Raw genomic sequence first — 114463 nt, forward strand, 5'->3', positions numbered from 1 at the left:
CGGACTCGGCTTGTCGAGCGCCCGGGAGAGCCACAGGCGCCCTTCCCGGGCCCAGCCCCGGCCCCACCAGTAGAAGTGGAAGAGGCCGGTCAGCATCCGCATCGCTGCGTCGACCTCGCCTGGCTCCGTGAGGGAGTAGTCGACGGCAGCCTGGATGTTGGCATGCTCCCGGTCCAGCCTCGCGAACCACCCGACCTGTCGTGGGCTCACCCAGTCCGCGTCGGCGCGCTCCACCAGCCGCAGGTAGGCGTCCCGGTGACCGCGGCGGAGACGGGGCAGCTCGCCGGTCTCCTGGAGCCGTTCGCGTCCGAACTCCCGGATCGTGTCCAGCATCCGGTAGCGCATCACCTCGGCGTGCCGTTCTGCGACGAGGATCGACTTGTCGATCAGGGAGGAGACCGTCTGCAGCACGTCGGCCGCGGCGAGCCCGTCGCCGGCACAGACCTCTTCCGCGGTGTCGAGCTCGAAGCCCCCGACGAACACCGAGAGACGCGCCCAGAGGAGCTGTTCCCGGGCCGAACACAGGCCGTGGCTCCACTCGATGCAGGAGCGCAGCGTCCGCTGCCGGCTCGGCGCATGGCTGCGTGGTGGGGCGCTCAACAGGTGGAGGTGGTCGGACAACCTGGCGAGCACCTCCTTCTCGGACAGCGCGCGCAGGCGTGCCGCGGCGAGCTCGATCGCCAGAGGCAGACCGTCGAGTCGTCGGCAGATCTCGGCAACCTCGAACCGGTTGCCCTCGGTGAGGTCGTAGTCGGACAGCACGGCGGTGGCCCGGTCGACGAAGAGCTGCACGGCGCCGTACTGCAGCAGGTCGCCGCTCTCGGGCTGGTCGGCGTCGGGCAGCCCCAGCGGTGGCACCGGCATGATGACCTCGCCCGAGATGCCCAGCCACTCGCGGCTCGTGGCCAGGATCCGCAGGTGCGGGCAGGCCTGGAGAAGCGCGTCGGCGAGCCCGGCGATCGCGTCGATGACGTGCTCGGAGTTGTCCAGCACGAGCAACAGCTGCCGCGAGGCCAGGTAGTCGGTCAGCATCTCGAGCGGTGCGCGACCGGCCTGCTCGCGGAGGCCGACCGAGACGGCGACCGCGTTCACGACGAGCGCCGGATCGCTCACCTGGTCCAGCTCGACCACGACCATGCCATCGGGGAACAGCCGGCGGACGGCGTTCGCCACCTCGAGCGCGAGCCGGGTCTTGCCCACGCCGCCGGGACCGGTCAGGGTCACCAGGCGCGAGGTCGAGAGCAACCGTCTGACCTCGGCCACGTCACGCCCACGGCCGACGAAGCTGCTCAGTGCCACCGAACGACCGGCGTCCAGACCCCGCAGGGCGTGCCCCATATCCGGAACACTAGTCGCCGGGCGCGCCGGTGGGTGCTGGTTCGCCGGCGGCTCAGGCCGCGAGCAGCACCTCGACCGTGGTGCCGACGCCGGCGTCGCGGGCCGGTCCGGCTAGCGTGCCCGTCGGGGCAGCCCCCTCGGCCGGCGTCGCGATGCTCGAGCCGACCCGGGACGTGAGGTCGAGGACGCGGCCGCCCGTCGCGCCGTCCGACGTGAGGTCGCGCAGCTCGCGGTGCGCGGCGCCGACGAGGCCGGTGATGCTCGACCCGAGCGCGATGCAGATCGCCTCGAGCACCTCCGACGACGGCTCCTTGAGGCCGCGCTCGACCTCGGAGAGGTAGGCGACCGAGATGCCGGCGCGGGCGGCGACCTCGGCGAGCGTGCGGCCCTGGCGGGTGCGCAGGCCGCGCAGCAGCCGGCCGTAGACCTCGCGCAGGAGCGGAAGGCGGGCGGTCGGGTGGGTCCGCGGTGCGATCTGGGTCATGGCGCTCTCCGATCTCGGGTCGTCTCCCCAGCGTCGCACGCGGCGGTCACGGACGCCCGATGCGAGCGGCGTCGGGCCGTACGCCGTGGGCGAACTCGCGTGGCGGGGGCCCCGGCAAACATGTTGACGGCGTTTACATGATCGTCGAGGCTGTCGGTGAAGGCGCCTACGCTGGTAGACGCACGCAACTCACACGCACCACTCCATCAGGGGAGCCCTCACCATGACCATCACCACCGACGCGCGCGCTGCGCGCGAACGGTCGACGGGGCCGGCCATCGAGGCCGAGCACCTCGTCAAACGATTCGGCGACATGACCGCGGTCGACGACGTCTCCTTCTCCGTTCCGCAGGGCTCGGTCCTCGGTCTGCTCGGCCCCAACGGCGCGGGCAAGACGACGACGGTCCGCATGATGACGACCTTGAGCACCCCGACGAGCGGCACGGCCCGTGTCGCCAGCCACGACGTCCGGACCGACCCGGAGGCCGTGCGCCGCAGCATGGGCCTGACCGGCCAGGCGGCGACCGTCGACGAGTTCCTCACCGGGCGCGAGAACATCCAGCTGATGGGGTCGCTCTACGGCCTCAGCAGGACGCAGATCCGGTCCGCCTCCGACGAGCTGCTCGAGCGGTTCTCACTCACGGACGCCGGCGACAAGGTCGTCAAGGAGTACTCCGGCGGCATGCGCCGCCGGCTCGACCTCGCCGTGAGCCTCATCGCCGCACCGCGCGTGCTCTTCCTCGACGAGCCGACGACCGGCCTCGACCCGCGCAGCCGCGTCGAGCTCTGGGAGGTGCTCCGCGCGCTCGTCGCCGACGGCACGACCCTGCTGCTCACGACGCAGTACCTCGAGGAGGCCGACCAGCTCGCCGACCGCATCGTCGTCATCGACCACGGTCGGATCATCGCCGAGGGTACCCCGCTCGAGCTCAAGGACCAGTCCGGCAAGGCCGCGCTCGTCGTCACGGTGTCTCACGCCGACCAGCTCGAGGCGGCGCGCGGCCTGCTCGCCTCGCACGTCCGGGAGGTCCACGTCGACGAGGGCGCCCGGCAGCTCACGGCCCCGGCCGACGGGCTCGCCGACGTGACGCGCATCGCGAGCGTCTTCGACGGCTCCGAGATCGTCCTGGACGACCTCGGTCTCAAGCGGCCCAGCCTCGACGACGTCTTCCTCCACCTCACCGGCCGACGCGCGGAGGAGGCGACCGAGGAGGTCGCCGACGAGGTCGCCGACGACACCGAGTCCGACCCGAAGGGAGACCGGCGATGAGCGACACGACAGTGCGTCAGGACGTCGCCACGGCCAGGAGCGCCCGGCTCACCATCGAGCCCCCCGGCCTGTGGAAGCAGGTGCGCACGCACGTCTGGCGCAACATCAAGCACATCCGTCGCATGCCGGAGATGCTCGCCGACGTCACGTTCCAGCCGATCATGTTCGTCGTCCTCTTCGCGTACGTCTTCGGCGGGTCCATCAACGCCGGGGTCAACTACCGCGAGTGGCTGCTGCCGGGCATCATGGCCCAGACGATGGCGTTCTCGTGCTTCGTCGTGGCCATCGGCCTGACGAACGACCTCAACAAGGGCATCATCGACCGCTTCCGGTCGCTGCCGATCTCACGCGCGTCGGTCCTCATCGGCCGGAGCATCTCGAGCCTCATCCACTCGAGCATCGGCATCGTCGTCATGGCGGTGACCGGCCTGCTCATCGGCTGGCGCATCCACAACGGCTTCGGCAAGGCCGTGCTCGGGTTCGCCCTGCTGCTCCTCTTCGGGTTCGCGATGATGTGGTTCGGCATCCTTGCGGGGTCGAGGCTCAAGTCGGCCGAGGCCGTCCAGGGCGTCATGTTCACGGCAGTATTCCCCCTGACGTTCCTGGCCGACACGTTCGCCCCGGCCGCCAACATGAGCCCCGCCTGGCTGCGCACCATCGCCGAGTGGAACCCGATCAGCTCACTGGTCCGGGCCATGCGTGAGCTGTGGGGCAACACCGTGCCGCTCGCGCCCGACTCGGCACTGCCGCTGCACCACCCGGTGCTGTCGACCGTGCTCTGGTCGGTCCTGCTCACGGCCGTCCTCGCGCCGCTGTCGATCCGCGCCTTCAACCGCCGCACGACCGACTGACCGGCGGCCTACTTCACGGAGCCGCTCATGAGGCCACCGATGAAGTACCGGCCGAGCAGGATGTAGACGAGCAGGGTCGGCAGCGACGCGAGGAGCACCCCGGCCATGATCTGCGGATAGTCGGGGTTCTGGCCGCCTGCGAGCTCGTTGAGCGCGTAGGTGACCGGTCCGGTGTTGCGGTTGGTGAGGAACAGCGCGAAGAGGAAGTCGTTCCACGCCGACGTGAACTGCCAGATCATCGTCACGACGAAGCCGGGCGCCGAGATCGGCAGGACGATCGAGCGGAAGGTCCGCAGCAGTCCCGCCCCGTCGACCTTCGCTGCCTCGAGGATCTCGGTCGGCAGCGCGGTCGCGTAGTAGTTGCGGAAGATGAGCGTGCAGATCGGGATGCCGAAGATGACGTGCACGGCGATGAGCTTGGCGATGCCGTCGAACCACGAGAAGCCAGGCGTTGCCTGGACGTCGAGGAGCATCCCCTGCAGCGGGATCATGACGGCCTGGTAGGGGATGAACATCCCGAAGAGGAAGAGCGTGAAGATCGTCGTCGCGCCCGGGAAACGCCACTTGCTGAAGACGAACCCGTTGATCGACCCGAGGAACGAGGACAGCACCGCCACCGACGTGGCGAGGATGAGCGAGCGGAAGAGCGGCGGCGACAGGGCGTCCCAGGCAGCCGTCCAGCCGCTCAGCGAGAAGACCGACGGCGGTGTCCACGCCTGGCTCGCCGTGACGTCTGCGCTGCGCTTGAAGCTCGTCACGAGGAGCACGTAGAGCGGCAGCAGGATCATCAGCAGGAAGATCACCAGCAGCGCGTAGCGCACGGTGCGTCCCGCGACGGTGCCCTCGGTGCCCGGGGCTCGGCCGGTCGAGGCGCGCGGGGGGATGACGTCGTCCGCGGTGACCGGGACAACCTCGTTCGTCGTGGCGGTCATCCGCGCGTCTCCTTCTCCGTCTTGTTCGTGTACATGAGGTAGGGCACGACGACGAGGGCGACGAGGACCAGCAGGATCGTGGCGTTGACGGCGGCCGCGGTCGGGTTGTTCTGCTGGAACATCTGGGTCCACATCATCGTCGCGGGCACGGAGGCCTTGTACGAGTTCTGACCGGCGATGGCATAGATGAGGTCGAACATCTTCATCGACATGTGGCCGATGATGATGAGCGCGGACAGGGCGATCGGCGACAGCTGCGGGAACAGGACGTGGCGGTAGATCTGCCGGTCGCTCGCGCCGTCGATCCGGGCGGCCTCGCGCTGGTCCTCGCTGATGCCGCGGAAGCCGGCGAGGAACAGCGCCATGACGTAGCCGGACAGCTGCCAGATGGCGGGTATCGCCATGGCAGCCATGGAGAACATGCTCGGCGACTGCCACCAGGCGCTCTGGAAGCGTTCGAGTCCGACCATCGCGAGCAGCTGGTTGAGGCCGACGGCCTGCTCGCCCTTGCCGGGGGAGAGCAGCCAGCGCCACACGATGCCTGCCGCGATGAACGAGATCGCCATGGGCAGCAGGTAGACCGAGCGGAACAACCCCTCGGCGTTGACGCCCTTCTCGAGCAGGACCGCCCAGAGCAGACCGAAGAACATCGTTCCGGCGACGAAGACGACGGTGAGGACGAGCAGGTTGAACAGGGCGTGCTGGTAGTCGTCGCTTCCGAGCAGCTTGGTGTAGTTCTCCAGCCCGCCGGGGTTCGTCACGCGCTTGGATGCCCGGGTGACGGTGCGGTCCACGGACGTGGAGATGTTGCGGAAGATGAGCCAGTAGACGAAGACCCCGACGAGGATGATCGACGGCACGACGAGGAGGAGTCCCGGCAGCCAGTCCTTGGTCTTGCGCATGTTGGGTCCTTGTGGAGAGCAGGGGTGGAGCTGGTTTCGAGAGCCGGACCGGGCCGTATGCCGCCGGACCGGCCCGGCGGCACACGTCCCTGTCGTCGGGGCGTCAGCCCAGGTACTTCTTCGCGGCGGCGGCGAGGTCGCTCACGAGGGTGGCGTCGTCCTTGCTCGAGTAGAACTTGCTGATCGCGGTGCTGATGTCAGCGTTCCACGCGAGCGAGACGGCCGCGCCGTGCGCGATCGAGGAGACGATCTTGTTCGTCTTGAACGCCTCCATCGCGGACTGCTGGTAGGGCGGGAAGTCGGTCGGCGGCACGTCGGTGCGGGCCGGGATCGAGCCCTTGGCCAGGTTGAAGGCCTTCTGCCCCTCGGCCGAGCCGATGAGCATGAGCCAGTCCTTGGTGCCGCCCGGGTTCTTCGCGCCCTTGGGGAGCGTGAAGGAGTCGGCGAGGAAGTCGAAGACCCCGTCGGTGCCCGGCACCGGGAAGTACTGGTAGTCGGTCTGCTCCTTCTTGCCCTTGTCGGTGAACTGCGCGACGGCCCAGTCACCCATGACGTTGTAGGCGGCCTTGCCGTCGATGACCATGTCGGTCGCGACCGGCCAGTCGTCACCGTCGGATGCCGTGTTGGCATACGTCAGCAGCTTCTTGTAGTCGGCCGCCGCGGCCTTGACCTCGGCGGAGTCCCACTTCGTGTCGCCCGTGAACAGACCGTTGTACTTGTCGACGCCCAGGTCGGCGACGAGGACGGTCTCGAACAGCTGCACCTGCGTCCACGTGCCCGAGACCGACAGCGGCGTCGAGACGCCGGAGGCCTTGACCTTGTCCATGTCGGCCATCCACGCCTTGATGTCCTTCGGGACGGCGTTGATTCCGGCCTTCTTGAGCACCGCGGTGTTGGCCCACACGACGTTGGCGCGGTGGATGTTGGACGGGACCGAGTAGATGCTTCCCTCGACGGTCAGCAGATCGAGCAGGCTCTTCGGGAAGACCGACTCGCCACCGAGCGCCGTGATGACGTCGTTGACGGGCTCGATCTGCTCCGCGTCGATGTAGTCGGCGAGCTCGGCACCGGCGTGGCCCTGGAACGAGTCCGGCGGCTGGTTGTTCTGCAGGTCGGACGCGAGCTTGGCCTTCGCGTTGGACCCGGCGCCACCGGCGACGGCGAGGTTGACGAACTTGTCGTTCGGGAACTTCTCCTTGAAGAGGGCCTCGAGCGCGTCGAGGCCCTTCTTCTCCGACCCGGCCGCCCACCACGTGAACACGCCGACGTCGCCACCGGCGCCTCCCGCGGTCGTCGCCAGCGACGAGGTCCCGCCACCGGCCGGCGCGGTGTTGTCCGACGACGACCCGCAGGCGGCGAGCGCGACGGCCGCGACCCCCGCCACCGCCAGTGTTGCAACAGACCTGTTGCGCATTGATCCTCCTTGTTGGTTCCGTCGTCCTGTCCCGGGTTTGGTGGCAGGACGCTCGGTTCTGGTGCCGGTCCCTACGGCCGGCAGTATGCTCAGTGAGCGGTGGCGCCACCCGGCGGCATGCACCGGATGACCGTGACGTCCCCCGCGACGCGGACCGCGCCCGCGGCATGGGGGAGGAGAAGGACATCGCCCCTGGCGATGTCGAGGGGCCTGCCGGGCGCGCCGGCCTCCGTCGAGAGGGTGCCGCGTCCCTCGACGACCACCGTGACGGCGAACGCTGCCTCGACCGTCACCGGCTCGGTGCCGGCCGGGCGGACGACCTGTGCCCGGAAGTACTCGCGTGCCGCGGCGGGCAGGGCCGGACCTGCGCCCTCGACGTCGGTCCACGTGCCCCGCAGCGCCTGGACGGCGTCCGGCGTGAGCGGCCCGAGGTCGACGCTCTGCAGGGCCAGGCGGCGCTCGAGGCCGAGGAACGCGTGAGCCTCCCCCAGCCCGAAACGCTCGTGCTCGAGCATGACCGACAGGTCGGTGGGCTCCTGGAGCTCGAGGACGAGGACGCCCTCGCCGATGGCGTGCGGCTGCCCGGCCGGGACGAGGATCGCGTCACCGCGGTGCACCTCGATCGGGTTGAGCGCGGCGAGCAGGCGCTCGTCCTGGGCGTCGACGAGCTCGGCGAGCTGCTCGGGGCGCAGGCCGTCGCGGAAGCCGAGCCAGACGGTGGCCCCGGGCTCGGCCTCCAGCACGATCCACGCCTCGGTCTTGCCGTTGTCGCAGTCGAGGTGAGCGGTGGCGAAGGCGCGGTCGGGGTGCGCGTGGACGGGGAGCCGCTCACCGCTGTCGAGCAGCTTCGTGAGCAGGCCGGGGGCGACACCGTGCGCTGCGACGTGGCCCTCGCCGAGCCACTGCTCCGGGTCGGCTGCGAGCACGTCGGGCAGCTCGGCCCCGTCGGTGAGCCGGCTGACCCCGCCACCGTCTTCGGCGAACAGGTGGGTCGTCGAGGCGAGCCAGTCCTCGGGGCGGTGGCCGTCGAAGTCGTCGGGCACGGCGAGCCCGCGGAACGTGAGGATCCGCTCGCCGCCGCGGTAGAACCGGTGCGGGGTGTTGAGCGGCAGACCGCTGGGCAGCGGCACGTGGGTCGTGGTCATCGAGTGGGTCCTCCCCGACGGGTTCCGGACGCCCGGACGATGAGGCGCGTGGGCATGACGACCGTCTGCGGTGGCGACTCGTCGCCGAGCAGGCGCGAGAACAGCTGCTGAGCGGCCTTCTGCCCCATGGCCGCGGGGTCCTGGTGGACGACCGTGACGGGCGGGTCGATGAGCTCCGCGAGCTCGAAGTCGTCGTAGCCGACCATGGCGATCGACGTGCGCAGGTCGCGAATGGCGAGCAGGGCCGCCAGGGTGACGCGGTTGTTGCCCGTGATGATCGCGGTCGTCGGGTCGGGGTCGCGGGTCCACTGCGCCAGCAGGTCCCGCACGGTCGTCGTCGAGTGGGGACCCATCGAGACGCGAGTCGACCCGGGCAGGCCGAGCGCGCCGTGAGTGGCGATGAACGACTCCCTGCGCTGCCGAGCGGTCCAGAAGCCGGGGTCGTCGCCGAAGAAGGCGATCTGCCGGTGACCGTGCGCGACGAGGTGCTCCACGGCGCTGCGCACGCCACCCTGGTTGTCGCTGAGGACGGTGTCCTTGTGGGCGCCACGCACCGGCCGGTCCATGTAGACGATCGGGATGCCGCTCGCCTCCACGCCGGGGTCCGCCGACGGCGTCTCGCCGGCGGGCACGACGACGATGCCGTCGACCCGCCGCGCGATGAGGGCCTCGAGGACCGCCCGCTCGCGGGTCGGTGACCCCTCGGCGGATGCCGTGATGAGCTGGTGCTGGCGGATCCGGGCCTCGCGCTCGACGGCGGCGCTCACCTGCGAGTAGAAGGGGTTGGCGAGGTCCTCGACCACGAGGGCGATGGTGAAGGTCCTGCCCTGGCGCATGAGTCTGGCGCCGTCGTGGCGGCGAAAGCCGAGACGCTCGATGACCGCCCGGACCCGTTCGGCCGTGTCGGGTCGGACGCCGGGCTCGTGGTTGACCACGCGCGAGACGGTCTTGACCGAGACATGTGCCTCGGCGGCGACGTCGGCCATGGTCGGGCGGGTGGCTGTCCGCTGGTCAGACAACGCTGTCATGCTCGCAATCTGACCAGTGAGCGCCGGAAATGGCAACGCGTCGGGCGAGACCGGTGCCGTTGCCGGGCTGTTCTGTCCGATCTGATGTCCTGACCGGACAGGATCCCTGCGCACTGTTGACGCCCTTTGTCGACGGGACGAGTCTCGGCCGGGTCGGACCCGGCTCGGGGTCGCCGGCTCCGACCTCCCATCCACACCCACTCGCACCAACTGAAACGGCTCAACGACGAGCACGGAGGAACCCATGTCCAAGAGATCCGGGATCCGCAGAGGCGTCATCGCCCTCGCAGTCCTGGCCACGTCGACCGCGGGAGTGGTCGCCGGTCCATCACAGGCAGATGCCGCCCACGGCGCCGCCGTGGCACCGCTCGCAGCGCCCACCGCGGAGGCAGCGGGCGAGTTCTCGACGTCGTTCGAGACGGGCCAGCCACAGCCCGCGCTGTCGACGGTCGAGTCGGGCCCGTCCGGTCCCCGCCAGCAGAACGTCAGCGGCCGGACGAGCAGCAACGGCAGCCTCCTCGAGTCGGTCGTGGGCGTCACCGCGAGCGCCGAGAACGCCCCCGGTGAGGTCGCGGCGAACCTCGCCGACGCCAACCCCGACACGAAGTGGCTCGCCTTCGCCGGGGCCGGGTGGGTCCGCTACCAGCTGTCGGCACCCGCGAAGGTCGTCACGTACACGCTCACGTCGGCCAACGACGCGGCCGAGCGTGACCCGAAGAACTTCACCCTGCAGGGCTCGATCGACGGCACGACGTGGACCGACCTCGACACCAGGTCGGACATCGACTTCCCGGCGCGTTTCGCCAAGCGGTCCTTCGACGTGGCGACGCCCGGCACGTACACCTACTACCGGCTCGACGTCACGGCCGTGCACTCGGGCGGCATCGTGCAGCTCGCCGACTGGGACATCTCCGACGGGTCGACCGGCACCGGGCCGGCGACGCCGATGGTCTCGAACGTCGGCTCGGGCCCGATCTCGGGCTTCAACATCAAGCCGCTCGCCGGCTGGACCGGCGTCAAGGCGCTGCGCTACTCGGGCGGTCACACGGCCGACGGACGTGGCTACGCCTGGAACCGGCTCTTCGACGTCGACCTGCCCGTGACGTCGGCGACCGAGCTGCGGTACAAGATCTTCCCCGACATGGTCGCTGGCGACCTGCGCTACCCGTCGACGTATGCCGCGGTCGACCTCCACTTCACCGACGGCACCTACCTGTCCGACCTGAAACCGCGTGACGCGCATGGCGTCTCGGGCAGCCCCAACGGACAGGGCGCCGGCAAGATCCTCTACGCGAGCCAGTGGAACGACGTGAAGCTCGCCGTGGGCCGGGTCGCTGCGGGCAAGACCGTCGACCGCATCCTCGTCGGTTACGACAACAGCACTGCGACGTCCGACACTCGCTTCGGCGGCTGGATCGACGACCTCTCCGTCGAGGCCACGCCGGCCACGGTCGACGCCTCGGACCTGACGAACTTCGTCGACACCCGCCGCGGCACGAACGCGTCCGGGTCGTTCTCGCGAGGGAACAACCTGCCGATCAGCGCGCTCCCCAACGGCTTCACGTTCTTCACCCCGGTGACGGACGCCAACTCGCAGTCGTGGGAGTACTACTACCAGTCGGCGAACAACGCGGCGAACCTGCCTCTCCTGCAAGGACTTGCGATCTCGCACGAGCCGAGCCCGTGGATGGGTGACCGCAACCAGCTCTCGGTCATGCCGTCGATGGCGACCGGCACGCCGACCGGCAGCGCCACCGGACGTGCCCTCGCGTTCGACCACCGCACCGAGGTGGCCCGGCCCGACTACTACAAGGCAGTGCTCGCAGGCGGTCTCACCGCCGAGATGACGCCGGCCGACCACGGCGGTGTCTACCGGTTCACGTTCCCGGCTGCGACGTCGGCAGGGCACCTCGTGCTCGACACCGTCGACAACAACGGGACGTTCACCGTCGACGCCGCCACCGGGACACTGACGGGCTGGGTCGACAACGGCAGCGGCCTGTCCGCCGGCCGGAGCCGGATGTTCGTCTACGGCACGTTCGACCGCGCAGCGACCGGCACCGGCACCGCGCCGAACGGCCACACCGGCACCCGGTACGCGACGTTCGACACGAGCAGCAACAAGACGGTCGTTCTCAAGCTCGCCACGTCGTTCATCTCGCTCGACCAGGCCAGGCGCAACCACGCGCTCGAGCTGGCCGCGCGGGACTTCGACGCCGTGCATGCCGCCGCGAAGACGTCGTGGAACGCCCGGCTCGGCGTCGTCGAGGCGAGGACCAACGCCGACACGAACTCCGACGAGCAGCGCACGACGCTCTACTCGAACCTCTACCGGCTCAACCTCTACCCGAACAGCCAGTTCGAGAACACAGGCACGGCCCAGGCGCCGAAGTACCAGTACGCGAGCCCCGTTGCGGCCAAGTCGGGATCGGCCACCGCGACGACGACGAACGCCGCGGTCAAGGACGGCAAGATCTACGTCAACAACGGCTTCTGGGACACGTACCGCACGGTGTGGCCGGCGTACAGCCTGCTCTACCCGGAGGTCGCGGCCGAGATCGCCGACGGCTTCGTCCAGCAGTACCGGGACGGCGGCTGGGTCGCCCGGTGGAGCTCACCGGGCTACGCGGACCTCATGACCGGCACGAGCTCCGACGTCGCCTTCGCCGACGCGTACGTCAAGGGGGTCAAGCTGCCCGACCCGCTCGGCACCTACGACGCGGCACTCAGGAATGCGACGGTGCTCCCCACGTCGAGCGCGGTCGGACGCAAGGGCCTCGACACGTCCATCTTCCTCGGCTACACGAGCACCAGCACGGGCGAGAGCATCTCGTGGGGTCTCGAGGGGCTGATCAACGACTACGGCATCGCGAACATGGCCGCCGCCCTCGCCAAGGACCCGGCCACGCCGGCCGCCCGGAGGGCGCAGCTGCAGGAGGAGTCGCAGTACTTCCTCGAGCGGTCGACGCACTACGGCAACGTCTTCAACCCCAAGGTCGGCTTCTTCCAGGGCCGCGGCGCCGACGGCAGCTTCCCGTCGGCCTTCGACCCCGAGGCCTGGGGCGGTGACTTCACCGAGACGAACGGCTGGAACTTCGCCTTCCACGCGCCGCACGACGGCAACGGCCTGGCCAACCTCTACGGCGGCCGTGAGGCCCTGGCCAAGAAGCTCGACACGTTCTTCGCCACCCCGGAGACGGCGACGAAGCCGGGCGGCTACGGCGGCACGATCCACGAGATGCTCGAGGCCCGTGACGTCCGGATGGGCCAGCTGGGGCAGAGCAACCAGGTCTCGCACCACATCGCGTACATGTACGACTGGACCGGCCAGCAGTGGAAGACGGCCGAGAAGGTCCGCGAGATCATGCGCCGGCTCTACGTCGGCAACGGCACGGCCCAGGGCTACCCGGGCGACGAGGACAACGGAGAGATGTCGGCGTGGTACGTCCTGTCCGCGCTCGGCTTCTACCCGCTCCAGGTCGGCTCGTCGCAGTGGGCCGTCGGCTCGCCGAAGTTCGAGCAGGTCACGGTGCACCGCACACAGGGCGACCTCGTCGTCAACGCGCCGGGCAACTCCGAGCAGAACCTCTACGTCCAGGGCGTCACCGTCAACGGCACGAAGGTGAAGAGCGTGTCGATCGACCAGTCGCAGATCGCGGGTGCGACGCGGGTCGACTTCGCGATGGGTGCCAAGCCCTCCGACTACGGGGTGCGTGCTCAGGACGCCCCGCCGTCGGTGACGCAGGGCACCGAGGCCCCGAAGCCGCTCAAGGACGCCACCGGCCCCGGCCGTGGCACCGCGACGGCGACCGGTCTCGCCTCGGGCGCCGACGCGAAGGCGCTGTTCGACAACACCTCGCGCACCTCGGCGGCGTTCGGCTCGGCCACACCGACCGTGTCCTTCGCCCTTGCCGGCGTCGGCCAGCGGGCGACGTGGTACACCGTGACATCGGGTCCGCAGTCGGGCGACCCGTCCGCGTGGCGGCTCGAGGGCTCGCGCGACGGTGGGGTGAGCTGGGCGGTGCTCGACACCAGGTCGAACCAGGCGTTCCCGTGGCGCGTCCAGACGCGTCCGTTCAAGGTCGCCGCCCCGGAGACGTACACGGCATACCGTCTCGTCGTCACGGCGACGGCGGGGGCGGCCGCACCGAACCTGTCGGAGATCGAGCTGCTCACCGATGGCTCGTTCGCCCAGAACACGCAGGTCAAGGTGTCGGCGGCGGCCCCGTTCGAGGTCGTCGAGGACACGCCGTGGTCGGGCACGGTCGGCGAGTTCTCCGGAGGCGTCGGCGGCAAGCCGGTCGACGCGACGGCCACGATCGCGTGGGGTGACGGCACGACGTCGTCCGGCACGATCGAGGCGGGCGACCTCGGGTCGTACACGATCAGGGCCAGCCACACGTGGCAGACGCCCGGCTACTACCAGCCGAAGGTCACTGTGACGTCGGGTTCGACGTCGGCGAGCGACCTCGGCGGGGTGACCGTGCACACCGCGGCGGTGCCGTCGTATGCCGCCGGGTTCGACTCGGTCTGCATCGGCAACGTCGGCGACGTGGTGCCGTGTGACGGCGACCGGGCGGGCCTGTCCCGGGAGGCGATCACCGCCGCGGGCGGCGTCCCGGGCAAGCTCGTCACCATCCCGGGCACCGACCTGCGGTACTCGATCCCGGCCATCCCGGCGGGGGAGAAGGACAACGCGACCGGTGCCGGCCAGACGCTCGACGTGTCCCTGGCCCCGGGCGCGACGAAGCTCTCGCTCATCGGCACGGCGACGCAGAAGGACCAGGACACCGTCGGGACCGTGAGGTTCAGTGACGGCACGAGCGCCAGCTACCCGATCCAGTACGGCGACTGGTGCGGTCCGGCCAAGTTCGGCAACGTCGTCGCCCTCGAGACGGGCTACCGTCTCAACGGCACCGGCACGGACAGCTGCCACGCGAAGCTCTTCGCGACGGCCCCGCTGACCATCCCCGCCGGCAAGACCGTCACGGGGATCACCCTGCCGACCCAGACCGGCGACCCCGGCACGGCCGGCCGGATCCACGTGTTCGCGGTGGCCGACAACGGTGCCGCGCTCACCGTCGAGCCAGGTCCAGACACCACGACGACCGCAGGGACCGCGACCACCGTCGCGCTCGGCGCGGTGTCGGGTGGGGTTCCGGTCCCCGGTGACCAGGGCTACCGCGCCCGGGTCCAGTGGGGCGACGGGACGGTGACCGAGGACGCGACCGTCTCGGCCATCGGTCCCGACGGCACGGCCACGATCCGCGGTAGCCACACGTGGGCCGCCGCGGGCACCTACACGGTGCGGGTCCTGGCGTCCGACTCGCGCTCCGACGTGCTCGGCACGGTGACGGTGACCGTGCAGTAGCCAGGAGAGTGCCGCGGTGCGGGGACACACGTCCCCGCACCGCGGTCTGGCAGGTCAGGCGAGGTTGTGGTCGAAGTCCAGGTGGTGGCTGCCGTCGGGGTCGATGTACAGCCGCACCGTGCCCTCGATCCCCTCGAGCTCGGCCGTGCCGCTGCCCGGCACGATGAGGCCGTAGTCGTGGGCACGGTCGGCGCCGCTCGTCGAGGCCGCGTGGACGAAGTTGAAGGCCCCGCGGCGCCCGGCGACGGTGCCCTCGAAGGACTCCATGGCGACGTACGTGCCGATGCCGGTCTCCTGGTCGAAGGCCGACGTGAACTGGGTGACGCTACGTCCCTCGACGTCTCCGGTGTACGCCTTGCGCAGCCGCAGGTGGCCGGTCGGCAGGGCCGTGGTGATGTCGGGGGTGTAGTCGGTGACGTCGAAGTCGGACGTCGTGAAGGTCGAGGTGCTCAGCATGAACGTGACGTTACCCACCTGAATCACGTTGGGATAGAACGTTTCCGACGGCTGCTGGGACCGCGGGCGCGTGACCGGTTCAGCGGGCCAGGTAGGCCGCAAGGTGCTGCCCGGTGAGGGTGTCGGCGCGGGCCAGCTCGCGCGGCGTGCCCTCGAAGACGACCTGACCGCCGTCGTGCCCGGCGCCAGGGCCGATGTCGACCACCCAGTCGGCGTGCGCCATGACGGCGAGGTTGTGCTCGATGACGATGACGGAGTTGCCCTGCTCGACGAGGCGGTCGAGCATCGCGAGGAGCTTCTCGATGTCGGCCATGTGCAGCCCGGTGGTCGGCTCGTCGAGGACGTAGGTGCCGGCCCCCTCGCCCATCCGGATCGCCAGCTTGAGGCGCTGGCGCTCACCGCCGGACAGGGTGGAGAGCGGCTGCCCGAGGCGGATGTAGCCGAGCCCGACGTCGACGAGGCGGTCGAGGATCCTGCGCGGCGCGCCCTTGCCGAAGAACTCACGCGCCTCGGCGATGGACAGGTCGAGCACGTCGGCGATGTTCTTGCCGTCGAGCTCGTAGGCGAGCACCTCGGGCGTGAACCGCTTGCCGCCGCACTCCTCGCAGGGCGTCGAGACACCGGCCATCATCGCGAGGTCGGTGTAGACGACGCCGAGGCCCTTGCAGTTGGGGCACGCGCCCTCGGAGTTGGCCGAGAAGAGCGCCGGCTTGACGCCGTTGGCCTTGGCGAAGAGCGTGCGGACGGGGTCGAGCAGACCGGTGTAGGTGGCGGGGTTGCTTCGCATCGACCCGCGGATGGCGGCCTGGTCGACGACCCGGACCTCGCCGGCGCCGGCGAGCGACCCGTCGGCCAGCGACCCGTGGATGAGCGAGCTCTTGCCGGACCCGGCGACGCCCGTGATGACGGTCAGGACGCCGAGCGGCAGGTCGACGGAGACGTCCTTGAGGTTGTGCGTCGTCGCATTGCGGATCGCGAGGTGCCCGGTGGGGCGCCGCACCCCGGTGCGCGGCCCCGGACGGCTGTCGAGGTGTCGGCCCGTGAGGGTGTCGGACGCGCGCAGGCCCGCGACGTCACCGGCATACGTCAGCTGCCCGCCGAACGAGCCCGCCGCGGGGCCGAGGTCGACGACGTGGTCGGCGCGCTCGATGACGGACGGCTTGTGTTCGACGACGAGCACGGTGTTTCCCTTGTCGCGCAAGCGGATCAGCAGGTCGGTCATCTTCGCGATGTCGTGCGGGTGCAGGCCGATCGTCGGCTCGTCGAAGACGTACGTGATGTCCGAGAGGGCCGACCCGAGGTGCCGGACCATCTTGACCCGCTGGGCCTCCCCGCCCGACAGCGTGCCGGACTCGCGGTCGAGGGAGAGATAGCCCAGGCCGACCTCGACGAGGGAGCCGAGCAGGTCCGTGAGTGACACGAGGGCCGGACGTGCGGGAGCGCAGTCGGGGTCGTCGACGAGGGAGCGCACGAACGTCACGAGGTCGCTGATCTGCATCGAGCAGCACTCGGGCAGGGTGCGCCCGGCCACGGTCGCCGTGCGCGCCGCCTCGTTGAGCCGCGACCCGCCGCACGCCCGGCAGGTCGTGAAGGTCGCGATGCGTTCGACGAACGCCTTGATGTGCTTCTGGTTGCTCTCGCTCTCCTTGTCGAGGAAGAGGCGCTTCACCTTGACGACGAGGCCCTCGTACGTCGTGTTCATGCCGCCGGCCCTGACCTTCGTGGCGGGGGTGTGCATGAACCAGTCCCACTCGTCCTCCGAGTAGTCGCGCAGCTTCTTGTCGGGGTCGAGCCGGCCGCCCTCGGCGAAGAGCTTCCAGTACCAGGTGTTCGGGGTGAAGTTCGGGACCGTGATCGCGCCCTCGTTGAGGGACAGGTCGCGGTCGACGATCGCCGACTCGTCGATGGCCGACACCTTGCCGGTGCCCTCGCACTCGGGGCACATGCCGTCGGGCAGGTTGAAGCTGAAATGGAACGACGGCCCGACGTGCGGGGTCGACAGCCGCGACCAGACGAGGCGCAGGATGGCGTTCACGTCGGTCGCCGTGCCGACCGTCGAGCGGGAGTTCGCGCCCATCCGCTCCTGGTCGACGACGATGGCCGCGCTGAGGTTCTCGAGGGCGTCGACGTCGGGTCTCGCGGGCGTCGCCATGAAGTTCTGGAGGAACGTGGAGTACGTCTCGTTGATGAGTCGCTGGCTCTCGGCGGCGATCGTGCCGAAGACGAGGGAGCTCTTGCCGGAGCCGGAGACGCCGGTGAAGACCGTCAGGGTGCGCTTGGGCACGTCGACGTCGACGTCCTTGAGGTTGTTGACCCGGGCGCCGCGAACCCGGATCACGTCGTGGCGATCGACCGCTGCGCGCGAGGTGCCCGCCGTCATCGGCTCAGCCTCTGGAACGCGCGAACGGCGAAGGGCAGGGTGATCGCGGTGACGACGAGGGGCCACATGACCGCCAGCATGACAGCGTGCTCGGACAGCCAGCCACCGCTCAAGGCACCGGGGTTGCCGAACGCCTCGCGGGTGGCCGTCGTCGTCCACGAGAGCGGGTTCCACGTCGCGATGGCGCCGAGCCAGCCGGGCATCAGCTCGGGCGAGGCGAACGCGTTGGAGAGCATGGTGATCGGGTACAGCAGGCCGAACAGCCCGTTGGCCATCTCGGGGCTCTTCGCCTTGAGCCCGAGGATGATCCCGAGCCACATCATCGCGAGCCGGAGGAGCAGGAGCAGTGAGACGCCGAGTGCGAGGCCGCCCAGCCCGGTGTGCCAGCGCCAGCCCACGAGCAGGCCGCAGCCCAGCATGACGACGAGGCTGATGACGGAGTACAGCATGTTGGCCATGACCCGCCCGAGCACGACGGCCGACGGCGCGATCGGCATCGAGCGGAAGCGGTCCATGACGCCCTTCGCGTTGTCAGCCTGCACCGCGGCGACCGTCTCGCCGAGCCCGAAGGCCATCGTCTGCACGAACATCCCGGGCATCAGGAACTGCTGGTAGCTGCCGCCACCCGCGACCTGCATCGAGCTGCCGAGGACGTAGGCGAAGAGCAGCACGAAGATGATCGGGAAGAGCAGCGTCCACAGGATCAGCTGCGGCTCACGCACCCAGTGCGACACGTCGCGACCGGCGATGAGCAGGCCGTCGCGCAGCGCCCACCTCAGCCGCTCGCCGAACCCGTGCCCGCCCCGCACCGGAGCCTGCACCGTTGCCATCGTCATCGGGTCACCTCCACGTCGTCTCGCTGGTCGTGCTCGTCGGTCACCGCGTCCGTATGCCGTGTGGCCGGGTCGGCGGCATCCTCCGAGTCGTCCGCGGCCTCCTCGGCGGAGTGCCCGGTCAGCCGGAGGAACACGTCGTCGAGCGTCGGGCGGCGCAGCCCGATGTCGTCGATGGCGACACCCTCGCGGCCGAGCTCCTCGAGCACGGCGGCGATGGCGGTGACCCGGTCGGCCACGGCCGCGCCCACGGTCCCGGTCTCGGCGTCGACGACCGGCTCGCTGCTGGCCCACCGCGCCACGGCGGCTCGCGCCCGGTCGAGGTCGGCCCGGTCGGCGACGGTCACCTCGAGCCGGTCGCCGCCGACCTGGCGCTTGAGGTCCTCCGGTCGCCCCTCGGCGATGACGAGGCCGCGGTCCATGACCGACACGCCGGAGGCGAGCTGGTCGGCCTCGTCGAGGTACTGCGTCGTGAGCAACACCGTCGTGCCGTCGGCGACGAGCTGGCGGATCGCGCTCCACACCTCGCCGCGGTTGCGCGGGTCGAGCCCCGTGGTCGGCTCGTCGAGGAAGAGCACCTCGGGCTGCAGGAGCAGGGTCACGGCGAGGTCGAGGCGGCGCCGCATACCGCCGGAGTACTGCTTGACCGGCTTGTCGGCGGCGTCCTGGAGCTCGAACTGGGTGAGCAGCTCGTCGGCACGGGCCTCGGCGGCACGCTTGCCGAGCCGGTTGAGCCGCGCGAAGAGGACGAGGTTCTGCCGGCCGCCGAGGATCTCGTCGACGGCGGGTGTCTGGCCGGACAGGCCGATCCGGCGCCGGACCTCGTGCGGCTGGGTGCGCACGTCGACCCCGGCGACGGTGGCCTCGCCCTCCTCGAGGGCGAGGAGGGTCGTCAGGGTGCGGACGGCGGTCGTCTTGCCGGCGCCGTTGGGGCCGAGCAGGCCCCACACGACCCCGCGGGGCACCTCGAGGTCGAAGCCGTCGAGTGCCCGCTTGCCGGCATACGTCTTGACGAGCCCGCGGGCGACGATCGCGGGTTCGGGGTGTGCAGCCACGGCATTCCTCCCTGTTCCTATACGCTGTAAAGTGATTCTGAAAGATTAGATTACGCCGTAAGGAGTTGGCAAGCCCATGGTGATCTACGTCGGTCAGGGCGACCCCGAGAAGTCGATGCGCCTGCTCTGGGGGACGGCGCCCGAGGCTGCGCCGCGCCGGGGGCCCAAGGCCGCGATCAGCGTCGACGACATCGTCGCCGCGGCCATCCGGCTCGCCGACGAGGGCGGCATCGACGCCGTCTCGATGCGCGCCGTGGGCGAGCGGCTCGGGCGCACGCCGATGGCGCTCTACACGCACGTGCCGGGCAAGGCCGAGCTCATCGAGCTGATGTGGGACCGGGTGCTCGCCGGGCTGCCGACCTCCTACGACATGAGCGACGGCTGGCGGGCAGCCTTGCGCGCGTGGGCGGTCGACGTGTGGGAGTTCCACCTCGCGCATGCGTGGACCCTCGACGTGTCGGGGGCGCGCGGCGGGCTCGGGCCGCACGAGACGCAGCAGCAGGAGACGTCCGGCTCCATCCTCGACGGGCTCGGGCTGTCGGGCCGAGACGTCATGCGCTGCGTCTGGTCGGTCTCGCGGCTCGTGCACGGCTCGGCGCGGGCCATGGCCGAGACCCGCCATGCGACGACCGCCACCGGCGTCGACGAGTACGACTGGTGGTACGCCCGCTCGGGCATGTTCAACGAGGTGGCGCCCGACTATGCGGACCGGTTCCCGTTCCTGACGCGCATCGCCGCCGAAGGCACCTTCGAAGCGCTCGGCGACGGTGAGTCCTACCTCGAGGCGGAGGCCCGTGACACGTTCGAGTTCAGCCTCGAGCGCCTGCTCGACGGCATCGAGACCTTCGTCGACTCGTCCGGCAAGCCCTAGCGCCGGTGCGCGCGGAACAGGAGGGCCGCGGCCCGCCACCGAGGAGGTGATGGCGGGACGCGGCACTCGTGAGGGCCCGCGAAACCAGCGTCATCGACGGACCCGCGCGCAGCCCTTGAGTAACTTAGGGGTCCGAAGGCGCCCGTGGGGTAAAGCGCCGGTCAGGAAATCCTGAGACCCTGCTGACAAACGCAACGGCCCGCCACCGCGAGGGTGACGGGCCGCAGCCGGTGTGCTCCCTGGTTCAGGACGTGGCGGCAGCCTGGTAGACGGCCTGCTCGACGTCGCCGAAGTACGGGCCGTACATCACGTCCTTCTCGCCGCGGTAGCCGAACGAGTTGAGCGAGTTGAGCTTGCCGCCCGTGATCCAGCCGCCACCGGACGAGCCGCCCGTCATCGTGCAGGGCAGCCGGTTGTCCGTCGAGCCGCGGGCGTCCTTCGTCGTGGGTCCCGAGCAGCGCCACAGGGTCTGGCCGTCGTAGGGGCTGGCCTGCGGGTAGCCGTACGCGTCGAAGGTCAGGTTGTAGCCGAGGTTGAACGCGATCGGGTACGAGCCGGTCACCTGCGTCAGGCTCTGGCCGCCGCTGTTGGGGTTCATGACCGCAAACCCGACGTCGTGGTTGAAGTCTCCGCTGTTCTTCCACTGGGAGGTCGTCAGCAGCACCTTGGCGGTCCACGTCCCGTACGGGCGGTTGCCGCTCTGGTACGCGGGGACGAACGCGAAGTTCGTGACGTAGGCGCCGGGACCCTCGTTCACGCAGTGACCCGCGGTCGTGACGACGTCGGAGTTGCTGCTCGCGGTCGCCGTCCCGGAACACACGTAGTTGAGGCCGCCCTCGGTGAAGAACACCTTGCCGAACAGCGGCGTGGCCGGGACCTGGACCGCCGTGGCGCCGCTCGTGCCGCCGCCGGGCTTGCCCCTGAGGGGGACGTACTTGTTCTCGCGGGGGATCGCGCTCTTCATGCGCGCGGTCGTCCAGTACGCCGTGATCCGCTTCTGCTCGGCCTGGGTCGTCGCCGCGGCGTGGCGCTCCGCGTGGCTGCTCCGCGCGGCCGTGGCCGTGGGCGCGACAGAGACCGTCAGCGCGAGCGCTCCGGCGCCCAGCGTCGCCGCTGCTGTCCTCATCATCGTGCGCATGCAATTCCTCCATCCAGGGAGGGCCGCCCGGCCAACCCCCGAACGGCGGCCCGGAATGCACCGTATGCGGCCGGAGCTGCGCCGCGGACGGTTTTGCAGGTAAAGATCTGGTCTGGGACCGGGTCGCGGCTGCCGCCGGCGGGGGAGGACTCAGCCGACCTGACTGCGCAGCCAGTCGATGTCGGCCTTCTGCCCCGCGAGGCCGCCCGGCGTCTCGCACACGACCGGCGCCCCTGCGGCCCTGATGACGCCGGCGAGTGCGTCGCCGGCGATGTGGCCCGAGCCGAAGTTCGTGTGCCGGTCGGCGCCCGAGTCGAACTCGTCGCGCGAGTCGTTGGCGTGCACGAGGTCGATGCGACCGGTGATGGCGCGCACCTCGTCGACGACGGTGCCGAGGTCGTTGCCGCCGGCATGGGCGTGACAGGTGTCGAGGCAGAAGCCCACCGTGTCGCCGCCCCTGGCCTGGCCCACCGCGTCCCACAGCCGGGCGATGGCCTCGAGCCGTCGCGCCATGGCGTTGTCACCGCCCGCAGTGTTCTCGATGAGGAGCGGCACCGGCATGTCGAGGCCGTCGATGCACTTGCGCCAGTTGTCGAAACCGGTCGCGGAGTCCTCGTCGACGCCGAGGTGGCCGCCGTGCACGATGAGGCCCTTCGCGCCGATCTCGCCTGCGGCGGTGAGGTGCTGCTGGAGCAGCTTGCGCCCCGGGATGCGTATGCGGTTGTTGAGGCTCGCGACGTTGATCGGGTAGGGCGCGTGGACGTAGAGGTCGATGCTCGCGGCCTCGGCGTCGGCCCGCAGCGCCTCCGCGCCACCGGCATACCGGACGACCGGCCCCTTGTAGCTCTGGGGGTCGCCGAGGAAGAACTGCGAGAGCGACGCCCCGCGGGCCCTCGCCTCGGCGATGGGGTCCTCCTGGTCGACGTGTGCACCGATGTGTAGAGCCATGGACAGAGGGTATGCCGCCCCGCCGACACGAGTTTCGGTGGCCGTGTCGAAGTGGGCCGGGCCCGTTCGACGTGCTCGTGAAGGGCCCGAACGGGCCACCACAGCACAGAAGTCCGGGAGGAAGTCCCATGAGCACCACGACCGAGCGAGTGGCCACGACAGACGCAGCGGTCTCTGCCGACGCCACCACCTCGACGCCCACCCGCCGCCAGTGGCTCGCCCTCGGCGTGCTCGCCCTGACGGCCCTGCTCCTGTCGCTCGACGTCAGCGTGCTCTACCTCGCGCTTCCGGAGCTGTCCGCCGACCTCGGGGCGACGACGACGCAGCAGCTGTGGATGCTCGACATCTACTCGTTCGTCCTCGCGGGGTTCCTCGTGACGATGGGCGCCGTCGGTGACCGGATCGGTCGCAAGCGCCTCCTGCTCATCGGCGCCGTCGCGTTCGGCCTCGCGAGCGCGGCCGCGGCCTACGCCACGAGCCCCGGCCAGCTCGTCTTCTGGCGCGCCGTCCTCGGCATCGCCGGCGCCACCCTGATGCCCTCGACCATGGGCCTCATCCGCACGATCTTCAGCGACGAGAAGTCGATGATGACCGCGATCGGCATCTGGTACTCGTGCTTCATGGGCGGCATGGCCGTCGGACCGCTCGTCGGCGGCGTCCTGCTCCAGCACTTCTGGTGGGGTTCGGCGTTCCTGCTCGGCGTGCCGTTCATGGTCCTGCTCGTCGTGGTCGGCCGCCGCGTGCTGCCCGAGTCCGACCGCCAGGCCGGCGCCAGGGTCGACCTCGCGAGCTCGGTCCTGTCGCTCGCGGCGATCCTGCCGGTCATCCACGGCTTCAAGGAGATCGCCCGCGGTGGCAACACGACGACGGCCCTCCTGACGATGTCCGCCGGCCTCGCCATGGGCGTCGTCTTCGTCCGCCGCCAGCGCCGCATCGACAACCCCCTCGTCGACCTCGCACTCTTCCGCAGCCGGGCGTTCTCGACGGCCCTCGCCGTGATGCTCGTCGGCGGCGTCGTGATGGCCGGCGTCTCGTTCCTCAGCTCGCAGTGGCTCCAGCTCGTCGCGGGCCTCGACACGCTCGGTGCCGGCCTCTGGATGCTCCCGGCCAACATCGCCCTGCTCATCGGCTCGTCGTCGTCGGCCAAGATCGCCGCCCGCCTCGGCACGGCCCGCACGATGGCCTCGGGCCTCGTCGTCTGCGCCGCGGGTCTCGCCCTCTACACGCTCGTCGGACCCGCCGGCGGCCTCGGCCTGCTCGTCTTCGGGATGTGCCTCGCGTCGTTCGGGATCATGCTCCCGTCCACCCTGACGATGTCGGTCATGATGCAGTCCGCTCCGCCGGAGCGCGCCGGCTCGGTCGCCTCGATGTCCGAGACCTCGGGCGAGTTCGGGATCGCGGTCGGCGTCGCCGGCCTCGGCTCGCTCGCGACGTTCGTCTACCGCGACCAGCTCACGCCGTACGCGGCCGGGCACGCCTCCGGAGCCACGGCCTCCGCGCTCGACTCCCTCGCCGGCGCCGTCCAGGCCGCAGGCACCCTGCCCGTCGCGGCCGCCAACGAGCTCGTCGCTGCCGCGCAGTCGGCCTTCACGACCAGCCTCAACGTCGTGGCCGGTGTCGGAGCGGTGCTCTTCATCGTGTGTGCCGGGCTCGCCGTCCGGGTCCTGCGCACCCGCTGACCCGGCGGGAGCAGGCGCCCGGCGGGCCGGTAGGCCCGCGCTCTGGCACGATGGACGCCCGTGACTGCCCTCCTGCGCATCCTCGGCGTCGAGGTGACGGCCCACCTGGGCCGTCGCCTCCCGGCACCGGCAGCCCGTGTCGTGAGTGCCCTCGTGCTCGTCGGCGCCAACCTCCTGCCCGTCTGGGCGGTTCTCGAGGGCCGCCTCGGGATGGGCGACGTCCTGCTCATCTACTGGTTCGAGAACGTCGTCATCTGGTTCACGACGACGGTCCGCATCCTCACGGCCACCCGGCCGGGACGCCGGTCACGCGGGCCTCGTCTCGGCGGGCTCGCCGAGAAGCTCGCGGAGAAGACCTGGGTGACGGGCGACCCGGCGCTCGCGCTCTTCTTCGCGCTGCACTTCGGCATCTTCACGGTCGTGCACGGCGTCTTCGCCGGCATCCTCGCCTGGATGTCGGGGCTGCACGGCGGGCTGCACGGCGGGCTGCTCGACTGGGTCGCGACGGTCGCCGCGATCCTGGTCAGCCACGCGCTGTCGCTCGGCCTGCACTGGTTCGGCCGTGGCGAGCGGACCGTGGTCAGCCCGGGCTGGGCCATGGTCGCGCCCTACCCCCGGATGATCGCGCTGCACCTGACGGTCATCCTCGGGTTCTTCGCCCTCGGTGGGCCCGACGGCCGCACCGCCGACGACCTCGCCGCAGTGGCCCTGTTGATGGGCACGAAGACCGTGCTCGACCTGCTCTTCCACCTCGGCGAACACCTCGTCTTCGCGCGGCGGGCGGGGGCCGTCGACCTCTCGCCCTGAGCGGCCCTTGCATAACCAACCCTTATGCAGTCAATAATGTCTGCATGAGCTCTACGCGTTTCCCCACGGTGGTCGACGACGTGACGGTCCGGCTCATCGCGGCCGTCGTCCTCGTCATCGGCATCATCGCCCTCGCTGCCTCGCAGTGGTGGCTGTATGCCGTGCTCGCCGTCGACTTCTCCCTGCGGGCAGCGCTGGGGCCCTCGGCCAGTCCGATCGCGCTGCTCGTGCAGCGGTGGATCCGACCCACCGTCGCCGCGGCGAAGCGACCCACGCCTGGCCCGCCGAAGCGGTTCGCGGCGACCATCGGTGCCGTCCTGACGGTCGCCGCGACCGCGCTCTGGCTCGTGAGCCTGGCCACCGGCTCCTCGGTGGCGGCCGCGTGGGTCGTCAGCATCGGTGTCGTCATGGTCGTCTTCCCGGCGCTCGAGTCGGTGCTCGGCATCTGCGTCGGCTGCATCCTGTTCTCCGGGCTCATGCGCGTCGGGCTCGTCCCGGAGGAGATCTGCCTCGACTGCGCCGACATCACCCGCCGGCGCGCGGGTCAGACCGTCGGCTGAGGCCGGTCGCTCAGCCCGCAGCGGCCCGCAGCTTCTCGAGGAGCGGGACCGCGGCCTCGTCGAGGAACCGGTCCTGGGCCTCGCCGCCGATCTGCAGGAGTGCGATGTCGGTGAAACCCGCCTCCCAGTGGGCGCGGACCGCCTCGACGATCGCGTCGAGGTCGGGACCACAGGGGATCGCCGCGGCCACGTCCTCGGGTCGCACGAACTGCGTCGCCGCCGCGAACCCGGCCGGTGTCGGCAGGTCCGCGTTGACCGCCCAGCCGCCGCCGAACCAGCGGAACTGCTCGTGAGCACGTCGGACGGCGCTCTCCTCGTCGGCGTCCCAGCAGATCGGGATCTGGCCGATCGCCCGGGCTCCGGCCCCGATGCGTTCGGCTCCCTCGGTGTGGTTCCACGTCTCGATGAGGCCGGCCTCGGGCTCGACGGCGATCATGTGGTCGGCGAGCGGGGCCAGGCGCTCGATCGAGGCGTCGCCGCTGACGGCGACGGCCACCGGCACGAGGATGTCCGGCAGGTCCCAGATGCGCGCGGAGTCGACGTCGAAGTAGTCGCCGTGGTGCGTCACGAGCTCGCCGCTGTGGAGCTGGCGGATGATCTCGATGGCTTCGACGAGCATCTCGAGACGGGTGTGCACCCCGGGCCAGCCGTCGGCGACGACGTGCTCGTTGAGGCTCTCGCCGCTGCCGAGACCGAGCGTGAACCGGCCGTCGGCGAGCAGCTGCATCGTCGCCGACTTCTGGGCGACGACGGCCGGGTGGTAGCGCATCGTGGGACAGGTCACGTACGTCATCAGCTCGACGCGCTCGGTGGCCTGCGCCACGGCGCCGAGCACCGACCAGGCGTACGGCGCGTGGCCCTGCTCGGTCAGCCAGGGTGAGTAGTGGTCGCTGCAGACCTCGAAGTCGAAGCCGATCGCCTCGGCGCGCACGGCCCACCGTACGAGGTCCTTGGGTCCGCTCTGTTCGGTCATCAGGGTGTATCCGAAGGTGGTCACGTCGCCGTCGTACCCTCCGGCGCCGTCCCCACACCCTGTGTCCGGCCCCACGCAGCCGCGACCCTGAGGGCGGGGTGAAGAAGCATGCGCGGATGGGTAGGAGGCGAGGGTGGCGGTGGACGCCGTCGCAGCACCGACCAGTCGCTCCAAGGAGGGCGAGCAGAGGAGGACGACGTGGCCAAGCGAGTCGCATTTCTCGTCGCGAACGAGGGCATCGAGCAGGTCGAGCTGACCGAGCCGTGGAAGGCCGTGACCGACGCGGGGCACGAGGCCGTCGTCGTGAGCCCCGAGAGGGGCGAGGTCCAGATGTTCAACCACCTCGACAAGGCCGACACGAAGCAGGTCGACGTGACCGTGGCGGACGCCCGGGTCGAGGACTTCGACGCCCTCGTCCTTCCCGGCGGGGTGGCCAACCCCGACAGGCTGCGCACCCATGAGGGCGCGGTCGCCTTCGTCCGCGAAACCGTGGCCTCGGGCCGACCGGTGGCCGCGATCTGCCATGCGCCGTGGACCCTCGTCGAGGCCGACGTCGTCAAGGGGCGCCGCCTCACCTCGTGGCCGAGTCTGCAGACCGACATCCGCAACGCCGGCGGCGAGTGGGTCGACGAGTCGCTCGTCGTCGACGGCAACCTCATCACGAGTCGCAAGCCCGACGACCTGCCCGGCTTCTGCGGTGCCGTCGTCGAGGCGCTCGAGCACGGCGCCGCCGCGGCCACGGCAGCCCCGGCGGCGTCGTCGGCGTAGCTGCTGCGCCCGTCACGGCCCGCGACGACCGCCCCTTCCGGATCCCTGCCGGGAGGGGCGGTCCCCCTGTCCGGGCGGCCTTCGGAGCACGCGGAGATGGCGCAGGGTCGGATCGATGTCCGATTTGCGCCATTGCGGCGATGCTGTGTTAGGTGAGGCTAACCTAACTTGGAGGTGCACATGCAGCCACCCAGCCCAGACCTCTTCGGTGCCACGACCCTCGACCGCCACCTGACCGCGGTGACGGACGCCGCGACGCTCGTCGCCGAGCGGGCCGCCCGGAACCGACGTCCCCGCTCGTCGGCATCGCCCGAGCAGCTGCGCCGGCTCGTCGCAGCCGTCGACCTCGACGCCCCGCCGGTCGGCCTCGACGCCGCCCTCATCGAGGTGGCCGACCTGTACGTCGACCACGCCGTCCGCTTCGACCACCCCCTCTCGATGGCCCACCTCAACTGCCCCGTCGCGATCCCGGCGCTGGCGGCCGAGGTCGTCGCCACGGCGCTCAACACGTCCGTCGACACGTGGGACCAGAGCACGTCGGCCACTCTCGTCGAACAGGCCCTCGTCGCCTGGACCGCGGGCCGCATCGGTTTCGGTGAAGGCGCCTCGGGCGTCTTCACGAGCGGCGGCACGCTGTCGAACACCCACGCCCTCGCCCTGTCGCGCGAGCGGGCCCGCGCCCGCGGAGTCGCCCTCCGGGACCTGCGCGTCCTCGCGAGCGAGCAGGCGCACTTCAGCGTCTCGACGGCCGTGCGCCTGCTCGGCCTCGGCTCCGACGGGTCCGGTCGCGACGCGGTCGTCCCGGTCCGCACCGACTCCCGGGGCCGTCTGGACCCCGCCGAGCTCGCCGCGACGCTGCGCCGCGTCCGCGCCGACGGCGGCACCGTCATGTGCGTCGTCGCGACCGCCGGCACGACCGACCTGGGTGCCGTCGACCCGCTGGAGGCCGTGGCCGCGGTGCTCGACTCGGAGGCGGGCACCGCAGGGGACCTGGCGGGAGGCCCAGGGCTCGCGCGTCCCTGGCTGCACGTCGACGCGGCATACGGCTGCGGGCTGCTCGTGTCGCCCACGGCACGGCACCGCCTGGCCGGGATCGAACGCGCCGACAGCGTCACCGTCGACTTCCACAAGAGCTTCTTCCAACCCGTCGCCTGCAGTGCCCTCGTCGTCCGGGAGGCTGCCGACCTGCACCTGCTCGCCCACCATGCCGACTACCTCAACCCGGCCGGGACGCGCGAGCCCAACCTCGTCGACGTCAGCCTCCAGACGACGCGCCGATTCGACGCCCTCAAGGTCTGGACGACGCTGCGCTCGATGGGGGCGGACCGCATCGGCCAGCTCTTCGACCGCGCCGTCGACCTCGCCGCCACGGCGTACGAGCTCGCGTCCAGGCGGCCGGAGATCGAGGTCGCGCGCCGGCCCGAGCTCTCGACGCTCCTCTTCCGCTACCGCCCCGACGGCGTCACCGGTGAGGAGGCGGACCGGCTCGTCGCACAGATCCGCTCGGCGCTCTTCGCCGAGGGCAGCGCCCTGCTGGCATCGACGCGGCTCGACGGGCGGCCCTGGCTCAAGATCACCCTGCTCGACCCCACGACGACCCCGGAGGACCTCGCGACCATGCTCGACCTCGTCACCTCGACCGGCGAGACGCTCGTCGACGCCGAACGTGCCCTCGAACCGGCCGACCGCGAGACGGTGGTGTCGCGATGACGACGCACGACCTCGTCGGTATCGGCCTGGGTCCCTTCAACCTCGGGCTCGCCTGCCTCGCGGACCCGCTGCCGGACCTCGACGCGGTCTTCCTCGAGTCGCGACCCGAGTTCCGGTGGCATCCGGGCATGCTCATCGACGGCGCGACGATCCAGGTGCCGTTCCTCGCGGACCTCGTGACGATGGCCGACCCGACCTCCCCCTACTCCTTCCTCGCGTGGCTCAAGGAGACGGGGCGGATGCACCGCTTCTACATCCGCGAGAGCTTCTACCCGCTGCGGGCGGAGTTCGACGCCTACTGCCGGTGGGCCGCAGGACGCGTGTCGGGCCTCCGCTTCGGCCATCACGTCACCCGCGTCGAGCACGTCGTCGACGCCGCGTCGCCCGACGGGGCGTATGCCGTGCACGTCCGCCGCGAGGACGGCTCGACCACCGTCGTGCGCGGACGCCACCTCGCCGTCGGTGTCGGCACCGAGCCGTCGGTGCCGGAGGCCCTCTCGGGGCTCGACGGTCCCGTCGTGCACAGCGCCGACTACACCGCGAGCCGTGACTGGCTGCGTTCGCGGACGTCGGTGACCGTCGTCGGCAGCGGCCAGAGCGCGGCCGAGATCTACAGGGACCTCCTCGAAGGAGTCCACGACGGTGGCCCGCGGGTCGACTGGGTGACCCGCTCGCCGCGCTTCTTCCCCATGGAGTACACGAAGCTCACGCTCGAGATGACCTCGCCCGAGTACATCTCGTACTTCCACTCCCTGCCGGCCGGCCGCCGCGACTCGCTCCTGCGCGAGCAGCGCTCGCTGTACAAGGGCATCAGCGGGGACCTCGTCGACGACATCTTCGACACCCTGTACCGGCTCGACCTCGACGAGCGGGGCCAGCAGCGGGGAGTGCCGTCCGACCTGCTCACGTGCACCGAGGTCACGGATGCGGAGTGGTCACCGGACGTGGACCGCTTCCGGATCGGATTGCGGCAGTGGGAGACCGGCAACACCTGGACGCACGAGACGAGCGCACTTGTGCTCGCGACGGGCTACCGTCCGCGGGTGCCGGCCTTCCTCGACGGCATCGCCGACCGCATCCGGCGGGACGAGTCCGGACGGCTCGACGTCGCGCGCGGCTACACCGTCGACCACGACGACCGCGAGGTCTTCGTGCAGAACGCCGAGGAGCACACACACGGCCTGTCTGCCCCTGACCTCGGCATGGGTGCCTACCGCAACTCGGTGATCCTCGCGCAGGTGCTCGGCCGCGAGGCGTACCCGGTCGAACGGCGGATCGCCTTCCAGCAATTCGGTATGCCGTCCGGCGCCCTCCCGGTGGAGGGTGACGTCCCGAGGGTGCCGGCGCTCGAGACGTCGGAGGTGGTCGCATGAGCGTCCGAACCTTCGCCCATCCGACCGCCGTCGGGGACTTGACGTTCGAGGCGCTCGACGCCGAGGCCGTCGCACGGCACGCCGAGCTGCTCCACCGGTGGGTCACCCACCCGCGCTCGGTGTACTGGCAGATGCAGGGCCAGACGGTCGCGCAGGTCGCGGAGGCCTACACCGCCGTGGCCGCCGACCCGCACCATGTCGCGTGGATCGGGCGCCGCGACGGCGTGCCCTGCTTCCTCGCCGAGACCTACGACCCCGCGCACTCCGAGCTCGCGGGGCACGGCGTCGGCGCCGCACCGCGCGAGGTCGGGATGCACCTGCTCGTCGCGCCACCTGAAGGTCCGCGCGTGCCGGGCCTGACGCGCGCCGTCATGGACGCGGTGCTTGCCCTGTGCTTCTCCGACGAGCGGTGCCAGCGCGTCGTCGTCGAGCCCGACGTGCGCAACGAGGCCATCGCGGTCAAGAACGCCGAGGCGGGCTTCATCGTCGAACGGCGAATCCGCCTCCCCGACAAGGATGCCGCGCTGTCGTCGTGCACGCGCGAGGCGTGGCTCAGAGCACGGTCGTCCGCGACCGTCACCGCGGGTGACCTCGTCGGTCACCTCGCGCCGGCACCGATGGGCACCGCCCAGCGCCTGCTCGTCACCAAGATGATCGCGGAACTGACGCACGAGCGGCTGCTCGCGCCACGCCGCGCCGACGACGCGGGCGCGGACGCGGGCGCTGACGCGGCGGACGTCCCGGACGGCCACCCTGCGGCATACGTGCTCGACCTCGACGGCGGCGTGCGCTATCGGTTCACGGCCCGCCGCTACCCGCTCGAGCACTGGCGCATCGACGCCGACTCGGTGACCCGGACGGTGGACGGCGAGCCGAGACCGCTCGACGCGCAGCAGCTCGTCATCGAGCTGCGGCCGCTCCTCGGGGTGCCGGACGCGCTGCTCGGCACCTACCTCGAGGAGATCGCGGCGACGCTCGCTGCCTCGGCGTGGAAGGTCGCCCACCCGGAGGGGCGTCGCGTGGCCGAGCTCGTCACAGCGGACCTCGCGACCGTCGAGGCCGCGATGACGGAGGGGCATCCCGGCTTCGTGGCCAACAGCGGTCGCATCGGCTTCGGGGTCTCGGACCACCGTGCGTACGCCCCCGAGGCGGCCGGTGACGTGAGACTCGTGTGGCTCGCCGCGCACCGCGACCACACGCACCTCGCGTCGTGCGAGGGTGTCACCGAGCGTGAGCTCTACGCCAGCCAGCTCGGCGACGACGTGCTCGCCTGCTTCTCGGATCGGCTCCGCTCGCTCGGGCTCGACCCGGACGGCTACCTGTACCTGCCCGTCCATCCGTGGCAGTGGGAGCACAAGATCGCCGTGACGTTCGCGCCCGACGTCGCTGCCCGCCGTCTCGTGCCGCTCGGCCCCGGACCGGACGCGTACCGCGCGCAGCAGTCGATCCGCACGTTCCTGGACGTCGACCGTCCCGACCGGCACTACGTCAAGGTCGCCCTCGCGATCCAGAACATGGGCTTCCTGCGCGGCTTGTCCCCGGCGTACATGCGAGTGACCCCGGCCATCAACGACCACGTCGCCGGCATGGTCGCCGCGGACCCGGAGTTCGCGGCGTGCGGGTTCGAGGTGCTGCGCGAGGTGGCGTCGATCGGCTACACCGGCGACGCGTACCACCGGGCGGGAGACGTGACGGGTCCGGCGCCCGCGCAGCGGCGGATGGTCGCGGCGCTCTGGCGCGAGAGCCCGGTGCCGCGGCTGGGCGAGGGGGAGCGGGCGGCGACGATGGCGGCGCTGCTGCACCGTGACCCCGACGGAGCCCACCTGGCCACGGCGTGGGTCGAGCTGTCGGGCGTCGACCCCGTGACGTGGCTGCGCGCGTTCCTGCGCGTCTACCTCCGGCCGGTCGCCCACGCGCTGCTCGCGCACGACCTCGCCTTCATGCCGCACGGCGAGAACGTGATCCTCGTGCTCCGCGACGGGCTGCCGGTCCGCGCGATGCTCAAGGACATCGGCGAGGAGGTTGTCGCGCTGCACGACCGGCCCCTGCCGCCGGACGTCGAGCGGATCCGAATGAAGACGACGCCCGAGGTGGCCGCGCTCTCGGTGCACACGGACGTCTTCGACGGCGTGCTGCGCCACCTCGCGGGCATCCTCGACGCCGACGGGGTGCTGCCCGCGGAGACGTTCTGGGACGAGGTGGGTCGCTGTCTGGCCGGGCACGCCACCGACCACCCGGAGGCACACGATCGGGTCGACCTCTTCGCCGACAGGTTCGACCACTCGTGCCTCAACCGCTTGCAGCTGCGCAACACCCTGCAGATGGTCGACCTCACCGACCAGGCGTCCTCGCTCATCATGGCCGGCACGCTGCCCAACCCGGTGGCGGGTCACCGCCCCGGGACGACGGGGAAGCATTCTCGCTCAGCCGAACCCGTGCCGGCGCGCTGGATCTCGTCCAGCGCGGCCTCGACCTCCCGGGCGTAGCCGTCGGTGCCGACGAGTCCGACGAGTGGTCCTGCACGGTGAAGAGGTCGAGGCCCAGGACGTCGGCGAGCTGTGCCCCGGCGCGGACGGCAATCCCTGTCGCGTGCCCTCCGGACGGCATACGCTCCGGGCATGCGTGCAGGCACCGGGGCTCAGTCCCGACGGGACGAGCGTGCGGTCGAGGCGCTACGGGCGCTGATCCGGATCCGGACGGTCTCGGACTCGGACCGTGACAAGGAGGACCGCGCCGCGTTCGAGGCGGTTCTCGTCGAGCTGCGCGAGCGGTTCCCGCGGCTGCACCGGACGTGCGAGGTCGAGCGCATAGCAGGTGACGCCCTGCTCGTGCGGTGGGCCGGGCGATCTGCCGAGCAGCCCGTCGTGCTCATGGCCCACCTCGACGTCGTTCCAGTCGGCGACGAGTCGGCGTGGACCCACCCACCCTTCGCGGCCGAGGTGGCAGCCGGCCAGGTCTGGGGTCGGGGAGCCTTGGACTGCAAGGGATCCCTGGTCGCGACGTGCGCTGCCGTCGAGTCACTCATCGAGGAGGGCGTGACCCCGAACCGCGACGTGTGGCTGTCGTTCGGCTGTACCGAGGAGGTCTCCGGCGGCGCCGCCAAGGAGGCCGTCAGGCGGCTGCGCGAGCGTGCTGTCGAGCCGTGGTTCGTCATCGACGAGGGCGGAGCGATCGTCCGGGGCGTGCTGCCCGGTGTCGAGGCGCCGATGGCCGTCATCGGCGTTGCCGAGAAGGGCACGGTCGTCCTCGAGCTCACCGCGCGCGGCGACGGCGGGCACGCGTCGGCACCCAAGCGCATGGGCGCGACGGCCAGGCTGGCCGGGGCGATCCTGCGCCTCGAGAAGAAGCCCTTCCCTGCACACCTGCCCGACGTGACCGTCGACATGCTCGAGCGCGCCGGCGCGCACGCCCGGATGCCGTATGCCGCGGTCCTGGGCAACGCAGGCCGCCTCCGTCCGGTGCTCTCCCGGGTGCTCCCGCGTCTCGGCCACGAGACCGCCGCGATGGCTCGCACGACAGTCGCGGTCACGCAGCTCGAGGGGTCGCAGGCGGCCAACGTCATCGCCGCGACGGCCCGCGCCCACGTCAACATGCGCGTCATGGTGGGCGAGACGGTCGACGGCGCGATCGAGCGGGTCCGCAGAACCATCGGCGACCCGCACGTCGAGGTGACGCTCGTCAGCGGCGACGAGCCCAGCCCGGTCTCGCCGACGGACGACCCGGCATACGCCCTGATCACGGCGACGGTCGAGGAGGTCTTTCCGGGCACGGTGACCGTGCCGTACGTCATGCTCGCCGCGACCGACTCGCGACACTTCCACCGGGTCTGGCCGCGGGTCTACCGGTTCACGCCGTTCCGGATGACCGACGCGCAGCGCGCCTCGATCCACGGTGTCGACGAGCGCATCGGTGTCGACGACTTCCTCGAGGGTGTCGCCTGGTACCGCCGACTCGTCGAAAGGCTTTGAGTCATGCGACTCGCCTCCTACAACGTCGAGAACCTCTTCGACCGGGCCCGGCTCCTCGCGGCGGGAGACTGGGCAGCAGGGCGACCCCTGCTCGAGGCCTACACGGCGCTGACGAAGGTCCTTCAGCAGCAGCACTATTCAGCGGCCGACACACGAACGATCCTCCGCTTGCTCGACCGGCTGGGACTCACCGCGTCCGACGACGCGCCCTACGTGCGGCTCCGGCAGAACCGCGGCCGCCTCGTCCGGCGCTCGAAGGACGGCACGGTCACCGTGGTGGCCCGCGGTCGCGGCGACTGGATCGGGTGGCTCGAGCTCAAGCGCGAGACGGTCACCGACCTCGCCGTGCGCCACACCGCCCAGGTGGTCCACGACCTCGGCGCGGACGTCCTCGGCGTCGTCGAGGCCGAGGACCGCTGGGCGCTCAAGCACTTCAACGCCGACCAGCTCGCCCCGCTCGGCGGCCGGGTCTTCGGGCACGTCATGCTCATCGACGGCAACGACGAGCGCGGCATCGACGTCGGCCTGCTCACGCGCGGAGACGTCGAGATCACCGGCATGGTCAGCCACGTCGACGACGCCGACCTGGCGGGTCCGGTCTTCAGCCGCGACTGCCCCGAGTTCGAGCTCTCGCTCCCAGGCGGCGCACGACTGCTCGTCCTCGTCAACCACCTCAAGTCGAAGGGCTACGGGGGCGCCGAGGCCAGCACCCGGCGCAGGCGGCAGGCGCAGCGGATCCGCGAGATCTACGAGCTGCGACGGTCCGAGGGGCACGAGCTCATCGCGGTCATCGGTGACCTCAACGACACCCCTGACAGCTGGCCGTTGTCACCGCTGCTCGGCGCCGGCGGCACGGGCGTCGCCGCGACCCCCAGCGACCTGCGTGACGTGTCCGCCTTCGCCGGGTTCGACGACGGCTGCTGGCCCGGCACCTACGGCACGGCCAACAAGGGCAACAAGATCGACTACATCCTCTGCTCGCCGGCTCTGTTCGACTCCGTCACGGCCGCCGGCGTGCACCGGATGGGCGTCTGGACGGCCTCGGGACGCTGGCCGATGTACCCCACGCTGAAGCGCGCGCAGGACGCGGCTTCCGACCACGCCGCCGTGTGGGTCGACCTCGACCTCTGACGGACGGGCCGTGTCGGTGGTGTGATGGACGCATGCAGATGCCGAAGCACAGCGACGAGGCCAAGGAGCACTTCCGCAGCCTCGTGACCGACGCACCCGGTGTCGAGGTGAAGCCGATGTTCGGCAGCCTCGGGGCCTTCGTCAACGGCAACATGTTCGCCGGGCTCTTCGGGGAGGACGTCGGCGTCAAGCTCGACGACGCTGGCCTCGACGAGCTGCGGGTGATCCCGGGGAGCGGGCCGTTCGGGCCTGCCGAGCGACCGATGGGCGGCTACCTCTCGCTGCCGGCCGAGCTCGACGACGCCGCGAAGACAGCCTGGGTCGACCGCGCCCGCGACCACGTCGCCACGCTGCCGCCGAAGGTGAAGAAGCCGAAGAAGTAGCCGGGCCGCCGGTGCAAAGTGCCCACTCGATTTGGGGGTGGTGGTCCCGCCACGTCGAGTGGGCACTTCGCACCGGGTGCAAAGTGCCCACTCGACTGAGGTGTGGGGTCCGGGGCGGGCCGTAGGGTCTGGCCATGGCGCGGACGAGGCTCACCGTGACGGGCACCCCCGTCGGCGACGTGCAGCTCGTGGTCGTGACCCCGGTCGGCACCCGGCGCACCGACCCGCTTCCGCTCCTCGTCGCGCACGACGGGCCGGAGTACTCCCGGCGCGCTCACCTCGTCTCGACGCTGCATGCCGCGACCGAGAGTGGCCGTGTCCCTAAGACCCGCGTCCTCCTGCTCGAGCCGGGCCCGCGGAACGAGCGGTATGCCGCCAACCCGGACTGGGCCACGGCGCTGACCGAGCACGTGCTCCCGACGGTGCACACGGCATACGCAACGGCCGGTCGGCCGACCGTCATGGGCGCCAGCCTCGGTGCGCTCGCCTCGCTCCAGGCCGAGTGGCTGCACCCGGGCACCTTCGGCGGGCTGTTCCTCCAGTCGGGGTCGTTCTTCCGCAAGCGGGTCGACGACGAGGAGGACTTCGAGTTCTGGGACCGCGTCACGGCGTTCGTGACGAGCGTCCGGCGGGCCCGACGACGGCACACGGACGCTCCGATCGTCCTGACGTGCGGCACCGAGGAGGGCAACCTCGCCAACAACCGCCAGATGGCGCAGACGCTCGCTGCCAGCGGTCACGACGTGACGCTGCACGAGCTGCCGGGACGCCATGACTGGCGCTTCTGGGAAAGGGGGTTCGACCCGTTCCTGTTGACACTGCTGCAAGGATCGGAGCACCGGACCCGTCGAGCAGGAGAGGCACATGACGCAGACGCGTAACCACCTGATCGGGCTGTTGCTGGGAGCCGAGGAGGACTGGCCGACGGCCTTCGAGGAGCTGCTCAGGCTCGTCGGGCCGATCACGACCGACGACGGCGTCACGCACGAGCTGACGAGCGAGCGCCTGACCATCGAGCCGTTCGACCTGCGGCAGCCGGTGCGCACCGAGCTGGTCATCGACCGCCTCGCGTACTGGTACTACCACCCGCGCGAGTGGCTCAAGAAGGCCGCGCTGATGAACGACACGTACCTGCTCAACAGCCCCTTCACGTTCCAGGCGATGGAGAAGCACAGCGCCTACGTCGCGCTCATGCGCCTCGGCCTCAAGGTCCCCGAGACGTGGCTCGTGCCCTACAAGAACCCCGTCGACAACGTCCGCTGGGCCTACACGTCGGCGAAGTACAACCAGCCGTTCGACCTCAAGGAGATCGCGAACCGGCTCGGCTACCCGATGTACATGAAGCCGTTCGACGGCGGCGGCTGGCGCGGGGTGTCGCGCATCAACGACGAGAAGGACCTCATCCAGGCCTACGACGAGTCCGGCGAGATGCTCATGCACCTGCAGTCGACGATCGAGTACGACCACTTCGCGCGGGCCCTGTCGATCGGTCCCGAGACGATGGTCATGGACTTCCGTCCCGAGCAGCCGATGCACAACCGGTATGCCGTGAGCTACGACTTCCTCCAGCCGTCCGCCGGCAAGCAGGCCGCCGCGATCAGCCGCATCGTCAACGCCCTCTTCGGCTGGGAGTTCAACTCCTGCGAGATGCTCGTCAAGGGCGACGACGTCTACCCGATCGACTACGCGAACGCGTGCCCGGACGTCGCCGTGACGTCGCTGCACTACTACTTCCCGTGGGCGATCAAGGCGCTGGTGCGGTGGTCCGCCTACTGCGTCATCACCGGTCGCCGCGGGCCGATGGACCTCGAGATGCGCCGCTACTTCGACGTCGCCGACCGCACGGACCTCAGCGACGACGAGAAGCTCGACGCCTACCTGGCCATCGCCAACGAGTACTTCGACACGGACGCCTACTGGGCGTGGTGCGAGAAGCACCTGTCGCACCTCGACGCGGCTGTCCTCGAGTGGGTCCAGTCCGACACGTTCGACAGCCTGCTGCGCGCCACGGTGGTCACGACGTACCCGGCGCACGAGCGTGACCAGTTCATGGCGCACTTCGGCGGGCTCATCGCGCTCTGGGTCAAGGACGAGCAGGCGCGCCTCGCGGTGGCCTAGCCGAGGGCGCCGCCCAGACTCGCGACGAGGTTGATCGTCGCGGCGATGACGATCGTGCCGTAGAGGTAGGCGAGCAGGGCGTGCCCGAGCACGACCCTGCGGATCGCCGAGCTCCGCAGGTCGGTGTCGGACACCTGGTAGGCCATGCCGAGGTTGAAGGAGAAGTAGGCGAAGTCCGAGAACGTCGGGTCCTCGTCCTGGTTGAAGTCGATCGGCGGCGACGGGCTGGCGTAGTAGACACGGGCATAGCGCAGGACGTAGACGGTGTGCACGCAGAGCCAGCCGACCGCGACGGCGCCGACCCCGACGAGCGCGTCGACGACCGCACCCACACCGCGCGCCTGGCCACCGACGAGCAGGATGCCGACCCCGGCCAGGCTCGCGAGGCCGACGAGGATGACGACGACGTCGTACCACGCCGCGTCGCCGTCGCGCCCGGCGACCTTGTCACGCGTCGCCGGGGCGTCGTGGCCGAGCACGTGCAGGAGCAGCGGCAGCGCGAAGCCCAGGCCGCCGACGACGAAGCCGGCGAGTCCGTGCACGAGAGCGCCCCGGGCCGGGCCGAGCGGCACGAGGACACCGGCGAGCACGCCGACGACGACGGCGAGGGCGAGGCGACGCCGGATGGTGGGCACGTGTCGGAGGCTACTCGCGGGCGACGTGATGACGCAGGCTCCGTCGCGGGTATGTCTCTGGCCGCAGCGCCCTCCGACCCGTGCCGGGCCGTGGTCGAGCCCGACGGCCAGCTCCCCTCCTGTCCCGAGCCCTAGGAACCGAAGATGTCAGACACGCCGAGTGCTCGACGCAGCCTGACCGTCGTCTACCACCCGCTGCGCGTCGACGACCTCGGCGACGCGCAGGAGACCGTCGCGAAGGTGTGTGCGGAGTACGGCTGGTCCGAGCCCACGTGGCTGGAGACGACGGCCGAGGAGACGGGCGAGAAGCAGGCACGTGAGGCCGTGCGGGCCGGCGCCGACGTCGTCGCCTCGCTCGGAGGCGATGGCACCGTACGCGCCGTCGCGTCGGCCCTCGTCGGCACCGACGTGGCCCTCGGTCTGCTCCCCGGTGGCACCGGCAACCTGCTCGCTCGCAACCTCGGGCTACCCGTCGGGGACCTGGGCGACGCTGCGAGGACGGTCGTCGAGGGCCGGGACCGGCGCATCGACGTCGGGGTCGTCCGGCTCGGTGACGACCTCCCCGAGCCGGAGTCCAGCCGCGCCACCAAGGAAGGCCCGAGCCAGGTCGCCGACGACGAGGAGATCTTCCTCGTCATGACCGGCCTGGGCCTCGACGGCGAGATCATGGCCGACACGAACGAGAAGGTGAAGGAGGCCGTGGGCTGGCTCGCCTACATCCTCGCCGCCGGGAAGAAGCTGTCGGGCCGGGGCTTCCAGGTCGAGGTCGGGGCGTCGGGCGGGACAGGGGTGGTCGGTGCGCCGGGACAGGTCGTGGCCCGGCATGCGCGCGCGGTCATCGTCGGCAACTGCGGCACGTTGCAGGGCGGGGTCGAGCTGATGCCCGAGGCGGTCGTCGACGACGGTCAGCTGGACGCGGTGGTGCTCGCGCCGCGTGGCGCCTTCGGGTGGGCATCGGTCCTCGCCGATGTCGCGACGCGCCACCGGGCCGGTCACCAGCGGTTCGACCGGCTCGTGGCTCCCGACCTGACCATCCTCGCCAGGCGCGCCGTCGAGGCGGAGATCGACGGCGACCCCGTCGGCGAGCACCGCGCGCTCGCCATCCGGGTGCTGCCCGAGGCCCTGGTGGTGCGCGTTGGCTGAGCCGAGGACGTCCCCGCTCCGCGCTCCGCAGCAGCGGGGTGGGCGCAGCCTCGGGCGCGGGCGGCGACTGCTCAAGGCCGTCGGCTTCGGCCTCGGGTTCGCGGTGCCGGTGACCGCGCTGGCGTTCGTCGTGCGCGAGAAGTTCCTGCCGGTCATCGAGCTCGACGAGCGGCTCATCGTCGCGGCCACCGACATCACGCGGGACAACCCGTGGCTGCGGACGTCGCTCGTCGTGTGGCAGGAGATGACGCAGCCGAAGTGGGTCTACGTCGTCGCCACGGGCGTGGTCCTGCTCGTGTGGCGGCGCCACCGCGAGCTCACGACGCGCGCAGCCTGGGCGTTCATCACGATGATGGTCGCCTGGAACCTCCAGCTCGTCCTCAAGGCGGTCGTCCAGCGGGCCCGCCCCGTCGTCAGCGACCCGGTGTCGCACGCCCCCGGCTACAGCTTCCCGTCGGGCCACGCGGCCAACGCCGCCGCTGTCGCGGCCGTGATGATCCTGTTCCTGTGGCCGCTGCTGTCACCGGCCGTCCGACGCTGGGTCGTGGGTGGCCTGGTCACCTTCGCACTGCTCACCGCGCTCGACCGGGTCTTCCTCGGCGTGCACTTCCCCTCTGACGTCCTGGCCGGCGTGCTGTTCGGCGTCGGCCTGGGCACCGCGTCCTACGTCGGCTATCTCGGGTGGAACCCCCAGCATCCTGACGACTCCCTCCCGCCGGAGGGCGCGGCCGGGCCCGAGCCATCGAAAGGCACCACGTGAACGACACCTTCGTCCACCGCTACGAGAGCGACCCGTCACGACCCACGCTCGGCGCGGCTCTGCGCGACGCCGCGCTACGCGTGCTGGCGCCCGCGATCGTGCTCTTCGGCGCGATCGTCGGGCTCGGGCTCCTCATCGTCGGCCCGTTGGGCGGCCTGCCCTGGGAGAACGACGTGAGCCGCGACGTGCAGTCCCTGCGCACGTCGACGTGGGACACCGTGACGATGCTCTGGTCACGCATCGGCAACACCGAGATCATCATCGGCGTCTGTGTCCTGGTCGTGGCCCTCGTGTGGTGGCGCACGAAGCAGTGGTGGTATGCCGTCGTGCCGGCCATCGCGATCGCCGCGCAGGCCAGCGTCTTCGTCGCCGCGACGACGATCGTCGGCCGTGACCGGCCCAAGGTCGCCCACCTCGACCCGGCGCCGCCGACCTCGAGCTACCCCAGCGGACACGTCGGTGCCGCGACGGCGCTCTACCTCTCCTTCGCGTTCATGGCCCAGCGGATCGAGCGCTCCTGGCTGCGGCGGCTCGTCACCGTCGTCTGCGCGGTCATGCCGTTCCTCGTGGCGTGGGCGCGCCTGTACCGAGGCATGCACTCCCTCGTGGACATCGTCATCGGTGTCCTCAACGGCGTCATCTGCGCCCTGCTCGCCTGGCACTACCTGCGGCGGCGCTCCGCTCGCGGCCGGGTAGCAGGCCGCGAGCGGGAGGCCGTGTCCGCTGAGTCAGCGGCCCGACCGGGGGGCCGTCAGACGTCGGCGTGACGGGCGCGGCCGAACGAGTAGACGCCGAAGGCGATGAGACCCAGGGCGACGAGGCCGAGCAGGACGGGGCCACCCGGGGCGCCGAGCAGGTTGCGCAGGGCACCGTCCAGGCCGCGGGCCTCGCTCGGGCTGTGCCGGACGGCGGCGAGGACGAAGAGCCCACCGACGATGGCGAGGGCCACGCCCTTCGCGATGTAGCCGACGCGCCCGGCCTTGACGATCCATTCGCTGGGATGCGTCTCCAGGTCCTGGAGGAACGTCCTCTTCCAGCCCTTGACGACGTGGTAGACGCCGATGCCGACGACGAGGAGCCCGACGGCGCCGACGAGCCACTGGCCCGCAGGCTGCTTCATGAGCGATGCCGTGAAGTCGGTCGACTGCTGCTTGCTCGACGAGCCGCTCCCGCTCGCGAAGTCGAACGCCGTCCACGACAGCGCCAGGTAGAGGACGGCCTTGCCTGCAGCCTTGAGGCGGTCGCTCGTGCGGAGTCCGCCTGAGATCACCTCCGTGACCTGCCAGATCGCGAGGCCGAGCCAGGCGACGACGGCGATCCACAGCATGACCATGCCGAGCGTGTTGTCGGCCAGCGCGCCGAGAGCACCCGACTGGTCGGCGCTCGATCCCTTGCCGCGGACGGCGAGCTGCACCGCGATGACGCCGATGACGATGTGGAGCACGCCGTTGACGAGGTAGCCCACACGCGCTGTCGACTCGAGCGCGGGGTGGTCGCCGGCACGCCGCGAGGCGGCCCTGACGTCAGTGGAGTCCATGCACCTGATCCTGTCCGTTTGAGGGGTCCCCGATGAGCACTGGAGAACATACCCACGGATGCCGTCCCGCCCGCGGCCCGCGGCCGGGCCTTCCGGCTCAGACGAGGCGCAGGTGGCGCCGGCGTCCGCGGCGCGTCCGGCGGACGGTGCGCGAACGCGTTCCTGCGGCGTCCGGCCCGGGCCCCCAGGGGTCGGGTCGGTGCAGCCGTGCCTCCTCGGCGCGGTGCCGGATCTCTGCCTCGCGCTGTGCGACGAGGGCGGCGACGATGTGGTGCGAGAGCATGTCCTGCTCCTTCGAGGTCGGTGTCGTGCTGACCTCTCCAGCGTCGTTCTGAGGCGGGGACGCGCACATCGGGAGAACGGCCTATTCGGCGGCACCCGACGGGTCCCGGCGGACGGCCACGCGGTCTGAGGTAGGCCTCAGGTCAGCTCGAGCACGCGCCGCACCTCGGGCCACGCGCGCTCACCGAGCGCGCGGTCGGCGGCCTCGGAGCCGCCGCGCGCCATGCGCTGCCCGCCGGCCGCGACGGGCTCGCCCGGCAGGATGACGCGGTGGCCCGCATCGGGGTGGGTCACCACCGTCGTCGGCAGGTCGAGGGAGCGACGTCGTGACTCGACGGCTCGGGCGAAGTCGAGCGAGGGCCACACCCGGTCGTCGCCGCCCGCCACGAGCAGCACGTCACCGAAGAAGCGCTCGACCGGGATCGTCGCCGAGGCAACGCGATCGGCGGCGGTGCGCAGGCTCTGCGCGTAGACGGGCGTGAACGCCGGGGGGTCGCCATCGGGCTCGGCAGCGTCGTCGTAGGGCACGAACGGGGCCGCCGCGCCGCCCCGGCTCCACGACGAGTGCTGCGGCCGCGGCGCGCCGTCGGGCCCGGGACCGACGTTGGCCCACACGACGTGGCTCGGCGCGAACGCGACGACCGCGTCGACGCGGGGGTCGTCGGCGGCATACAGCAGGAACGCCTCGGCGGACTTCGACGTGCCGAAGAGCACGACGCGGTCGCATTGTGCGGCAAGCGTCTCCACGGCCCAGTCGAACGACTCCAGGGGGTACTCCCAGATGCCGGCAGGCTGGCCGTCACCCCCGAACCAGCGATAGGTCAAGGCCGTGACGCCGGCGCGCGCGAGCACCACGGCGCGATCGCGCTCGACACGCCCGCTCGACCCGGAGAGGACCAGGACCCCGGTGCCGTTGGTCGGTCGCGCAGGCCCCACGAGGACCCCGTCATGGTCGGTCGTCACTTCGCGCAGATCCACACCACCCAACCTAGCGAGGGTGCGACGATGACGAATGACGACTCAGAACGGCGCCCGCAGGGTGCCCGGCCCTCGAGAGGTGACCCACATGCCCAACCATGCCCGCACCGAGATCGTCGACGCCTCACCCGCGGCGGTCTTCGCGATCCTCGACGACGTGACCCGGGCCCCGGAGTGGCTGAAGCGCTGCACGCGTCTCGACAACGTGACGGGCGGTCCGACGGCGGCCGGCACGCAGCTGAGGTACCACTACAAGGACGGCCGCCGCACGGGCGTCATGGACGGCAAGGTGCTGGCGCGGGAACAGGACCGCAAGCTCACCAACTGGTTCACCGACAGGATGATGGACGTGACCGTCGACTTCGACCTCGCGCCCGGTCCGTCACCGGAGCAGACACGCCTCACCCACACGATCACCATCGGCACCAAGGGTTTCGGCAAGATCTTCACGCCGATGATCAACCGGCAGCTTCCGGGCCAGACCGAGAGCGCGATGACCGAGCTCAAGCGGCTCGCCGAGTCCGGCTGACCCGGGCCACCGCGCCGGTGCTCCGAAACCACGTCGACGCCTGTCGGTGGCCCGGTCCAGACTGGGCCCGGAGGAGGCAGACGACGTGACCGAGCCGTTCACCCACGCGAGCACCGACGCGCCCACCGACCCGACGTCCGCCCGGCTGCCCCGGGCGCTGACGCCGTTCCGCAACGCCGGCTACCGCCGGCTCGCGATCGCCCTCGTCCTCAGCACCTTCGCGTCGGGTGTGTGGGTCGTGGCGCTGGTCTGGGAGGTCATCCGCATCGGCGGCGGGCCCGCCCACCTCTCCATCGTGTCGACCGCGGCAGCCGTCGGGGTCATGCTCCCGGCCCTGCTCGGCGGTGTCGTCGCCGACCGGGTGCCGCAGAAGCTCATCCTCGTCGCCGTGGCGAGCGTCGAGCTGACCGGCATGGGCCTCGTCGCGCTGCTGTCCCACACCGGGCTCACGGAGCTGTGGCACCTCGCAGCCGTCTCGTTCGTCGCCGGCTGCGGCATGGCCTTCTACTATCCCGCCTACTCGGCGTGGATCCCGTCTCTCGTGCGTGAGTCCGACCTGATGGCCGTCAACGGCTTCGAGGGCATGGTCCGGCCCACGGTCGGCCAGGCGATCGGCCCGGGAGTGGCGGGCTTCGTCGTCGGCGCGGCCTCGCCCGGCTGGGCGCTGACGGTCGCCGCGACGGCCTCGCTCGCCGGCCTCGTCGCCCTGACCTTCGTCCCCCGGACCCCCGTGCGTCGCGAGCTCGCCGAGCGCGACGGACATCCCGTGCGCACCGCCCTCGTCGACGTCAGGGAGGGCTTCGTCTACATGGTGCGCACGCCGTGGCTGCTCGCGACCCTGCTGTTCGCCAGCCTCATGATCCTCGCGATGATGGGACCGTTCGAGGTCCTCATCCCGTTCGTCATCAAGGACGAGCTCGGGGGCGACGCCGGCGACCACGCGATGGTCATGGCGGCGTTCGGCATCGGTGGTGCCGTCGGCTCACTCTCGATGGCGTCCGTCCGCATGCCGCGGCGTTACCTCACGATCATGAACGGCATGTGGGGCGTCGGCTGCCTGCCGCTCATCGTGATGGGCAGTGCGACCCAGATCTGGGTGCTCGTCGTGTGCGCCTTCGTCATGGGCGCGCTGTGGTCGGCTCCCATGGTCATCTGGGGCACGCTGCTCCAGCGCCGGGTGCCGCCAGCCCTGCTCGGGCGCGTCGCGTCGCTCGACTTCTTCGTCTCGATCAGCCTCATGCCCGTGTCGATGGCCCTGGCTGGTCCCGTGTCCCAGGCGATCGGCCTGGGCTGGACGTTCGTCGTCGCCGGCACGGTGCCACTGGTCGTGGCTGTGGCTGCGACCCTCTGGGCCCGACTGCCCGCTGACGAGATCGCCCACCCCCTGCGCGAGGAGGCGCCGGCCATCCAGACCTGAGCCTGACACGCCTCGTCGTCCTTCTCGACCCGACCGCGACCTTGCCTCGTCACGTCACGCGGGTCAGCCGCCCAGGCGCTCGAAGGCGGTCACCGTGAGCACGGCGGCTCCGACGTCGTCGCTCGCCGCGAGGTCGACGACCGCCGTGATGCCCCAGTCGCGGTCGTCGTCGGGGTCGACGACGACCTGACGCAGCCGCCACTCGGTGGAGGTCCGCTCGACCTGGAGCAGCGCGGGGGAGCGGGCGCCCTGGTCGGTCGCGATCGCGTCGTGGTCGTCGTAGTAGGCACCGAGGGACTCGTTCCACGTGTCGGCGTCCATGACGACCTTCTGGGGTGGGTCCGTCAGCTCGGCGACACGCGCCTCCAGGTCGCCGAGCGCCTCCCACTCGTCGCGGGCGGCCAGCTCCACGCGGTGGAACATCGCGTTGCGGACCATGACGGTGAACGCGCGTTCGTTCGCGGTGAGCGGGCGTGCGGGTGGGGCGACGTCAGCCTGCTGGACCACGGCCTGCGACGGGTTGACGAGGTCCTCCCACTCGTCGAGCAGGCTCGAGTCGGTCTGGCGCACGAGCTCCCCGAGCCACTCGATGACGTCCTCGAGCTCTTCCGTACGGTGCGACTCCGGGACGGTCCGCCGCAGGGCTCGGTACGCGTCGGTGAGGTAGCGCAGCACGAGGCCCTCGGACCGGGACAGGCCGTAGTACGAGACGAACTCGTTGAACGTCATGCCCCGCTCGTACATCTCCCGGACGACCGACTTCGGCGACAGCGAGTCCTGCGAGATCCAGGGGTGGGACTGCCGGTAGGCCGCGAGGGTGACCTCGAGCAGGTCGGCGAGCGGCTTGGGCCAGCTGACCTCCTCGAGCCGCTCCATCCGCTCCTCGTACTCGACGCCGTCGAGCTTCATCGCGGCGACGGCCTCGCCGCGTGCCTTGAACTCCTGGGCCCACAGCACCTGACGGGGGTCCTCGAGGATCGCCTCGATGACCGAGACGAGATCCTTCGCGTACGTGTCCGACTCGGGGTCGAGCGTGTCCATGACCGCGAGCGCGAACGGCGCGAGCGGCTGGTTGAGGGCGAAGTCGCGCTGGAGGTCGATGGTCAGCGCGTGCCGGCGGCCAGAGTCCTCCACCGTCGTGAGCCGCTCGACGACGCCGGAGGTCAGCAGCTCCTTCGCAAGCACGAGCGCGTGGCGCTGGAGACGGCGCTGGTCCTTGCTCTCGTGGTGGTTGTCGGAGAACAGCCTGACGGCGTGCGCAACCGGGTTCCCCTCTCGCGCAAGAAGGTTGACCAGCATCGAGTGCGACACGCGCAACCGCGGCTGGAGCGGCTCCGGCTCGGCGACGATGAGCCGTTCGAACGTCTCCTCCGACCAGCCGACGAACCCGTCCGGCGCCTTCTTGCGTTGGACCTTCCGCTGCTTCTTCGGGTCGTCGCCCGCCTTCTCGACGGCGCGGAGGTTGTCGATGACGTGCTCGGGAGCCTGAGCGACGACCCAGCCTCGTGCGTCGAACCCGGCCCGCCCGGCGCGGCCGACGATCTGGTGGAACTCGCGGGCCTTGAGGAGCCGCTGCTTCGTGCCGTCGAACTTCGTCAGGCCGGTGAGCAGCACCGTGCGGATCGGCACGTTGATGCCGACGCCGAGCGTGTCGGTGCCGCAGATGACCTTGAGCAGGCCGTCCTGCGCGAGCTGCTCGACGAGGCGGCGGTACTTCGGCAGCATCCCGGCGTGGTGGACGCCGATGCCGTGCCGGACGAGCCGCGACAGGGTGCGGCCGAAGCCGGCGCCGAAGCGGAACCCGCCGATCCGATCGGCGATCGCCTCGCGCTCGTCGCGCGTCGTGATCTTCACCGCCATGAGGCTCTGTGCTCGCTCGAGCGCCGCCGCCTGCGTGAAGTGGACGACGTAGACGGGTGCGCGGTCCTTCTCCAGCAGCTCCTCGATGGTCTCGTGGAGGGGCGTCACGGCATACGAGAACTCGAGGGGTACGGGGCGCTCGGTGCCGGTGATGACGGCCGTCGAGCGGCCGGTGCGCCGGGTCAGGTCGTCGCGGAACATCGTCACGTCGCCGAGGGTGGCCGACATGAGCACGAACTGGGCCTGCGGCAGCTCGAGGATCGGCACCTGCCACGCCCAGCCCCGGTCGGGCTCGGAGTAGAAGTGGAACTCGTCCATGACGACGAGGCCGATGTCGGCCGAGCTGCCTTCGCGCAGAGCGAGGTTGGCGAGGATCTCGGCGGTGCAGCAGATGATCGGGGCGTCGGCGTTGACCGACGCGTCGCCCGTGATCATGCCGACGTTGTCGGCGCCGAACTGCTCGCAGAGCGCGAAGAACTTCTCGGAGACGAGCGCCTTGATCGGCGCCGTGTAGAAGGAGACGCGGTCCTCGGCGAGCGCCGTGAAGTGTGCCGCGGTGGCCACGAGCGACTTCCCGGAGCCCGTCGGCGTCGACAGGATGAGGTTGCTGCCGCTCAGCACCTCGAGGAACGCCTCCTCCTGGTGCGGGTAGAGCGTGAGGCCGCGCTCGTCGGTCCAGTCGGTGAAGACCTCGTAGAGGCGTTCGGGATCGGGGTCCCGCGGAATGCGCTCGCTGAGGTTCTTCGTCACCACAGGAGTATGCCGCCGGGCTGCGTCCCCGGCCGAATCGTCACTCCTTGTCGGTCGGCGGGGTCCAGAGGACCTCGACGTTGCTGCGCCGCAGGGCCGTGGCGAGCTCGGCGGGGGGCTCCTTGTCGGTGACGAACCAGTCGGCCGCCCCGAGCTCGGCGACCTGGACGAAGAGCCGCCGGTCGATCTTCGACGAGTCGGCGAGGATCGCGACGTTGCTCGCCCGTTCGAGCATCTTGCGCATCATGGCCGCCTCCGCGAGGTTGCCGGTGAAGTAGCCGTCGAGCGACACGCCGCCGACGGTGACGAGGGCGAGGTCGCAGCGGATGTCCATGTCGCGCCCCCCGAGGGAGACGGGGAACGCGACCGGGCCGATCGTGGCCTGCGCGACGAGGCTCACGTCGCCGCCGAAGACGTAGAGGTCGCGCAGGCACTTCTGTGGCACCTCGGCCGGCAGGCGCAGGTTGTTCGTCGCGATGGTCAGGCCGCGGTGCTGGCGCAGGTGTCGGGCGAGGGCTAGAGCCGTCGTGCCGGCGTTGATGATGAGGACGTCACCGTCGGTGACGAGGCCGGCCGCGATGGCGCCGATCTTCTCCTTGGCGGCGGGGTGCACCTGGATGCGCGTGTTGAGGCTGGGGTCCATGCGCGGCATCCGCGTCGGGTCGACGGCGCCGCCGCGGGTGCGCTTGACGAGTCCTTCGCCGTCGAGCTGGTCGAGGTCGCGCCGGATCGTGTCGGCCGAGACACCGAGCCGGTCGGCAAGGGCCTGGACGGTGACCTGTCCCGCCTCGGTCACGATCGCCACGACGGCGGCCTTGCGGCTCGCCGGCAGCTGGGTCGAGTCGTCGTCCATGGCGTGGAGCATACGGCGAGACGGTGCGTCCACGGTGCTTCTCCGTGCCTTTTTCTACGTCTTAGTGCTGCTGAGCGCGTCTCACACCCCGAAAACATGCAGGAACATCCGCGAAACGCCTTGACCGCGCCTGTTGAGCCTGTCTAATCTCGCACTAAGGGGCAAGAAACAGCATCTACATGCAGGCAACGCAGTCAGGATCGGAGCAGTGATGCGAGCACAGAGTGGTGCTTCACGTTTGGTGATGGTGGCCGGCACGGTCGCGGCGCTCAGCGTCGTAGCGGCATGCGGTGGCGGTGAGGGCTCCCCGATCGGCAACGCCGCGGGCAACGACAGCAAGACGGCCGCCGACGGCTCGGTGGTGCTCGAGTTCTCCCAGTGGTGGGAGCCGGAGCTGCCGAAGGGCGCCCTGCGCGCCATCATGGATGACTTCGAGAAGGCCAACCCGGGCGTCAAGGTGAACCTCATCAGCGCCCCGTACGCCTCGACCCAGCAGCAGACCGTCGCAGGGGCGGCCTCGAAGACGCTCGCCGACGTCGTCGGCCTCGACGGCGCCTGGGTCAGCGACTTCGCCAAGCAGAAGGCGATCGCCGACATCACCGGCCTCATCAAGGAGTCGGGCTACGACGACTCCCAGCTCGCCAGCCAGATCAAGGTCGGCGGCCAGACCTACATGATCCCGGTCGTCAACTTCGTCTACCCGATGTTCAGCAACGACGAGCTGCTCGCCAAGGCCGGCGTCAACGCACCTCCGGCCACGCGTACCGAGTTCCTCCAGGCCGCCAAGAAGGTCACGGCGACGGGCAACGGCGCCTATGGCTGGGTGCTCCCGCTCGCGCAGGACGCCCCCAACGGCATCCAGAACGACGTCATGTCGTGGGCCTGGGCGTCCGGCGGCTCGATGCTCAAGGACGGCAAGCCCGACGTCACCAACGCCGCGGTCACGGGCGTCGTCACCTTCGTCAAGCAGCTGTGGGACGCCAAGGCCATCGCGCCCGGCGCCCTGACGATGAAGGAGCAGGACAAGGTCGAGCAGTTCACCAACGGCCGCGTCGGCATGATGATCGACTCGCTGGCGCACATCAACCTGATCCGTGAGAACAACCCGAAGCTGAAGTTCAGCATCTCGGCGATCCCGTCCGAGGACGGCTACACCGGCAAGCGCGGTATGCCGTACGCGTCGTGGGGCATCGGCGTCTCCGACACGAGCCCCCACAAGGCCGAGGCTTTCAAGCTCGTGCAGTACCTCATGAGCAAGGAGGTCAACTCCAAGCTCTCGTCGATCGCGAACGCCTTCCCGGGCAACACGCAGTCGGTGCCTGACTTCGTGAAGTCCGACGCGATGTTCAAGACCGCCTTCGACATCTGGAACAAGGGCGTGCCGGCCAACGAGTTCACCGGCCTGCCGACCGCGGAGGACCTGATGCGCAGCTTCGACGTGCAGCTGCAGGAGACCCTCGCCAACAACCAGCCGATCCAGACCTCGCTGACCAACGTCCAGGCCGACTGGTCGTCCAAGTTCTGACCGCTGACGGCGGGGCGGGCCACACGCCGGCCCGCCCCGCCCCGGGAGGCACCCATGTCCGCACCCACTCTCACCACACCGATCGCGCCCACACCGGTGGCAGGCCGTCGACGCGCACCGCTCGCGAAGCGGCTCGCACCGTACGGCTACCTCGCCCCGGTCGCGGCCCTCATGCTCGTCCTGATGATCCTGCCGATCGCGGTCGTCATCCGGTACTCCGTCTTCGACAACGTCATCATCAGCCCGACCTCGGTCCTGGTCGGCCTCAAGAACTACGTGACGATCTTCGCCGACCCGCTCTTTCGCACCGCGGCCCGGAACACCGCCGTCTTCACGGGCGTGAGCGTCCTCGCGCACCTGCTCCTCGGCCTCGGCTTCGCGATGCTGCTCAACTCCACGCTGCTCGGCCGGCGCACCAAGACGGTCTTCCGCACGATCTTCGTGATGCCGTGGCTGCTCACGGTCGCGATCATCGCGATCCTCTGGCGGCTGCTGCTCGACCCGAACGGTGTCGTCAACTACAGCCTCCAGTCCGTCGGCCTCATCGACGGACCCGTCGCCTGGCTCTCCGAGCTGAACCTCGCGCTGCCGGCCGTCACGCTCATCAACATCTGGGCCGGCTACCCGTTCTTCATGGTGAGCCTGCTCGCCGGGCTCCAGGGCATCTCGTCCGACCTGTACGAGGCCGCGGCCGTCGACGGCGCCTCGTGGTGGCGCCGCTTCGTCCACGTCACCCTGCCGTCGCTGCGCCCGATCATCATCAGCATGGCGCTGCTCGACGTCATCTGGACCTCGCAGCAGTTCCCGCTCATCTGGATGACGACGGGCGGCGGGCCGCTCGACCGCACGGAGATGCTCAGCACCTACACGTACAAGCTCGCCTTCAGCGAGTACCAGTTCGCCCAGGCCTCGGCCAGCGCGGTCATCATGCTCGTCGTCGCGCTCGTGCTCGCCGTGTTCTACGTCCGACAGCAGCGAGCGAGGGACTGACCATGACGAACCCCACTCTCACGCCGGCCAGCTCGTCGCGGCCCGCGACGCACGTCGCGCCCTCCGCGGCGTCGACGCCCACGCGTCCGGTCGTGGCCGACGTGCCCGGCGCACCCGTCCGCCGCCTGTCGGCACGGACGAAGCGACTGCTCCTGCGCACCGGCGCGTTCGTCGGCCTGCTCCTGGGCGCCTGCTTCGCAGGCCTGCCGATCCTCTGGATGGTGTCGAGCTCCTTCAAGGACAACTCCGAGATCTTCGCGTGGCCGCCGAGGCTCGTCACCGACAACTTCTCCTTCGCGGCCTACAGCTCCGTCTTCACCGACCCGGTCAAGCTGCGCTTCTTCGCCAACAGCTACATCGTCGCGATCTCGGTCACCGTGCTGACGCTCTTCGTCGCGATCCTCGCGGCCTACGCGTTCAGCCGCTACGAGTTCCGCGGCAAGGCGGCCGTCAACGTCGTCATCGTCGGCATCCAGGCCGTGCCGCCGATCACGCTGCTCATCCCGTACTTCGGCCTCATCGTCGCGCTGCGGCTCTACAACAGCTACCAGGGCCTGATCCTCACCTACATGGTGTTCACGCTGCCGTACGCCATCGTCATGATGACCGGCTACTTCAACACCCTGCCGCGCGAGCTCGACGAGGCGGCCCGTGTCGACGGCACGTCGAGCTTCGGTGCGCTCTGGCGCATCCTCGTGCCCATCTCGCTGCCGGGCATCGTCTCGGTCGCCGTCTACACCTTCATGATCGCGTGGAACGAGTACCTCTTCGCGCTCACCCTCACCCGGACCGACAACATGCGCACCGTGCCGATCGGCATCCAGCTCCTCATGGGACAGCACTCCTACGAGTGGAGCGAGATGATGGCGATGAGCGTGCTCGGGAGCATCCCGGTCCTGGTCCTCTTCGTGTTCTTCCAGAAGTTCTTCATCGGCGGCATGACGGCCGGTGCGGTCAAGAGCTGAACACACGGCACCACACCAAATCCCGAGAGAAAGACGCACCCCCATGCTCGTCAACGGAGTCAAGCTCCTTCAGGTCGCGCGCGAGAACCACTTCGCCGTGCCGGCCTTCAACATCAGCGACCACGCCATGATGAAGGGCATCTTCGAGATCAGCGAGGAGACCGAGTCGCCCCTCATCATCGCGATCCACCCCGACGAGGTCAGCCACGTCGGCTCCGACTTCCTCAGCTCCGCGATCAGCCGGGCGCGGCGCGCGACCGTTCCTGTCGCGATCCACTGGGACCACGGCGCGACGTACGAGGAGGCACTGCGGGCGATCCAGCTCGGGTTCACCTCGGTGATGATCGACGCGTCGCTCAAGCCCTACGACGAGAACGTCGCGATCTCCAGGCGGGTCGCCGACACCGCCCACGCCGTGGACGTCAGCGTCGAGGCCGAGCTCGGCACGATCGGCAAGACGGACGACGAGGCGGAGGCCGGCACCGACTCGATCATCTACACCGACCCGGAGGATGCCGTCCGCTTCGTCGCCCAGACCGGCGTCGACAGCCTCGCCGTCGCCATCGGCACGTGCCACGGCCTCTACCCCGACTGGATGAAGCCGGAGATCAAGCTCGACCTCCTCGAGCAGATCGAGGCCGCCGTCTCCGTGCCGCTCGTGCTGCACGGCGGGTCCGGCAACCCCGACGAGGAGATCGCCAAGTCCGTCGCCCACGGCATCGCCAAGATCAACATCAGCAGCGACATCAAGGTCGCCTACCACGACAAGATGCGTCAGGTGCTGGCCGACACGAAGCTCCGTGAGCCCAACTCGATCCAGCCGCCGTGCATCGACGCGATGAAGGTCGTCGCCGCTCACAAGATCGAGCTGTTCAACGCCACCGGGAAGGCTGCCCTGTATTGAGCACTCCAGCTGTCGTCCTCGGTTTCGGGGCGGCGGTCGACCGTGAGGTCACGTGGGACCCCGTGGTGCTCGCCGAGCTGGCCGAGCACCACGGGATCGGCCCCGACGACCTCGTGGCGGTCGGTCCGATCCGCACCGAGCGCGACCTCGTCGCCTCGGTCCTCGGCTACCTGGGCCGGGGCGCCGGCGGCGAGCGGCGCGTCGACGAGCCCGCGGTCATCACGCGGTTCAGCGACCGGTTCGACGGCGTGACGTCGCTCGGCGGCACGTGCGTGCGGGCCGCGAGGGCCATGCGCGGCCTCGGCACCTCGTCCGTCGTGCATCTCTCCTTCGTCGACGACGAGGTGCGCCGCCTCCTCCCGGAGGGCACGGCATACCTGGTCGCCGACACGGACGAGGCGACGTACCCGCACCTCATCGTGCAGTACCCCTCCGGTGCCCGCATCCGCACCGAACGGCTCGATCTCGTTGCGCCACGGGCCAACCGGCTCATCTACGTCAACGACCCGGCCAACGAGCGGCTCGCGCTGAGCGACGGCCTCGCCGCGTCCGTGGCCGACGCGTCGGTGTTCCTCGTCTCGGGGCTGAACGCGATCCGGACCGTGCCCGAGCTGCGCGAGCGCCTCGACCACATCGAGGTGTGCATCGGGGCGGCACGCCGCGACGGGCTCGTCTACTACGAGGACGCCGGGTTCCACGAGCCGGAGCTCGCCGACGTCGCCCGGTCGCACATGGTGCGGCTCGTCGACGTCTACAGCCTCAGCGACGAGGAGCTCGGGGCCGTGCTCGGACGCGACGTCGACCCGCTCGACGCCGCCGACGTCCTCGACGCCGTGACCACCGTCGCCGCTCGCGTGGACGTGCCGGTCCTCGTCGTCCACTCGCGTCACTGGGCGCTCGCCGTCGGGGCGGCCGCCTCGCACGTCGCCCCGGCCCTCGCGACGGGGGTGGCCGTCGCCACTGCGCGGTACGCGTACGGGTCGTCCGCGACCGACGCGGACGTCCGCTCCGTACGCGCGGCACCGCTGGACGCGGACACTGCCCGCTTCGCCGCCGGCCTGGCCGTGCTGGGCGGCAGCCGCGTCGCGTGCGCCCCGGTGCCCACGCTCGAGGTCGCGACCCCGACCACCGTGGGCCTCGGCGACACGTTCGTCGGCGGCTTCCTCGCCGAGTGCGCCGCCTCCTCGACCATCCGCACCGCCGTCTCCCGAAGGGGCCACTGACATGACCGCGACAGTCCCGACCGAGACCGTCGCGACCGCGTCCGCGCCGAGCGCGGACCTCGCCATCGACGTGCCGTGGGTCGAGCGGCCGACCCACCGGGCCTGGGCGGCCCACCGTTTCAGCCGGATGGTCGAGTTCGTGCAGCCGAGCGTCCTGCCCGACGGCGGCTTCGCCTACCTTGCCGGGGACGGCTCGCCCATGCCCGGCACGGAGCCGAGCCTGCTGCTCACCGCCCGGATGACGCACGTCGCCGGGCTGGCCTCCGCCCTCGGGATCCCCGGTGCCGGAAGGCTGCTCGCGCACGGCCTCGCCTCGCTCGACGGCCCCTTCCATGACGCGGAGGCTGGCGGCTGGTTCGGCACGCTGGCTCGCGACGGCCGCAAGACGGCATACGAGCACGTCCACGTCATCCTTGCGGCCAGCTCGGCGCTTGCGGCCGGAGCGCGGGGTGGGGCCGAGCTCGCCGCCGAGGCCGCGCGTCTCGTCGAGGAGCGCTTCTGGGACGAGGAGGCCGGGGCGCTGCGCGAGTCGTTCGACGCGACGTGGGGCGACCCCGAGCCGTACCGCGGTGCCAACGCCAACATGCACGCCGTCGAGGCGTTCCTCGCTCTCGGCGACGCGCTCGACGAGAACCTCTGGCACCAGCGCGCACTGCGCATCTGCGAGCGGCTCATCGACGGCCATGCCCGCGTCCGCGGGTGGCTCCTGCCGGAGCACTTCGACGCCGACTGGACCGAGCTGCCCGACTACAACATCGACGACCCCAACCACCCGTTCCGGCCCTACGGTGCGACCTGTGGACACTCGCTCGAGTGGGCGCGGCTGCTCTGCGGGCTGCACGCGTCGCCGCGCGTCGTCACCCCTGACTGGGTGCTCGAGGCCGCCATCGCGCTGACGCGCAGCGCCCTCGGGGTATGGGGCGTCGACGGCCGTGAGGGCCTCGTCTACACGGTCGACTGGCACGGCCGACCGGTGTCGACCGTTCGCCTGCACTGGCCCATCTGCGAGGGCATCCAGGCCACCGCGTCACTGCGCGCCCTGACCGGCGACCGCGAGTGGGAGCAGTGGTACCGCAGGCTCTGGGACCACGCCGCCGCGCACTTCGTCGACCCCACCGGCAGCTGGGTCAACGAGCTCGACGAGGACTTCCGCGAGGGTTGCTCCGTCTGGCCCGGGCGTCCCGACGTCTACCACGCCGCGGGCGCCTACCTCGGGCCGCTGCTGCCGGTGTGGCCGTTCCTGACGGTCGCGGCGCGCGACCACGGCCTGCCGATCGCGTAGAGCGCCCGCCCCCGAGCAGGCATCGGCGATGGTCCACTGTGTCGGATACGAGACACTGGGCCCATGACCGAGACGACGACCGCCGCCCGGACTCCCTGGACGACCATCGCGCCCGTCGTGGCCATCATCGCGCTGGTCGCGACGTGGGGGCGTGACCTCGGCGGGATCGTCGTGGTCGTCGTGGCGGTCATCCTCGGGTCAGCCGTGCTCGCTGCGGTCCACCACGCCGAGGTCGTCGCACATCGGCTCGGGGAGCCGTACGGCTCCATCGCCCTCGCGGTGGCCGTGACGATCATCGAGGTGGGCCTCATCGTGACCCTGATGACCTCGGGTGGGGACAAGGCCGCGACGCTCGCGCGCGACACGGTCTTCGCAGCCGTCATGATCACGTGCAACGGCATCCTCGGGCTGTCGATCTTCATCAGTGCCAAGCGATTCGGCTTCGCGCACTTCAATGCCGAAGGCACGGGTGGAGCACTGGCGACGGTCGCGGTCCTCTCCGCGACGTGCCTCGTGCTGCCCAGCTTCACGCTGGGTGAGCCGGGCCCGCGGTTCACGGGAGCCCAGCTCACGTTCGCGGCGGTGGCGTCGGTCGCGCTCTACGCGATGTTCATCCTCACCCAGACCAAGCGGCACCGCGACTTCTTCCTGCCCGTCGGAGCGGACGGGGCGATCCTCGACGAGGACGAGCACGCCTCGCCGCCGACGAGACAACAGGCCCTGGTCAGCCTGGGCCTGCTCGTCGTCTCGCTCGTCGCGGTCGTCGGGCTGGCCAAGGTCGAGTCGCCCGCCATCGAGTCGGCGGTGGCGGCCCTCGGGCTGCCGGCGTCCTTCGTCGGTGTCGTCATCGCCCTGCTCGTGCTCGCGCCGGAGACGCTGGCGGCGGTCCGCGCAGCGCGTCGCGGCCGAACCCAGACCAGTCTCAACCTCGCGCTCGGGTCCGGCATCGCCAGCATCGGCCTCACGATCCCGGCCATCGCGGTCGCCTCGATCTGGCTGACCGGACCCCTGGCCCTCGGACTCGGCGCGACCCAGCTCGTGCTGCTCGTTCTCACGGTCGTCGTGGCCGTGCTCACGGTCGTGCCGGGCCGGGCCACCAGACTGCAGGGCGGGCTGCACCTCGTGCTGCTCGCGGCCTACGTCTTCCTCGCTGCCCATCCCTGAGCTGACGCACCGGACGCTCGGGTGACCTTCCTCCTCGCGAGCGCCTCGCCGTGTCGGTGCGGGATGGCAGGCTGGCCCTGATGGCGAAGGGCAGATCCGACGACCGGCGAGCCGATGTGCTCGACCGTTTCTCTCCGGCGACCGCCGAGTGGTTCCGGAGCAGCTTCAACGCGCCCACGACGGCGCAGGAGGGCGCGTGGGACGCGATCAGCTCGGGCCACCACTGCGTCGTCGTCGCTCCCACCGGCTCGGGCAAGACGCTGTCGGCCTTCCTGTGGGCCATCGACAGGATGGCGAGCGAGCCGGTGCCCGAGGAGCGGCTCAAACGGTGTCGCGTCCTCTACGTCTCACCGATGAAGGCCCTTGCCGTCGACGTCGAGCGCAACCTCCGCGCGCCGCTCGTCGGCATCGGCCACGCGGCGACGCGACTCGGGGTCCCCGAGCCCACCATCGGCGTCAGCGTCCGCTCGGGCGACACCCCGGCCAACGAGCGCCGGGCGTTCGCGCGCACGCCGACCGACATCCTCATCACGACGCCCGAGTCGCTCTTCCTCATGCTCACGTCGTCGGTGCGCGAGGCGCTGGCCGGCATCGAGACCGTCATCGTCGACGAGGTGCACGCCGTCGCCGGCACGAAGCGTGGCGCGCACCTCGCGCTCAGCCTCGAACGTCTCGACGCCTTGCTCGAGACCCCCGCACAACGCGTCGGGCTCTCGGCGACCGTGCGTCCCGTCGAGGAGGTTGCGCGCTATCTGGCCGGCGGGCGGCCGGTCGAGATCGTGCAGCCCGAGTCGACGAAGCAGTGGCAGCTCGACGTCGTCGTTCCCGTGCCCGACATGGCCGAGCTCGCCGGATCACCTGCCGAGATCGCGCCGGGGGTGCCCGACCTGTCCGGGCCGGCGGCGGGCCAGGCACCGCAGGCGAGCATCTGGCCGCATGTCGAGGAGCGCATCGTCGACCTCATCGCCGAGCACCGGTCCACCCTCGTCTTCGCCAACTCGCGGCGCCTCGCCGAGCGGCTGACGTCGCGGCTCAACGAGATCTGGGAGCAGCGGCTCGCCGAGGAGGCAGACCTTCCCGTGCCGAGTCTCGCCGCGGCGACGCACCCGCCCGCGCAGATCATGGCGCAGTCGGGCGCCTCGCGAGGCGCGCCGGCCGTGCTCGCCCGGGCGCACCACGGCTCGGTGAGCAAGGAGCACCGCGCGGCCATCGAGGAGGACCTCAAGGCCGGGCGCCTGCCGGCCGTCGTGGCGACGAGCAGCCTCGAGCTCGGCATCGACATGGGCGCCGTCGACCTCGTCATCCAGGTCGAGAGCCCGCCGAGCGTCGCGAGCGGCCTCCAGCGCGTCGGCCGTGCCGGCCACCAGGTCGGGGCCGTCAGCCAGGGCGTGCTCTTCCCGAAGTTCCGCGGCGACCTCGTGCAGACCGCCGTCGTCGTCGAGCGCATGCGCGCCGGAGCCATCGAGTCGCTGCGCATCCCCGCCAACCCCGTCGACGTCCTCGCCCAGCAGGTCGTCGCGATGTGTGCCATGGACGAATGGAGCGTCGCCGACGTCGAGGCGCTCGTGCAGCGGGCGGCGAGCTTCGCGGCGCTGCCGCGCTCGGTGCTCGAGGCGACGCTCGACATGCTGGCCGGCCGCTACCCCTCCGACGAGTTCGCCGAGCTGCGGCCCCGCATCGTCTGGGACCGCGTCACCGACACCCTCACCGGCCGTCGGGGAGCCCAACGCCTCGCCGTGACGAGCGGCGGCACCATCCCGGACCGGGGGTTGTATGCCGTGTTCCTCGCCTCCGGGGAGGGGCCCGGTCGCCGGGTCGGCGAGCTCGACGAGGAGATGGTCTACGAGTCTCGCGTCGGCGACGTCTTCACCCTCGGCACGTCGTCCTGGCGCATCGAGGACATCACGCACGACCGCGTTCTCGTCACGCCTGCCCCGGGCCTGGCCGGGCGGCTGCCCTTCTGGAAGGGCGACCAGCAGGGCCGCCCCGCCGAGCTCGGCCGCGCGCTCGGCGCGTTCGTGCGCGAGATCGTCGGGCTGAGCCCCGAGCGGGCACGCGAGCGGGTGACGGCGGCCGGCCTCGACGAGTGGGCGGCCGACAACCTCATCGGCTACCTCACCGAGCAGAAGGAGGCGACCCTGCACGTCCCCGACGACCGCACCATCGTCGTCGAGCGCTTCCGTGACGAGATCGGCGACTGGCGGGTCGCGGTGCTCTCGCCGTTCGGTGGGCAGGTCCACGCGCCGTGGGCGCTGAGCATCGCGGCGCGCATGCGCGAGCGCTTCGGCATCGACGTCCAGGCCATGCACGGCGACGACGGCATCGTCCTGCGGCTGCCCGACCTCGAGTTCGACGAGTCGTCAGCAGGCGCTGCGGTCGGCCAGCAGCTCGTCGAGCTCGTGACCCTCGAGCCCGAGGAGGTGAGCGAGCTCGTCACGCAGGAGATCGGCGGGTCGGCCCTCTTCGCAGCGCGGTTCAGGGAGTGTGCGGCGCGTGCGCTGCTCCTGCCCCGCCGCAGGCCCGACCGGCGCCAGCCGCTGTGGCAGCAGCGCCAGCGGGCGGCGCAGCTGCTCGAGGTCGCGAGCCAGTACCCGTCGTTCCCCATCGTCCTCGAGGCCGTGCGCGAGTGCGTCCAGGACGTCTTCGACGTGCCGGGCCTCGTCGAGCTGATGACCGACATCCGGTCGCGCTCGGTCAAGGTCGTCGACGTCGAGTCGAGCCAGCCGAGCCCCTTCGCGAAGTCGCTCGTCTTCGGCTACGTCGCGCAGTACCTCTACGAGGGTGACTCGCCGCTGGCCGAGCGGCGCGCCGCGGCCCTCGCGCTCGACCCGTCGCTCCTGTCCGAGCTGCTCGGCCAGGGCGAGGCGCTCGCACTGCGCGACCTGCTCGACCCCGAGGCCGTCGCCCGCACGGAGGCCGAGCTCCAGCGGCTCACGCCCGAGCGCGGCGCGCGCGATGCCGAGGACGTCGCAGACCTGGTGCGCGTGCTGGGACCTCTGTCCCTGCGCGACGTCGTCGCGCGGGCGGCCGAGGGTTTCGAGCCGGCCGCCGTCGAGGCTGCCCTCACCGAGCTCGAGGCGGCCCGTCGAGTCATCGCGGTTCGCATCGCCGGCGACGACCGCTGGGCCGCGATCGAGGACGCCGCCAGGCTTCGCGACGCCCTCGGCACGGCGCTGCCTGTCGGCGTGCCGCAGGCATTCCTCGAGTCCGTGCCCGACCCGCTCGCCGATCTCGTCGCGCGCTTCGCACGCACGCACGGGCCGTTCGCCGTGCAGACCGTCGCCGCCTGGTGGGGCGTCGGTCCGGCCGTGGTGCACGACGCGCTGCGGCGGCTCACGTCGACCGGTCGCGTCGTCGAGGGTGAGCTGCTGCCGACCGAGAACGGTGGTGGGCACGGCCCCGAGTTCTGCGACGCCGAGGTGCTGCGCCTGCTCCGACGCCGGTCGCTGGCCGCGCTGCGGCACGAGGTCGAGCCCGTGGCGCAGGCCGACCTCGCCCGGTTCCTCCCGCAGTGGCAGGGCGTCGGTGGTGGGCTGCGCGGACGAGAGGGGCTGCTGCGCGCCGTCGAGCAGCTGACCGGCGCCCAGGTGCCCGCGAGCGCCCTCGAGTCCCTCGTCCTGCCTGCTCGGGTCGCCGACTACCGCTCCGCCCTGCTCGACGAGGTGATGAGCTCGGGCGAGGTCGTCTGGCGGGGCCACGGCTCCCTGCCCGGCGACGACGGCTGGGTCAGTCTGCACCTCGCCGACTCCGCCCACCTGACCCTGACACCGCCCGAGCCCACCCCGCTCTCGGACGACGAGCGGGCCGTGCTCGACGCGCTCGAGGGCGGCGGCGCGTACTTCTTCCGGGCTCTGTCCACCCGCGTCGGCCTCGGTGACACCGAGCTCAACGAGGCGTTGTGGTCGCTGCTGTGGGCCGGGCGTCTCACCAACGACACCATTGCGCCGTTGCGGGCTCTGCTCGCCGGGGGGCGCACCGCCCACAAGCGCGCCACCTCCGGTCCTCGCTCCACGAGGTACGCCGGCCGGCGCGGCTCCCTCGGCCGGTTCGGGTCGCTGCGTGGGCCGCTCGGGGGCACGAGCTCGGCCCAGGTCGAGGCTGCCGAGGACGCCGCCACGTCGAAGGCTCTCGCTGCCGGGCGAGCCGTAGGGTCCGGTCCGTCGACGGGAGTGGGGCGCTGGACCGTGCTTCCCCCGGCCGAGACCGACCCCACGGTGCGCGCCGTGACGAACGCCGAGCTCCTCCTCGACCGCTACGGCGTCCTGACCAGAGGGTCTGTCGCGATGGAGGACGTGCCCGGCGGCTTCGCGGCTGTCTATCGCGTGCTCGCTGCCGCGGAGGAGGCCGGCAAAGTGCGCCGCGGCTACTTCGTCGAGGGCCTGGGGGCGTCGCAGTTCGCCTCGACAGGCGCTGTGGACCGGCTCCGGTCCATGTCACGGCTTCTCGGTGCGGCCGGCGATGAGGGCGGTTCCGGAGACCGCGGCGGACGCCGCGTGGACCCGAGCCAGGGCGACGAGTGGCTCTCGCCGAGCCCGGCTGCGGCGCCCGCCGGGCGCTCGCCGGGTCGCGCGCGAGGAGGCGATCAGCGCAACGGGCCCCCTGCGCTCGTCCTGGCCGCGAGCGACCCTGCGAACCCGTACGGTGCCGCCATCGCCTGGCCCGAGCGCGGAGTCACCGATCCCTCGGCGGACGGCGCCGCCGACGCATCCGCCGGTGACGACGCGAAGGGCTCGGCACGTCGGAAGGGCCACCAGCCCGGTCGCAAGGCAGGCGCCCTCGTCGTCCTCGTCGACGGCGACCTCGTGCTCTACGTCGAACGGGGCGGCAAGACGATGCTCTGCTGGTCCGACGACCCGGAGCGGCTCCAGGCCGCCGCCGACGCGCTGGCGCTCGCCGTGCGCGAGGGAGCTCTCGGTCGGCTCACCGTCGAGAAGGCTGACGGCGCCTCGCTCCTCGGCTCCGGCCATCCGCTCGTGCACGCGCTCTCGAACGCCGGCTTCCACATGACGCCGCGCGGCCTGCGCCTGCGCCGCTGACCGCAGTCGCGCAGCCCGCCACGTCACTGCTGCGTCGGGCGGAGCAGTGTCGTAGCGCGTGGGGTGGTCGTGCGTGGGCGGTGGGGGTGTGGCGGCTACGTCACTGTTGCGTGGGGTGGAGCAGTGACGTAGCGCGTGGGGTGGTCGTGCGTGGGCGGTGGGGGTGTGGCGGCTACGTCACTGTTGCGTGGGGTGGAGCAGTGACGTAGTGCGGCTGCGCATACGGCATCGTTGGGGGCCACCCCACCGAGAGGATCCGCCCGCATGGACATCACCGAGAAGGCGCACGAGCTGCAGCGGTTGCACTCCGAGCCGGAGCTGCTGCTGCTGGTCAACGTGTGGGACGTCGTCACCGCACGCGTCGTCGCCGACGTGCCGGGCACGAAGGCGCTGGCCACCGCGAGCCACTCCATCGCCGCGTCCTACGGCTACCCGGACGGAGAGCAGATTCCGCGCGACCTCATGATCGAAGCCGTCGGGCGCATCGCCACGGCTGTCGACCTGCCGGTCACCGCGGACCTCGAGGCCGGCTACGGCGACGCGGGAGAGACCGTGAGCCGGGCCATCGACGTGGGCGTCGTCGGCGCCAACCTCGAGGACCAGCTGGCGCCCCTGCCGGACGCGGTCCGTGCCGTCGACGCCGCCGTCGCTGCCGGCGAGCGGGCGGGGATCCCCTTCGTCCTCAACGCCCGCACCGACGCCTTCCTCAGGGCTGGCGACCGCGACCCGGCCGACGTGCTCGCCGACGCGATCGAGCGCGGACGGGCCTATCTCGAGGCGGGCGCGTCGACGTTCTTCGTGCCGGGCCGGCTCGACGAACCCACGGTCACACGGCTCGTCGAGGAGCTCGGTCCCCAGAAGGTCAACGTCATCGGCGTGCCGGGCTCGTTGCCGCTCGAGACGCTCCAGCGCCTCGGCGTCGCGCGTGTCTCCTACGGCCCGTGGAGCCAGAACGTCGCACTCACCGCGCTGGCCACCTTCGTCGAGGGCGTCCAGGGCGGCGGCGCGCTGCCCGAAGGCACTCGCCGCCTCAACTGAGCGCCCTCGACGTCAGAGGCGCTCGGCGTGCGAGCTCGGCGTCACGACGCCGCGGGTGTCGAGGAAGCGCCTCGCCCAGTCAGCGAGGTCGTCGACGTCATAGGCCCGGTGGTGCTGGAGCAGGACCACGATGTCGGCGTCGGCAACGGCAGCGAGCAGGTCCGGCACCGACGTCGCAGCCTCACCGAGCTCGTCGGCGAGCTCGTCCCACCGGCCGATGAGAGGGTCGTGGAACGCGAGGTCGGCGCCCTGCTCGAGGAGTCGCCGCCCGACCGGCACCGCGGGCGACTCGCGCTGGTCGGCGATGTCGGCCTTGTAGGTCACTCCGAGCAGCAGCACCTTCGCGCCGCGCAGCGCCCTCCCGTCCTCGTTGAGCGCGTCCAGCACGCGGCGCACGACATAGGCGGGCATGGCAGCGTTGATCTCCTGCGCGAGCTCGACGAACCGGAAGGGGTAGCCGAGCCGGGTGCGCACGTTGTGCGACAGGTAGTTCGGGTCGATCGGGATGCAGTGGCCTCCGACCCCGGGCCCCGGGTAGAAGGCCTGGAAACCGAAGGGCTTGGTCCGCGCCGCCTCGATGACCTCCCACAGGTCGATGTCGAGGTCGTGGCAGAAGCGGGCCATCTCGTTGACGAGGGCGATGTTGATGTGCCGGTAGGTGTTCTCGAGCAGCTTCGCCGTCTCCGCCTCCCGGGTGCCGCGCGTCGGCACCACAGTGTCGACGAAGAGCGCATAGAACGACGAGGCGGCCTCCGTGCACGCGGGCGTGTGGCCACCGACGACCTTCGGGGTGTTCCGGATGCCGTAGACCGCGTTGCCCGGGTCGACGCGCTCCGGCGAGAAGGCGAGGTGGAAGTCGACTCCCGCCCGCAGGCCGCTCGTCTCGAGGATCGGGCGGACCACCTCGTCGGTCGTCCCCGGGTACGTCGTCGACTCGAGGACGACGAGCGTGCCGGGCACGAGGTGCTCGGCGAGGGTGGTGACCGACGCCCTCACGGCGGCGAGGTCGGGCCCGCCGTCGGGGCTCAGTGGAGTCGGCACGCAGACGACGACGGTCGACGTGTCGGCCAGGCACCTGGCGTCCGTCGTCGGGTCGAAGCCGGACACCACCATCTTCGCGACGTCGTCGTCGGACAGGTCGTCGACGTGCGAGCGCCCGGCCGCGAGGTCGGCCACGGTGGCCGCGCTCGTGTCGAGCCCAGCGACGACGAGGCCGGAGTGCACCGCGGCCTCGGCAAGGGGCAGCCCGACGTAGCCGAGACCGACGACGACAACGTCGTACCGTCGGCGAGTCACCGTGGTTGCCAACGGGGCTCAGACCCGGACACGCTCGGCCGCCGGGTCGAAGTCCGGTGCGCGGTGCCCGATGCCCAGCAGCTCGGCGATGGCTGCGACACACCGCTCGGCCGCCCGCCCGTCGCCGTACGGATTGACGGCGTTGGCCATGTCCGCATAGGCCTCGGGGTCGTCGAGCAGCTCGTCGACGGCCGCGCGGATCGTGGCACCATGGGTGCCGACGAGCCGAACGGTGCCGGCCTCGACGGCCTCCGGCCGCTCGGTCGTGTCGCGCATGACGAGCACGGGTTTGCCGAGGCTCGGCGCCTCCTCCTGGACGCCGCCCGAGTCGGTGAGCACAACCGTCGCGCAGGCGAGGGCGTGGGCGAACTGGTGGTAGTCGAGCGGCTCGGTGAGCAGCACGTTGTCGAGCCGGCCGAGAAGCGGCTCGATGACCTCCCGGACGACCGGGTTGCGGTGCATCGGCAGCAGCACCTGCAGGTCAGGCCGGTCGCGGGCGAGGTCGCGCACCGCCGTCATCGTCTCGGCCATCCGCGGTCCCCAGGACTCGCGCCGGTGCGACGTGACGAGCAGCAGGTCGCGGCCGGACCCGGCCTCGTCCACGACGGCGGCCACTCGCCGATCGGCGAACTCGACCGGCTGCGCAGTGGTCCAGTGAAGCGCGTCGATGACGGTGTTGCCGGTGACGGGCACCCGTGCCGCATCGACCGACTCGCGGACGAGGTTGGCCCTGGACGTCGCCGTCGGAGCGAGGTGCAGGTCGGCGAGCGGCGCCGTCAGCCGGCGGTTCGCCTCCTCCGGGAAGGGCGAGCGCACGTCACCGGTGCGCAGTCCGGCCTCGAGGTGCACCACGGGAATGTGCTCGTAGAAGGCGGCCAACCCGGTCGCGAGGACGGTCGTCGTGTCGCCCTGCACGACGACGACGTCGGGACGCGTCCGCCGGAGCAGGTCCGAGGTGGCGAGCACGGTGCGCGCGGTGATCTGCGCGAGGGTCGCGCCGGGCGCCATGAGGTCGAGGTCGTGCGTCGGAACGATGCCGAAGAGGGCGTTGACCTGGTCGAGCATCTCGCGGTGCTGGCCCGTCACGGCGACGATCGGCTCGACCCGCTCGTCGGCCTCGAGCGCTGCGACGAGAGGCGCCATCTTGATGGCCTCGGGACGAGTGCCGTAGACGGTCATGACTCGGTGCTGGGTTGAGGTCACGGTACGAATCTCCTTCAGCGCCAGAGGCCGCGAGTGTCGACCAGCTCGCGCCCGCGTAGGTCGCCCAGGCTGATCGAGCGGAACGCCGCATGGTCGACGAGCAGCACGACGACGTCGGCCTCGCGGATCGCCTGCGCCGTCGCGGCGAGCTCGACGTTGGGCAGGGCGGCGAGGCCCGCCGGCAGGGTGTCGACGTGGGGCTCGACGGCGAGCACGCGCACGTCGGGGTTCTCGGCCGCAAGGGTCTCGGTGATGGACAGGGCGGGGGACTCGCGCAGGTCGTCGATGTCGGCCTTGAACGCCAGGCCGAGGCACGCGACGGTGGGCGTGACGCCCTCACGGTCCTGGACGAACGTGAGTGCGTCGGCCACCTTGCCCAGCACGGTGCGCGGGCGGGCGTCGTTCGTCTCGCGGGCCGCGCGGATGATCTTGGCCTGCTGGGGCGCGGCTGCGACGATGAACCACGGGTCGACGGCGATGCAGTGACCGCCGACCCCCGGCCCCGGCTGGAGGATGTTGACGCGAGGGTGGTGGTTGGCCATCGAGATGACCTCCCAGACGTCGAGCCCGACGTGCTCGCAGATCTCGGCGAGCTCGTTGGCGAAGGCGATGTTGACGTCACGGAACGCGTTCTCGGTCAGTTTCGACATCTCGGCCGACTTGGCGTCGGTGAGGATGATCTCGCCCGTCACGAACGTCCGGTAGACCTCTGCGGCACGCAGCGCGCACTCGGGCGAGAGCCCGCCGACGATGCGGTCGTTCGAGAAGATCTCGACCATGATCCGCCCGGGCAGCACCCGCTCGGGGCAGTGCGCGAGGTGCACGTCGGAGATGCCGCCCTGGTGGGGCAGCTTGAGGTCGGGGCGCAGGTCCGAGATCCACGAGGAGACCAGCTCCGTCGTTCCCGGGGGTGACGTCGACTCGAGGATGACGACCTCGCCGCCGCGCAGCATCGGCGCGATCGCCTCGGTCGCCGAGCGGACGTGGCGCAGGTCCGGTTCGTGGTCGCCGGTGAAAGGGGTCGGAACGGCGATGAGGTAGACGGACGCGTGCGGCATCGTCGTCGTCGCAGTGAGCAGCCCGTCGGCGACGGCGGTCGCGATCGCGACGTCGAGGTTCGGCTCGACGATGGGCACGCGTCCGGCGTTGATCTCGGACACGGTGCGCTCGTCGACGTCGACGCCCGTCACGCGCAGGCCCTGGTTCGTCAGGGCGGCGCAGGTGGGCAGGCCGATGTAGCCGAGGCCGATGACGGCGATTCCGTCGTCGAACATGGATGGATCTCCCGGGTGCTTGGGGGTGGTGAGGGATGGGTGGGGGAAGGCGTTGTGCGGCTCAGACGGCGAGGCCGCGGCGTTCCCAGGCGGTGCTGCCGGTGCTGCCGGTGCTGCCGGTGCGTCGCGGCGCGGGTTCGTCGACGTGTTGGGGGAGGGCCGAGGTTCCCGTCGCCTCTCCGCGTCGGCGCCGCGCGAGGTCGGTCACGTGGCGTACGAAGTCGTGGCCGATGACGTTCCAGTCGTAGTGCTCCCGGACGTACGCGTGCCCGGCGCGTCCCATGGCCTCGCGGCGCTCGCGGTCGCGCGAGAGCTCGATGAGTGCCGTGGCCGTGGCCTCGGCGTCGTCGAACGGAACGACGATGCCGCAGCCGGCCGTCTCGACGAGGTCGGCGGCGAGCGGCAATGGGGTCGTCACGACGGGCAGGCCGTGGGCCATGTACTCGATGACCTTCGTCGGCATCGAGTGCCGGTAGTTCGGCCGGTCCTCGAGCAGGGAGAGGCCTGCGAGCGCGCCGTCGAGCATCGGCAGGGCCCGGGCGCTCGGCACGAAACCGTGGTGCACGACGTGCCCGCGCTTGACGCCCCAGGTCAGCGTCTCGGCGGTGCGCGAGTCGCGGGCCGCACCGATGATCTCGACCTTCACCTCGCCGCGCGTCGCGACGGTGAGCAGCCGGCCGGCCTGCAGGAGGGTCGCTGCGCCACGGGCCATCGTCAGCGACCCGAGGTAGACGGCGCGCGACCCGCCGGGCGGCTCCACCGTGCCGGGCACGCGCACCGTGTTGGGCACGACGACGTGCTCGCGTTCGAAACGGTCGGCGTACGCGTACTCCGCGAGGATGAGGTCGTGGCGCCGCTCGGCGTGCCGCTCGATCGCCCGCGCCGCACGGGCGAGGGAAGCGCGCGCCCGCTGCGGCACCCACGGCTTGGCCTCGATGGCTGCGGCCGTGTCCTCGTGGACGTCCCACACGAGGTTGTCGAGGCCGAGTCCTGCTGCGGCAGCGACGATCTCGGGGTCATGGACGAGCACCACGTCATGGTCGGCTGCCTCGTGCGCGAGCAGCCGCCGTGCCGCGCGGAACGCCTCACCGCGGCTGCGCGCGACGGCGTGGGGCAGGTCGACGGGACGCAGCCCCGGCACGTCGGGGAGGTCGACGCCGTGCGCCGCGAAGGGGGCGGCATACGTCACCCGGAGACCGGCGTCGAGGAGCGCGCCGATCTGGCGGTGCCGGATGCGCGCGTCCTCCGGGTGGTGGACCACGGTGATGACGAGGGCGCGCAGGGGTGCGTCGGGGCTCACGCCGTGGCCTTCCTGTGCGACTGCTCGTACGCGCGGACGACGTCCTCGGTCGGACCGTCCATGACGAGCCTGCCCTGGTCCATCCACAGGACCCGGTCGCACGACTCGCGGATCGCCGTGTTGCTGTGGCTGACGAGGAAGACGGTCGACGCGTCGCGCCGGATCTCGGCGATGCGCTCGCGGCTGCGTGCCTGGAACTCCGCGTCGCCCGTCGCGAGGGCCTCGTCGATCATGAGGATGTCGGGTGCCGCGGCCGTCGAGATGGCGAAGCGCAGCCGCGCCCCCATGCCCGAGGAGTACGCGCTCATCGGGAGGTCGACGAAGTCGCCGATGCCGGAGAACTCGACGATGTCGTCGTAGCGCTCGCGGACCTGTCGCGGGGTGAGCCCGAGGGCGAGGCCGCCGATCATGACGTTCTTCGAGCCGGTGAGCCCGGTGAGGAGCACGGCGTTGACGCCGAGCAGCGACGGTCGCCCGGCCGCCCAGACACGGCCGCTCGTCGGCGGGATGAGACCGGCGATGGCGCGCAGCAGGGTGCTCTTGCCCGACCCGTTGCGGCCGATGATGCCGACGGCCTCACCGTGGCGCACGGCGAACGACACCTTCTTCACGGCGTGGACCTTGCGGACGGAGCTGACGGGGTTCCTCTTCGTCAGCAGCCGCTCGACGAAGGGCAGGTCGCCGCCCGTGTCGGTGCCCTTCCTCTTCGCGCCGAAGACGGTGTAGACGATGTCGAGGTCCGAGCAGACGACGCTCGGACGTGCCTCAGTTGCTGCCATAGCGACCCTCCCCGCGCCAGAAGAAGACGAGCCCGGCGGCGCAGAGCCCGACTCCCCAGGCCGCGGCCGCGACCCAGCTGCCCCACGTCAGGGCGTACTGGTCCATGAGCGCCTCGCGCGCCGTCGTCATGCTCACGGCGAGCGGTTGGTAGAGCAGCAGCGCGCTGACCAGCCCGTGCCCGGCGTAGTGCGGGATGGAGAAGAAGACGCCTGACACGTAGCGCGCCAGGCGCACGCCGACGGGCACGAGGTTCGACGAGTCGCGAGCGGCGTTGACGATGCGGGCCAGGAAGAACGCGAGCCCGAGGTTGATGAGCGTCTGGAGCAGCAGCGCGACCGGGAAGAGCAGCCAGTGAAGCGAGAACGGCTCGCCGGTCAGCGGGATCATGATGAGGAGCACCGCGAAGGCCGGCACGTTGACGAGCAGCTGCGTCAGCGTCACCGAGATCGGCAGCACCGCCCGCGGGAAGCGCAGCGCGCGGACGAGCCCGATCTGTCCGACGACGGCCCGCGAGCCGGCGATGATGGCTGTCGCCGAGTAGCCGAAGACGAAGATGCCGATGGTCAGGAACGCGATGTAGTTCTCGGTGCCGCCGCGCGTCTTCAGCAGGAGCCCGAAGATGAGGTAGTAGGAGCCGACGAGCAGGAGCGGGTTGATGACCGCCCACAGCTGCCCGAGGTAGTTGTTCTGGTTCGCGGCCCAGGCCTGCGCCGACGACAGGTGCCAGACGAGGTGGCGGTAGCCCCAGACCTCACGCACGTAGCCGCCGAGCCGCGGCCGCACCCCGAGCTCCTCGAGCCCGCCACCGCGGGCCAGTGCTGCGGCCTGCTCCGGTGTGAGACGCGTCGGCAGGGTCTGCTCGTCCACGCCGTCCATCACGTTGCTCCTCGTCATGCCGCCACCGTTCGCGCCTGCTCGTAGACCTGCTCGTATGCCGTCGCGGCCCCCGACCACGTGCGTCCCGTCGCGACGTGGTCGCGTCCGCAGGCCCCGAGCCGCGCCCGCCGATCCGGGTCGCCGACGAGGTCACGCAGTGCCTGCGCCAGCCGTTCGGGGTCGTCGGGCGGCACGACGAGACCGCGGTCGCTGCCGACGAGCTCGCGCAGCGGCGGCAGGTCCGTGACGACGACCGGCCTGCCGAGCGCCATCGCCTCGACAGGCTTGAGCGGTGGCACGAGGGCGGTCACGGGTGTCGCCCGTCGCGGGAGGCAGAAGACGTCGATCGCGGCATGGTGCTCGCGGGTGCGGGCGTGCGACACCCGCCCCGTGAGGACGAACCGCGTGCGCGTACCGGACCGGCGCAGCTCGGTCGCGCGTCGTGCGAGCCGGTCGTGGGTGGGCCCGTCGCCGACGACGAGCACGATGAGACGCCTGTCGTCGAGCAGACCTCCCGCCTCGACGAGCACGTCGAGGCCCTCGTACGCGTTGAGGGTCGAGACGGTGCCGACGACGACGTCGCCCGCGCCGATGTCGAGGGCGGCGCGCACGGCCGCCCCGTCGACGGGGTCGGTGACGTAGGTGTCGGGCACGCAGTTGCCGATGACGTGGATGCGCGACCGGTCCACGCCACGCGCGACGACGTCGTCGCGCATGCTCTCCGACAGCACGACGACGGCGGCAGCCAGTGACATGCAGCGGGTCTCGGTGGCACGCGTCCAGCGGTAGAAGTCGCTCGTGACGTCACCGCCGCGGCTGCGCCACGTGTCCTCGAGGAAGCCCCGGGCCTCGTAGACGACGGGCAGGCCGAGCCGTTCCCCGGCGATGAGCGCGGCCTGACCGTTGACGTGCTTGGAGTGCGCATGGAGGACGTCCGCGCCGACCGCGCGGGCCAGCGAGACGACCGTGGCGGCATACGCCTCGAGGTGGCGGTCGGGCAGGTCGAGACGGCGTCCACCCCGCAGGTCGCGGTGGTAGGGCACACCCTGGAGCGTCGCGAGGCTCGCGGCGCCGACGTGGCCCTGCGCGACGGGGAAGCCGGGTGGCGTGCAGACGTGGGCGTCGAGCCCGGCCGCGCGCTGGGCCGCGACGAGTCCCTGCGTGCGCACGGTGTAGCCGGCCTGCACCTCCGGCAGCGAGTTCGTGACGACGTGGACGACGGCAGAGGGCGTCGACGTGGTCGGGGAGACGACCGTCGGGCGGTCCAGCCCGGCGAGGGCTGCGCCCGTGAGGACCGAGCGCTCACCCTGGAGCCAACGTCGATGGGCGCGGGCGAGGGGGTTGCGCACGCCATCGAGCGCCCGCTGGGCACCACCGACGTCGCCGGCTGCGTGAGCCAGGAACGCCGCTGCGCTGCCGCGAACCGGCTCGGGCTGCGCTGTGCCCGTGGCTGACTCGCTCCACTGACCGGTGGCGGCCGCCGCAGCGAGGAGGTGCTGGGCCCGGCGCGGCCCGGCGCTGCGCAGCTCGTCGGCGAGACGGCGTCGGGCGAGCTCGCGCTGGCCCGACGCGGCGGCGGCGATGACGGAGAGCGGGCCGCTGGTGCGGAGACTCAGCTCACGCCGCACGCCGGCGGGGAGGACACGCGTACCGACCCACACCGCCTGCCACGGGTTGCGAGCCAGGTGGGCGCGGGCCACGCAGGCGGCGAGGGGGAGGTTCGCCACGAGCAGGGCCGTCGTGGTCGGGACGTCACCAACTGTTCGGCTTCCCGTTGCATCGCGTGATCCGGGAGCGCCGAATGCGGATGCCACACTGGCGCCGAGTCTGGGGGTCACCCACCGAACGTTGCAGTCGAACGCCGAACGGCGGACCGGCCCGGGCGGAACGACAGTCGAACAGAGAGAGAAGTTTGTGGTGAACACGCGGCAGCGGTTGCTCTCGGACCTGACCCGGGCGCGGACCGCGGCAGCGCGAGCGGCCCGCGACCCCCTGGCACGCAGCTCCCTCCCGCGGAAGGTGCGGGCCGAGGTCGAGCGTCGCCTTCCCCGGGTGCGGTCGGCGCGGCTGCGCGTCGACCTGCCGCGCGCGGAGATCCCCTCGGGGCCCGTGGCCCGGCCGGGCGTGGCCGCGGCCGTGGTCCTCGACGACTTCTCCCGGCTGGCGCTCGGCTACGAGTGGGTCCAGGTCTGCGTCACGCCGCAGGACTGGCGCGCGCAGCTTGCGGCCAACCCGGTCGACCTGCTCTTCGTCGAGTCGGCGTGGCACGGCAACGGCGGCACGTGGCGCCTCGCCATGACGACCGACGGCGGGCCGTCGGAGCAGCTGCGCGACCTCGTCGAGCACTGCCGGGCCAGCGGCATACCGACGGTCTTCTGGAACAAGGAGGACCCGCCCAACTACGACGTCTTCATCGAGACGGCGCGCCTCTTCGACCACGTCTTCACCGTCGACGCAGGGCGCATCCCCGACTACGAGCGCGACCTCGGCCATTCGCGGGTCGGCCTGCTGCCCTTCGGTGCCCAGCCGCGGATCCACACACCGGTCCGCCACGGTGGTGGGCGCAGGCGTGAGGTGGCCTTCGCCGGCAGCTACTTCGCCGACAAGCACGACGAGCGCCGGGCGCAGATGGCGTACGTCCTCGAACCCGCGCTCCCGCTCGGCCTCGAGGTCTTCTCACGCCTCGCCGGGCGCGACTCCCGCTACCAGTTCCCCCGGACGTATGCCGGGGCGCTCGTCGGCAGCCTCCCGTACCGTCGCATGCTCGGTGCCTACACGGCCTACAAGGTGTTCCTCAACGTCAACTCCGTCGTCGACTCGACGACGATGTGCGCACGCCGGCTCTTCGAGCTGTCCGCGGCGCAGACGCCGGTGCTGTCCGGTCCGGCCGCCTCGATCGAGCCGTTCTTCGGCGACACGGTCCGGGTGACCCGGAGCGCGGACGAGACCGAACGTGAGCTGCGCGCACTGCTCCAGCACGAGGACTACCGCGACCGCCTCGGGCTGCGGGCGCACCGCCGGGTGCTCGACGAGCACACCTACGGCCACCGCATCGCCACGGTGCTCGAGGCGGTCGGGCTCGAGGCACCGGAGCGCGACCGCACGGTGTCGGCGGTCGTCCCGACGATGCGCCCGGACCAGGTCGACCACGTCATGCGTTTCGTCGCGGCGCAGGCGCATCGCGAGGTCGAGCTCGTCCTCGTGACGCACGGATTCGAGGTGGCACCCGACGAGTCACGCCGTCGCGCCGAGGCCGCGGGGCTGGACCCGTCGAGACTCGTGCTCGTGTCGCGCCCCTCGGACGAGACGCTCGGCGTCTGCATGAACGCCGGCGTCGACGCCGCGTCAGGGCGCTACGTCGCGAAGATGGACGACGACAACGTCTATGCCGAGCACTACCTGCGTGACCTCGTGCGGGCCTTCGACTACACGGATGCCGCCGTCGTCGGCAAGTGGGCGCACTACGCGCACCTGACCGCGACCGGTGCGACGCTGCTGCGCTTCCCCGACGCCGAGCACCGCTACGTCGACCTCGTGCAGGGCGGCACGCTGCTGCTCGAGCGCGACCTCGCGGCGCGGCTTCGCTTCGAGGACCTGCCGCGCCGCGTCGACACGACATTCCTCGACAAGGTGCGGGCCGAGGGCGGCCGCGTCTACTCCACCGACCGCTTCAACTTCGTCTCGGTGCGCGCCTCGACGCCGGACGGGCACACGTGGCCCATCTCCGACGTCGAGCTGCTCTCGCGCCGCGGGGTGCTCGCCTTCCACGGCGACCCGACCGAGCACGTCACCGTCTGAGGGGAACCCGTTGATGCCCGCGCCCGCCCGCCGCCTCGTCGCGTCGTACTGCTTCCCGCCCTACAGCGACACGGCCGCCGTCGTCGCCGCCAAACGCGTGCACGACCGCGGCGAGCCCGTCGACGTCATCTGCAACGCGATGGACTCCATCCGTCACCAGGACCCCGACCTCGTGCAGCTGTGCGGCGGTCTCGTGCGGCGCTTCGCCGCGGTCCCGTCGAAGACGGCGTTCAGCTCGTGGGGCTCGATCGTCGACTACCAGCACCTCGGCCTCGAGACGTTCCTGCGCTGGGAGTCGCTGCAGGGTGAGTACGAGTCCGTCTACAGCAGAGCACAGTTCGCGGCGTCGCACTTCCTGGCCGCGGCCCTGAAGACGGCGCGTCCGGGGCTCATCTGGGACGCGGAGTTCTCCGACCCGCTCTCGCACGACGTCCTCGGCGGCGTCCGCTCGGCGCCCGCGCACGACGACCGCACGCTCGCCCGGCTGCGCTCGGCCGTCGAGGCGGCCGGCTTCCGGCCGCCGCCGGAGCTCAACGCCTTCGAGTGGTGCGAGGTCGTCGCGTTCGCCCTGGCCGACTCGGTGATGTTCACCAACGAGCACCAGCGCGACTTCATGCTCGAGGCCTGCCACGACCGCGAGCTCGCCGCGCGCGCCGAGCGGGTCGCCGTGGTGTCTCCGCACCCGACGCCGCCCGCAGCGCTGTACGACGCGAAACCCTCGGAGCACCAGCTGGACCCGCATCGCCGCCACATCGGGTACTTCGGAAACTTCTACGCCAACCGCGGCGTCACCGGCGTGCTCGACGCGTTGGCGCTCCTGCCCCGCGCGGCGCGCGACCGCGTCATGCTCCACGTCTTCACGTCGAAGCCCGACGAGCTCCACGAGGTTGTCGTGGGTCGGGGACTCGCCGACTGCGTGCGGGTCGGCCCGTTCGTCGGGTACCTCGAGTTCCTCGCGCTGTCGCGGCGGATGGACTGCCTGCTCGTCAACGACGCGGTGAGCCCGCCCGGTGCGCCGAACCCGTTCCTGCCCTCGAAGTGGAGCGACTACCGGGGCAGCGGCACGCAGGTGTGGGGTGTCGTCGAGGAGGGCAGCGCCCTCGACGGGCAGCCGCTCGACCACCGCTCGCCGATCGAGCACACGAGTGCCGCCGTGCAGGTCCTGCGCCGGATCAGCGCTCTCCCAGCACGATCCGTCGCAGCTGCTCTCCCGAGTCCGTCCCGCTGAAGCGCCGGCGCACCGTCTCGACGGTTGCCGCGCTCGCCTCGTCCCATGCGCCCGACGCGCTGATGCGCAGGATGCGCTCGGCCGCCTCGTCGGGGGTGGTGGACACCCACTCGGGAGGGAAGAGGCCCGTCGCACCGCCGATGCCGGCATACACCGGCCAGTCGCGGACGACGGGCACCGCGCCGCTCGCGGCCATCTCGACGAGGCCGATGTGGAAGCCCTCGCGCCGGCTCGAGCTGACCGCCCAGCCGACTTCGCGGAGGTGCTCGGGCAGGTGGGAGGTGTAGCCGACGAAGTCGACGGCGTCGGCCACCACCGGGTCGGCGAGGCGTGCGTGGAAGTCCCGGGCGGCGGCGCGCTCGACGGGGTTCGGGTCGTGGACGTCGACGTCGGCGCCGATGAGCCGGAGCCGCCAGCGCGGGTCGTGCCGGCGCAGCGCGGTGATCAGGTCGAGGGTCCACGCCGGGTCCTTCACCTGCTGGGCCCAGCCGACCATGCCGAGCGTCGTGCGGGCGGTCTCGGACTTCGGCAGGACGTAGCGCTCGACGTCGACGGGGTTGGCGACGACGTGCTGGCGCACCCCGCCGAGGCGGCCCCCGAGCGCCGCGGCGGCGGCCCGGCGCAGGTGCTCGCTCGGGAAGATGACGTCGTCGACCTTCTCCCACTGTGCAGTGTGCAGCCACGCGCTCAGCGTGTCGACGCCGTGCAGGCGCACGACGATGCGGGTGCCCTCGGGGACGACCTGGGTGAGCCAGGTCAGGCCCTTGTCGGCCCAGTCGACGAACACGACGTCGGCCGACAGTGCCTCTGCGGTCGCGAGGTCGAGCGGCGGTGGGTGGCCGGTCGCGGAGAGGAGACGCTCGCGCACGGTCACGGGGTCGACGCCGGTGTTGGCGAAGCGCTTCTGCCGCGCCGAGAGGTCGAGCACGTCCACGTCAGCGTGGCCGGTGAGCTCGCTGACGACGGCCTTCGCGAACTTCGGGTAGGCGCCGGGAAGCACCGTCACGCGCAGGCTGTCCGGTCCTTCTGTGCCGCCGGTGCCGCTGGTGCCCGCCTGGCGCGGCGTCCGATTGGTGGTCCTGCTGGTGAGGAGCCGGCAGACCTCGCTCTCACGCAGCGGCGCGAGGAAGGTGTCGGGCTCGCAGACGATCGGCGTGCGGACCTCGGCCGTGTGCAGCCGCCGCGTGAAGAGCAGGTCGAGCGCCACCGTCGTGAGGAACGCCGCCTGGTCGAGGCCGTCGTCCGCGAGGGCTGCATCGGCCTGGCGCAGCGTGTCCGAGACGGCCCCGACGACATCGACCGTCGGGGGGACGGCGCCGGTCAGGATGCGTTGCAGCGTCACGAGAGCGGGGCACGCCTCACCGCCGAAGACGGCCGACCGGTCGTCGAGCAGCTGGGCCGCGGCCTCGAGCCGGCCCGCGCGCTGGAGCCGGTAGGCGACCATCGTCCACAGCTCGGGATCGAGCTCCGCGCGCGTGCGGGTGGCGTCGCCGCGCAGGACGCGGGATGCCCCGCGAGCCGCGTGCGCGTCGGCGAGCGACCCGCGCAGCTGGCTCGCAGCGGTCCGCAGGGTCAGACCCGCGAGCTCGTGGACCCTCACGGTGGGGCTGTCGTCGCCCCAGGTCCGCAGCAGCGTGGGCCCGCCGCGGTCGAGCACGACCCGTGTGCCCGGCTCGGCGAGGAGCGTCGCAGCGCGCTCGTCGACCCGCCCGTATGCCGGCGACGCCAGACCCACGGGCACGACCTCCGGGAGCGCGCGCCGGCCAAGACGCAGCGCTTCCTGCGACACACGCAGGGCGAGCCGGCGACGGCGAGCGCTGCGTGCCCCGGCGGCGCCGATGCGCGACTCGACCCAGCCGATCGACTCGGGCAGCGTGTCGACCCGGTGCGTCTCGGGGAGCTTGCGCAGGCTCTGCTTGAGGCGGCCGCGGTAGTGCAGCACGCGGATGCCGTAGCCGCTGCGCGCGAGGAAGCCGAGCATCCGGGCGTGCTCGTTGACGGACGCGGCGCTGCCGGCGACGACGACGAGCGACCTCTGGCCCCCGGGCGGGGTGTGGAACAGGGCGAAGCCGTCGGTGGCACCGTCGTGAGCGGACGGGGCCAGCGAGTGCACGCCGGCGACCCCGGCGCCTCGGAGCAGCTCCTCGACACGTACGCGTCCACCGAGGTCAGGGTCCGTGTCGGCGGCACGCCGCAGGTCCGCGAGCTCGGCCGCGACGAGGGCGTTCGTCACGGCCGACCGGTCGGCCGGGTCGGCCTGCGTGCCGCAGGTCAGCGCTGCGATGACCGCGATGTGCTCGCGGGCATCGAGGTCGGGGGAGGGGCCCATCACGTAGCCGGCGCCCGACCGGCCGGGGGACAGGTCGACCTCAGTGAACTGCCGGTCGAAGCGGCTCAGCAGGTGCCCGTGGAGCACGGTGTCCTCGCCCGCGCACAGCGTCTCGACGAACGGGGTCTCGACGAGCCACTGCGTCGGGTAGAGCCGCCCGCCCCGGCCCCGCAGCGCGTCGACCGCACGGTGCGGCGCGAGATGGGCACGCGGGCCGTCGACCGGGACCGTCGTCGAGGCCACCGCGACGCGATCGGGGTGGCGGGCGGCATACAGCGCCTCGAGGTGACCGGGCGCGAGCGTGTCATCGCCGTCGACGAACGTCGTCCACGGTGCGCGCGCGAGGCCGACGCCGATGTTGCGGGCAGCGCCGGAGGTCGGCGCCACGGCATCGACGAGCTCGACCTCGTGGCCGGCCAGCGCGCCGAGGGTCACGCGTTCGACGTCCGCACGGGCCCGCGTGCCGTGGCCGTGCAGCACGACGACCACCTCGAAGCGGTCGGCGGGCAGGGTCTGGACCGCCAGAGACTCGAGGCAGGCGGCCACCCGGTCGCCGGAACCGTGGCCGGACACCACGACGGAGAGGTCACGCACCCGGCGAAGGTAGCCGCGGGGGTTGAATAGGCTTGACGGGCACCGAGCCCCGTAGGTGAACGCCCGGTGAAACTCAGGAGGTGCCGTGCCCGAGGGAGACACCGTCTGGCGCACGGCGACCCGGCTGCACGAGGCCCTCGCCGGCCGCGACATCGTCGAGTCGGACCTCCGCTGGCCCGAGATCTCGACGGCTGACCTCACGGGCCGCTCGACGATCGAGGTCGTGAGCCGCGGGAAGCACCTCCTGCACCGCATCGAGGGCGGCCTGACGCTGCACTCGCACCTGCGCATGGAGGGGCAGTGGCGGGTGGAGGCGACGCCCGGCCTGTCCGACCGGTGGCGGCGCAACCCGCAGCTCCGAGCGCTCGTCGCCGCTGCGGACTGGACCGCCCTCGGCCTGAGGCTGGGCATGCTCGACCTCGTGCCGACGGCACGCGAGGTCGGGCTCGTCGGGCACCTCGGTCCCGACGTGCTCGGTCCCGACTGGGACCTCGCGCGGGCGGTCGACAACGTCGCCGCGAGCCGTGCTCCGGTCGGGCAGGGGCTGCTGGACCAGCGCAACCTGGCCGGCATCGGCACCCTGTGGTGCTCCGAGGCGCTCTTCCTCGAGGGCGTGTCGCCGTGGAGGCCGGTCGGCGAGCTGGACCGGTCGGTGCTCGAACGTGTCGTCACGCGTGCCCAGCGCCTCGTCGACAACGGGCGGCGGCAGGCGATGCAGTCGAGCACCGGCAGCTACCGGCCCGACGACGCACACTACGTGCACGCGCGGAGCGGGCGGCCGTGCCGACGCTGCGGCGCGACGGTGCGCGTCGCCCCGATCGGCGAACCGACCCGTGAGCGCGCGATGTTCTACTGCCCGGGCTGCCAGGGCGGGCTCGGGCCGACCGACGACGGCAGACCCCAGGCGCCCCTCGGTTCGAGCCGCGGCGCCACCCGGTCCCGACGCCCCTACTGACCCCTCCGAAGCACACGTGCGTGTCAGACGTCCGTCCTAAGGTGAGAGACACCCACTTCCTCGAGAGGAGCATGGTCATGGCAACCCGCCTCAACCCCTACATCAGCTTCAAGGACAACGCCCGAGAAGCGATGGAGTTCTACTCATCCGTCTTCGGTGGCGAGCTGGCCCTCAACACGTTCGGCGAGTACGGCGACACCGGCCCGAGCGCCGACAAGGTCATGCATTCCCAGCTCGAGACGCCCAGCGGCTACACGATCATGGCCGCCGACACTCCCGAGGGCATGAGCTACGAGCCGGGCACCACCATCGCCGTCAGCCTGAGCGGTGACGACGCCGACGAGCTGCGCGGCTACTGGGACAAGCTCTCCGACGGCGGCACGGTCACGATGCCCCTCGAGAAGCAGATGTGGGGCGACGAGTTCGGCATGGTCACCGACCGCTTCGGCATCGGCTGGCTCGTCAACATCGCCGGCGAACAGTCCGGCGACTCCTCCGGCGGTGCTCCCGCGCAGTGAGTGACCGCCGGTCCGGGGCGGGGGTCGTCGGTCAGGCCCGCCCCGCACCGCCGCCGTAGTGGGCGGCGAGCTGCCGCGACAGCTCGCCGTCGTCGATGAGGCTCGAGTGCGTTCCCTCGGTGCCGCACGCCCAGGCGCCGGCCACGGTGCCCGCCCGCGCGGCGGCGCGGGTGTCACCGCCGCCCAGCCACGTCCTGAGGAACGCCGAGACGTACGCGTCGCCGGCACCGTTCGAGTCGATCGCCGGCCGGCCAGGCAGCTCGACGGCGCCGACCGCGAACGAGCCGCCCTCGCGCACCGTGACCCGGCTGCCGCGCGCTCCGTCCATGACGACGACGAGCCGGGCGCGGCCGCGGTCGAGCACGTCGGCGACGACGTCGTCCTCGACCCCGTCGAGGCGTGAGCCCGACACGAAGACGAGGTCGGCGGCATACGCGAACGGCGTGTGGTGCGGGTTGCGCCCGTCCCAGTCGTGCAGGTCGGTGGAGGTCGTGGCCCCGGCCGCGGCGGCGTCCTCGAGCGCGGCCACGGTCCACGGCATGATCGAGGCGTGCACGTGGTGTGCTCCGGGGAGGTGCCGACGCCACAGCGACGGGTCTGGCGCGAGGTCGTAGGGGTGGCGGGGGTCATAGAGCGACATCCGCCGGCCGGCGGCGTCGACGAGGTTGACCGCCCGACGCGTGCCGCTCTCGTGGACGACGTGGTCGAAGGGGAGGCCCTCCGCGGCGAAGCGGTCCACCAGCATGCGGCCCTCGTGGTCGTCGCCGATGACGTCGACGAACCGTGTCGAGAGCCCGAGCCGGTGGCACCCGAGCGCGACGCCGCTGCCGGTGTGGCCCACGACGGTGTCGATGGGCGGCACGACGTGCGAGTCGGCGAGCGGGACGGGCAGCGCGTCGACGCGCACGATGGTGTCGACGCCGGCGCCGCCGACGACGAGGACGTCAGTGTTCACCGGGTCATTCTTGGTCATTGTCCGTCGGTCTTCACGGACGGGTGACGCTGAGCAGCCCCAGGCACATCTCGTCGGTGGTTCCCTCGCCCCACACGACGTACCGCTCGGGCAGTCCCTCGAGGTCCGGGATCCGGTCGCGCCAGGCCTGGTCGTGGGTGCAGCTGACGCGGATCGTGTCGCCCGGCCGGATCCTCGTCGCGGCGATCGGCACTGCGCCCTGGTCGTCGAAGTCCCAGTCCGCGATGTCGAGCAGGGTGCGGGCCTTCGCGGTGCCGGGGTTGAGGTCGATGCGCAGCGACGAGCCCAGCAGGTGCATGTGGCCGGCGACGGCGCGGACCGTCGCGTCCTCGTCGACCGTGCGGGTGCACGACTGGGTCTTGCCGGGGGACGGGATGACCGTGCCGGAGCAGACGAGCAGCAGCCCGTTGACGATGTGCGGTGACATGGCACCGAAGCGCTCGGTCACGTCGGCCACTGCGGCCGAACGGTCGCACAACGGACCCGACTTGCCTGCGCGACAGGGCAGCTCGACCGGCGCGGGGTAGAGCATGGTCTCGAGCCCCTTGAGCTTTTCCGACGTGGAGAGGCGCAGCGAGACGGACGTGCGATCGGGCTCGGAGCCGTTCCGGAGGTTGTAGTGCACCTGCATGACGAGGAGCGAGCCGCGTTCGAGGGGGATGCCGACGTCGGCGGGCAGGACGTTCTCGCGCCCGCCGGGGGCCCATGCGCCGACCCACGGAGCGTCGTCCAGGGTCGCGCCGCGCGAGCCGAGCCCTGTGCCGCCGAAGCACGTCCAGCCGTTGCCGCGGCTCTCGGCGTCGCGGGCGCGGGCTGCCGCCGCGGCCGAGGCCGGCACGCGGAAGAGGATGACGTGGTGCACCTCGGACGGCTGGCCAGGAGTGATGTCGAAGCCGGTCACGTAGGCGTCGCGGGTCAGGCGCGGGTCGAGGACGAAGCAGCGGTAGTCGTCGGTGCCCGTCGTCGGGGCCTTCGGCGTGTACGACACGGGTGAGGTGACGGTGCGCACGGACTCGCCGGCGCGCAGGGGCACCGGCTTGGCCGGGACCCCGGGCTTGGTGCCGGGCTTGGTGTCGGGCTTGGTGTCGTGCTGGGCGTCGGGGCCCGCGCCGGTGGTTGCCGTGTGGCCCTCGGGACGCGCCTCAGGGTTCGGGTCGGGCGCCCCGCATCCGGCCGCGAGCAGGGCAGCAGCCGTGACCGCAGCAGCGATCGCGCCCACCCCACGTCGGGTCCTCACCCAGCCAGTGTAGGAAGCCGCTCGGCGTGGCGACCCCGATCGCGGTCCTTCCCCGCTCAGTGCACGTCGGCGGCCCGGCTCACCGGGATGCGGCGGACGTCGGGGGCGCTGAGCCGCTCGGCGTTGGCCTCGGAGTCGGCGAGCTCCTTCTGCGACTCGAGCTCGGCCTCAACGCGGGCGATGTACGCCTCGACCTCAGCGTCGACCCGCGCTGCGTCCCACCCGAGCACCGGGGCGACGATCTCGGCGACCGCGCGGGCACTGTCGACGCCGCGGCTCGGCGTCTCGATGGAGATGCGGGTGCGGCGGGCGAGGAGGTCGTCGAGGTGCAGCGCTCCCTCGTGCGTCGCGGCATACAGGGCCTCGACCTTGAGGTACTCCTCGGCTCCGGGCAGTGGCTCGTAGAGCATGCGGTCGTCCTCGGCGAGGGCGAAGAGCTCGTGGACGAGCGAGCCGTAGCGCTCGAGCAGGTGCGTGATCCGCCAGACGGGGAGGTCCTGGTGGCGGGCGAGCCGGTCGATCTGGTTGACGAGGGCGACGTAGCCCTCCGCACCGGAGAGGGGGATGAACTCGGTGACGCTGTCGGAAACGTCGCCGCCGATGTCCTCACGCGCGGCGTCGACGGCGTCGGCGGCCATGACGCGGTAGGTCGTGTACTTGCCACCGGCGATGGAGATGAGACCGGGCTGCGGTCGGGCCACGGCGTGCTCGCGCGAGAGCTGGCTCGTGTCCTCGCTCTCGCCGGACAGCAGCGGGCGCAGGCCGGCGTAGACGCCCTGGATGTCGTCGTGGGTGAGCGGCACCTTCAGGACGGTGTTGATGTGCTCGAGGATGTAGTCGATGTCGGCGCGCGTCGCGGCCGGGTGGGCACGGTCGAGCTCCCAGTCGGTATCGGTCGTGCCGATGATCCAGTGCGTGCCCCACGGGATGACGAAGAGCACGGACTTCTCGGTGCGCAGGATCAGACCCGTCTCGGAGTTGACGCGGTCACGCGCGACGACGATGTGCACGCCCTTGCTGGCCCGGACGTGGAAGCGTCCGCGGCCTCCGGCCATGGTCTGGATGTCGTCGGTCCACACGCCCGTGCAGTTGATGACGACAGAGGCGTGGACCTCGGTGCGCTCCCCGGTCTCGACGTCCTCGACGACGGCGCCGACGACGCGTTCGCCCGCCCGGAGCAGGTCGACGACGCGGGCCGACGACACCACCGTCGCGCCGTAGGCGGCCGCGGTGCGCACCGTGGTCAGCGTGTGGCGGGCGTCGTCGGCCTGGGCGTCGTAGTACAGCAGTCCGCCGGTGAGGGACTCGCGCTTGAGGGCGGGGGCGAGCTTGAGGGCGCCGGTGCGGGTCAGCTGCTTGTGCCGCGGCACCGACCGCGCTCCGCCCATCGAGTCGTAGAGCGTGAGCCCGGCTGTGACGTAGGGGCGTTCCCACCCCCTGCTCGTCAGTGGGTAGAGGAAGGAGACGGGCTTGACGAGGTGGGGAGCGATGCGGCTCAGCATGAGCTCCCGCTCCTTGAGCGCCTCTCGTACGAGGTCGAAGTTCATCTGCTCGAGGTACCGCAGGCCGCCGTGGAAGAGCTTCGAGCTGCGCGACGACGTGCCGGAGCCGAAGTCGCGCTGCTCGACGAGGGCGGTCGAGAGTCCGCGCGTGGCCGCGTCGAGGGCGACCCCGCCGCCGGTGACCCCGCCGCCGATGACGAGCACGTCGAACTGCTTGGTCGCGAGGCGCTTCCACGCCCGTGCGCGGTACTCCGGGTCGAGTCGAACTGGGCTCGTCATCGATACCTCTTCACGTCGCTACCGAGACCGCCACTCTAACGACCACGCGTCGGCGACAACTCCCTGCTCCACGACCGCGACCGCACTCGGCCGTCGGCCCTTCCACTCCAAGTCAGCCGGGGCGGGCTGTCTCAGGATCCGTCGGGTCGCTTGCCCATCGCACCGCGCTGGGCGCCCATGACGCAGTTCGTCAGTCGCGCCAGCCTGCGCGCGCCGAAGAGCGGTGTCAGAACGGTGGTGGGTCGTCGTCCGGTGGGGGGTGGGCTCGCGCGGGGATCGCGCAGGGCTTCGCGCCAGTCCCTGGGATAGGTGACGTAGTCGCGTCCGGCGAGGGTCGTCCAACGGATCCCGTCGTCCGGCGCGCGGGTGGCTCTCCACACTCGAGCGGTCTTGGGGTTGTGGCAGCCGCGGCTCAGCGACTGGGCGTTCGTAACGCTCGTCCGCCCGGCCGGCCACGGAACCAGGTGGTCGAGGTCGCACCGGTCGGCCGGCACCTCGCACCCGGGGCCACGGCACACGCCGTCGACCGCGCGCACGTGCTCGATCATGGCGGCTGTCGGCCGGTAGGAGTCGGTGGACAGCTCGATCGCGCGGCCGGTCTCGACGTCGACGGCGAGCCGCTGCCACACCGAGCCGGGAGCCGTCATGATCTCCCGCGCGTGTGCCGCCGTGACCCAGCCGTGGCCAGGGAGCTCACAGGCGGCGTCGGACAGGCCGGCCGCGACCTCGAACGGCACGACGATGCGCACCGTGGCCGCGGGAAGGCTGCCGTACGAGTTGTGCTGCTGGTCAAGGGAGCCGAACAGCGCCAGCGAGCAGATCACGTCGCTGCGCAGCTGGTCGAGCGTGCGCGGGTCACCCGCTGCGCGAGCCGCCCGAGCGAGCGCATCGGCCCGGTCGAGCGCTGCGATCACGGTCTCGGCCGGTGCGGTCACCGTGAACACGCCCATGCCGTCGTCGGTCAGTCGGCCGTATGCCGTCCGGCCGGCCCGTGCCCGGGCGCTCCGCTCGTCTGCGCCACGAGAGTCGGCCGACCGGAGGCACCGACGGAGGCGGCTCGAGAAGAGGCGTTGCGAGGCGATCGAACCGTCCGGCGCAGGAGCGAGCACGGTCGTCGCGATGTCGCCGACGACGTCGTCGGGCAGCGTGCGTGTCTCGGTGACGAGCTGGAGCGCGCGGTACAGGCTGACCTCGCCTCGGCGCAACGCCTCGCGGACCACCTGCTGACGACGAGGCGCGGTCGCGAGCTCGAGGCGGCGAGACACCTCGGCCGGCCCGACCCCCGTGGCGCACGCGATCTCCTGTGTGACGACCTGCGTCACGGTGATGGGCACGGGGGACGACGTGACCAGAACGGCGGCCTGCTGCTCCTCGATGGTGTGGAGGGCGGCATACGCGTCGATCAGCTGGCCCTCGAGACGCGCCTTCCGGGCCTCCAGGCGTTCGATCTGGGCAAGCGTGGCCTCGGCCGCCGCCAGGAGCGACGGCAGGGGGTCGGGAACGACGTCCGGTGCCTTCACGCCCGCTCGCCTGAGGGCGGCGCCGAGCGCGTCCTCGAGGGCCGAGCGGGTGGGGAGGAAGGGCATACCCCAGTAGAACACATGTTCGACAACAATGGAAGAGTTGTCCACAGCCAATTCACTTGCAGCACAGCCGGTTCCGTGAAGACCGGCGTCACTGGGTGACGTGCTCGCGCGCCGACGGTACGGTCTGCTCATGTCGACGGAGCAGCGCAGCCATGTCGTGGCGATCGACCAGGGGACGACGAGCACCCGCGCCATGGTGTTCGACAGGCGGGGCCGGGTCGTCGCCGTCGACCAGCTCGAGCACCGTCAGATCCTCGAGCGCGCCGGCTGGGTCGAGCACGACCCGATGGAGATCTGGCAGAACACCCGCGCCGTCGTCGGCGGGGCCCTCGGCAAGGCCAACCTCAACGCGACCCACGTCGCCGCGGTCGGCATCACCAACCAGCGCGAGACGACCGTCGTCTGGGACCGGACGACCGGCGAGCCCGTCCACAACGCCATCGTGTGGCAGGACACCCGCACCCAGTCGATCTGCGACGAGCTGGCCAGCGATGGCGGCATCGAGCGGTTCAAGGACGTCACCGGGCTGCCACTCGCCACGTACTTCGCCGGACCGAAGGCCCGTTGGATCCTCGACCACGTCGACGGCGCCCGTGAGCGCGCCGAGGCCGGCGAGCTGCTCTTCGGCACCGTCGACTCGTGGCTGCTGTGGAACCTCACCGGCGGTGCCTCCGACGAGGGGGTGCACGTCACCGACGTGACGAACGCGTCGCGCACGATGCTCATGGACCTGCGCACGCTCGACTGGGACGCGTCGATCGCCGAGCAGATGGGCATCCCGCTCGCGATGCTTCCCGAGATCAGGTCGTCCTCCGAGGTCTACGGCACGTGCAAGCCGGGCATCCTCATCGACGTCCCCGTGGCCGGCATCCTCGGCGACCAGCAGGCGGCCACCTTCGGGCAGGCCTGCCTCGACGTCGGCACGGCGAAGAACACCTACGGCACCGGCAACTTCATGCTGCTCAACACGGGCGAGGAGATCGTCGCGTCGAAGAACGGCCTGCTGACGACCGTCTGCTACCAGCTCGGCGACGGCAAGCCGGTCTACGCGCTCGAGGGGTCCATCGCCGTCACGGGCTCGCTCGTGCAGTGGCTCCGCGACAACCTCGGCCTCATCAAGGATGCCAAGGAGGTCGAGGCGCTCGCCGCCACGGTCGACGACAACGGCGGCGCGTACTTCGTCCCGGCCTTCTCGGGGCTCTTCGCGCCCCACTGGCGACCTGACGCGCGAGGGGCTCTCGTCGGCCTGACCCGCTTCGTCAACAAGGGTCACATCGCGCGAGCAGCCTTGGAGGCCACGGCGTTCCAGACGCGCGAGGTGCTGGAGGCGATGAACGCCGACTCCGGCGTGCCGCTCGCCGAGCTCAAGGTCGACGGCGGGATGGTCGTCAACGAGGCGCTCATGCAGTTCCAGGCCGACCTGCTCGGCGTCGACGTCGTGCGCCCGGTCGTGGCCGAGACGACGGCACTCGGCGCCGCGTATGCCGCCGGACTGGCCGTGGGGTACTGGGAGAGCACCGACGAGATCCGGGACAACTGGGGTGAGGACCGTCGCTGGTCACCGCGGCTCGACGAGGGGGAGCGTGAGCGGCTCTACCGGCAGTGGAAGAAGGCCGTGGAGCGCACGCTCGACTGGGTCGACGACGACACGGCTTGACTCTCAGCCTTCCTCGAGGTGCAGGACGACCTTGCGGAGCAGGCTGTTGAGGGTCGCGAGCTCCTTGGCCGTGAGGACCGAGAACGCAGCCTGCTCGCGTGCCATGCCCGCCTCGATCCCCTTCTCCCACAAGGCCCGTCCGCTCGCGGTGGGTCGGATGAGGATGCGTCGCCGGTCGAGCGGGTCGATGTCGCGGGTCACGTGACCCTGCTGGACGAGGCGGTCGAGCCGTGAGGTCATCGCCGCGCGCGTGACGCCGCAGGAGTCGGCGAGCTGCGCCGGGGTCGCCTGCTCGGGATAGGGCTGGATGAGGAGGGCGTGGAGGGTGTGGTAGTCCTCGATCGTGTCATCGGTGCCGGCGTAGCTGGCGTGGCTGTCGGCCTTGAGCCGCTTCGTGATCGCCTGCATGCGGGTGATGGCGCCCTCGACCTCGGGGTCCATGTCCTCGAGCAGGCCGGTCCAGCGCGCGACGTGCCGGTCGACCGAGTCCTGCGGTGCCTTCGCCATGGCGCAAGTGTGGCAGAGCGCACGCGCAACCTCGAAGACCTCTGACTATTCATTGACAGATAGTCAGACATCTAACTAATCTCGACCCATGACGATCAGCCAGCTCCTCAGCGTCCGGGACTTCCGGCTCCTCGTCACCGGTCAGGGGCTGTCCTGGGTCGGCGACGCCTTCAACCCGATCGCGCTCTCCGTCGCTGTCATCCTGACCGGTGGGGGAGCGGGCGAGCTGGGGCTGATCCTCGCGAGCGGCGTCGTCGCCCGACTGCTCTGCACCCTTCTCGGCGGTGTCTGGGCCGACCGCATCACGCCCCACCGGATCATGGTCGCCGCGGATGTCGTGCGGGCCTGCTCGGTCGGCGGCATGGCGGTCGCCTTCGCCGCCGGTGACCCGCCGATCGCGCTCCTCGCGGTCCTCGCCGCCGTCACCTCCGGCGCGGGGGCGTTCTTCTACCCGGCGTTCGTCGCCATCCGGCCGCTCATCGTCCCCGCAGCGGGACTGCAGAGCTCCAACGCCGCAATCAGCTTCCTCCAGTCGTCCGCGCAGGTCGCCGGTCCGGTGCTCGCGGGCGTCCTCGTGGCGCAGTTCGGCTCGGTGCCCGGCTTCGCCGTCAACGCCCTGACCTTTGTCTGGTCGGCGGTGTGTGTCGCCCGGCTCCACGCCCGAGCGGACCACGTCCCGGAGCGGACGGGCCTGCTCGCCGAGGTCCGCGACGGTCTCGGCGAGATCCGCGGCCGTGACTGGCTCTGGACCGGCCTCACGTCGGCCGCGATGTTCCACATCGCCGGGGGCGCCTTCATCGTCCTCGTCGAGGTGACCGCGGTCCGTGACCTGGGCGGCGCCCATGCGCTCGGTCTCATCACCACCGCGCTCGGCGTGGGCGGCATCCTCGGTGGGCTCGTCGGCCTCCACGTCCAGCCTCGCCGCATGCTGCTGTGGGCCTTCCTCGCGCTCGGCCTCTTCCCGCTCTTCCCGTTGTCCTTCGCCGGGCCTGGCGGGGCGATCGGCCTCGTCACCGTCCTCGCGATGGCCGCGGTCGCGCAGGGCGGGCTGCTCTACTTCGACGTCGGCTGGCAGACCGCCCTCCAGCAGGGCGTCCCGCGCGACCGCCTGGCTCGCGTCGTCTCGTGGGACATCCTCATCTCGTTCATCGCCCTGCCGGTCGGCAACGTGCTCGCCGGCCCGCTCAGCGAGCGGTTCGAGACTCAGGACCTCATGGTGGGCATCGCCGCGTGGATGCTCGTGGCCGGCTGCTGGCCGCTCCTCGTCCGCGGCGTCCGGGGCTTCACCCGCGGCGGCGGTGCTCCCTTCGTCGCCGCGGGTGAGGGCAGGAGCGAGACCGCTTCTCAGCCGAGTGCGGCGATCGCGGCGTCGTAGTCGGGCTCCTGTCCGATGAGCGGCACGACCTCGGTGTGGCTCACGGTGCCGTCGGCGTCGATGACGACGACCGCCCGCGCGAGCAGCCCGGCGAAGCCGCCGTTCTCCATCCGCACGCCGTAGTCGATCCCGAAGCTCGAGCGGAACGACGATGCGACGACGACGTTGTCGATGCCCTCGGCCCCGCAGAAGCGCTTGAGCGCGAACGGCAGGTCGGCCGACACGCAGATGACCGTGGCGTTCTCGAGCCCGGCGGCGAGCTCGTTGAAGCGTCGGACGCTCAAGGCGCAGACCCGGGTGTCGACGCTCGGGAAGATGTTGAGGACGACGCGGCTGCCCTTCGGGGGCGTCACGTCGTCGCGCAGGTTCGTGCCGGTCAGCGTGAACACCGGCGCGGTCGTGCCCACCTCCGGGAGGTCGCCGACGGTGTGGACGGGGGTGTCGCCGAGTGCGGTGGTGGCCATGTTCGTTTCTAACACCCCCGCCGTGCGCGACTACGGTCGGGCCGTGCCCGAAGACGGCGCGACGTGCCTGGCGACACACTGCTTCTGCGAGCTGGTCCGCCACGACGGACTCGCCCAGCCGGCCAACGCCTGGTCGTCCCTCGCCGGCCCCCGCGTCGCCGGGGCCGCGGCTGCTGCCGCGTGGCTGCACCTCGGGCTGGGACTGCTCCTCACGGCATACGTCCTCTGGGTGCTCGACCAGTGGAGCATCCTCTGCGATCCCGCCAGCTGGCTCCAGGGGCACGCAGCCTGGCACGTCCTGGGCGCGGCGGCCGGGTGGTGCCTCGCTCGCCACTGAACGGACGGCTCCGCCATCGACCGGGTGGCGGCCGCGTAGGTTGTGGCCATGACCGAGTCGCAGGACACCGGCGCAGGCAGCCGGTTCGCCATCAACGTCGTCGGCCTCGTCGGGATCGTCTTCGGGCTGGTCCCGATCGTGCGCTACCTGCTCGACCTCGGCTACTTCGGCTTCACGACGGCTCCCTACGACTGGCTGCGACTCGAGGGCGCCCTGCGCTTCCTGCCACCCGTCATGGTGCTCGTCGTCTGCATCGCCGTCGCGTACACCCTGGAGAAGCGCCTCGGCCGCGACTGACCCCGGCGGTCGATGACGGTTCAACGACTCGCGCGTGATGTGATGTGGGCATGCCGGTCCGGGCCTCCCTCCTCGCCGTGCTCGTCCTCGGGTCGAGCCTGGCGCTGACGCCCGCGCCGGCAGCTCTGGCGCAGCCGGCCGCGATGAGCGCGGAGCTCCCGGCCGCCGAGGCCACGACCGTGTCGGTCGGCGCCGAGCCCGACGGCAGCACGGTCCGGCTCGACGTGTCGATCTGGCCGCAGAGGTCGGGTCGGCACCCGGTCGTCCTGCTCGCCCACGGCTTCGGTGGGACGAAGCAGTCCGTCGCCGACGAGGCGGCCCGGCTGCAGGAGCGCGGCTACGTCGTCGTCGCGTGGAGCGCCCGGGGCCACGGCCGGTCGGGTGGTCGCATCCACCTCAACGACCCGGCCTACGAGATCGCCGACGCGAGAGCGCTGCTCGACCTCGCGGCGAAGCGCGGTGACGTCGAGCTCGACGCCCCGGGCGATCCCCGCTCCGGTGTGATGGGCGCGTCCTACGGAGGCGCCCTCGGTCTCATGCTCGCCGGCGTCGACAAGCGCGTCGACGGCGTGGTCTCGGCGATCACGTGGAACGACCTCGCCGACGCCTTCTTCCCGCAGGCCGCGGTCACCAGGACCGCGACGACGGCGGCCGGCCGCCACCCGATCGACGTCGCCGGTCCGTTCAAGCAGGTCTGGGCGACCAACTTCTTCCTCTCGGCGCTCCGCGGCGTCGCCGGTGAGGAGGACGGCGCGGGAGCGGCCGCGGCCGACCGCTGCGGGCGCTTCGACCCCACCATCTGCCGCCTGTTCGTCCAGTCGTCCGAGACCGGCAAGGCGTCACCCCAGCTCACCGCGCTGCTGCGCGCCCACAGCCCCAGAAACACGATGAGCGCCGTGCGCGCCCCGACGTTCCTCGTCCAGGGCGTCGCCGACTCGCTCTTCGGGCTCGACCAGTCGGACGCCACCGCGTCAGCCCTCGCCGCCACGGACACGCCGTATGCCGTCCGGTGGAGCGACGGCGGCCACGACGCCGCGAGCACGCACCAGGCCGAGGAGGTGGAGGCGTCCTACGCCTGGCTCGACCACTACGTCCGCGACAAGGCGCCGCGCGAGTCCGCCCTCCCGACAGCCGCTTTCACGTACGGCACCCCAGCCGGCCGCCCAGGTCAGCCGACAGCGCTGCACAACCTGCCGGCATACCCCGGGCTCTCCGGAGCGCCTGTCGAGACGCGCGACCTGCCCCTGACGACGACCGAGGGTGGCCTCGTCCACCCTCCCGGCGGCCAGCCCGCCTCGCTCATCGCCGTGCCCGGTCTCGCGGCCCTCGGGATCAGCCTGTCGACGTACCAGATCGCGGCGCTGCCCGGTCAGTCCACGGCACTCGACTCGGAGCCCATCGCCGAGGCGGCCACCGTCGTCGGCTCGCCCACGATGCGCTTGACGGTCACCTCCGACACGTCCGACGTGACGCTCTTCGCCTCGGTCTGGCGGGTCACGGGTGGCGCGGTGACCCTGACCAACCCGCTGGTCGCACCCGTGCGCCTCACGGTGACGCCGGGCCGGCCCACGCCCGTCACGATCTCGCTGCCGGCCGCGACCTACGAGATGCCCGCCGGCACGCGGTGGCGGGTGCTCCTGACGAGCACCGAGTCGACGTACTCCAACTCTCGTGAGCCGAGCCGCATCCGCATCCAGGACGCGTCCTCGCTCACGCTGCCCGTCGCGTCCGGCACCGAGGTCGGCGGCGTCGCCGTCGGTGGCGTCGACACCGAGACGCTCATCGCGTCCTCGCTCCTCGGCCTCCTGCTCGTCGTCGCCCTCGTCGGCTGGCTCGTGCGCCGCCGGCGCCGGCGGCACCTGCCGTCGCGGCCAGACCTCGCGGACGTCCCTCTCGTGGTCGAGGGCCTCGTCAAGACGTACTCCGACGGGCACCGAGCCGTCGACGACGTGACGTGGCGTGCCGAGAAGGGACAGGTCGTGGGCCTGCTCGGGCCCAACGGCGCAGGCAAGACGACGACGATGCGCATGGTCATGGGCCTCATCTCGTCCGATGCCGGCAGCGTCCACGTGCTCGGCGAGCCGGTCACAGCCGGCGCCCGCGTGCTCGCCCGCGTCGGGGCGCTCATCGAAGGTCCCGGCTTCCTGCCCCACCTCACCGGCCGCCAGAACCTCGAGGCGTACTGGGCGGCGACGGGCCGGGCGCCCGAGGAGGCACACGTCGAGGAGGCCCTCGACGTCGCCGCGCTCGGCGGTGCCGTCGACCGCCCCGTGAAGTCCTACAGCCACGGCATGCGCCAGCGTCTCGGCATCGCGCAGGCCATGCTCGGCCTGCCCGAGCTGCTCGTCCTCGACGAGCCGACCAACGGGCTCGACCCGCCGCAGATCGCGGCGATGCGCCCGATCCTTCGGCGCTACGCCGAGACCGGTCGTACCGTCGTCGTGTCGAGCCACATGCTCGCGGAGGTCGAGATGACCTGCACCCACGTGGTCGTCATGCACGCGGGTCGCGTCATCACCCAGGGCCTGGTCGCCGACCTCGTCGACAGCGACGACACGACGATCCTCGACCTGGCCGAGCACGTGGACCACGACGTCGTCAACGCGGCTGTCCACGCCCTCGAAGCGACCCGGGGCGTCAGCGAGGTACGGGTCGACACGCCCATGCGCCTCGTCGTCGTCGCCGAGCGAGGCCGGGCCGAGGTCGTCGCGGCTGCCGTCGAGGCAGGCCTACCCGTCGTCGGCGTCAGCAGCAGGCGGCACCTCGAGGAGGTCTTCCTCGGGGTCATCTCGTCCGCCTCCGCCCCGGTCCTCAACGGTGAGCCCGGCGACGAGGGAGCCTCCCTCGTCGAGCGACTGAGGCAGGTGAGGGCGCGATGACCGACAGGACGCAAGCACTCCCCGCGACTCCCAACCACGAGCTCACCCAGGTGCGTGACCCGCTCTCGTGGCGCGCCGAGCTGGGCCGGCAGTGGGGGAGGCGGCGTACGGCCTGGGCCTTCGGCCTGCTGCTCGCGCTGCCGCTCGTGCTCGTCGCGTCGTTCGCCTTCGGGGAACGGTCCACCAGCAGCCGCGGCGGCACGACCACCCGCATCTTCGACCTCGCCCAGAGCGGTGCGGCGAACTTCAGCCTCGTCCTCGTCTTCCTCGCGTCCGAGCTCCTGCTCGTGCTCCTCGCCGCGCTGTTCTGCGGCGACGCGGTGCCGTCGGAGGCGTCCTGGGCGTCGCTGCGCTACCTGCTCATCGCGCCCGTCCAGCGCGCGCGCCTGCTGACGAGCAAGCTCGCCATCGGCGTGGCCTCGACCCTGATCGCGACCGTCCTGCTCCCCGCCTGGGGCCTGCTCGTCGGCGGCCTCGCCTACGGCTGGGACCCGCTGACCAACCCCATCGGCGAGAACCTCACGTGGGGCCAGTTCCTGCCGCGTCTCGCGCTCGCCATGGGCTACATCTTCGTCACGCTGCTGCCGATCGCGGGCATCGCCTTCTGGCTCGGCACGCGCTCGGACGCCCCGCTCGCCGCCGTTGGGGGCGCGGTGCTCTTCAACATCCTGCTCAACATCCTCGACCAGCTGGACGCGCTCGACCCGTACCGGAACGCCTTCCCCGGCCACTACTCGCGGGCCTGGATGGACGCACTCGCCGTGTCGCCCGACTACACCGACATGCTGCACGGCGCGCTGTGGGCGCTCGTCTGGGCCGTGGCGTTCACGATGCTCGCGTACCGCCGCTTCCGCCGCTCCGACATCCTCAGCTGACCGCGGTCTTGTCAACCGGAATGGTCGAGGTTGCATCCCTGCCCTTTGGTGTACGACCGCCGACTCTTCAGCGGGCTCGCTCCTCGGCCGAGGCGATCAGGTCCGCGAAGGAGGGGTCGAAGTCCGAAGCGTCGAGGATCTTGCGGACCTCCACCTCGCTGTCGCGCAAGGGCGAGCGCTTCACCCACTCGACGGCCTCCTCGATGGAGCTGACCTGCCAGATCCCGTAGCCGGCGACCACTTCCTTCGTCTCGGCGAACGGGCCGTCGGTCACGGTGGCCTCGCCGTCGCCGTCGAAGGCGACGCGCTTGCCCTTGCTGGACGGCTGGAGTCCGTCGCCGGCCAGCACGATGCCCGCCTCGATGAGTTCCTCGTTGAACTGGTTCATCGCCGCGAACTCCTCGGGGCTACCGAACTCGCCTGCCTCGGACCGCGCCGTCGCCTTGCCCAGAATCATGACCTTCATCGCTGCGCTCCTTCGTGTCGCCCGGGATCGGTGCCGTCGACCGATACACCCTGACTCACCCTGACGTCGAACGGGACGGGCCGGATTCGACAGCTCGCGGCAACTTTTCTCGGACCAGGTCGGCCGCCCGGGCCGCGCTGTCAACCTCCGCGCCTAGAGTGGGTGCCCGTGGAGCCGGAACCCCCAGAGAGGGAACCACATGAAGCTGTACATCTGTTGGAGTACCAACGGAAGCGCTCATCACGACTGCCACAAGGCACACGCGGCTCTGGTCGACGCCGGCTACAGCCCTGAGATATCGAAGGCCAGAGGACAGGAACATCTGCCGAAGTTCCTGCAGTTCAAGGTCCGCCGCGAAGTTCATGCCTTGACCGGCTCCTTCTTCGTCCCCGTCCTGGTGCTCGATGACGGCACCACCATCAACGAGCCAGACCGAATCGTGGCCTGGGCGCAAGCCCATCCCGCCACGTAGGTCGCTGCCTCTCGACGCGCTCGCCACGGCCGCCAACGGGGCCGAGTTCCGCGCGCTCCTGTCGCCCCTCGGCGCGCGATCCGCCACCCGGATCCGAGCTGACGAGCTGCGCCGGCTTGCCGTGCCGACTCTCATGGTCTGGGGCTACCGCGACCCGGTCGTGCCGGTCCGCGAGGCGCGAGCCGCCGCCGAGCTGATCGCGAACGCCCGCCTCGAGGTGCTGCCCGGAGGGCACGTCCCGCAGCTCGGGAACCCGGCCCGGGTGGCAGAGCTGCTGACGGGCTTCGCTCGTCAGGGGTTTCCGGCGTGAACGGGGCGATACGGCGTACGGTCGGAGCGGAGGTGGTGGCGCGATGACCGCGACGACAGACCAGATCAGCCCTCCCGGCCGGCTTGCCGGGCCGGACGAGGGAATCACCCTCGACGAGCTGCGGCTCGCGAGCCGCAACCACGCGATGCCCGCCGAGGCGATGCGCGCGGACGTGACGCCACCGGGCCTGCACTACGTCCTCGTGCACTACGACATCCCGCACGTCGACGCCGACACGTGGAGCCTCGACATCGGCGGCGACGTCGAGCGGCCCCTCGTGCTCGACCTCAAGGCCCTGCGAGACATGGCGGCCCGCACTGTACGGGTGACACTGGAGTGTGCCGGAAACGGACGGGCGGCCCTGAGCCCCAGACCGATCAGCCAGCCGTGGCTCGCCGGTGCCGTGGGCACGGCCGACTGGACCGGCATACCGCTGAGGCAGCTGCTGGAGGACGCGGGTCCGGCAGGGGGCGCTCACTCGGTCGTCTTCACGGCACTCGACCACGGCATCGAGCGCGGCATCGAGCAGGACTACGAGCGTGGGCTCACGCTCGAGCAGGCCATGGCAGACGACGTGCTCGTCGCGTTCGAGATGAACGGCGCGCCACTCCCTCCCCAGCACGGCCACCCCGTTCGGCTCGTCGTGCCCGGCTGGTACGGCATGGCGCACGTCAAGTGGCTCAGCCGCATCACGGTCATCGACCACGAGTACGACGGCTACCAGAACGCCGTGGCCTACAGGACGAGGGCCCGGCCCGACGAGCCGGGCGAAGCGGTCACCCGGATCCACCCGCGGGCGCTGCTCGTGCCGCCGGGCTTCCCCGACTTCATGACGCGCGAGCGAGCGCTCAGGCCAGGGGTCGTCGAGCTCGAAGGGCGTGCGTGGTCGGGATGGGCTCCGGTCGAGCAGGTCGACGTGAGCACGGACGACGGTACGACGTGGCAGCCCGCGGAGCTGTCCACGAGCGAGCACCGTTGGGCCTGGCGGCGATTCGCCTGCCGGTGGACCGCGAGTCCGGGTCGGTACGTCCTTCGGGTGCGCGCCACCGACGGGTCGGGTCGTCAGCAGCCGGCGGACCAGCAGTGGAATCTCGGCGGCTTCGCCAACAACGGCGACCAGCCGGTCATCGTCCACGTCCTGGAGGCGTGATGGCCGGACGCAGGTCGGCAGCAGGCTCGCGTTCGTCGCGCAGTTCCTCGTGCACGGGGGCCGCGATGCGCCGCGCCATGACGAACGACCTCGCCCGGATCAGGAGTCTTCTGGAGTCGCGGTGACCTGCGAGCCCGACACGGGCGGCTCGGCCGACCACGGGAAGACGATCCACCTGTCGGTCTCACGCCACACGTAGTCGGGCGTGACCCCCGACCGCGGCTTGCTGTAGAGCACGGCACTGCGGGACTCCGCGCCGTGCTCCTGGAGGAGCGCCAGCACGAGGGCGAGCGTGCGGCCCGAGTCCGCGACGTCGTCGACGACGAGGATCTGGCGGCCCCTGATGCTGTCGAGGTCGAGGTGCGGCGCGAGGAGCACCGGGTCGGGCAGCGTCTCCTCGACGTCGGTGTAGAACTCGACGTTGATCGCGTCGGTGAGCTTCACGCCCAACGCGTACGAGAGGCCGCCACCGGGGATGAGCCCGCCACGGGCGACCGCGACCAGGACGTCGGGGCGGAAGCTCGAGTCGGCCACGAGGGTCGCCAGCTCACGAACGGCGACGCCGAACCCCTCCCACGTCAGCACCTCCTTGTCCGCGAGCGTCGAGGCATCTGCGTGGTAGGCGATCGTCATGGGAAGAGGCTAGCCACCGGGGTGAACGGCCGGTAGACGCGACGGGGTCGCTGCCCGACCCGTGGTCTGGACCCTTGACCGGCACGGCGCGCACTGACAGAGTCGAAGCGCTTCGAATCGAAGCGCTTCGACAACTCTTCAGGAGGACAGCGTGGTCCATCCCTCACGATCGGTCAGACGGAGGCAGACCCGGCGCACGGCGGCCCTCGCGGCCGCGGTCGTCGTCGCAGCGACCGGGGCGCTGGTCGCACCGCACGCCGCCACCGGTGCGGTCGTCGCCGCAGCGGACCTTCCCTTCCGCGACCCCAGGCTCCCGATCGGGGAGCGGGTCAAGGACCTGATGGCCCGGCTCACGCTCGACGAGCGCATCGGGCTGCTCCACCAGTACCAGCAGCCCGTGCCCCGGCTCGGGATCGGCATCTTCAAGGCGGGCACGGAGGCGCTCCACGGCCTCGCCTGGTCGAACAACCACCGCGACAACGGCAACGTCGTGACCGCGACCGCCACCCAGTTCCCGCAGGCGCTCGGCCTCGCCAGCACCTGGGACCGGGGGCTGGTCGAGCAGATCGGGTCCGCCATCGGTGACGAGGCCCGCGGCATGCACGCGAAGGACCCCGAGGTGTGGGGCCTCAACCTGTGGGCGCCGGTCGTCAACCTGCTGCGCGACCCGCGGTGGGGCCGCAACGAGGAGGGCTACTCCGAGGACGCCACGCTCACCGGTGCCATCGCGACGGCCTACGGCTCGGGGATCCAGGGTGACGACCCGACGTACCTCAAGGCCGCGCCGACCCTCAAGCACTTCATCGGCTACAACAACGAGGCGCAGCGCGACACCTCGTCGTCGAACCTGCCGCCACGAGTGCTGAAGGAGTACGAGCTCAAGGCGTTCGAGGCACCCCTCAAGGCCGGGGCTGCGACGGGCGTGATGGCCTCCTACAACCTCGTGAACGGCCGCCCGGCCACGGTGGACCCCCTGGTCGGCGAGCTCCGGTCGGTCTCGAAGACGCCGCTCTTCAACGTCAGTGACGCCTTCGCGCCGGGCAACCTCGTCGGGTCCCAGAAGTACTTCAGCACTCAGGCCGAGGCCGACGCCGCGATGTTCCGGGCGGGTCTCGACGCCTACGTGGGGGACAACACCGACCCGACCTCGATGACCACGGCGGTCAAGGCGGCGCTGGCCAAGGGGCTCATGACCGAGGCCGACGTCGATGCGGCGGCGTCGCACGCGCTCACCCTCCGTTTCCGGCTCGGCGAGTTCGACCCGGACGGTGGACCGTACGGGGCCCTCGGGACCTCCGAGGTCAACGCACCGGAGCACCAGCGGCTGGCTCGGCGGGCTGCGGCCGAGGCGATGGTGCTGCTGAAGAACTCCAAGGACGCGCTGCCCCTCGACGCCGCCCGGGAGAAGAAGGTCGCGGTGATCGGCCAGCTCGCCGACACGGTCTACAGCGACTGGTACGGCGGCAACGCGCCCTACACGGTGACCCCGGCCGACGGCATCGCCAAGCGGCTGGGCACATCCGGCTCTGTCAGCAGCATCGAAGGTGTCGACCGGATCGCACTGCGCGACAAAGCAACCGGAAAGTACGTGACCTCGCGCGGCACCACCGACACCGACACGGTCGCGGCGTCGGCCGACACCGCCGGACCAGCCGCACAGTTCGACGTCTTCGACTGGGGCGAGGACGTCGTCACGCTGCGCAACGTCGCGACGGGCAACGTCGTAGGCAGCAACTGGTCCGCCTTCGTCACCAAGGACAAGCAGCCGAACGGGTGGTTCGTGCAGCAGCAGTTCGCCATCGAGAACCAGCCCGACGGGTCCGTCGTCCTGCGCTACGCGGGCTACGAGACGGGTGAGAGCTGGTACGGCGGCGGCACGTACGTCCGCGTCGGGGATGACGGCATCCTCCGTGCCGACGTGAAGTCCGCGGCGGAGGCCAGCCACTTCACGCGGGAGACGCTGCGCAGCGGTGTGGCGGAGGCGGCCGCCGCGGCTGCGAGCAGCGACGCCGCCGTCCTCGTGGTCGGGAGCATGCCGTTCATCAACGGTCGCGAGGCCCGTGACCGCACGAGCATGGAGCTGCCCGCAGCCCAGCGGCGCCTCGTCGAGGCGGTGCTCGCCGCCAACCCCAACACAGTGCTCGTGCTCGAGACCTCCTACCCCGAGACGATCGACTGGGCGCAGCAGACCGTTCCCGCGATCGTGTGGACGACGCACGCCGGCCAGGAGACGGGTAACGCCCTCGCCGACGTCCTCTTCGGCGACGTCAACCCCTCCGGGCACCTGACGCAGACGTGGTACCGCGCGGGCACATCGCTGCCGAGCATCTACGACTACGACATCATCAAGAGCAAGCGCACGTACCAGTACTACGCGGGCACGCCGCTCTACCCCTTCGGGCACGGCCTGAGCTACACCGACTTCGCGTACGGCCCGGTCACGGCCACACCCGGGTCGGTGGCACCCGACGGCACGGTCGCCGTCCGGGTCACCGTGCGCAACACCGGCACCCGCGCCGGTGAGGACGTCGTGCAGCTCTACGACCACCAGCGAACCTCTCGCACCCCCCAGCCGGACCGGCGTCTGCTCGGTTTCGCCAAGGTCCGCCTCGCCGCCGGCGAGTCCCGGCAGGTGGCGATCACGGTCAAGGCCGCCGACCTCGCGGTCTGGGACGTGACGCGCGGGCGCTGGGTCGTCGAGCGCTCGGTGCACGACCTCTTCGTCGGCCGGTCCGCCGAGGACATCCGCGCCACGGCGTCGCTGGACGTGCGGGGCGAGGTCGTGCCTCCGCGAGACCTCAGCACGCCGACCAGGGCCGTGAACTTCGACGACTACTCCGGCATCAGCCTCGTCGACGAGTCCAAGACCTCCGGCACGTCGGTCGCCTCTCCCGAGGCCGGGGGCTGGGCCGTCTACCGCGACGCCCGGCTCGGCGCGCGGGCGGTGACGTTCACGGCGCAGGCGGCGCTCGATGGACCCGCCGCCGCGACCGTCGAGCTGCGCGTCGGCTCCCCGACCGGTGCCGTCGTCGGACGGGCCACCGTGGCACCGACCGGCAGCGTCTACTCGTACCGGCCCGTCACCGCCTCGGTCACCGCGCCCGCGGGCAACGGAGACCTCTACCTCGTCCTCGGCAAGGGGGTGCGGATCTCCTCCTTCACGCTCCGGTAGCACCAGCTCGACGGACCGACGCGAACGGCCCCGCCCACCAGCAGGTGGGCGGGGCCGTTCGTCGTCGGGGCTGCGGTCTCTCAGTCGCGCTCAGTACGCGCTCGCGAGACCGCCTCGTGGTAGGCGAGGAGGCCGGCATACCACCGGCCGGAGTCCTTGACGGTCCGGGCCTGGGTGTCGTAGTCGACGTGCACGATGCCGAAGCGCCGCTCGTAGCCGTACGCCCACTCGAAGTTGTCGAGCAGCGACCAGACGAGATAGCCGCGCACGTCGGCACCGGCGTCGATCGCGTCGGCGACCGCCCCAAGGTGTCGTCGGACGTATGCCGTCCGGTCGGCGTCCCGCACGCGCCCGTCCGCGTCGACCCGGTCGGCGAACGCCGCCCCGTTCTCGGTGATGAGCAGGGGCAGGCCGGGGTAGCGCGTGGCCAGGCCGGTGAGCAGCTCGGTCAGCCCGGCCGGGTCGATGTTCCAGCCCATGGCGGTGTGCGGTGGTGCCGTCGCGGGGAACTCGACGTCGTCCGCTCCCACCCACGGGCTCGCGCCGTCACCGTGGCCGTCGGCCGTCTCCTTCGGGCCGGTGCCGACGTGCTGGCGGACGAGGCAGCTCGCGTAGTAGTTCACGCCGAGGGCGGTCAGTGGCACGGCGATCTGCTCGAGGTCGCGGTCGTGGACGAACCCGAAGTCGCTGACGCCCGCGACGTCGTCGAGGAGGTCGTCGGGGTAGCGGCCCTCGAGCATCGGCCCGAGGAAGGCCCGGTTCGCCAGGGCGTCGACCTTGCGCACCGCCTCGAGGTCGCCGGGGCTGGACGGGTCGACCGGGCGCGGCACGTGGAAGTTGAGGGCAGCGCCCACCCCGACGTCGTCACCCGCCACGGACCGCAACGCCCGCGCGCCGAGGCCGTGCGCGAGGTTGAGGTGGTGCACGGCGGCGAGGGCTGAGGCGGGTTCGGTCCGTCCGGGTGCGTGCACGCCCGCGGCGTAGCCGAGGTACGCCGAGCACCACGGCTCGTTGAGCGTCAGCCAGAGCGGGATCCGGTCGCCGAGGCGCTCGGCGACCAGGCCGGCGTACTCGGCGAAGCGGTAGGCCGTGTCGCGCACCGGCCACCCGCCGGCATCCTCGAGGGCCTGCGGCAGGTCCCAGTGGTACAGCGTCGGGATCGGCTGTATCCCCTTCTCCAGCAAGGTGTCCACGAGCCGCGAGTAGTAGTCGAGCCCCTTCTCGTTGGCGGGGCCACGTCCGGTCGGCTGGACCCGCGGCCACGCGATCGAGAAGCGGTAGGCGCCCAGGCCGAGGCCGGCCATGAGCTCGACGTCCTCCCTCCAGCGGTGGAAGTGGTCGACGGCCACGTCGCCGGTGTCGCCCCCCAGCGTGCGACCCGGCGTGTGGCTGAACGTGTCCCAGATGGAGGCGCCGCGCCCGTCAGCGTCGACGCCTCCCTCGATCTGGTAGGCCGCCGTCGCGGCGCCCCAGCGGAAGCCCGGTGGGAACCGCTGGGCGAGGGAGGCCGTCGCGGACGGGGCACGGGTCTGCGTCGTCATGACGCAGACCCCGTGCCGAGGGCGATCTCGACGACGTCGTCCGTCGCCTCGACGAGGAGGCCGCCGACGGCATACGGCAGGTGGTCGGGGTGCGGGATCGCCCGGCCCCCGACCACGGTCGCCCCGCTGCCGGCGCCAACGACGAGAACCCGGAACGAGCCCGGGAGGTCGGGGCCGAGGGCCCGTCGCACCGTGACGACCTCGCTGCCGCGCTCCACGGTGAACAGGGTGTCGGCGTCGCCCGCGAAGCCAGGGACGGTCACCTCACGGATGCCGTCCGCGAGCTCGACGAGGGCCAGCGTGACGCCGTCTGCCCACGCGTACTCCGGTGAGTCGGTGCAGGCGCCGAGCGGCAGCACCGTGTCGGGACGGACCAGCAACGGCACCGAGTCGAAGCCGTGCTGCTCGCGCACCCACGCGGGACCGGTGACGGTGCGCCCGTCGAGCAGGCCCGTCCAGCGTCCGGCGGGCACGTAGTAGTCGACGGAGCCGTCGTGCGAGAGCACGGGGGCGACGAGGAGCGAGTCGCCGAGGGTGTACTGGCGGTCGAGGTGAGCCACGGCGGGGTCGTCCGGGAACTCGAGCAGCAGGGCCCGCATGACCCCGACGCCGTCGGTCGTCACCTCCCGCGCGACCCTCGTGAGGTACGGCATGAGGGCGAGCTTGAGCCGGGTGAAGCGACGCGTCACCTCGACCGCCTCGTCGTCGAAGGCCCACGGAACGCGGTAGGAGTCCGACCCGTGCAGCCGGCTGTGGCTCGAGAGCAGCCCGAAGGCGAGCCACCGCTTGAACACCGCGGGGTCCGGCGTGCCCTCGAAGCCGCCGATGTCGTGGGACCAGTAGCCGAACCCGGAGTAGGCGAGCGAGAGCCCGCCACGCAGCGACTCAGCCATCGACGGGAACGTCGAGTCACAGTCACCACCCCAGTGGACGGGGAACTGCTGGCCGCCCGCCGTGGCCGAGCGGGCGAAGAGCACTGCCTCCCCCTCGCCCTTGGTGCGCCGGAGCAGGTCGAAGACCGCGCGGTTGTAGAGCTGCGTGTAGTAGTTGTGCATCCGCTCCGGGTCGGAGCCGTCGTGCCAGACCACCTCGGTCGGGATCCGCTCGCCGAAGTCGGTCTTGAACGCGTCGACGCCGATGTCGAGCAGCTTGTGCAGCTCACCGGTGAACCAGTCGACGGCGGCTGGGTTCGTCAGGTCGACGAGCCCCATCCCGGCCTGCCACTTGTCCCACTGCCACACGCTCCCGTCCGCCCGGCGGACGAGGTAGCCCTTCTCCATCCCCTCGGCGAACAGGTGCGACCGCTGTGCGATGTAGGGGTTGATCCACACGCACACCCTCAGGCCCTTGGCCTTGAGCCGCCGGAGCATCCCCGCCGGGTCGGGGAACGTGGCGGGGTCCCACACGAAGTCACACCAGTGGAACTCGCGCATCCAGAAGCAGTCGAAGTGGAAGACCGACAGGGGCAGGCCGCGCTCGGCCATGCCGTCGACGAAGGACATGACCGTCGCCTCGTCGTAGCTCGTCGTGAACGACGTCGAGAGCCACAGGCCGTACGACCAGGCCGGCACCTGCGGCGCGCGACCGGTGAGCGCCGTGTACCTCGCGAGGATCTCCTTCGGCGAGGGCCCGTGGATGACGTAGTACTCGAGCTCCTCTCCGGCGACGGAGAACTGGGTCGCCGACACCGCCTCGGACCCGACCTCGAACGACACCTCCTCGGGATGCCGCACGAAGACGCCGTAGCCGGCGTTCGTGAGGTAGAACGGCACGTTCTTGTAGGCCTGCTCGCTGCTCGTGCCGCCGTCGGCGTTCCAGATGTCGACGGTCTGCCCGTTCTTGACGAGGGGACCGAAGCGCTCGCCGAGCCCGTAGACGAGGTCGCCGACGCCGAGGGCCAGCTGGTCGACGGCGAAGACGTCGTCGTCCTCGAAGAGCGCGACGCCGGTGCCGCGCGGCATCGACCCGGTGAGGCGGCGCCCGTCGGCGAGGAAGCTCACCGCATACCCCGGCCCCTTCGCGACGTGCACGCGCAGGCCCCCGGCCGTGAGGGTCCCGCCGTCGTCGTCGACGGTCACGGACACCGGTGCGTCGGCCGCACCGTCGACCGCGAACTGCGGGTGCCTCGGTCCCGCTCCGAGGTGCCGGGCCAGCCGTACCCGGATGACGTCGGGCATGGGGGAGCTGAACTCGACCGTGAGCAGCGGGCGGTTGAGCGTGTCGCCGCGCGTGTGGATCCGGGCCGTGGGGGCGTATGCCGTCAACGTCCTGCCGTCGTCGCCGACCTCGAGGTCGCGGACCTCGGCCGGCCGCAGCAGCGTGACGCCGTGGCGGGACTGCCAGTAGCCGTCAGTGAACTTCATGGGAGCTCCGTGCTCGCTTTCGTCGTGCGGGGCGCGTCTCTTCTGCGCTCACGTCGGCGCTCACTTCTCGGCGCCGGCCATGATGCCGCGCGTCAGGGTGCGCTGGAAGATGAGGAAGAAGATGACGCAGGGGATGAGGGAGATGAGAGCGCCGGCGTTCGTCGTCGGGGCGTCCATGATGCGGTCGCCCTGCAGCGTCGCGAGCGCGACGGGCACGGTCTGGGTCTTGTTGGAGATGAGCATGACCAGGGGGATGAAGAACTCGTTCCACGTCCAGATGAAGAAGAAGATGACGAGCACCGTGAGCGTCGGGCGCGTGATCGGGAAGACGACGCGCCAGAGGGTCTGCCACCGGCTCGCGCCGTCCAGGGCGGCGGCCTCGAGCACCGACCGCGGGAAGGTGCCCAGGACCGAGGCGAGCAGGTAGGTGCCGAACGCGCTCTGGATGACGGTGAAGATGATGATCACCGACAGCTGGGTGTTGTAGAGGCCGACCTGCTTGGCGAAGAAGTAGAGCGGGTAGACCAGGGCCTCCTGCGGCAGCATGTTGGCGAGCAGGAAGAGCCCGACGATCCACAGTCGTCCCCTCACCCGGCCGATGCCGAGCGCGAAGGCGTTGAGCAGCGACACGACGGTGGCCGCGACCGCCACGGCGCTCGAGATGATGATCGAGTTCAGCAGCTTCTGGGGGTAGTTCACCTGCTCCCAGTACGTCGTCAGGCCCTTCGTGTAGATCTCCGTCGGCAGGCTGAGCGGGCCGTTGCTGCTGTAGTCGGAGGGCGACTTGAACGCGTTGAGCAGCATGAGCAGGAACGGCGCGATGACGGCGAGCGCGCACAGGGTGATGAGGACGAGGACGACCCAGCGGCCCGGCCCCCGGCGCAGCCGGCTGGTGAACCGGGGAGCCGCAGAGGACGGCCCGTCGGTGCCGTCGGTCCCGGGTGCCCCGGCCCCTGGGACCTGGGGGGTGGTGGCGGTGGTCATGATGGCGCTCATCGCTCATCCCTTCGCTCAGCCCGAGCCTGCAGGGCCATGAAGACCGCCGCGACGACCACGATGATCAGCGTGAGCACCGTGGCGATGGCGGCTCCGTAGCCGACGTCGAGCTTCTTGAAGAACGTGTTGTAGGCGAAGTAGGAGGGCACGTTCGTGCTGTTCTCCGGCCCGCCGCGGGTCAGTGCGAAGATCGGCGCGAAGACCTTGAGCGCGGCGATCGTGCAGGTCAGCGTGACGACGTAGGTCTCCGGGCGGATCTGGGGGATCGTGATGGCCCGCAGCCGGTCCCACCACCCGGCGCCGTCGAGCTCGGCGGCCTCGTAGAGCTCGGGATCGACGCGACCTAGCGCGGCCATGAAGATGACGACCGGGTAGCCGATCTGCACCCACACGAGCACGAGCATGACCGCCGGCAGGGCGAAGCCCGGGTCGCCGAGCCAGTCCTGGGCCAGGGAGCCGAGGCCGACCGCCTCGAGGAGGCCGTTGACGGCCCCGTCCGGTCGCAGCACCCACCCCCACACGATGCCGGCGACGACGACGGGCAGGATCTGCGGGAGGTAGAAGGTCGCGCGCAGCACCGACACGACGCCGGCTCCGAAGCGGCGGCCCAGGTAGTCGAACAGGACGGCGGCCAGCACGAGGCCGATGACCGTCGGTACGACGACCATGGCGACGATCATCGCCAGCGAGTTGCGGAACGACATCCAGAACACGTCGTCGGCGAAAAGCCTTGCGTACTGGTGGAACCCGGCGAAACGGGGCTTTCCGACACCCGACCAGCGGGTCAGCGAGAGGTAGATGTTGTAGAAGAAGGGGATCCCGATGACGGCCGTGAAGAGGACCGCCCCCGGGATGAAGTACGTCCAGTAGGACGCCTGCCGGCGGCGCCTTCTGAGGAGCCGGCCGGTCCGGTCCGACGCGTCGTCGGTTCGGCTGAGTGTGGCGCTCGACATGTTTCCTCCGTTCGGGGTGGGGCGGCAGTCCGCCCCACCCCGGTTGACGGCATCCGGGCTACTTGGCCTGGATCTCCTTGATGCCGTCCACGTACGGCTTGGCCAGTGCGTCGAGCACGGCGCTCGGCTGCGCAGACTGGTTGATGAGCCCCTGCAGCTTCGCCACGAGCACGTCGTAGTAGCCGGGGACCGGCCAGTCGGGGTAGAACGCGAGGCCGTCCTGGTCGAGCAGCGTGGCGAAGTCCTCGGTCATCTTCCGCGTGCGCTCGTCGGTGATCTTGGCGGGGTCTCCGGCGACGGGCAGGCCGCCCTTCTCGCCGAGGAGGTCCTGGACCTCCGGGCGGAGGGTGATGTCGATGAAGTCGTAGGCCAGTGACTTCGCCTTGGAGTTCTCGGGCACGACCCAGAGGTTGCCCGAGGAGCCGGCATCGAGCTTGTTGCCGGGGAAGAGCATGGTGCCCCAGTCGAAGCCCTTGATCTCGTCGGCGAACCGGCCGAACCACCAGCTGCCCGACACGATCATCGGTGTCTTGCCGGCGATGAAGGCCGTGCCCATGTCCTCGGCCTTGGCGCTCGCCGTGTTCTTGGCGATGTAGCCCTTCTTGACCCAGGCGTCGAAGGTGTCGGCGCCGTACTTCAGCGGGTCGGCGTGGAAGTCGACGGCTCCCTTGTAGAGCTGGTAGCTGTCGACGAAGGCGCGGTCGGCCTTGGAGAGGGCCAGCTGGTAGTAGAGCTGACCTGCGGGGTACTCGGCGCCCGACATCCCGAGGCCGGCAGTCCCCTTGGCCTTGAAGGCTGCCAGGGCCGACTCGAGCTCGGCGAAGGTCGTCGGCAGCTTGACGCCGTTCTTCGTGAAGAGGTCCTTGTTGTAGTAGACCATCACGTACTCGCCGTAGTTCGGGACGCCGTACCAGACGTTGCCGCCCATGACGCCCTTCTCGTCGTACTTGGCCGTCGTCTGCAGGCTGGGGCTCAGCTTCTTGTCCCAGCCGCGCTTCTGGGCCTCGGACGTCAGGTCGGTGAGCAGCCCCTGTGAGGCGAGCAGGCCGGCGGTGGCGTTGCCCTTGTTGTACTCCATGATGTCGGGACCCTCTTCGGAGTTGAGGATCATGCCGGCGTTCTGCTGGATCTGCTCGAACGCCTTGCGTTCGAACTCGACCTTCACACCGGGGTGCTCCTTCTTGAAGATCTCGATGGCCTTGTCCCAGGCCACGCCCATCGCGCCGTTCGCGCTCTCGTAGTGCCACAGGCGCAGGGTCGTGGCCGCGGTGTCGTCGGTGGCACCTGCCCCCGGTGACTCGCCGCCGCTGCAGGCACCGAGGGTCAGGGCCGCTGCGGCCGCAGCCGCCAGGGCTGCCCGGTGAAAGGAAAACCTCATTGTCGCTCCTTGGTCAGGTACAGTGTCGAAGCGCTTCGACTGTCCCATCGACGACGGAGTCGCGTCAATAGTTTCGCGGGAATACAAATTGTTTCGGTGTGGGCCGCCGGGGCCGTGGACGACGAGGAGGGAGGTGGCCGTGCGCGAGCAGTCCCTCGCCTATGGTGATCGCATGCCCACCATCGCGGACGTCGCCCGGGAGGCCGGCGTGGCACCCAGCACCGTCTCCTACGTGCTGAGCGGCAAGCGCGCGATCTCGGCCGAGACGCGGGCCCGCGTCGAGGCTGGCATCGCCCGTCTCGGCTACCGGCCGAACGCCGGGGCGCGGGCCCTCGCCAGCGCGAGCACGAAGATCGTGGCGCTCGTTGCACCGCTGCGCACCGACATCAACGTTCCCGTGATCATGCAGTTCGTCGCAGCCATCGCCCTGGAGTGCCGGGCCGGCGACTACGACGTGCTGCTCGTGATCAAGGACGAGGGCCCCGAGGTGCTCGACCGGATCGTCCAGGGCTCCATGGCCGATGCGCTCATCGTCATGGACGTCGAGGCCCACGAGCCCCGGCTCGAGAGCCTGCGCGGCTCCGGCTTCCCCGTCGTGCTCATCGGGGTGCCCGAGACGCCCGGAGACTTCAGCTGCGTCGACCTCGACTTCGCCGCGGCTGCCAGGGTGTGCGTCGAGCGGCTCGCGGAGCTCGGGCACCGCGACATCGCCCTGCTCGGTCCCACCCCCGCGGTCTACGAGCGGGGGACGAGCTACGCCCTGCGTTTCCGGGACGGGTTCGAGGCCGGCGCCGCGGAGGCGGGGGTGCGTGCCTCGGTCCACGCCCTCAGCCCGGGGCACCGCGAGGTCGAGGCCCAGGTCGACGCGCTGCTGCGTGACGAGCCCGAGGTCACCGGCCTCGTGGTGCACAACGAGGCGGCGCTGCCGGCCCTGCTCACGGCACTGAGGTCGCGCGGACGCGACGTCCCGGAGCGCATGTCGATCGTCGCCCTGTGCCCGGACGACATCGCCGAGGCGCAGTCGGTGCCCCTCGACGCGGTGTCGATCCCCGCAGCGGACGTGGGCCGTCGCGCGGTCGAGCTGGCCATGGGCCAGCTGGCCGGTCAGGTCGGCGACCAGGAGCTCCTCCCGCCGCACCTGCAGGTCCGCGGCAGTGCCGCGAAGCCCCACCGCGCCGAGGCACCCGGTGGGGGAGACTGACGCGGTGACCACCGTGCCCCGATCGCTCCAGCCGTCACGACGCTCGCAGGTGCCGCCCTTCCAGGTCATGGACGTGCTCGACCGGGTGGCCGTGCTGCGGGCCGACGGGCGCGACGTCGTGTCCCTCTGCGCCGGCGAGCCCTCGGGCGGTGCCCCGAGCCTCGTGTCGGAGGCGGCCGCGCGCATCCACGCGTCGGGCCGCGCGCTGACGTACACGTCGGCTCTCGGCATCCGCGAGCTGCGCGCCGAGCTCGCCGCGCACTACCGCCGCTGGTACGGCCTCGACGTCGACCCGGCGCGCGTCGCGATCACGACCGGTTCCTCCGGCGGTTTCGTCCTCGCCTTCCTCGCCGCCTTCGAGGCCGGCGACCGGGTCGCGCTGGCCAGACCCGGCTACCCCGCCTACCGCAACATCCTCTCGTCGCTCGGCTGCGAGGTCGTCGAGATCGACTGCGGTCCCGACACCCGCTACCAGCCGACCCCGGCCCTGCTCGACGCCGCCCAGGCCGACGGACCGCTCGCCGGCCTCATCGTCGCCTCGCCCGCCAACCCGACGGGCACCATGGTCGACCGCGCCGAGCTCGCCGCCATCACCGGCTGGTGCGCCGACCACGGCGTGCGCCTCGTCAGTGACGAGATCTACCACGGCGTGACCTATCCCGATCCCGGGGCGGCCGACCCGCGCGGCGTCTGCGCCTGGGAGCACGACGACACGTCGGTCGTCATCTCGTCCTTCAGCAAGTACTGGGGGATGACCGGCTGGCGCCTCGGCTGGATGCTCCTGCCGGAGGACCTCGTCCGCACCGTCGACGCGCTCGCCGGCAACGTCGCGCTGTGCCCACCGGCCCCCGCGCAGTATGCCGCCGTGTCGGCCTTCGCCGAGGAGTCCTACCGCGAGTGCGACGAAGCCGTTGCAGAGTTCGCATGCACTCGAGAACTATTACTGGACAATGCCGCCCGGCTCGGCTGGGGCCAATCGGCGCCACCGGACGGCGCGTTCTACTACTGGGCCGACCTCGGGCCGCAGCTCGAGCGCTGGGGGAGCTCGGCGGCATACGCGAGCACTCTGCTCGAGCAGACGGGTGTGGCGATCACGCCGGGCGGGGACTTCGACGACCGCGCCGGGGGGCGCTCGGTTCGGCTCAGCTTCGCGGCGGGCAGCACGGCCGTCGGCGAGGCGATCGAGCGGGTCGTCGCCTTCCACGACCGCTGAACGACTACGGTCCCCGGTATGGGGTGGTTCACCGATCTCGTGACCGTCGTCCGTCAGCGGCTCGGGGACCGCACGGAGCCGGTGCCGGCCGGCCAACCGGCATCGATCGAGGAGCTGCTCGAGCGGATGCGGGCCGTCGGGGACACGCTGCCCGACGGCGACGGCGTGCGCGCCTTCCACGAGATGTACGTCCGCGTCACCGAGCTCGTGCGCGACAGGGTCGTCGAGGGGCACTTCAGTGACCCGCGGTTCATGATCCGGCTCGACGTCGTCTTCGCGGGCCTCTATCTCGAGGCGGTCGCCGCACCGCGGCCGGCGCACGCCTGGTCGCCAGTGCTCGACTCCCGCCGCACGCCCGGGATCCTGTCGATCCAGTTCGCGCTCGCCGGCATGAACGCCCACATCAACCACGACCTGCCCGTCGCCCTCGTGCGGGCCTGCCGCCAGCTCGGCACGGACCTCGACGCACCCGGGGTCGAGGCCGACTACCGGCGCATCACCGGCATCCTCGAGTCGGTCCAGGAGCAGGTGCGGCGGTCGTTCTTCGACGGCGTCCACCTCGAGCTCGACCGCTGGGCAGCCCCCGTGTCGAACCTCGTCGCCTCGTGGAGCATCGGCCGGGCGCGCGAGGCCGCGTGGACGAACGCCCGCGTCCTCTGGGAGCTCGACGGGGTCGAGCCACTGCGTACGGAGTTCCTCGACCGGCTCGACCGCAGTGTCGGGCTCGGGGGCCGCTTCCTCCTCACCCCGGTCGGGGTGGCTCAGGGTTGAGCGCGGGTCGAGCCCGGGTCCAGTGGGGGACGAACCCCATGGCCCGGCCCTTCCGGGTCGGCGAGCGTGGAGGCATGCTCGAGAGCCTCACCGACCAGCTGCTCGCCCTCGCCGGATCCCCCTGGGCCCTCGTGCTCCTCGCGGCGTTCTGCATGTTCGACGCCCTGCTGCCGCCGGTCCCCAGCGAGACCGTCGTCATCGGGCTGGCCACCGTCGGGGCCGCCGGGCACGGTGCGAACCCGTGGCTCGTGCTCGCCGTGGCCGCCGCCGCGGCCTGGCTCGGCGACCGGCTCGTCTTCGAGCTCGGCCGGCGCATGCCCGCGGCGCGTCTGGCCGCGCGCCACCCCCGGACGGGTCGGGCCGTCGAACGGGCGGGGCTCCTGCTTCGCGAACGCGGCGCGCCCTTCATCGTGTCGGCGCGCTACGTGCCCACCGGCAGGGCTGCGGTCAACCTGGCCGCCGGCGTCACGGGCTACCCTCATCTGCGCTTCGCCGGCCTGTCCGCGGTCGCGGTGACCCTCTGGGCCCTCTGGTCGGTGGGCCTGGGCGTCGGCGTCGGGTCCGCGCTCGCCGACCAGCCGCTGCTCGCGATGGCCGTCGGAGTCGTCGGGGGCATCGTCATCGGCCTGCTCATCGAGGTCGTCCTGCGGAGCGTCCGCGGTCGCATGCGGGCCCAGCCATGTGCCGTCCCGGACGTGCCGCCGCCCGGCTCAGCGACGCTGGAGTCCTCCGGGGTCTCTGAGCGAACCCCGCGTCGCTGAGCGAAACGACCTTTCGTCACGATTCGACCGCTTCGTGACGTATCACCGGCCGTCGGCTCGGCTCTGAGGGGCCGTGACCCACACCGTGGTCGCGCTGATGTCTCCCACGGGGAGTCCACGAAAGGAACTGTGATGGCAGAGACCAAGACCACCGCGGGGCAGGCCGCCAAGCGCCGCTCGACAGGTGGCACCGCCGCTGGACGTGACGTCGCGAACGACGCGAACGGCGCGGCGCAGGATGGCGCGGCGCTCGCGACCCGGACGACCGAGGCGATCGCCGAGCGCGCGCTCGGCGGCGAGCGGCCCGCGGCGCCGACGACGAACTTCACGTCGGAGCTGAACAACATCGACTTCCGCAAGATGATCGGCGGCCCGCTCCAGGCGGCCGTCGACGCGCAGGTCGCGTCGTCGCTCGCGACCATCGACTTCATCAACAAGGTCGGCTTCTCGGGTGAGGGCGACGGCCGCGAGCTCGTCATGGTCGACTTCACGCACAAGCGCAAGGACGTCGACTCCTCCGGCGCCGAGGTCACCAAGGACGTGGCGCTGCGGGTCCCGCTCCTCGCGATGCTGCCGATCCCGTCGCTGCGGATCGAGCAGGTCGTCGTCGACTTCAACGTCAAGCTCAACTCGGTCGAGAGCTCGAGCACCAGTGACGCCCTCGGCGTCGACGCCGAGGTCAAGGGCGGCTGGGGGCCGGTGAGCTTCAAGGTGTCCGCGTCCTACCAGCGCAAGACGGCAACCAACGTCGAGGTGAAGAAGGAGTACGCCCTCAACGTCAACGTCAAGGCGGTGCAGGACGAGATGCCCCCGGGCCTCGAGAAGGTCCTCGGGATGCTCTCGGCCTGACCACGGCCGGCGAGGCAACGACGACCAGACAACGACGACGAGACAACGTCAAGACGAAGGAGACGAACCGTGGCCGAGGTGACCCTGGGCGACTACACCGGCTACATCCTGCTCGAGATGATCAGGGCCCGGGAGATGGCCGACCACTACTCCCGGACCGTGGCCGAGCGGTATGCCGCCGACGAGGTGATGCGCCACTTCGCCGTGCCGCGCTTCAAGGTGCCGAAGATGGAGCTGACCATCCCGGTGCTCATCTCCGGGGCGAGGTTCAGCCAGGTCCTGCGCTTCGACATGTCCGCCGACGACTTCGTCGCCACCATGCAGCAGCGTGCTGCCGAGGCCCGGGAGCGGTTGGCCAGCCCGCCGCTCCCGGGCTTCCCAGGCAAGATCGGTCCGGTCATGCCGGGCCGGATCGACCTCCCGGACCTTCTGCCGTCGCGGCTCGAGCCCCACGACCGGGCCGCCACGGCCCTGGGGGACGTGCGGGCCCTCGCTCTCGAGTTCCATCGGCAGCTGCTCGCCAACCCTGACCCCATGCGGCCCGAGACCATCGTGGCCGTCATGTGGAGCCGGATCTTCTGGGCCGCAGTCGGTGCCGACGTCGGTGCCGACGAACCGGTGCCCACCATCCCCACCACGCCCCTGCCCGAGTCGGCGCTGCCGGGCGACGCCCGGCAGGAGCTCCTGGCCGAGACGAGCCAGGAGGTGCTCGAGCTGGTGCGGTCCCGTACCGTCATCGACCGGACGACGATCGACAACCTGCTCATCAACCCCGAGACCAAGGTGGTCAAGAACGGCAGCACCGACTCGAGCGTCTTCACCGTCTCGGCGGAGCTTCTCGAGGAGGCGTTCTACCTCCGCTCGGTGACCGACGAGACCGGCGCGACGTCGACGGTCGTGGAGTTCGAGTGACATGCAGCCCTTTCTTCACGACCGACTGACCACCTACGCGCAGCTTCTCGAGTCCTCGACGGCTGCCATGACGGCGTATGCCGGCAACGACCTCGGCTACGCCACGACTGTCGGCGAGCACCTCGACGCTGTGGCCAAGGCCTACGGCGCCATGGGCACCTCCGACGCGGAGAACGCCGTCAAGGCCTTGGGTGCCGAGCTCGTCGCAGCCCGTCGCGGTGTCGAGGCGGCGACCGGGGCGCGCGTGGAGACGAGGCGCCGCGAGTTCGAGCGATCAACCGCGCTCCGGGTCCTGCTCTCCGCCGCCGACCGGCTGCGAGCGGACCACGCCGCGGCCCGTTCCACGCTCGACGAGGCCAAGGAACAGCTCGGCCCCGTCATCGTCTTCGCGCTCGACCACGGCCTGATGCCGGCGGGCTTCGGGACGCCGACCCAGGACGAGCTGGAGAAGCTGTGGCGGGCGATCCTGATGCGCCCCGAGAGCCGAGGCGCCGCCCAAGTGCTCGCCATGCGGCTCTCGCAGCCCGACATCACCCTGCTGCTCGCCGAGCTGGTCGTCGCGGCCGGCGTCCGGGACTGACCGGACTCCGGCCGCGACGGTGACGCGCGGGGCTCAGGCAGCAACCGGGGCGGCAGCCCGGGCCGCACCTGCCTCGGGGACTGCCGTCGCCGTCGCGGCCTCCGCGGCGCTCGCGTCGGCGCTTGCGCGCAGGGCGGCCCGTAGTCGCCAGGCACCGTAGACGGCGGCGAGGCTGATGACGACGTGCAGGCCGAGGAAGCCGTTCGTGAGGCCCAGGCCGAGCAGGGCGCCTGCGACGAGCGGACCGACGGCCGAGAACGTCGTCTGGATGGCGGTGAACATGCCGAGGGTCGTGCCGACCAGGCCGGCGGGGGCAAGGCTCGCCGTGAGCGGGTTGAGGACGGGCGCGTACATCGTCTCGCCGACGGCGAAGATGCCGAACGTCGTGACGAAGAGCGCGGCCGCGACCTCGGGCGTCAGCTGTGCGACGGACAGGACGACCCACGACAGGGTCCAGACGCCGCCCACGACCATGAGCAGGCTCGCGGCGTTGCGCCGCGCGGTCAGGCGCACGACGACGACCTGCAGGGCGACGATGACGACACAGTTGACGGCGGCGGCCAGACCGATCGCGGACTCGTCCACGTCGAGGACGGTGAGGGCGTATGCCGGCAGGCCCGACTCGAACTGCGCGTAGAAGCCGAGTGCGAGCGCCACCGCCACGACCGCGGTCCAGCGCAGGGCGGGCACGGCGAAGATGCGGCGCAGCGCCTCGGGCGTGCTCGGTCGGGACTCGGCGTCACCGGCCGCGAGGTCGGGAGCCACCTGGGCCGGCGCCCCGATGCCGGCGACGTGGATGATCGCGGCCGACAGGGCGAAGCCGACACCTGCCGCGACGAAGGCGAACGTCATGCCGTCGGCCCGCGACAGGTCGACGAGCTGGCCGGCGACGAAGGCGCCCACGGCCATGCCGATGGCCTCGCCCGTGAACTTGTAGGCGAAGACCCTGCGTCGGTCGTCGCCGCCGGCCCACCGCAGGACGAGCACCGACGCGGCGGGCGCGGCGGCGGTCAGGCCGAAGCCGAAGACGAACATGCCGACGAGGAACGACCCGGCGGACTCCGCCCAGACCAGGCTGCCGACACCCACGGCGGCGAGCAGCTTGGCGAGAACCGCGACGGTGACCGGGTTGAAGCGGTCGCTGAGTCGTCCGGCGAACGGAGCGGCGACGAGCGCGCCGACGGAGAAGAGCGTGCTGGCCAGGGCCGCCGCGAGGGCGCCCCAGCCGCGGGTGTTCGCCGCGTACGCGTACTGGTAGGGCAGCACGGTGCCCCATCCGAGCATGCCGATGGAGGAGGCGAGGACGAGGAGCTTGGTGCGCACGGGTTTCACACCCTTTCTTTTCGGGACGTTGTGCCTGTTGAGGCGGACTGCCGGTCAACGCTGCTTCGATCTCAAATATTTCGTCTTCAAACTTCGATGTCGAAAGGTTAGCAGGTGGCCCGAGGGTGGAACAATGCCTTTCCATGGCAGCGAAGCGACGACAGACCGCCCAGCAGGAGCACGCGGCCGACGTCGCGACCTACGTCGCGGCCGGCGGCGAGGAGTCGGTCCAGCGCGTCATCACCGCCGTCTACGCCGTGACGAAGAAGCTGGACCAGTGGTACGTGCGCCAGTTCGCCGACCTCGACCTCACGCAGGGGGAGTGGTCGGTGCTCGCGGCCCTCGCCCGCGCCGGCGACACCTGCCTGACGCCGAGCCAGCTCGCCGACCTCTCCAGCGTCGCGCCCTCGTCGATGACGCACCGGCTCGACAAGATGGCCGCCCGGGGCCTGCTCCAGCGACGCCCCGACGAGTCCAACCGCACCCGCATCCTCGTCTCGCTGACCAAGGAGGGCTGGAACCTCTTCAGCGCCGCCGTCCGCG

At 71.2% G+C, this 114463-nt stretch carries 94 protein-coding genes (2 of these 94 running past the window's edge); 52 read left to right on the top strand and 42 right to left on the bottom strand.

Annotated elements, in window-relative coordinates; genetic code table 11:
* Nucleotides 1–1299: the 5' portion of an ATP-binding protein gene (locus ACFQU3_RS17175; RefSeq protein WP_385911949.1), read on the bottom strand. It extends 993 nt beyond the left edge of the window; 1299 of the gene's 2292 nt are visible here — the first part of the coding sequence; the start codon lies at nucleotides 1297–1299; the stop codon falls past the left edge of the window.
* A 91-nt stretch (nucleotides 1300–1390) separates the two neighbouring features.
* Nucleotides 1391–1822, bottom strand: a complete 432-nt coding sequence (locus ACFQU3_RS17180) for a helix-turn-helix domain-containing protein (protein WP_385911950.1) — start codon at nucleotides 1820–1822, stop codon at nucleotides 1391–1393.
* A gap of 223 nt (nucleotides 1823–2045) precedes the next feature.
* Between ACFQU3_RS17180 and ACFQU3_RS17185 the strand changes: the two genes are divergently transcribed.
* The gene (locus ACFQU3_RS17185; RefSeq protein WP_385911952.1) at nucleotides 2046–3092 is read left to right on the top strand and encodes an ATP-binding cassette domain-containing protein; all 1047 of its coding nucleotides are present in this window, start codon (nucleotides 2046–2048) and stop codon (nucleotides 3090–3092) included.
* Nucleotides 3089–3943, top strand: coding sequence for an ABC transporter permease (locus tag ACFQU3_RS17190; protein WP_385911954.1), 855 nt, complete (start codon nucleotides 3089–3091; stop codon nucleotides 3941–3943). Before ACFQU3_RS17185 ends, ACFQU3_RS17190 begins: the two co-directional genes overlap by 4 nt.
* Before the next feature lie 8 nt (nucleotides 3944–3951).
* On the opposite strand, the gene ACFQU3_RS17195 is transcribed toward ACFQU3_RS17190, so the two are convergent.
* The 5 genes from ACFQU3_RS17195 to ACFQU3_RS17215 form a co-directional block, all read right to left on the bottom strand.
* Nucleotides 3952–4875: a carbohydrate ABC transporter permease gene (locus ACFQU3_RS17195; RefSeq protein ID WP_385911956.1), complete on the bottom strand. Its 924-nt coding sequence runs from the start codon at nucleotides 4873–4875 to the stop codon at nucleotides 3952–3954.
* Nucleotides 4872–5777 carry a carbohydrate ABC transporter permease gene (locus ACFQU3_RS17200; protein ID WP_385911958.1) on the bottom strand — a complete coding sequence of 302 codons (906 nt, stop codon included), beginning with the start codon at nucleotides 5775–5777 and terminating at the stop codon, nucleotides 4872–4874. Before ACFQU3_RS17200 ends, ACFQU3_RS17195 begins: the two co-directional genes overlap by 4 nt.
* 103 nt (nucleotides 5778–5880) lie before the next feature.
* Nucleotides 5881–7191, bottom strand: coding sequence for an ABC transporter substrate-binding protein (locus tag ACFQU3_RS17205; RefSeq protein WP_385911960.1), 1311 nt, complete (start codon nucleotides 7189–7191; stop codon nucleotides 5881–5883).
* 89 nt (nucleotides 7192–7280) lie between these two features.
* On the bottom strand, nucleotides 7281–8336 hold the full coding sequence (locus ACFQU3_RS17210) for a class I mannose-6-phosphate isomerase (RefSeq protein ID WP_385911962.1): 1056 nt from the start codon (nucleotides 8334–8336) through the stop codon (nucleotides 7281–7283).
* On the bottom strand, nucleotides 8333–9364 hold the full coding sequence (locus ACFQU3_RS17215) for a LacI family DNA-binding transcriptional regulator (protein ID WP_385911964.1): 1032 nt from the start codon (nucleotides 9362–9364) through the stop codon (nucleotides 8333–8335). Before ACFQU3_RS17215 ends, ACFQU3_RS17210 begins: the two co-directional genes overlap by 4 nt.
* A gap of 244 nt (nucleotides 9365–9608) precedes the next feature.
* On the opposite strand from ACFQU3_RS17215, the gene ACFQU3_RS17220 reads away from it, so the two are divergent.
* Complete coding sequence (locus ACFQU3_RS17220; RefSeq protein WP_385911966.1) at nucleotides 9609–14735, top strand: GH92 family glycosyl hydrolase; 5127 nt, start codon at nucleotides 9609–9611, stop codon at nucleotides 14733–14735.
* A gap of 54 nt (nucleotides 14736–14789) precedes the next feature.
* Here ACFQU3_RS17220 and ACFQU3_RS17225 read toward each other — a convergent pair whose 3' ends face one another.
* The 4 genes from ACFQU3_RS17225 to ACFQU3_RS17240 all read right to left on the bottom strand — a co-directional run bounded on the left by ACFQU3_RS17225 (nucleotide 14790) and on the right by ACFQU3_RS17240 (nucleotide 19459).
* Nucleotides 14790–15191: a DUF3224 domain-containing protein gene (locus ACFQU3_RS17225; protein WP_385911967.1), complete on the bottom strand. Its 402-nt coding sequence runs from the start codon at nucleotides 15189–15191 to the stop codon at nucleotides 14790–14792.
* A 79-nt stretch (nucleotides 15192–15270) separates the two neighbouring features.
* The gene (locus ACFQU3_RS17230) at nucleotides 15271–17571 is read right to left on the bottom strand and encodes an ATP-binding cassette domain-containing protein (RefSeq protein WP_385911969.1); all 2301 of its coding nucleotides are present in this window, start codon (nucleotides 17569–17571) and stop codon (nucleotides 15271–15273) included.
* Nucleotides 17568–18407 (bottom strand): ABC transporter permease, encoded by an 840-nt coding sequence (locus ACFQU3_RS17235; RefSeq protein WP_385911971.1) that lies wholly within the window; start codon nucleotides 18405–18407, stop codon nucleotides 17568–17570. Before ACFQU3_RS17235 ends, ACFQU3_RS17230 begins: the two co-directional genes overlap by 4 nt.
* Nucleotides 18404–19459 (bottom strand): ATP-binding cassette domain-containing protein, encoded by a 1056-nt coding sequence (locus tag ACFQU3_RS17240; protein ID WP_385911973.1) that lies wholly within the window; start codon nucleotides 19457–19459, stop codon nucleotides 18404–18406. Before ACFQU3_RS17240 ends, ACFQU3_RS17235 begins: the two co-directional genes overlap by 4 nt.
* Nucleotides 19460–19535: 76 nt before the next feature.
* Between ACFQU3_RS17240 and ACFQU3_RS17245 the strand changes: the two genes are divergently transcribed.
* Complete coding sequence (locus ACFQU3_RS17245) at nucleotides 19536–20330, top strand: TetR/AcrR family transcriptional regulator (protein ID WP_385911975.1); 795 nt, start codon at nucleotides 19536–19538, stop codon at nucleotides 20328–20330.
* A gap of 244 nt (nucleotides 20331–20574) precedes the next feature.
* Here ACFQU3_RS17245 and ACFQU3_RS17250 read toward each other — a convergent pair whose 3' ends face one another.
* Both ACFQU3_RS17250 and ACFQU3_RS17255 read right to left on the bottom strand, forming a co-directional pair.
* Nucleotides 20575–21468, bottom strand: a complete 894-nt coding sequence (locus ACFQU3_RS17250) for a trypsin-like serine peptidase (RefSeq protein ID WP_385911977.1) — start codon at nucleotides 21466–21468, stop codon at nucleotides 20575–20577.
* 150 nt (nucleotides 21469–21618) lie between these two features.
* Nucleotides 21619–22416, bottom strand: a complete 798-nt coding sequence (locus tag ACFQU3_RS17255) for a deoxyribonuclease IV (protein ID WP_385911979.1) — start codon at nucleotides 22414–22416, stop codon at nucleotides 21619–21621.
* A gap of 128 nt (nucleotides 22417–22544) precedes the next feature.
* Here ACFQU3_RS17255 and ACFQU3_RS17260 point away from each other — a divergent pair, with 128 nt between their 5' ends.
* The 3 genes from ACFQU3_RS17260 to ACFQU3_RS17270 are packed head-to-tail and all read left to right on the top strand — an operon-like array spanning nucleotide 22545 to nucleotide 25462.
* Nucleotides 22545–24095: an MFS transporter gene (locus ACFQU3_RS17260; RefSeq protein ID WP_385911981.1), complete on the top strand. Its 1551-nt coding sequence runs from the start codon at nucleotides 22545–22547 to the stop codon at nucleotides 24093–24095.
* A gap of 60 nt (nucleotides 24096–24155) precedes the next feature.
* Nucleotides 24156–24902, top strand: coding sequence for a DUF6498-containing protein (locus ACFQU3_RS17265; protein WP_385911983.1), 747 nt, complete (start codon nucleotides 24156–24158; stop codon nucleotides 24900–24902).
* 44 nt (nucleotides 24903–24946) lie between these two features.
* Nucleotides 24947–25462, top strand: a complete 516-nt coding sequence (locus ACFQU3_RS17270; RefSeq protein ID WP_385911985.1) for a DUF4395 domain-containing protein — start codon at nucleotides 24947–24949, stop codon at nucleotides 25460–25462.
* A gap of 10 nt (nucleotides 25463–25472) precedes the next feature.
* Here the strand turns inward: ACFQU3_RS17270 and ACFQU3_RS17275 are convergent, their stop codons facing one another.
* Nucleotides 25473–26459 carry an LLM class F420-dependent oxidoreductase gene (locus ACFQU3_RS17275; RefSeq protein ID WP_385911986.1) on the bottom strand — a complete coding sequence of 329 codons (987 nt, stop codon included), beginning with the start codon at nucleotides 26457–26459 and terminating at the stop codon, nucleotides 25473–25475.
* Nucleotides 26460–26633: 174 nt separating this feature from the next.
* Here ACFQU3_RS17275 and ACFQU3_RS17280 point away from each other — a divergent pair, with 174 nt between their 5' ends.
* From ACFQU3_RS17280 to ACFQU3_RS17320, 9 genes are all read left to right on the top strand, one after another.
* A complete protein-coding gene (locus ACFQU3_RS17280; RefSeq protein ID WP_385911988.1) occupies nucleotides 26634–27203 on the top strand; it encodes a type 1 glutamine amidotransferase domain-containing protein in 570 nt (189 codons plus the stop codon).
* Between the two features lie 180 nt (nucleotides 27204–27383).
* On the top strand, nucleotides 27384–28913 hold the full coding sequence (locus tag ACFQU3_RS17285) for a pyridoxal phosphate-dependent decarboxylase family protein (protein ID WP_385911990.1): 1530 nt from the start codon (nucleotides 27384–27386) through the stop codon (nucleotides 28911–28913).
* A complete protein-coding gene (locus ACFQU3_RS17290) occupies nucleotides 28910–30286 on the top strand; it encodes a lysine N(6)-hydroxylase/L-ornithine N(5)-oxygenase family protein (RefSeq protein ID WP_385911992.1) in 1377 nt (458 codons plus the stop codon). Before ACFQU3_RS17285 ends, ACFQU3_RS17290 begins: the two co-directional genes overlap by 4 nt.
* Entirely contained in the window at nucleotides 30283–32772 is a 2490-nt protein-coding gene (locus tag ACFQU3_RS17295) for a GNAT family N-acetyltransferase (RefSeq protein ID WP_385911993.1), read from the top strand. The genes ACFQU3_RS17290 and ACFQU3_RS17295 overlap by 4 nt, the downstream gene beginning before the upstream one ends.
* A 132-nt stretch (nucleotides 32773–32904) precedes the next feature.
* The gene (locus ACFQU3_RS17300) at nucleotides 32905–34254 is read left to right on the top strand and encodes a M20/M25/M40 family metallo-hydrolase (protein WP_385911995.1); all 1350 of its coding nucleotides are present in this window, start codon (nucleotides 32905–32907) and stop codon (nucleotides 34252–34254) included.
* Nucleotides 34255–34257: 3 nt separating this feature from the next.
* Nucleotides 34258–35385, top strand: a complete 1128-nt coding sequence (locus ACFQU3_RS17305; RefSeq protein WP_385911997.1) for an endonuclease/exonuclease/phosphatase family protein — start codon at nucleotides 34258–34260, stop codon at nucleotides 35383–35385.
* Between the two features lie 32 nt (nucleotides 35386–35417).
* Nucleotides 35418–35768 carry a TfoX/Sxy family protein gene (locus tag ACFQU3_RS17310; protein WP_385911998.1) on the top strand — a complete coding sequence of 117 codons (351 nt, stop codon included), beginning with the start codon at nucleotides 35418–35420 and terminating at the stop codon, nucleotides 35766–35768.
* 134 nt (nucleotides 35769–35902) lie between these two features.
* Nucleotides 35903–36649, top strand: a complete 747-nt coding sequence (locus tag ACFQU3_RS17315) for an alpha/beta hydrolase (RefSeq protein WP_385912000.1) — start codon at nucleotides 35903–35905, stop codon at nucleotides 36647–36649.
* Nucleotides 36633–37886, top strand: coding sequence for a RimK family alpha-L-glutamate ligase (locus tag ACFQU3_RS17320; RefSeq protein ID WP_385912002.1), 1254 nt, complete (start codon nucleotides 36633–36635; stop codon nucleotides 37884–37886). Before ACFQU3_RS17315 ends, ACFQU3_RS17320 begins: the two co-directional genes overlap by 17 nt.
* Here ACFQU3_RS17320 and ACFQU3_RS17325 read toward each other — a convergent pair.
* Nucleotides 37883–38521, bottom strand: a complete 639-nt coding sequence (locus ACFQU3_RS17325) for a DUF1345 domain-containing protein (protein WP_385912004.1) — start codon at nucleotides 38519–38521, stop codon at nucleotides 37883–37885. The two genes, ACFQU3_RS17320 and ACFQU3_RS17325, sit on opposite strands and share 4 nt — an antisense overlap.
* Before the next feature lie 144 nt (nucleotides 38522–38665).
* On the opposite strand from ACFQU3_RS17325, the gene ACFQU3_RS17330 reads away from it, so the two are divergent.
* From ACFQU3_RS17330 to ACFQU3_RS17340, 3 genes are read left to right on the top strand one after another with little or no spacing between them, the layout of a single operon-like run.
* On the top strand, nucleotides 38666–39664 hold the full coding sequence (locus tag ACFQU3_RS17330) for a diacylglycerol/lipid kinase family protein (RefSeq protein ID WP_385912006.1): 999 nt from the start codon (nucleotides 38666–38668) through the stop codon (nucleotides 39662–39664).
* Nucleotides 39657–40424 (top strand): phosphatase PAP2 family protein, encoded by a 768-nt coding sequence (locus ACFQU3_RS17335; RefSeq protein ID WP_385912008.1) that lies wholly within the window; start codon nucleotides 39657–39659, stop codon nucleotides 40422–40424. Before ACFQU3_RS17330 ends, ACFQU3_RS17335 begins: the two co-directional genes overlap by 8 nt.
* Nucleotides 40421–41191 (top strand): phosphatase PAP2 family protein, encoded by a 771-nt coding sequence (locus tag ACFQU3_RS17340; protein WP_385912010.1) that lies wholly within the window; start codon nucleotides 40421–40423, stop codon nucleotides 41189–41191. Before ACFQU3_RS17335 ends, ACFQU3_RS17340 begins: the two co-directional genes overlap by 4 nt.
* On the opposite strand, the gene ACFQU3_RS17345 is transcribed toward ACFQU3_RS17340, so the two are convergent.
* The 3 genes from ACFQU3_RS17345 to ACFQU3_RS17355 all read right to left on the bottom strand — a co-directional run bounded on the left by ACFQU3_RS17345 (nucleotide 41176) and on the right by ACFQU3_RS17355 (nucleotide 43221).
* A complete protein-coding gene (locus ACFQU3_RS17345) occupies nucleotides 41176–41961 on the bottom strand; it encodes a DUF1206 domain-containing protein (RefSeq protein ID WP_385912012.1) in 786 nt (261 codons plus the stop codon). The genes ACFQU3_RS17340 and ACFQU3_RS17345 overlap by 16 nt on opposite strands.
* Nucleotides 41962–42058: 97 nt before the next feature.
* A complete protein-coding gene (locus tag ACFQU3_RS17350) occupies nucleotides 42059–42244 on the bottom strand; it encodes a hypothetical protein (protein ID WP_385912014.1) in 186 nt (61 codons plus the stop codon).
* A gap of 137 nt (nucleotides 42245–42381) precedes the next feature.
* Complete coding sequence (locus tag ACFQU3_RS17355; protein WP_385912016.1) at nucleotides 42382–43221, bottom strand: acyl-CoA thioester hydrolase/BAAT C-terminal domain-containing protein; 840 nt, start codon at nucleotides 43219–43221, stop codon at nucleotides 42382–42384.
* An 88-nt stretch (nucleotides 43222–43309) separates the two neighbouring features.
* Here ACFQU3_RS17355 and ACFQU3_RS17360 point away from each other — a divergent pair, with 88 nt between their 5' ends.
* Together ACFQU3_RS17360 and ACFQU3_RS17365 are read left to right on the top strand one after the other, a co-directional pair.
* The gene (locus ACFQU3_RS17360; RefSeq protein WP_385912017.1) at nucleotides 43310–43750 is read left to right on the top strand and encodes an SRPBCC family protein; all 441 of its coding nucleotides are present in this window, start codon (nucleotides 43310–43312) and stop codon (nucleotides 43748–43750) included.
* 85 nt (nucleotides 43751–43835) lie between these two features.
* A complete protein-coding gene (locus tag ACFQU3_RS17365; protein ID WP_385912019.1) occupies nucleotides 43836–45167 on the top strand; it encodes an MFS transporter in 1332 nt (443 codons plus the stop codon).
* A 63-nt stretch (nucleotides 45168–45230) separates the two neighbouring features.
* On the opposite strand, the gene ACFQU3_RS17370 is transcribed toward ACFQU3_RS17365, so the two are convergent.
* The gene (locus ACFQU3_RS17370) at nucleotides 45231–47780 is read right to left on the bottom strand and encodes a DEAD/DEAH box helicase (protein WP_385912021.1); all 2550 of its coding nucleotides are present in this window, start codon (nucleotides 47778–47780) and stop codon (nucleotides 45231–45233) included.
* A 37-nt stretch (nucleotides 47781–47817) separates the two neighbouring features.
* Nucleotides 47818–48630 carry a DeoR/GlpR family DNA-binding transcription regulator gene (locus ACFQU3_RS17375; protein WP_385912023.1) on the bottom strand — a complete coding sequence of 271 codons (813 nt, stop codon included), beginning with the start codon at nucleotides 48628–48630 and terminating at the stop codon, nucleotides 47818–47820.
* A gap of 244 nt (nucleotides 48631–48874) precedes the next feature.
* Between ACFQU3_RS17375 and ACFQU3_RS17380 the strand changes: the two genes are divergently transcribed.
* From ACFQU3_RS17380 to ACFQU3_RS17420, 9 genes are all read left to right on the top strand, one after another.
* A complete protein-coding gene (locus ACFQU3_RS17380; protein ID WP_385912025.1) occupies nucleotides 48875–50155 on the top strand; it encodes an ABC transporter substrate-binding protein in 1281 nt (426 codons plus the stop codon).
* A gap of 54 nt (nucleotides 50156–50209) precedes the next feature.
* Nucleotides 50210–51145, top strand: a complete 936-nt coding sequence (locus tag ACFQU3_RS17385; protein WP_385912027.1) for a carbohydrate ABC transporter permease — start codon at nucleotides 50210–50212, stop codon at nucleotides 51143–51145.
* 2 nt (nucleotides 51146–51147) lie between these two features.
* On the top strand, nucleotides 51148–52110 hold the full coding sequence (locus ACFQU3_RS17390) for a carbohydrate ABC transporter permease (RefSeq protein ID WP_385912029.1): 963 nt from the start codon (nucleotides 51148–51150) through the stop codon (nucleotides 52108–52110).
* A 43-nt stretch (nucleotides 52111–52153) separates the two neighbouring features.
* Nucleotides 52154–53014 (top strand): ketose-bisphosphate aldolase, encoded by an 861-nt coding sequence (locus ACFQU3_RS17395; RefSeq protein ID WP_385912030.1) that lies wholly within the window; start codon nucleotides 52154–52156, stop codon nucleotides 53012–53014.
* Nucleotides 53011–54237: an ADP-dependent glucokinase/phosphofructokinase gene (locus tag ACFQU3_RS17400; protein ID WP_385912032.1), complete on the top strand. Its 1227-nt coding sequence runs from the start codon at nucleotides 53011–53013 to the stop codon at nucleotides 54235–54237. The genes ACFQU3_RS17395 and ACFQU3_RS17400 overlap by 4 nt, the downstream gene beginning before the upstream one ends.
* 1 nt (nucleotide 54238) lies before the next feature.
* A complete protein-coding gene (locus tag ACFQU3_RS17405) occupies nucleotides 54239–55519 on the top strand; it encodes an AGE family epimerase/isomerase (RefSeq protein WP_385912034.1) in 1281 nt (426 codons plus the stop codon).
* Nucleotides 55520–55582: 63 nt separating this feature from the next.
* Nucleotides 55583–56683 carry a calcium:proton antiporter gene (locus tag ACFQU3_RS17410; protein WP_385912036.1) on the top strand — a complete coding sequence of 367 codons (1101 nt, stop codon included), beginning with the start codon at nucleotides 55583–55585 and terminating at the stop codon, nucleotides 56681–56683.
* Nucleotides 56684–56763: 80 nt separating this feature from the next.
* Nucleotides 56764–61719 carry an ATP-dependent helicase gene (locus ACFQU3_RS17415; RefSeq protein WP_385912038.1) on the top strand — a complete coding sequence of 1652 codons (4956 nt, stop codon included), beginning with the start codon at nucleotides 56764–56766 and terminating at the stop codon, nucleotides 61717–61719.
* Between the two features lie 264 nt (nucleotides 61720–61983).
* Nucleotides 61984–62757, top strand: a complete 774-nt coding sequence (locus ACFQU3_RS17420) for an isocitrate lyase/phosphoenolpyruvate mutase family protein (protein ID WP_385912039.1) — start codon at nucleotides 61984–61986, stop codon at nucleotides 62755–62757.
* A 12-nt stretch (nucleotides 62758–62769) separates the two neighbouring features.
* Here ACFQU3_RS17420 and ACFQU3_RS17425 read toward each other — a convergent pair whose 3' ends face one another.
* From ACFQU3_RS17425 to ACFQU3_RS17455, 7 genes are all read right to left on the bottom strand, one after another.
* Nucleotides 62770–64053, bottom strand: coding sequence for a nucleotide sugar dehydrogenase (locus ACFQU3_RS17425; protein ID WP_385912041.1), 1284 nt, complete (start codon nucleotides 64051–64053; stop codon nucleotides 62770–62772).
* An 18-nt stretch (nucleotides 64054–64071) separates the two neighbouring features.
* Nucleotides 64072–65232 carry a non-hydrolyzing UDP-N-acetylglucosamine 2-epimerase gene (wecB, locus tag ACFQU3_RS17430; protein ID WP_385912729.1) on the bottom strand — a complete coding sequence of 387 codons (1161 nt, stop codon included), beginning with the start codon at nucleotides 65230–65232 and terminating at the stop codon, nucleotides 64072–64074.
* Nucleotides 65233–65270: 38 nt separating this feature from the next.
* Nucleotides 65271–66530, bottom strand: coding sequence for a UDP-N-acetyl-D-mannosamine dehydrogenase (gene wecC, locus ACFQU3_RS17435; RefSeq protein WP_385912043.1), 1260 nt, complete (start codon nucleotides 66528–66530; stop codon nucleotides 65271–65273).
* Between the two features lie 61 nt (nucleotides 66531–66591).
* Nucleotides 66592–67830, bottom strand: a complete 1239-nt coding sequence (locus ACFQU3_RS17440; RefSeq protein WP_385912045.1) for a glycosyltransferase — start codon at nucleotides 67828–67830, stop codon at nucleotides 66592–66594.
* Complete coding sequence (locus ACFQU3_RS17445; protein ID WP_385912047.1) at nucleotides 67827–68609, bottom strand: ABC transporter ATP-binding protein; 783 nt, start codon at nucleotides 68607–68609, stop codon at nucleotides 67827–67829. The genes ACFQU3_RS17440 and ACFQU3_RS17445 overlap by 4 nt, the downstream gene beginning before the upstream one ends.
* Complete coding sequence (locus tag ACFQU3_RS17450) at nucleotides 68596–69504, bottom strand: ABC transporter permease (RefSeq protein WP_385912049.1); 909 nt, start codon at nucleotides 69502–69504, stop codon at nucleotides 68596–68598. The genes ACFQU3_RS17445 and ACFQU3_RS17450 overlap by 14 nt, the downstream gene beginning before the upstream one ends.
* A complete protein-coding gene (locus ACFQU3_RS17455; RefSeq protein WP_385912051.1) occupies nucleotides 69501–71213 on the bottom strand; it encodes a glycosyltransferase family 4 protein in 1713 nt (570 codons plus the stop codon). Before ACFQU3_RS17455 ends, ACFQU3_RS17450 begins: the two co-directional genes overlap by 4 nt.
* Nucleotides 71214–71403: 190 nt before the next feature.
* Between ACFQU3_RS17455 and ACFQU3_RS17460 the strand changes: the two genes are divergently transcribed.
* A complete protein-coding gene (locus ACFQU3_RS17460) occupies nucleotides 71404–73284 on the top strand; it encodes a glycosyltransferase (protein ID WP_385912053.1) in 1881 nt (626 codons plus the stop codon).
* 13 nt (nucleotides 73285–73297) lie between these two features.
* The gene (locus ACFQU3_RS17465; RefSeq protein WP_385912055.1) at nucleotides 73298–74512 is read left to right on the top strand and encodes a hypothetical protein; all 1215 of its coding nucleotides are present in this window, start codon (nucleotides 73298–73300) and stop codon (nucleotides 74510–74512) included.
* Here ACFQU3_RS17465 and ACFQU3_RS17470 read toward each other — a convergent pair.
* Nucleotides 74457–77435: a glycosyltransferase gene (locus ACFQU3_RS17470; RefSeq protein WP_385912057.1), complete on the bottom strand. Its 2979-nt coding sequence runs from the start codon at nucleotides 77433–77435 to the stop codon at nucleotides 74457–74459. The genes ACFQU3_RS17465 and ACFQU3_RS17470 overlap by 56 nt on opposite strands.
* Nucleotides 77436–77520: 85 nt before the next feature.
* Here ACFQU3_RS17470 and ACFQU3_RS17475 point away from each other — a divergent pair, with 85 nt between their 5' ends.
* Nucleotides 77521–78390 carry a DNA-formamidopyrimidine glycosylase family protein gene (locus tag ACFQU3_RS17475; RefSeq protein ID WP_385912059.1) on the top strand — a complete coding sequence of 290 codons (870 nt, stop codon included), beginning with the start codon at nucleotides 77521–77523 and terminating at the stop codon, nucleotides 78388–78390.
* Nucleotides 78391–78467: 77 nt separating this feature from the next.
* Nucleotides 78468–78908, top strand: coding sequence for a VOC family protein (locus tag ACFQU3_RS17480; protein ID WP_385912061.1), 441 nt, complete (start codon nucleotides 78468–78470; stop codon nucleotides 78906–78908).
* A gap of 31 nt (nucleotides 78909–78939) precedes the next feature.
* Here the strand turns inward: ACFQU3_RS17480 and ACFQU3_RS17485 are convergent, their stop codons facing one another.
* The 4 genes from ACFQU3_RS17485 to ACFQU3_RS17500 form a co-directional block, all read right to left on the bottom strand.
* Nucleotides 78940–79863 (bottom strand): carbohydrate kinase family protein, encoded by a 924-nt coding sequence (locus ACFQU3_RS17485; RefSeq protein WP_385912063.1) that lies wholly within the window; start codon nucleotides 79861–79863, stop codon nucleotides 78940–78942.
* Between the two features lie 31 nt (nucleotides 79864–79894).
* On the bottom strand, nucleotides 79895–81118 hold the full coding sequence (locus ACFQU3_RS17490) for a hypothetical protein (RefSeq protein ID WP_385912065.1): 1224 nt from the start codon (nucleotides 81116–81118) through the stop codon (nucleotides 79895–79897).
* A 56-nt stretch (nucleotides 81119–81174) separates the two neighbouring features.
* Nucleotides 81175–82899: a glycerol-3-phosphate dehydrogenase/oxidase gene (locus tag ACFQU3_RS17495; RefSeq protein ID WP_385912067.1), complete on the bottom strand. Its 1725-nt coding sequence runs from the start codon at nucleotides 82897–82899 to the stop codon at nucleotides 81175–81177.
* 131 nt (nucleotides 82900–83030) lie between these two features.
* On the bottom strand, nucleotides 83031–84530 hold the full coding sequence (locus ACFQU3_RS17500; RefSeq protein WP_385912069.1) for an HNH endonuclease signature motif containing protein: 1500 nt from the start codon (nucleotides 84528–84530) through the stop codon (nucleotides 83031–83033).
* 85 nt (nucleotides 84531–84615) lie between these two features.
* Between ACFQU3_RS17500 and glpK the strand changes: the two genes are divergently transcribed.
* On the top strand, nucleotides 84616–86142 hold the full coding sequence (gene glpK, locus ACFQU3_RS17505; protein WP_385912071.1) for a glycerol kinase GlpK: 1527 nt from the start codon (nucleotides 84616–84618) through the stop codon (nucleotides 86140–86142).
* A 3-nt stretch (nucleotides 86143–86145) separates the two neighbouring features.
* On the opposite strand, the gene ACFQU3_RS17510 is transcribed toward glpK, so the two are convergent.
* Nucleotides 86146–86649 carry a MarR family winged helix-turn-helix transcriptional regulator gene (locus ACFQU3_RS17510; protein WP_385912073.1) on the bottom strand — a complete coding sequence of 168 codons (504 nt, stop codon included), beginning with the start codon at nucleotides 86647–86649 and terminating at the stop codon, nucleotides 86146–86148.
* Between the two features lie 88 nt (nucleotides 86650–86737).
* Here ACFQU3_RS17510 and ACFQU3_RS17515 point away from each other — a divergent pair, with 88 nt between their 5' ends.
* The gene (locus tag ACFQU3_RS17515) at nucleotides 86738–88024 is read left to right on the top strand and encodes an MFS transporter (protein WP_385912075.1); all 1287 of its coding nucleotides are present in this window, start codon (nucleotides 86738–86740) and stop codon (nucleotides 88022–88024) included.
* Here the strand turns inward: ACFQU3_RS17515 and tpx are convergent.
* Nucleotides 87994–88488, bottom strand: a complete 495-nt coding sequence (gene tpx, locus ACFQU3_RS17520) for a thiol peroxidase (protein WP_385912077.1) — start codon at nucleotides 88486–88488, stop codon at nucleotides 87994–87996. The two genes, ACFQU3_RS17515 and tpx, sit on opposite strands and share 31 nt — an antisense overlap.
* Between tpx and ACFQU3_RS17525 the strand changes: the two genes are divergently transcribed.
* From ACFQU3_RS17525 to ACFQU3_RS17540, 4 genes are read left to right on the top strand one after another with little or no spacing between them, the layout of a single operon-like run.
* Entirely contained in the window at nucleotides 88487–88825 is a 339-nt protein-coding gene (locus ACFQU3_RS17525) for a hypothetical protein (protein ID WP_385912079.1), read from the top strand. The two genes, tpx and ACFQU3_RS17525, sit on opposite strands and share 2 nt — an antisense overlap.
* 48 nt (nucleotides 88826–88873) lie before the next feature.
* Nucleotides 88874–89122 carry a hypothetical protein gene (locus ACFQU3_RS17530; RefSeq protein ID WP_385912081.1) on the top strand — a complete coding sequence of 83 codons (249 nt, stop codon included), beginning with the start codon at nucleotides 88874–88876 and terminating at the stop codon, nucleotides 89120–89122.
* A gap of 50 nt (nucleotides 89123–89172) precedes the next feature.
* Complete coding sequence (locus ACFQU3_RS17535) at nucleotides 89173–92001, top strand: alpha/beta fold hydrolase (RefSeq protein WP_385912082.1); 2829 nt, start codon at nucleotides 89173–89175, stop codon at nucleotides 91999–92001.
* Nucleotides 91998–92876, top strand: a complete 879-nt coding sequence (locus ACFQU3_RS17540) for an ABC transporter permease subunit (RefSeq protein WP_385912084.1) — start codon at nucleotides 91998–92000, stop codon at nucleotides 92874–92876. Before ACFQU3_RS17535 ends, ACFQU3_RS17540 begins: the two co-directional genes overlap by 4 nt.
* A gap of 67 nt (nucleotides 92877–92943) precedes the next feature.
* Here the strand turns inward: ACFQU3_RS17540 and ACFQU3_RS17545 are convergent, their stop codons facing one another.
* The gene (locus ACFQU3_RS17545) at nucleotides 92944–93342 is read right to left on the bottom strand and encodes a YciI family protein (protein ID WP_385912086.1); all 399 of its coding nucleotides are present in this window, start codon (nucleotides 93340–93342) and stop codon (nucleotides 92944–92946) included.
* 199 nt (nucleotides 93343–93541) lie between these two features.
* Here ACFQU3_RS17545 and ACFQU3_RS17550 point away from each other — a divergent pair, with 199 nt between their 5' ends.
* Genes ACFQU3_RS17550 through ACFQU3_RS17560 form a run of 3 tightly spaced genes read left to right on the top strand, consistent with a single transcriptional unit; the run spans nucleotide 93542 to nucleotide 95274 of the window.
* Nucleotides 93542–93814 carry a hypothetical protein gene (locus ACFQU3_RS17550; RefSeq protein WP_385912088.1) on the top strand — a complete coding sequence of 91 codons (273 nt, stop codon included), beginning with the start codon at nucleotides 93542–93544 and terminating at the stop codon, nucleotides 93812–93814.
* The gene (locus tag ACFQU3_RS17555) at nucleotides 93747–94124 is read left to right on the top strand and encodes an alpha/beta fold hydrolase (protein ID WP_385912090.1); all 378 of its coding nucleotides are present in this window, start codon (nucleotides 93747–93749) and stop codon (nucleotides 94122–94124) included. The genes ACFQU3_RS17550 and ACFQU3_RS17555 overlap by 68 nt, the downstream gene beginning before the upstream one ends.
* Before the next feature lie 43 nt (nucleotides 94125–94167).
* Nucleotides 94168–95274 carry a sulfite oxidase gene (locus ACFQU3_RS17560; RefSeq protein ID WP_385912092.1) on the top strand — a complete coding sequence of 369 codons (1107 nt, stop codon included), beginning with the start codon at nucleotides 94168–94170 and terminating at the stop codon, nucleotides 95272–95274.
* 99 nt (nucleotides 95275–95373) lie between these two features.
* Here the strand turns inward: ACFQU3_RS17560 and ACFQU3_RS17565 are convergent, their stop codons facing one another.
* Nucleotides 95374–95907, bottom strand: a complete 534-nt coding sequence (locus tag ACFQU3_RS17565) for a phosphoribosyltransferase (protein WP_385912094.1) — start codon at nucleotides 95905–95907, stop codon at nucleotides 95374–95376.
* Between the two features lie 151 nt (nucleotides 95908–96058).
* Between ACFQU3_RS17565 and ACFQU3_RS17570 the strand changes: the two genes are divergently transcribed.
* The gene (locus ACFQU3_RS17570; RefSeq protein WP_385912096.1) at nucleotides 96059–99079 is read left to right on the top strand and encodes a glycoside hydrolase family 3 C-terminal domain-containing protein; all 3021 of its coding nucleotides are present in this window, start codon (nucleotides 96059–96061) and stop codon (nucleotides 99077–99079) included.
* Between the two features lie 80 nt (nucleotides 99080–99159).
* Here ACFQU3_RS17570 and ACFQU3_RS17575 read toward each other — a convergent pair whose 3' ends face one another.
* The 5 genes from ACFQU3_RS17575 to ACFQU3_RS17595 are packed head-to-tail and all read right to left on the bottom strand — an operon-like array spanning nucleotide 99160 to nucleotide 106310.
* Nucleotides 99160–100620 (bottom strand): GH1 family beta-glucosidase, encoded by a 1461-nt coding sequence (locus ACFQU3_RS17575; RefSeq protein ID WP_385912098.1) that lies wholly within the window; start codon nucleotides 100618–100620, stop codon nucleotides 99160–99162.
* Entirely contained in the window at nucleotides 100617–102983 is a 2367-nt protein-coding gene (yicI, locus tag ACFQU3_RS17580; protein WP_385912100.1) for an alpha-xylosidase, read from the bottom strand. Before yicI ends, ACFQU3_RS17575 begins: the two co-directional genes overlap by 4 nt.
* A 60-nt stretch (nucleotides 102984–103043) precedes the next feature.
* Complete coding sequence (locus tag ACFQU3_RS17585) at nucleotides 103044–103967, bottom strand: carbohydrate ABC transporter permease (protein ID WP_385912102.1); 924 nt, start codon at nucleotides 103965–103967, stop codon at nucleotides 103044–103046.
* An 8-nt stretch (nucleotides 103968–103975) separates the two neighbouring features.
* A complete protein-coding gene (locus ACFQU3_RS17590; RefSeq protein WP_385912104.1) occupies nucleotides 103976–104932 on the bottom strand; it encodes a carbohydrate ABC transporter permease in 957 nt (318 codons plus the stop codon).
* Between the two features lie 58 nt (nucleotides 104933–104990).
* The gene (locus ACFQU3_RS17595; protein ID WP_385912106.1) at nucleotides 104991–106310 is read right to left on the bottom strand and encodes an ABC transporter substrate-binding protein; all 1320 of its coding nucleotides are present in this window, start codon (nucleotides 106308–106310) and stop codon (nucleotides 104991–104993) included.
* A 172-nt stretch (nucleotides 106311–106482) separates the two neighbouring features.
* On the opposite strand from ACFQU3_RS17595, the gene ACFQU3_RS17600 reads away from it, so the two are divergent.
* The 7 genes from ACFQU3_RS17600 (at nucleotide 106483) to ACFQU3_RS17630 (ending at nucleotide 112597) form a co-directional block, all read left to right on the top strand.
* On the top strand, nucleotides 106483–107511 hold the full coding sequence (locus ACFQU3_RS17600; protein WP_385912108.1) for a LacI family DNA-binding transcriptional regulator: 1029 nt from the start codon (nucleotides 106483–106485) through the stop codon (nucleotides 107509–107511).
* 67 nt (nucleotides 107512–107578) lie between these two features.
* A complete protein-coding gene (locus ACFQU3_RS17605; RefSeq protein ID WP_385912731.1) occupies nucleotides 107579–108724 on the top strand; it encodes a pyridoxal phosphate-dependent aminotransferase in 1146 nt (381 codons plus the stop codon).
* 18 nt (nucleotides 108725–108742) lie between these two features.
* Nucleotides 108743–109495 carry a DUF5995 family protein gene (locus tag ACFQU3_RS17610; RefSeq protein ID WP_385912110.1) on the top strand — a complete coding sequence of 251 codons (753 nt, stop codon included), beginning with the start codon at nucleotides 108743–108745 and terminating at the stop codon, nucleotides 109493–109495.
* A gap of 74 nt (nucleotides 109496–109569) precedes the next feature.
* The gene (locus ACFQU3_RS17615; protein WP_385912112.1) at nucleotides 109570–110256 is read left to right on the top strand and encodes a DedA family protein; all 687 of its coding nucleotides are present in this window, start codon (nucleotides 109570–109572) and stop codon (nucleotides 110254–110256) included.
* 132 nt (nucleotides 110257–110388) lie between these two features.
* Nucleotides 110389–111105: a DUF2589 domain-containing protein gene (locus ACFQU3_RS17620; protein ID WP_385912114.1), complete on the top strand. Its 717-nt coding sequence runs from the start codon at nucleotides 110389–110391 to the stop codon at nucleotides 111103–111105.
* A 69-nt stretch (nucleotides 111106–111174) separates the two neighbouring features.
* Nucleotides 111175–112017, top strand: coding sequence for a hypothetical protein (locus tag ACFQU3_RS17625; RefSeq protein ID WP_385912116.1), 843 nt, complete (start codon nucleotides 111175–111177; stop codon nucleotides 112015–112017).
* Nucleotide 112018: 1 nt separating this feature from the next.
* Entirely contained in the window at nucleotides 112019–112597 is a 579-nt protein-coding gene (locus tag ACFQU3_RS17630; protein WP_385912118.1) for a hypothetical protein, read from the top strand.
* A gap of 33 nt (nucleotides 112598–112630) precedes the next feature.
* Here ACFQU3_RS17630 and ACFQU3_RS17635 read toward each other — a convergent pair whose 3' ends face one another.
* The gene (locus ACFQU3_RS17635) at nucleotides 112631–113920 is read right to left on the bottom strand and encodes an MFS transporter (RefSeq protein WP_385912120.1); all 1290 of its coding nucleotides are present in this window, start codon (nucleotides 113918–113920) and stop codon (nucleotides 112631–112633) included.
* A gap of 143 nt (nucleotides 113921–114063) precedes the next feature.
* On the opposite strand from ACFQU3_RS17635, the gene ACFQU3_RS17640 reads away from it, so the two are divergent.
* A protein-coding gene (locus ACFQU3_RS17640) for a MarR family winged helix-turn-helix transcriptional regulator (protein WP_385912122.1) crosses the window boundary here: on the top strand, nucleotides 114064–114463 show its 5' portion. It continues 113 nt past the right edge of the window; 400 of the gene's 513 nt are visible here — the first part of the coding sequence; it begins with the start codon at nucleotides 114064–114066; the stop codon falls past the right edge of the window.

The sequence above is a fragment of the Terrabacter sp. GCM10028922 genome, from assembly GCF_042666095.1.
In the GTDB taxonomy this organism is placed as follows: Bacteria; Actinomycetota; Actinomycetes; order Actinomycetales; family Dermatophilaceae; genus Terrabacter.

What these genes read in the sequence shown, in the direction of transcription:
- ACFQU3_RS17415 (WP_385912038.1), top strand. Translation starts at nt 56,764, where the DNA reads ATGGCGAAGGGCAGATCCGACGACCGGCGAGCCGATGTGCTCGACCGT.
- ACFQU3_RS17300 (WP_385911995.1), top strand. Translation starts at nt 32,905, where the DNA reads ATGCGTGCAGGCACCGGGGCTCAGTCCCGACGGGACGAGCGTGCGGTC.
- ACFQU3_RS17465 (WP_385912055.1), top strand. Translation starts at nt 73,298, where the DNA reads ATGCCCGCGCCCGCCCGCCGCCTCGTCGCGTCGTACTGCTTCCCGCCC.
- ACFQU3_RS17385 (WP_385912027.1), top strand. Translation starts at nt 50,210, where the DNA reads ATGTCCGCACCCACTCTCACCACACCGATCGCGCCCACACCGGTGGCA.
- ACFQU3_RS17305 (WP_385911997.1), top strand. Translation starts at nt 34,258, where the DNA reads ATGCGACTCGCCTCCTACAACGTCGAGAACCTCTTCGACCGGGCCCGG.
- ACFQU3_RS17405 (WP_385912034.1), top strand. Translation starts at nt 54,239, where the DNA reads ATGACCGCGACAGTCCCGACCGAGACCGTCGCGACCGCGTCCGCGCCG.
- ACFQU3_RS17555 (WP_385912090.1), top strand. Translation starts at nt 93,747, where the DNA reads ATGACGGCACCACCATCAACGAGCCAGACCGAATCGTGGCCTGGGCGC.
- ACFQU3_RS17290 (WP_385911992.1), top strand. Translation starts at nt 28,910, where the DNA reads ATGACGACGCACGACCTCGTCGGTATCGGCCTGGGTCCCTTCAACCTC.
- ACFQU3_RS17210 (WP_385911962.1), bottom strand. Translation starts at nt 8,336, where the DNA reads ATGACCACGACCCACGTGCCGCTGCCCAGCGGTCTGCCGCTCAACACC.
- ACFQU3_RS17360 (WP_385912017.1), top strand. Translation starts at nt 43,310, where the DNA reads ATGCCCAACCATGCCCGCACCGAGATCGTCGACGCCTCACCCGCGGCG.
- ACFQU3_RS17310 (WP_385911998.1), top strand. Translation starts at nt 35,418, where the DNA reads ATGCAGATGCCGAAGCACAGCGACGAGGCCAAGGAGCACTTCCGCAGC.
- ACFQU3_RS17200 (WP_385911958.1), bottom strand. Translation starts at nt 5,777, where the DNA reads ATGCGCAAGACCAAGGACTGGCTGCCGGGACTCCTCCTCGTCGTGCCG.
- ACFQU3_RS17585 (WP_385912102.1), bottom strand. Translation starts at nt 103,967, where the DNA reads ATGACCACCGCCACCACCCCCCAGGTCCCAGGGGCCGGGGCACCCGGG.
- ACFQU3_RS17260 (WP_385911981.1), top strand. Translation starts at nt 22,545, where the DNA reads ATGAGCACCACGACCGAGCGAGTGGCCACGACAGACGCAGCGGTCTCT.
- ACFQU3_RS17550 (WP_385912088.1), top strand. Translation starts at nt 93,542, where the DNA reads ATGAAGCTGTACATCTGTTGGAGTACCAACGGAAGCGCTCATCACGAC.
- tpx (WP_385912077.1), bottom strand. Translation starts at nt 88,488, where the DNA reads ATGGCCACCACCGCACTCGGCGACACCCCCGTCCACACCGTCGGCGAC.
- ACFQU3_RS17270 (WP_385911985.1), top strand. Translation starts at nt 24,947, where the DNA reads ATGAGCTCTACGCGTTTCCCCACGGTGGTCGACGACGTGACGGTCCGG.
- ACFQU3_RS17495 (WP_385912067.1), bottom strand. Translation starts at nt 82,899, where the DNA reads ATGACGAGCCCAGTTCGACTCGACCCGGAGTACCGCGCACGGGCGTGG.
- ACFQU3_RS17230 (WP_385911969.1), bottom strand. Translation starts at nt 17,571, where the DNA reads ATGACGGCGGGCACCTCGCGCGCAGCGGTCGATCGCCACGACGTGATC.
- wecB (WP_385912729.1), bottom strand. Translation starts at nt 65,232, where the DNA reads ATGACCGTCTACGGCACTCGTCCCGAGGCCATCAAGATGGCGCCTCTC.
- ACFQU3_RS17390 (WP_385912029.1), top strand. Translation starts at nt 51,148, where the DNA reads ATGACGAACCCCACTCTCACGCCGGCCAGCTCGTCGCGGCCCGCGACG.
- ACFQU3_RS17330 (WP_385912006.1), top strand. Translation starts at nt 38,666, where the DNA reads ATGTCAGACACGCCGAGTGCTCGACGCAGCCTGACCGTCGTCTACCAC.
- ACFQU3_RS17380 (WP_385912025.1), top strand. Translation starts at nt 48,875, where the DNA reads ATGGTGGCCGGCACGGTCGCGGCGCTCAGCGTCGTAGCGGCATGCGGT.
- ACFQU3_RS17515 (WP_385912075.1), top strand. Translation starts at nt 86,738, where the DNA reads ATGACGATCAGCCAGCTCCTCAGCGTCCGGGACTTCCGGCTCCTCGTC.
- ACFQU3_RS17215 (WP_385911964.1), bottom strand. Translation starts at nt 9,364, where the DNA reads ATGACAGCGTTGTCTGACCAGCGGACAGCCACCCGCCCGACCATGGCC.
- ACFQU3_RS17315 (WP_385912000.1), top strand. Translation starts at nt 35,903, where the DNA reads ATGGCGCGGACGAGGCTCACCGTGACGGGCACCCCCGTCGGCGACGTG.
- ACFQU3_RS17250 (WP_385911977.1), bottom strand. Translation starts at nt 21,468, where the DNA reads ATGCGCACGATGATGAGGACAGCAGCGGCGACGCTGGGCGCCGGAGCG.
- ACFQU3_RS17205 (WP_385911960.1), bottom strand. Translation starts at nt 7,191, where the DNA reads ATGCGCAACAGGTCTGTTGCAACACTGGCGGTGGCGGGGGTCGCGGCC.
- ACFQU3_RS17220 (WP_385911966.1), top strand. Translation starts at nt 9,609, where the DNA reads ATGTCCAAGAGATCCGGGATCCGCAGAGGCGTCATCGCCCTCGCAGTC.
- ACFQU3_RS17285 (WP_385911990.1), top strand. Translation starts at nt 27,384, where the DNA reads ATGCAGCCACCCAGCCCAGACCTCTTCGGTGCCACGACCCTCGACCGC.
- ACFQU3_RS17345 (WP_385912012.1), bottom strand. Translation starts at nt 41,961, where the DNA reads ATGGACTCCACTGACGTCAGGGCCGCCTCGCGGCGTGCCGGCGACCAC.
- ACFQU3_RS17630 (WP_385912118.1), top strand. Translation starts at nt 112,019, where the DNA reads ATGCAGCCCTTTCTTCACGACCGACTGACCACCTACGCGCAGCTTCTC.
- ACFQU3_RS17410 (WP_385912036.1), top strand. Translation starts at nt 55,583, where the DNA reads ATGACCGAGACGACGACCGCCGCCCGGACTCCCTGGACGACCATCGCG.
- ACFQU3_RS17590 (WP_385912104.1), bottom strand. Translation starts at nt 104,932, where the DNA reads ATGTCGAGCGCCACACTCAGCCGAACCGACGACGCGTCGGACCGGACC.
- ACFQU3_RS17615 (WP_385912112.1), top strand. Translation starts at nt 109,570, where the DNA reads ATGCTCGAGAGCCTCACCGACCAGCTGCTCGCCCTCGCCGGATCCCCC.
- ACFQU3_RS17510 (WP_385912073.1), bottom strand. Translation starts at nt 86,649, where the DNA reads ATGGCGAAGGCACCGCAGGACTCGGTCGACCGGCACGTCGCGCGCTGG.
- ACFQU3_RS17525 (WP_385912079.1), top strand. Translation starts at nt 88,487, where the DNA reads ATGTTCGTTTCTAACACCCCCGCCGTGCGCGACTACGGTCGGGCCGTG.
- ACFQU3_RS17320 (WP_385912002.1), top strand. Translation starts at nt 36,633, where the DNA reads ATGACGCAGACGCGTAACCACCTGATCGGGCTGTTGCTGGGAGCCGAG.
- ACFQU3_RS17540 (WP_385912084.1), top strand. Translation starts at nt 91,998, where the DNA reads ATGACCGACAGGACGCAAGCACTCCCCGCGACTCCCAACCACGAGCTC.
- ACFQU3_RS17560 (WP_385912092.1), top strand. Translation starts at nt 94,168, where the DNA reads ATGACCGCGACGACAGACCAGATCAGCCCTCCCGGCCGGCTTGCCGGG.
- ACFQU3_RS17535 (WP_385912082.1), top strand. Translation starts at nt 89,173, where the DNA reads ATGCCGGTCCGGGCCTCCCTCCTCGCCGTGCTCGTCCTCGGGTCGAGC.
- ACFQU3_RS17255 (WP_385911979.1), bottom strand. Translation starts at nt 22,416, where the DNA reads ATGGCTCTACACATCGGTGCACACGTCGACCAGGAGGACCCCATCGCC.
- wecC (WP_385912043.1), bottom strand. Translation starts at nt 66,530, where the DNA reads ATGTTCGACGACGGAATCGCCGTCATCGGCCTCGGCTACATCGGCCTG.
- ACFQU3_RS17530 (WP_385912081.1), top strand. Translation starts at nt 88,874, where the DNA reads ATGACCGAGTCGCAGGACACCGGCGCAGGCAGCCGGTTCGCCATCAAC.
- ACFQU3_RS17420 (WP_385912039.1), top strand. Translation starts at nt 61,984, where the DNA reads ATGGACATCACCGAGAAGGCGCACGAGCTGCAGCGGTTGCACTCCGAG.
- yicI (WP_385912100.1), bottom strand. Translation starts at nt 102,983, where the DNA reads ATGAAGTTCACTGACGGCTACTGGCAGTCCCGCCACGGCGTCACGCTG.
- ACFQU3_RS17225 (WP_385911967.1), bottom strand. Translation starts at nt 15,191, where the DNA reads ATGCTGAGCACCTCGACCTTCACGACGTCCGACTTCGACGTCACCGAC.
- glpK (WP_385912071.1), top strand. Translation starts at nt 84,616, where the DNA reads ATGTCGACGGAGCAGCGCAGCCATGTCGTGGCGATCGACCAGGGGACG.
- ACFQU3_RS17235 (WP_385911971.1), bottom strand. Translation starts at nt 18,407, where the DNA reads ATGACGATGGCAACGGTGCAGGCTCCGGTGCGGGGCGGGCACGGGTTC.
- ACFQU3_RS17595 (WP_385912106.1), bottom strand. Translation starts at nt 106,310, where the DNA reads ATGAGGTTTTCCTTTCACCGGGCAGCCCTGGCGGCTGCGGCCGCAGCG.
- ACFQU3_RS17610 (WP_385912110.1), top strand. Translation starts at nt 108,743, where the DNA reads ATGGGGTGGTTCACCGATCTCGTGACCGTCGTCCGTCAGCGGCTCGGG.
- ACFQU3_RS17375 (WP_385912023.1), bottom strand. Translation starts at nt 48,630, where the DNA reads ATGGACGACGACTCGACCCAGCTGCCGGCGAGCCGCAAGGCCGCCGTC.
- ACFQU3_RS17600 (WP_385912108.1), top strand. Translation starts at nt 106,483, where the DNA reads ATGCCCACCATCGCGGACGTCGCCCGGGAGGCCGGCGTGGCACCCAGC.
- ACFQU3_RS17295 (WP_385911993.1), top strand. Translation starts at nt 30,283, where the DNA reads ATGAGCGTCCGAACCTTCGCCCATCCGACCGCCGTCGGGGACTTGACG.
- ACFQU3_RS17565 (WP_385912094.1), bottom strand. Translation starts at nt 95,907, where the DNA reads ATGACGATCGCCTACCACGCAGATGCCTCGACGCTCGCGGACAAGGAG.
- ACFQU3_RS17180 (WP_385911950.1), bottom strand. Translation starts at nt 1,822, where the DNA reads ATGACCCAGATCGCACCGCGGACCCACCCGACCGCCCGCCTTCCGCTC.
- ACFQU3_RS17350 (WP_385912014.1), bottom strand. Translation starts at nt 42,244, where the DNA reads ATGCTCTCGCACCACATCGTCGCCGCCCTCGTCGCACAGCGCGAGGCA.
- ACFQU3_RS17185 (WP_385911952.1), top strand. Translation starts at nt 2,046, where the DNA reads ATGACCATCACCACCGACGCGCGCGCTGCGCGCGAACGGTCGACGGGG.
- ACFQU3_RS17545 (WP_385912086.1), bottom strand. Translation starts at nt 93,342, where the DNA reads ATGAAGGTCATGATTCTGGGCAAGGCGACGGCGCGGTCCGAGGCAGGC.
- ACFQU3_RS17195 (WP_385911956.1), bottom strand. Translation starts at nt 4,875, where the DNA reads ATGACCGCCACGACGAACGAGGTTGTCCCGGTCACCGCGGACGACGTC.
- ACFQU3_RS17395 (WP_385912030.1), top strand. Translation starts at nt 52,154, where the DNA reads ATGCTCGTCAACGGAGTCAAGCTCCTTCAGGTCGCGCGCGAGAACCAC.
- ACFQU3_RS17605 (WP_385912731.1), top strand. Translation starts at nt 107,579, where the DNA reads ATGGACGTGCTCGACCGGGTGGCCGTGCTGCGGGCCGACGGGCGCGAC.
- ACFQU3_RS17445 (WP_385912047.1), bottom strand. Translation starts at nt 68,609, where the DNA reads ATGGCAGCAACTGAGGCACGTCCGAGCGTCGTCTGCTCGGACCTCGAC.
- ACFQU3_RS17190 (WP_385911954.1), top strand. Translation starts at nt 3,089, where the DNA reads ATGAGCGACACGACAGTGCGTCAGGACGTCGCCACGGCCAGGAGCGCC.
- ACFQU3_RS17575 (WP_385912098.1), bottom strand. Translation starts at nt 100,620, where the DNA reads ATGACGACGCAGACCCGTGCCCCGTCCGCGACGGCCTCCCTCGCCCAG.
- ACFQU3_RS17245 (WP_385911975.1), top strand. Translation starts at nt 19,536, where the DNA reads ATGGTGATCTACGTCGGTCAGGGCGACCCCGAGAAGTCGATGCGCCTG.
- ACFQU3_RS17480 (WP_385912061.1), top strand. Translation starts at nt 78,468, where the DNA reads ATGGCAACCCGCCTCAACCCCTACATCAGCTTCAAGGACAACGCCCGA.
- ACFQU3_RS17450 (WP_385912049.1), bottom strand. Translation starts at nt 69,504, where the DNA reads ATGACGAGGAGCAACGTGATGGACGGCGTGGACGAGCAGACCCTGCCG.
- ACFQU3_RS17620 (WP_385912114.1), top strand. Translation starts at nt 110,389, where the DNA reads ATGGCAGAGACCAAGACCACCGCGGGGCAGGCCGCCAAGCGCCGCTCG.